Consider the following 115,343-nt stretch of genomic DNA (forward strand, 5'->3'; position numbering starts at 1 on the left):
CCCAAACTCTACTTTCTTTAAACAGCCTTTGTCCAAAACAAAGCTGTTGGTGGTTATAATAAATCTGAAATTAAAATACAGATGGACCTAGGTGTCAGTTCTCAATTTAGCACAGACTTGGTTGGAGGTTTATGTGTATAGAAAATTGTCTTGTATTCATTTTGACTGTGCCGGTTGATAAATAGATTCAGGAGTAAATTATTGGTATTCAAATTTTTATTTTCTGTATATGTTTGTTGTTCTTAGAGCATAATCAAGAAATACTTTAGAGATCTTTTATTTATTGATTTTATCTAATTCGGTGGTTTTAAGAATATTTTGATTAAAAATGCCCGAATATTCTTAAATTTTACAAAATATCTCTTTATTAAATAATTTAATTATTAATTATATTTTAACATTATTTATAATTATATGTTGATATTTTGTTTAATTTTAAGTAATAATTCTGTTAAAATAAAGTTTTTTACATAATCTAATATTTGAATATTATTGGGTAAAATAAATTGCAATATATTGATTTTTAGATAATTAAGCTTTTTGTTATTTATTTAAAATGTGAATATTGTAGAATAAGTCGATGAAGTGTTTTTGTAACTGTTTAAAAATCAACAACTTGTTGTTTATTATTTTTATTATTGCAGTATAAAGTGACTATGGAAACCTGATTTATCTGTAATAGTTTAATTGATGAACAAGTCAGGTTGAATGCTAAGGAAATTTACTACTATGAAAAATTTTTACACCTTACTACTCTTTGTGCTGTTTTTTACTATTACAGCACATGCACAGCTATCAGATTTTAATTTACATCTTACAAAGACTAATGAAACATGCTTAGGGAATGGTTCGTTAACGTTCACTGTAACGAATAAAACTCCAAATTCTTCTATACTCTATAAGGTATATCTTTTACCAGATGCTACTAATCCGTTTACGGTATTAAGTAGTAATACTTTGGGCAGCCTTTCTGCGGCTACTTATAAAGTTGTTGCTATACAAACATTGGGTAATTTAATGAATCAGAAGGAAAAGACGGTTACTATAAGCTATGCTATTGTACCATTTGTTATTGATGTAACTACTTCAAATCAAAATTGTGCCAGTGGTGGTAATTTAATTGTTATAGCTACATCCGGAACGGGAGCGTCATACGAAATCATATCCGGGCCAGTAACGAGACCTATGCAAACATCAAATGTTTTTATTGATCTACCCGCAGGTACTTATAATGTTCGTGCATTTAATAATTGTGGTGTAGGTAAAGTGAAAACCTATACATTAACAATGTATTCGAATGCTTTATCTATTTCTGATCCTATTTACGCTGATGTTAATTCACCTGTTTGTGATTCTATTAAGGTAATGCATAACATTACGCCTACTTCGGGTATTATCGCTTACCCAGTCTCAGTTGAGTGGAGATTGGCTCCTTTAAGCATTGGAGGAGTGCCTATAGTTTTTAATGAAACTTTTGCTACCGGTGATTCGAGTATTTTAAAGCCAGCTATGGTTATGCCACGTTATCTAACAGAGTCTTATTCTTATGATATCTCTGTTACTGATAATTGCAGTATTCTTTATGAAAGAAAGAATAATATGGTTGATCCAGGTATCGATATGTTATTAGAAACAGGCAAGGCTCCGTGTGGTAAGAAGTTTATTAGGCTTACTGCCGCCAAGTATACAACGTCATATACTGTTAACGTTGTAAGTGCTCCTGCCGGATTTATTCCTTCAGCTTTTAATCCAACTCCTAATGGGCCATTTACCGATGATATGATTCATTATGGAAGTGCAACTAATCCTGTTCCTTTTGGACAGTATATATTGGAAATAACAGATCTTTGTGGTCGTAAAGCTATAGATACATTATCGGTTGAATTTGTTAAGCCAGATCCAACTGTATATGCAGCCAATAATGGATGTTTTTCTCAGTATGGCAGTATAAATATTAGTGTTGCCGAATCTAAAATCGTATTGGCTACTATAATAGGAGCACCCGCTACTTATACTGTTCCATTACCAAACAACATTTTTCAAAATATAACTCTTGATGGAAAGATTGTTCTTAAGAATATGCCACTGGGCTTATATACAATAACCTTTGTTGATGATTGTGGATTTAGTTATCAGGTTAAAATAGAAGTACCACCTTATCAGGAACAACCTTTTATGCTTTTATCACTGCCCTCCTGTATTCCTGATTTTGGAACTGTGATGATGAAAAGTGGAAACGGTGTTCTTACATCGGTTACTATTATTAATGCGCCTTCATCTTTTGCACATCCTTTGCCTTATAATGCAAGCGCATTCATCGCGGGTAATGGAATTTTGTATATGGATAACCTGCCTCCGGGTAACTATACCTTTCAGGGTACAGATTTTTGCGGGTTGGTAGTAGAGAAAAAAGTAACTGTTGAAGGATATACTTTGCCTGTTGATAGCTTTATTTTTACACCTAATTGCGGTGCCTTTTCTGTAACCATGCAGGATAACAGCAATGGTGCTGAAGCAGTAGGTTACTGGCTGCAATATTATAATGAAGAGAATGATACATGGACTAACCCTTTTTATAATGAAGTATACGTTGAGGGAACGGTACCAACGGGAACTACCGGTATTGGATTAAATAATAATCAGACCCGTAATAATTTGAATTTTAATGGAAAATTCAGAATTATTAAAAAATTTGAATGCTATGGCAACGCTACTGCACAAATGACAATATGTTTGAGTGTGTTGGGTGAATTTACTTATACCGAAGATCTGGCTATTACAGCTGCTTATACTTTAGCATGTAAAGGAGAGCCTACCAGTGTAATACTTGAAATAAAAGGTTATCCTGTGGTATATAAGATCAAAGAAAAAAACGGACAACCTTTTGTTGTAGATAATGGACCGAATAACATTTTTACCAATCTTGAGCCTGCAGAATATTTATTCCAGATTGAAGATGCCTGTGGAAATATTGATGTTAAAGGGTTTAATGTACAAACATTACCGTCTATTGCCGATGCTGTAAAACCAAGTGACATGATCGTTTGTACTGAAGCGGGTACGATGAATACTTATCAGTACCATTTAACGGATCAGAATGCTGCAATATTAGGACCTCTTCACAGTGCGATGTATACTATTACTTATCATTTATTGCAGGCTGACGCCGATAGCGGTTCGAACGCACTCCCTGAGTACTATAGTAATGTTTCTAATGGACAGATTATATATGTAAGGCTTATACATAATGAAATTGCTTTGTGTCATGGTACTACGTCATTTAAATTGTTTATTGGAGAATATCCTGAACCTAAAATATATACCGAAGGCGTTATATGTAATGAAGGTACTGTTGCCATAACGGCAGAAGGTGGATTTAAAAGCTATTACTGGTCTAACGGAGAAACAACAAGAACGATTTATGTTAGTAAGCCGGGTATTTATACAGTAACTGTTGAAAAAGCATACGGAGACAGAACTTGTGCAGGCACCGGAGAAGTAGAGATTATTACATCTGTTACTCCTTCTATTGTTAAGATAGATATTGCTGACTGGACAAGAAATGAAAACATCATTACTGTACATGCTGAAGGTTCCGGTAACTATGAATATTCTTTAGATGGCAGAAATTATCAAGTAGAGAATGTGTTTACGGGCCTTGAATCTGGTGTGTATCAAGTGTATGTTCGCGATGGCAACGGCTGCGGTGAAGTTAAGGAAGAGGTAGTACTATTAAATTACCCAAACTTTTTTACGCCTAACGGGGACGGTTATAACGAAAAATGGCGTATTGAATATTCAATTAAAGAGCCTCACATGAAAGTGTATATATTTGACCGATACGGTAAGCTTATTACCGGTTTTGGCTCAAACAGTGAAGGGTGGGATGGTACACTTAATGGCGTTCCTTTACCATCTACAGATTATTGGTTTGTGGTTACCCGTGAAGACGGTAGAGAGTTAAAAGGGCATTTTTCTATGTTACGCTAATTAGGTATTGATTTCCAGGTCACGAATATAATCTTCGTACTCATAGAAAAAGCGTTCAAAAGCATCCATCTTTTCATTGAAGAAATCAAAGATATCATTCCAGGTTGCTTTGTTGTAAAGGCTTATACCGGTTTGCTCTACCCATACACGGCTAATTGCTTTTCCGGTTTCAAGGTGAAATTCTTTTTCAATAACAGCATCCGGAAGAAACTCACCCAAAAGAATGTCTTTAAGAGAGACTATCTTTTCAAAATAGATCTTTCGTTTTTCATTTTCTTTAGGTTCGATATCTAGAAAAACCTGTGCTTTTTTATTATCTATGTAGAATTTAAAAGTAACATCTTTAATTTTAGTGTCATACAAAAGCCATTTACGTGGATAGGCATCGGCGAATGCCGTCCAGAATTCTTTTTTTATAATTTGTGCTTCTGCTTTACTGAACATGGTGTTTACTTTTTGTGGTATTTTTATTTAAAGTATCTTTATGATAAATAAGATATATTAAAAAATGCTTTTTACCGAATTTATAGAATATCTGCCAAAGATACTAAAACAAGAGCTTCCGGCTATTACTGCTCATGTAAAAATGGCTCCGTTAGAAAGACTGCCTACACTGGATCCTGAATATTATAAGAACAATAATCCTAAGATGTCGGCAGTGATGATGTTGTTTTATCCTAAAAACGAAATGGCACATCTTATTCTTATAAAACGAAATAGTTATCCGGGAGTACATTCATCTCAGATATCATTCCCGGGAGGTAAAGCAGAACCTGAGGACGCTGATCTTGCCGCTACAGCAGTAAGAGAAACTTTTGAAGAGATAGGCGTACTGCCCAATGCTATTGAGGTAATAATGCCTTTTTCCGAAATTTATATTCCTCCCAGTAATTTTTTAGTAGCTCCTTTTCTTGGGGTAACGCATAATGAGCCTGTATTTATTCCGAATCCAGATGAAGTAGATGCGCTTATCCACCTGCCTCTTGATGTGTTTTTAGACGATTCGATTGTTATAAATACAGCGTTACAGACATCATATTCTCAAAGGGTTACTGTACCGGCTTTTAAGGTAGACGAACATATTGTATGGGGCGCAACTGCAATGATACTTAGTGAGCTTAAAGAAACGATAAAAAGGGCGCTTTAATAGCGGGGTTTTTGTAAATTTGCAGCTTATTTTGTTACTATTATGGGTTTATTTAAAAGAAATCCCTTCGGTCATATATTGTTTCTAAAAAAATGGCTTATCCGTATTTTTGGAGCATTAACACACAGGCGTTATAGAGGTTTTAATGAGCTTCAGGTTGATGGATCCGAGATTATCAGGGCATTACCTGATACAAATGTCTTGTTTATATCCAACCATCAAACTTATTTTGCTGATGTTGTTGCGATGTTTCATGTGTTTAACGCCAGCCTTAAAGGGCGCGAGGACAATATAAAGAACGTAGGGTATCTATGGCATCCAAAACTAAATATTTATTATGTAGCGGCTAAGGAAACGATGAAAGAGGGGCTGTTGCCACGTATTTTGTCGTATGCAGGTGCTATTACAGTAGAAAGAACCTGGAGGGCAAAAGGTAAAGAAGTACAGCGTGAGGTTAATCCTAACGATACTGAGAATATAAGGATAGCGCTTGAAGACGGATGGGTTATTACATTTCCGCAGGGAACTACCAAACCGTTTAAGCCAATTAGAAAAGGGACAGCTCATATTATCAAACAATATAAACCCGTTGTAGTGCCTATTGTTATTGATGGTTTTAGAAGATCATTTGACAAAAAAGGCCTTCGTTTGAAAAAGAAAGGAATACTCCAGTCTTTTATAATAAAAGAGCCGCTTGTAATTGATTATGAAAACGAAACGGTAGAACAGATCGTAGAAAAGATAGAATATGCTATAGAGCAGCATCCCTCTTTCCTTAAAGTTATTCCGGCAGAAGTAATAGAAGACCTGGAAGAGCTTAACAAGCAGAGACAATGGAATTATTAAATAAAAAAGAGAGGCAATTGCCTCTCTTTTTTATTTAACTGGTTCTACCTTATATCCTTTTTTTCGTAATAGCTTTATCACGCCTTCTTTACCTACCAGATGAAGAGCGCCTACGCCGAAAAATGTAGGGGTCTCTTTGGCAATTTTATCTATCCTTGAAATCCACATTTTATTACGGTTTGTAATTAAAATACCCCGATATTTTATAAACAATATATTTTGGGTCTCTTTAGTTATCTCTACTAGTTTGTTGAGATCTTTATGGTCATAGGCATCGAGCATACTTTTATATTCCGCTATGTCTTTTTCAAAGCCGCCATTAGTAGTCCGTACTATTTCCTGCATTTGAACTTCATAAGGAATATCCTCAAAAACTTGCATTTGCTCCTTTACGGTTTCAAGGCCATAGACCTCTTCTTTTTGCGATTTAGTAACTGTTATGAGTTCTCTTTCATACGATTGTACCGGGCAGTCTATAATCTTCGAGTAAAACATGGTAGTTAACATGAAGGGCTTGTATTCTTCAACTGTTGTGAGATTCAGGTCAAAGTTCTTCTTTACATAATCACGTACTGTTTTAAAATCCTCAGGACTAATTAGCTGACTCATTTTTTTACCATCTTTCATAAATGCCTGTGCCGACATTTCTTCCGAAAGGGTTGGACTGTCCATATCGTATTCCAGATAAAGCTGTTTTGTTTCATCGAGTGCCTTAAGTATGTTTTTATCCAGAGTGGCATCACATGATATATGTACAGTACCCATAAGATAAGATGGTTTCTTTAAACCATTACCTGAAATTTTCCAGAGTACTGCATTATCCAGTTTTTGTGCGCTTGCAAAAGCACAGCAAAGACTAATAGCTGCAATAAATGTTTTTCTCATAATTAAAGATCTATCTTTTTAAGCTCGTTGTAATTTTTTATAAGCCGTTTCAACAGCATGCCATAAATAAGCTTATAGAAAAGCCAAATGACAAATGCAATTACAATAATAAATATCACTACTGCTGCAAAGTAAATTAAATACAGCATTGCTATTTTGCCATGTTCTTCTGCATCATGGCGCAGTGCAAGTATTTGTGGTTCATTATTAAAATAAATAATAAACAGGATTATGAATAACGTAATTACGAAACCAATCTTTACGAAGATATAATTGGAAACAGTTTTTCGTGTTTTAAGTATGTTTGCCATCAGGTTCTTAACCTGATCTGTCGTGGTGATTTTTTTATAGTTGATATAGAACTGGCAGAAAAAATAAACCATGATTCCGTAATCTATAACGGTGATACCATAAATGGCATACTGACTTAAATAACTTTCTACCATTTGTGTATTTGAGTTATCGCTTAATAGCAGTGTAAGGGCTAAAAAGAAGGCAAATTCACAAATGCTAATAAGGAATATCCACTTTACTACCGAGGTAGAATTTTTATGCAGCATGGCATAAATTTCCTTCTCAGAAACTCTGGGGAATTTGTCTTGGTTTTTTTTCCAGTCTTTTTTTAATAGATCTAACTCTTCCATTTCCTTTTACGGATTTAATATATTCTTAAGTTTCCCTTTTATCCTGTTCATTTTCACTCGCGCATTTACTTCGCTAATACCCAGTGTTTCGGCTATTTCGCTGTAATCTTTGTCTTCAAGGTACATGAATACCAGGGCTTTCTCAATATCGTTAAGCTGCTGTACTGCCTGGTACAGCAATTTTATATGTTCTTCTTCTTCGTAGTTGTATTCGTCCTGATCAATTTTATGGAGTTTATTATCAAACTCAATTGTACTGATTGTCTTGGTCTTTTTTCGGTATAAGGTAATGGCTGTATTTAGTCCTACCCTGTATGCCCATGTAGTAAATTTAGAATCACCTCTAAATTGAGGAAATGCTTTCCAGAGCTGAATTGTTATTTCCTGAAACAGGTCTTTATGGGCATCTTCACTATTTGTGTAGAGCCTACATATTTTATGTATCAGGTTTTGGTTTTCCTGTAACTGTTTAACAAAAGACGTTTCAAGCTGTGAACTCATACTACATAAGTATATAAAAAACGCAAAATGTTACAACAGGACTTACAATTCTTTATCATGATAGTAATTTACCAGAAGTCCTACAAACTTACTGTAGGTTTCTAAACCATCTTCCTGACGGTTTAATTTAAGGAAATTATCATAAATATATTCAAAAATTGTTTCAACAAACGATTCGTGTTTTTTGTTGAATTCTTCACTTTCTTTAAAATTAGCAAGTATGCCGGGCAGTATAAGTGGTTTAAGGCTTAAGGCTTTATTTTTGTCTATTTTACCAATGTTACGCAGGCAGTATTTAAGCGCCAGTGTATATCCGGAATATTTAAAATAAAGATCATTGTTTTTTATGGATGCCATATAGCCAATAAAATTGGCTTCACTTTCGCTGGCATAACCAATTTGGTGCGACATCTCGTGGCAGGTGGTTGTAGGTAAATTATATAAGGGGAGTTTACTATTAACCTGAGCTTCGTTAGTAAATGGGTTTAAGTAACCGCCAAATCCCATATAAGAGAGGGGTAAACTAATTAATGACGATTTAGTGCTTTCATGTTTAAAACCAAAATAAGGATACTGTTTTTCTAATGCCGCGTAACCATTTAAGGAGAGGTCATAAATTTGCTGTACAGTATACGGGTTTACAACTTTAAGGTTGTCGTTCTTCTCAATTAACCTGTGGGTTTCGTTGGTCTTTTCGATTAGTTTTTTAGTAAAAACAACAAGTTCATCGGGAGTGTATTCTTTACTGATGCCCATTTTTTCATGCAGTGGAACCCTGTGGTAATTTACAGCCCATAAAATATGGAACAAAAAGTAAAATATAGCAAAGGCACTAAGTACCGACAGGATATTGTTCTTGTATTCTTTTTTCCAGGTTTTTCTTTTTTTCCAAAGCCATCGGAAAACAAAGAACAGGACTATGCCGTAAATTATATCGCCAATTGAAAACCCAAATAGTCCAAAAAAGATCCTGGAACCTTTAGACAGATAAGGGAAAAGTCCGTTACTGTAATAGCGTTCTACAAATTCCGGAAAAAGTGACAACAGCTTTATAATAATGATTTGCAGGAGCAAGAGCAGGGGCAGGATAAATTTTTTCTTCATTTGCCGAATTAAAATCGATAGTGATTGTAAATATAAGTAGTATTTTTGTATAGATAAACACAAATTAACCTATGAAAAAGTTAGATGCCCCAGAGAAGGTTATTTTTATTTGTGATGGTAAAAAATGCGGTGACTACAGCAAAGAGATTCGCAAAGACTTTAGGATAGAACTTAAAGACTGCGGATTGAAGAAAGTGGTAGAAGTTGTCCGTATGGGATGCAGTGACAATTGCAAGCACGCCCCTGTAATTGCCATTCAGCCTAAAAATATATGGATAGGCGAAGTGACAGAAAAAAACATACCTTCAATAATTAAAGACCATTTACAAAAATAATGTTTGACTTTAGGCTCAAGGTTTTTTACACGGTTGCAAAGCGGCTTAATTTTACTAAAGCAGCGAGCGAACTGTTTATAACCCAGCCGGCTGTTACAAAACACATACAGGAAACAGAAAAACATTTTAATGCCAAGCTGTTTGAACGCAATGGCACAAAGATAGCTTTGACTCCCGCAGGCGAACTATTACTACAGCATACCGAAAAACTCTTTAGCGTTTACCGCGATCTTGAATTCGAAATGGGCAGTCTTGCCCAGCACCATAGCGGTATACTCCGTATAGGTGCAAGTACTACCATAGCACAATATATACTGCCGGCTGTTCTGGCAGTTTTTCATAAAAGGTTTATCGATATACAACCACAGCTCACCATTAATAATACCGAACTGATCGAACTTGCTTTACAGCGCAATGAAATTGACCTGGGTATTATTGAAGGGCATTCTAAGAACTCATCGTTTAAATACACTCCGTTTATTAAAGACGAACTGGTGCTTGTTGTGCGAACCGGCCATCCATTGGCTAAAAACCAAAGTGTTACATTACAGGAGCTTTTAAAGATCCCTTTACTGCTTCGCGAACCGGGATCAGGAACATTAGAAGTAATTGTAGAAGCCTTAAAACCATTGGGTATAAAATTACCCCAGCTTACTGTAGAAATGCAGTTGGGGAGTACAGAGGGGATGAAACGCTATCTCCAAAATTCTGATGCAGCAGCTTTTCTTTCGGTGCATTCTATAATAAGCGGATTGCAGCAAAATCTATTCACCATTATAGATATTGAGGGACTTACCATAGAACGTAATATGTACTTTATACAAAAACATGGCGAAGAAGGAGCCTTACCGGGTTTGTTCATGGATTTTGCTTTTCGTTATAACTTTAAGTAATCGGTTATTATAAAAAACGATTTCGTTACTGTTTCAATGTATCGGAAATTTGTACTCATAATTAATTGAAGTTATATTATGAGTTTAGCCGAAACGCCTCAAAATACTATCCTAAGTAAAATACTGTTTATAGCCGCAGCACTATTTTGTTTGTCGCCTTGGGCATCGCCTCCTTTAGCCTTGGTTATTGGTATTGCTATGGCATGGATGGTGGGGCATCCTTATGCTAAGTATAATGGTAAGGCAACTCAATTTTTATTAAAAGCTTCGGTTGTTGGACTGGGCTTTGGAATGAATGCCCACAGTGCTTTAAAAGCTGGGAAAGAAGGCATTATTTTTACGATAATTTCTATTATCGGGACTTTTATATTTGGTTATCTGTTAAGTAAGATCCTTAAGATCGAAAAAAAGACATCCTACCTTATATCTTCCGGGACTGCGATTTGTGGAGGTAGTGCTATAGCAGCCGTTTCTCCCGTAATAAAGGCAGAAGAAAAACAAATATCTGTTGCATTAGGCGTTGTGTTTATCCTTAATTCGGTAGCATTGATATTGTTTCCTTTTATAGGGCATAAATTGCTGCTTAGCCAGGAACAGTTTGGGTTATGGAGTGCTATTGCCATACACGATACCAGCTCTGTAGTAGGAGCTGCGGGAAGCTATGGCGAAAAAGCGTTGGAGATCGCAACTACTGTGAAATTATCCCGTGCTTTGTGGATAATCCCGATTGCATTCTTATCGGCATTTTTGTTTAAAAACAAAGAAGCGAAGATCAAGATCCCTTATTTTATTGGACTGTTTATACTGGCGATGCTTGCCAATTCTTATATTCCTGTGGTTAAAACAATAAGCCCGTATGTGGTTACTATTGCAAAATCAGGTCTTACACTAACACTATTTTTAATAGGCTGCGGACTTTCTAAAAAGGTTCTAAGATCTGTAGGGTTCAGGCCATTTGTACAAGGGGTATTGCTATGGCTTCTAATTTCTTCGGCAGCCTTGGGAGCTGTGCTGTTTTTTGCTTAAATCGAATCCTTTTATTCTATACCACATCTGCTAAATTGTTTACCTTTGTGGGCATAGCTTAAAATCATTAATTAAGAATACAAAATAAAATAGTTATAATGAGCCAGGAAATAAGAAACCTGGAGCCAAAAGCGCTCTGGAATAAATTTGCCGACCTAAACGCGGTACCGCGTCCTTCTAAAAAAGAAGAAAGAGTAATTGCTTTTATGAAAGATTTTGGAAAGCAGTTAGGACTTGAAACTATCGAGGACGAAGTAGGTAACGTAATCATTAAAAAGCCTGCTACTAAGGGCATGGAAAACCGCAAGATGATTGTAATGCAATCGCACCTTGATATGGTACACCAAAAAAATACTGCTACCGTTTTTGATTTTGACACCCAGGGTATCGACATGTATGTAGACGGCGACTGGGTACGTGCAAAAGGTACAACACTTGGTGCTGATAACGGATTAGGGGTTGCTACTATCATGGCAATACTTGAAAGTAAAGACATTCCGCATCCTGCTATCGAAGCTTTATTTACTATAGATGAAGAAACCGGAATGACGGGTGCTATGGGACTTAAAGGCGGATTGCTTGACGGTGAGATATTATTGAACCTTGATACAGAAGAGGACGACGAAATTGATATCGGTTGTGCAGGTGGTATCGATGTTACTGCTGTAAGAGAGTACCATGAAGAAGAAGTTCCTGAGAACTCTGTAGGATATACAATTACGGTGAACGGACTTAACGGAGGTCACTCCGGTATAGATATCCACAAGGGTTTAGGTAATGCGAATAAGATCATGAACCGTTTATTATTTGACGGTTTTGAGAATTTTGGTTTACAGATCGCCGAAATTAACGGAGGAAGCCTTCGTAATGCAATACCACGTGAGAGCTTTGCGAAAGTAATTATCTCTGAAATCTTTGATGAAGCTTTTGTTTTTGATATGCAGGAAGTAATCAACGATATAAAAGCAGAATACAAAACAACCGAGCCAAACCTTACAATTACTATTGAGAAAGGCGACCTGCCTGCTAAAGTAATGGAGCTTGGTGTTCAGGAAGGTTTAACACGTGCAGTGTATGCTGCTCATAATGGTGTATACCGTATGAGCCCTGATATGGAAGACCTTGTAGAAACGTCTAACAACATTGCGAGAGTTATCGTTAAAGACGGTAAAATATATGTTGGATGTTTAACACGTTCGTCTGTAGAAAGCTCTAAAATGGACCTTGCTAATGCATTGCGTTCTACTTTTGAGCTTATCGGATGTGAGGTGTCTCAAACGGGATCTTACCCGGGATGGACTCCAAACGTGAACTCTCCAATTCTTGAAGTGCTTAAAGAAATATACGAAAAGCAAAACGGCACTAAACCTGCTGTGGTTGCCTGCCATGCCGGACTTGAATGCGGTATATTAGGAACAAACTATCCTGATATGGATATGATCTCTTTTGGACCTACTATTAAAGGAGCTCACTCTCCGGACGAAAGAGCAAGTATTAAATCGGCTCAAAAATACTGGAAGTTCGTTCTTGAAATATTAGAGAATATACCTTCGAAATAGTCATAAAGCAAGACAGGCTGATGCCTCAGAATAAATTTAGAAACCCACTTAAAAATAAGTGGGTTTTTTTATGGAAAATAGCAATATTATGATATAATTTTAATACGATTTTACGTTACTACAAAAACTACACACACCATGAAACACATCTTCTTGCTGCTGGCACTTTCGGCAGCATTTTTCTCCTGTTCACACAAACCTGAAAAGGTTGAGAAAGCCTTTTATTACTGGAAAAACAATGAGTATTCAATGGATAGTGAACGACGGGAACTAGATAGTCTTGGTGTGAAAAAACTATATGTAAAATTTTTTGAGGTAGAGGACGATGAGGTAATGGGAATAATACCCGTTGCGAAGACTGATCTGCACTTTTATAATAATTCAGACAGCCTGAAAATTGTACCTACTGTTTATATTCGTAATGAAGTATTTAAAGGGGTTACTCATGGCGCACTGGATTCGCTTGCCGATAATGTAAACTTTCTCATCAATAAATATATGACTGATTATAAGTTTGAGCGTATTGGTAAGGCAGATGAATATCAAATGGATTGTGACTGGACATTGAGTACTAAGGATAATTATTTTTATTTTCTGAAAAAACTTAAAAAGGTATCAGAGAAAACGATTAGTTGTACGCTTAGGCTGTATCCCTATAAATATCCTGACAAAATGGGCGTGCCTCCTGTGGATAAAGCTATGCTGATGTGTTACAACCTGATCGATCCATTGGCTAAGAATAATAAAAACTCTATACTTGATGTAGATGAGTTAAAGGCCTATTTAAAGACAGACACTAAATATCCGCTTAAATTAGATATTGCCCTGCCAATATATTCCTGGATGCAGGTGTACCAGAATGATCATTTTTCTAAAGTGCTTTATACTAATACTACTACGATAAAAGAGATACTCAAACCTGGTAAGCCCTTATGGTATGATGTAAAAAAAGATACTGTGATCAATGAGTTTTATTTAAGGGCAGGAGACAAAGTTAAAATAGAGGAAGTCAGCACTGCCGATCTTCACAAAGCTATTGATGAACTAAAAAAACACATACAATTTGCTCCCGATATTACTGTGAGCCTTTTCCATTTAGATGAAGAACAAATAAGCCGCTTTAGCCATGAAGAAATTAAATCTTTTTATTCTCGTTTTACTGAGTAGCAGTATTACTGCCCATGCCTGCGGATTTTATCCTTATTCTGATGAGATTCGTTATTGTTTCTTTAAACCGGAATACTACGGTTATAAATCTTTTTCAGAGTTTTTTTATACGGCAAACTATTTCGAACCTAAAGAGATTTATGAGGAAGGTGAGAATTCGCCTAATGAGGAGTTTTGGTTTCGCTACTGTAAAGGAAAAGTTCCTATAGCTGCAATCAGTCAGGCTGTGTACGAGATCAATCAGGCTGATTTTAATAAGAATTCGCCAAACGCAATGGTAAAATACTTATTTGACAGCCATGATACAGCGGCTATAGACTATCTTAAATTTGCTAAAAGCTGCGAAAACCTTAATGTTTTTTACAGCGATCCGTGGGAGCGAAATGAATATGCAAAAATGCCTCAAATAGCTACACACATTAGGAAATCTCAGGATTTAGCGACGAGTGTTAAAAATAAAGAAATAGGTTTAAGGTATGCTTTTCTGGCAATTCGAATGGCTTTTTATAATCAGGATTTGGCATTGGTAAAAAAGCTGTACGATCAGTTTTTTGCTCATACCCAAAATAAAGAAATGGTGTATTACTGGAGTCTTCATTTTAGGGCATTGACAGAAATAGATAAACCACTGGCATTTTTTTATGCAGCTCAGGTATTTGCTAACTCTCCCGAAAAACGCTTTGCGATATATAACAATATTAGCGGTACTGTTCCAGTTACTGATGTATTAAAATATGCAGTGACTCAGGAAGAAAGAGCTAACGTATATCTTATGGCGGGCATTCATAGGCCGGATAGGGCATTGGAAGAGATAAAAGGAATGTATAAAAATACTCCGCATTCTCAAGGGGTTGCCTTTTTGTTGCTGCGCGAAGTTAATAAGATAGAAGACTGGGTACATACACCTTATTATTCTCTCTTCGCACCGTCTGTACAAAATGGTTACGATGAATATAAAGAGGGATCTATAGCTAAGGTTTTGAATAGAGTTGCAGATGACAGGATGTATGCCGCTAAGGTTTTACAATTTGTAAAATCGGTAAAAGATAGCGGTGTGTATAATCCTGAATTTTGGGAATTGGCGCAGGCTCAACTCGAATTCATGACACAGCAGTATAGTGATGCATTAAAAACCATTGCAAATGTAGAAAAAGGTCTTGATCGTAATAATGATGTTTATAACGAATTACAGATGATAAAAGCTTTGGCGCTTACAGCATCACAGCCTTATGGCAGAGCGGTTATATTAGATGAAATAAAATCCATTGTTCTTAAAAATAAAAGTGATCAAAAATTTCTTTTTGCTTTTGGACGTGAACTTGAATATAAAGGCAATACCAATGATGCCGCTTTGATTTATTCGCAATTAAGCGATGAGGAAGAAAGGGAATATTCTGAAGGGGAGTATGTAAATGCTGCTTTTTGGAAGACTTCTAGAAATAATGGTGATAACTATCATGATTTTTATACAGATTATTTTGGCTACATCAATGGCTATTATACACCGGAACAAATTGCTGGAGTTGTCGAAGCTATAGAGAACAGTAGGGATACAGATAGTTTTTCGGTATGGAAATACAGTGTGCTTAAAGACCGTCTTAATGAGCTTTATGATTTGCTCGGTACAAAGTATATAAGGCAGAATAAGTTAGCAGAGGCGCTTCCCTGTTTTAAAAAAGTTGCCAAAACCTACATGAACGGTAATTTAGCATTATGGGAACGTACCGAAGATTATTGGAATGTATTCGATAAAAATCCATTCTACCAAATCAAGTATACACCTAATTTTATACCGGTTAAGGACAATATAAAACTTAATAAATATACGGTTACAAAACAGCTCATTAAATATATAGAGAAGGCAGAAAATCCTAAAGAAAAAGACAGGGATTATTATTACTTTCTTGTTGCCAATTGTTACTACAACATGACCAAAAATGGTAATTCATGGATGATGAGACGATATAATTGGACTAGTGGTTACACCACAACAATAGTAGAAGACGAAAAAGAGTATAATGAAGGACTGCTTGCGCAGAAATACTATAAGCAGGCATTAAAACATGCAAAAACAGAAAAGTTCAAGGCATTATGTTTTAGGATGCTTGCCCATTGTGCAGGAGAGGAAATTGGCAATCCGTATTCTAAAATACTCATGACTGAATATCCTCAGGAATATAAAGAACTTAATAACTGTACACGTTTTGCAGATTATTTTAACGCCCGCAGATAAAACAAACCCCTCGATTGCGAGGGGTTTGTTTTATAGAGAATTAGTGATCTTTGTTACATACTGTTTTTAAAAATTACAGCCAAATCACTTTCTGTACACTTTCATGAGGCGCACTTATAATTTGGCCATAAAGTTCAGGGCGTCTTGCGTTCCTGTAACGATGCCCGCCTGCGCTTGTTAGTTTTTCAGGATCTAACTCGGCTATTGTAAAAGAGTCTTCAAGCTCACGGCATTCGGCAATTATATCTCCATAAGGGTCAATGATCATGGAACAGCCATTTTTTAACTGATCATCATCCATACCTATAGGATTGGAAAAGACAGCATAAACGGCATTATCATAAGCGCGTGCAGGCAACCACTTCATAAGCCATTCCCTGCCTTTTGGCCCGTCAAATTCTTCGCGGAGCTGCACTGCATTGGCTTCTTTATCTTTCCATAATTCCGGATCAACAAATCCGGCACCAGGGCGTGTTGATGGCGTGCACATGGTAACGTGTGGCATGAATATAATTTGAGCACCTAATAAGGCCGTGGCGCGAACATTTTCGATAATATTATTGTCGTAACAAATGAGTATACCGCACTTCCAACCCCGAATATCAAAAACAGTATAGCTTGTTCCCGGAACAATATTCGGGTTAATAAACGGATGGAGTTTTCTGTGTTTGGCTATCAGTCCGGTTTGGTCGACACAAACGTGTGCCTTATAGATATTGTCTTTTTCATCTTTTTCGAACAAACCCGCTAAAATGGTAATTTGGTGTTTTTCAGCAATAGCTATTAGTGCCTTAATACTTGGACCATCCGGAATATATTCTGCTAGCTCAAGCATTTGTTCTTTGCTGAGGTTTCTGGCAAAGGTATATCCTGTAATAGAGCATTCATGAAAGTTGATAACATCGGCACCTGCCAAAGCTGCTTCTCGTGATAGTTTTTCTATTATACTTAGATTATAAACTTTATCGTGGCTTTTGTTTTCGAATTGGGCTGTGGCAATTTTTAAATTTTTCATCGCTTTGATCTTGTAAGTTGATAGTGCGAAGATGAAAAAAATGTAAACATGTCTATTGTAGAAAACCGACAAAATTATTTATTGCAGCGCAAGGAAGTTAACAGCTAGTAGGTTATTGTTTATTAGGTATTGAAGCGGCGTTAGGCCTGTAAATTTTTTGAAGGAGTTGTTTAAATGCGATTGGTCATAATAACCAGAAATGTAACTAACATCTGAGAGGCTTAGTGTTGGGGAAATATGTTTCATGTTCTTAAGTAAATGCTGAAACTTGATAATGTCGGCAAACTTTTTTGGACTTAGGCCAATGTGTTCCCGGAATTTTCGTTCCAGCTGTCTTTCTGTAGAAGGGATGTCTTTTAGCGTTTCCGTTATAGTGTTCATGCCCTTTTGAGCATAAATTTGTTGCAGGGACATGGATATTATTTTGTCACTGTAGGAATGTTTTAGCAGCCTCTTTAAAAGAAAATCTTCAATAGCTGTAATGGCGATATTATTTCCTGAATAATTTTGTACTTGGTCTATTAATATACGACCCGATTGTCCGGCAAGATCAGTAAAAGAGATGGTTTCATTGGTAACTTCAAAAGCAGGAACAGCAAATAATTTGAATAGGGCGGATGGCTGCAATACCACAATGAGCATATCCATTTCGCTTGCAGCCGAGAGGGTATTGAATTGTGTTATCTGTCCATATACAAAGCATTCAGGCTGAATAGTAAGATTACCATCTTTGCCGCTTTTTTGCCGCAGGGGAGCCTTTCGATGAAAAACAATGCCGGGACTCCCATCAGAGAACATCCTGAAATCAGGGTTTGTGCCAACGTTATTTGAAAGGATCAAATAATGCCGCACAATGTGCTGCAAAGATGGGGATGGGGCTATCTGCATTTTAAGATAACTGTTATTCTATGTCGATATTGTATTTCTGTAATAATCCCGGAGTACCCTGTAGTGAGAATTTTGCTTTTTTAAGACGGTTCTTCTCAGGATCTAAAGCATAATTTATGGCCGATCTAAAATCTGCTTTTTCCAGAATAGTGTTCTCAAAAATAGCATTGCGCAGGTCACAGTCCGTAAATAAAGCGTTTGTTAAGTCGGCCTGAACAAAATCAACCTCCTGAAGATTGCATTTTTTAAAACGGATGTTCTTTAGCTTAAGATTATAAAAGGACGACAGGTTAAGTTGGCATTCTGTAAACTGCATGGTCATTAAAAAAGGATCGCTTATGCTGAAGTTGAACCCTGTCATCTTACAATTTTTAAAATCGATTTCTTTAAAAGCAGTGCCTTTGGCATTCACCATACTAAAGTTACAATCGGTAAAAGTACATTCGGAAAAAACAATACCTGTAATATTTGCCGATGAAAAATTGCAGCTATTAAAAGTACAATTGTCATATTCTGCTAAAGGTAATGGGGCTGAGGTATAATCCTGTCGTTCAAAAACAGTATCCTGTATAAAGTTCATAGGGTAGTAGATATTTCGGCTAAATTAATAAAACACCTTTTAAGAGAACAGCTTTACCAGGTTAATTGATGATAGTATTTATTGATACTATATGATAGAGTTTATTGATAGCAATTGCTAACTTATTGTGTATAGATTTTTTAGCTTTTTATGAAAAGAAAAACCCCGCTTAAAGGCGGGGTTTACTATTGGGGTAAGATGAAAATTGAGATTATTGTTTTTTCATTGCAAATTTTTCGGTGGCAGGTTTGCCTTTTTGTGTACCGAATATCTCTGCTACAACTGAATCATTTCCAATTTTGTTATATACTATCTTGTTTGGATAGTCGTGTGCCGGGTTTTCAAAAATAATGGTAGTATCACTTATGGATGTCATATCAAACCTTACCGGTTTTTCGTTGTTTTGCCCGGGAACAGATACTATATAAGTTAATTTGTCATTTTCCTGTACCAGATCTACTTTTTCTGAAAATACGGTGTCTTTTCCGCCTACAACAAAATAGGTTTCACCTTTATAAACAGAATCGTTGGCTTTTGTCCAGGTTTCGGTAAGGCTTCCTTCTTTAGAAGTATGTCCCCAATTACCAATAAGCCAGTTGGTTTTATCCATATGTACATAAGTCTTAACTGGTGCTGAGGTTTTTGTCTCTGTTACTTTTGTTTCCTGTTTGCAGGAGAACAGGCTGTATAGCATTACTGCTGATAAAATTAAAGTAGTTTTTTTCATAATTGTTTGGTTTGCTTTATACTGCAAAGATGAGGTTTGGCTAAAAGCAAAAATTGTAAAAAGGCGACATTAGTCGGTAAAGCTAAAATGTTTTACCATTTCCAGATTTTCAGAGAAGTACTGCTTTGGGTTTAAGCCTGTAAAATCTTTAAAGTCTTTTATAAAATGTGCCTGATCGTAAAAGCCGCCTTCGTAAGCTACGGTTGTAAAACTTTTAAACTCTTTATTTTCTATAAGCTGTAATATATTCTGGAACCTAATAACACGTGCAAGCAGTTTTGGAGAAATGCCCACGGCTGCTGTAAACCTGCGTTCCAGTTGTCTTTTACCTATTTCAAGTTCGTCTGCAAGTCTATCTATAGATATGGCGCCGATACTTTTTTCCATGGCATCTACACAATACTCAACAGGGGCATTGTCTATTTTTAATGCCTGTCGCTTACTTAGCAGAAATTTTTCGAGTACAATTATACGCTCATGATGGTCACTACAGGAGAGCATATCTGTTTCGAGTTGTTCACCATCTTTTCCCCAAACTTCACTCATAGTGAGTAGGTTTCCGGTAAAAGAATCGACATCAAAATCGATGAAAGGCTGCAATCCGGCGGGATGAAGCCGTGCACTAAATACGGATATTTTGCCGAGCGCCTGCAATTCAAAATAAGTTTTAAGCTGTCCGTGTACAAAGCAGGGAGGCTGTATATGGAAGTCTACATCGTTATCAAATTTTTTAAACTTGTCCGAACAGTTAAAAATAAGCTCAATGCATCCGTCGGGAAAAATTCTTTCCCTTTCATGCGGGTCTTCATTATCTGTATTGTCAAGGCTCCAGTACTTGCGTACCTGTTTGGAAAGAGCAGGAGAAGGTGTGTAAACTTCGTATTTCATATGCTTTTAAAAAGGTAAATATATGGCTTTTAGAAAATAAAACAGCAGGTATAAGGTACCTGCTGCTGAAACTAATATGATCTGGGATGAGGCCTTAAAAAGCTGCCATACACATTTCATTGTTGATGCTAACAGCTGCCTTAGTGCCGCCTTCTACAGCTGTAACTACTGCACGGGCAGGAGTAATGCAGTCTCCGCTGGCATAAATACCGGGAACACTTGTTTTCTTGAACTCATCGACTACAATAAATCCCTGTTCAGTTAAAGTGCAGCCTAATTCCGTGGGTAAGCTGCTGTGTTGTTCTATCGGTATTTTTGCATACATAGCTTTAAAGGGGTGGACATCACCATTTTTTAGAGTAACGCTCTGCAAATAACCCTTTTCGTGCTGCAGGCTGCTTATCTCGGTTTCAATAATTTTAATATTGTGCTTTTTAAACTTTTCATGCTGTTCCTGGGTAAGCGTTGATTTTCCGTTAGTAAAAAGTGTAAGGTCTTTTGTCCACTGCATTAACATCTGACCCATATGATAGGCTATATCTCCATTGGCCATAAGTGCTGTTTTTTGTCCTTTAACTTCATAGCCATGGCAGTAAGGGCAGTGAATTACAGATATCCCCCAGCATGATGAGAAACCTTCGATATTTGGCATAATGTCTCTTACACCACTGGCAAATAATAGCTTTTGTGCTGAATAGTTCTTACCGCTTTCGGTAGTGATTTCAAAACCTTCTGCGGTTTTTACTGCCTTAATAACTTTATCATTCTTAAAAGTTATTGACGGATATTTTAATACCTGCTCTTTTGCTTTCTCTGCTATTGCTGCGGGTGTTTCGCCATCCTGTGTAAGGAAGTTGTGCGAGTGTGGTGTCTGGATATTGCAGGGCTTACCAGTGTCCAGGATCAGGATAGTGCGTGAAGCTCTTCCTAAGGCCATGCCTGCTGAAAGTCCGGAATAGCTGCCTCCAATAATAATAACTTCGTATGTGTTGTCTTTCATAGTTTTAAATATGGATTGTGTTAGTAATGTAACTGGAAGGCAAACTGCTGTTGCAGCGAGGCTTCCAGTTTTTATAAACTGTCTTCTGGTTGCTTTTTTGAGGCTCATAATTTGGCAAATGTAAATAAATTTCGTATTATTGCAACATGATTGCATTAATTTATTGCAATTTAATTGCGTTAACGAAATGAAGAGAAGAAACACCCCCGCAAAAAATACGATCCTGACGCTGCTAAAGTCGGCGAATGCTGCAATGAGCCAGGAAATGATTGAGACCAGTATTAAAGGAGAAATGGACAGGGTTACTATTTACCGTGTGCTTAATAGCTTTTGCGAAGATGGTATTACCCATAAAATACTTGCCGATGATGGTAAATATTATTTTGCGCTATGCCTTAGCTGCAAAGAAGAAGAGCACGATCATGACCATTTTCATTTTAGATGCATTACCTGCCAAAAGGTAGAATGCCTTGAAGAACATGTTGCTCTAAAACTGCCTCAGGGTTATGTTCAAAAAAGCATTACGAGCTGGGTTACGGGGTATTGCAGTGCATGTTCATAAAAGGAACAGTTTTTGTATTACACATACTATATTGAGAATCAAAAAAAATACGTAATTTTGCACCTCCAAATAAGGAATTAAAAATATGTTAGACAGGTTACAAATAATAAAGCAGCGTTTTGATGAGATATCAGACTTAATAATCCAACCGGATATTATCTCTGATCAAAAACGTTATGTACAGTTAAACAAAGAATATAAAGATCTTAAAGCCCTTGCCGAAAAGCGTGACGAATACTTAAAGCTTACAGGTAATATGGAAGAAGCCAACGAAATTATTGCCGATGGCAGTGATGCCGAAATGGTGGAAATGGCTAAAATGGAATTGGATGAAGCCAAGAAAAGGCTTCCTGAACTTGAAGATGAGATTAAATTCTTACTGATACCGAAAGATCCTGAAGATGCTAAGAATGTAATGGTAGAGATCCGTGCCGGTACAGGTGGTGATGAAGCCAGTATATTTGCAGGAGATCTTTTCAGGATGTATACAAAATACTGTGAAGACAAAGGCTGGAGAACCAGTGTTGTAGATATGAATGAAGGAACATCGGGTGGTTTTAAAGAGGTGATCTTTGAAGTTACTGGTGATGATGTTTACGGAACACTTAAGTTTGAAGCTGGTGTACACCGTGTTCAACGTGTACCGCAAACGGAAACTCAGGGTCGAGTACATACTTCTGCTGCTACAGTAATGGTGCTTCCGGAAGCTGAAGAATTTGATGTACAGATTGACATGAATGATGTTCGTATTGACTTCTTCTGTTCTTCAGGACCAGGTGGACAGTCGGTAAATACAACAAAATCTGCTGTTCGTATGACACACGTTCCTACAGGACTTGTAGCACAGTGTCAGGATGAAAAATCGCAGCACAAAAATAAAGATAAAGCTTTACAAGTACTACGTTCACGTTTGTATGAAATGGAACTTGCCAAGAAGCAGGAAATTGATGCAGCAAAACGTACCTCTCAGGTAAGTAGTGGTGACCGTTCGGCTAAGATCCGTACGTACAACTACTCACAAGGGCGTGTTACCGATCACAGAATAGGATTAAGTATGTTTGACCTTGATGGTTTCATGAACGGAAACATCCACAAAATGATCGATGAACTTCAGTTAGTAAATAATACAGAGAAGCTTAAAGAAAGCGAATATTAATATCAATCCCGCTCCGGCGGGATTTTTTATGATATTTTAAATCTAAAGTGAAATGTTATTCTGAGCGATTTGCAACGCGGTCAAACGATCTCGGGTAGAGATTTCTTTATCTGTTCGAAATGACAGAACAAAATCTGTATTTTTGCAATCGTAATTATTAAATCAAACTGCCCAGGCAGCAACCATAAATTTGTAGCATGACAACAGAGCAGCTTTATAGCCAGATTCAGCAAAAAAAATCATTCCTGTGCATTGGCCTGGATGTAGACCTTACCAAAATACCACAACATTTATTAGCTACTGAAGATCCGATCTTTGAGTTTAATAAAGCGATTATTGATGCTACTCATGATCTTGCTGTTTCCTATAAACCTAATACTGCTTTCTATGAGGCATACGGACTTAAAGGCTGGATGTCATTAGAAAAAACAATAAAATACCTTAACGAAAAGCATCCTGAAATATTTACTATTGCTGATGCGAAACGTGGTGATATTGGTAATACATCGACCATGTATGCTAAAGCATTTTTGGAAGACCTTAATTTCGATTCGGTTACTGTTGCACCTTATATGGGTAAAGACAGTGTTGAACCGTTTCTTGCTTTTAAAGATAAATTTACCATTCTGCTGGCCTTAACATCTAACGAAGGTGCTTTTGATTTTCAAACGAAAACAAACGGTGAGCAAGAACTATACAAGACGGTTTTAGAGACTTCTAAAAACTGGAAAAACAGTGAAAATTTAATGTATGTGGTAGGAGCTACCAAAGCGGAGTATTTTACTGAGATCCGTAAGATTGTACCAAATAGTTTCTTACTTGTGCCCGGAGTTGGTGCTCAGGGTGGAAGCCTGAAGGAAGTATGTAAATATGGTATGAATGATACAGTAGGTTTGCTTATCAACTCATCAAGAGGTATTATATATGCATCTGCCGGAGAAGATTTTGCTGAAAAAGCAAGAGAAGAAGCACTTAAAATGCAGCATGAAATGGAAGCTTTGCTTAAATAAAAACGGTTTGTCATTCTGAACATAACAAATTGAAGTTGGAGAATCTCATTACGATTTCCCCGCTGCAGTCGAAATGACAAAGTACTACTCAAAAAAATGAAAACATATACGGATCAAATAGGTAATACTATAACGCTGGCTGCAACGCCAATGCGCATTGTATCTCTAGTACCTTCGCAAACTGAATTATTGTTTGACCTGGGATTGGAAGACAGGCTTGTGGGAATTACCAAATTCTGTATGCATCCGTACCATTTAAAATCGACCAAAAAGATAATAGGCGGTACTAAAAAAGTGCATGTAGAAAAAATAAGGCTCTTACAGCCGGATATTATTATTGCCAACAAAGAGGAGAATACTGAGGAGATCGTTGAAGCAATGAAAGAAATTGCACCTGTATGGGTTAGTAATATTGTTACTATTGAAGACAATATCGAGATGATCGAAGAGTTGGGTAAAATATTTGCAGTACGCACATCGGCAAGGCAATGGATTGATAAAATAAACTTTGGCCTTGAAGATTTTAAAAAATTTATAAGTGACAAAGAAGTAAAAAGGGCAGCCTATTTTATTTGGAAAAATCCATATATGGTTGCCGGTAACGATACATTTGTAAACGAATTGTTGAAGCTGAATAAGCTGTCTAATATTTATCAAGCGAATGAAGGCCGTTATCCTGAAGTAATTGTCCAGAAGATGAAGATACAGGGCGACCCGCAGGTGTTGCTATTGTCATCTGAACCTTTTCCTTTTAAGGATGAAGACGCTTTCGAACTGGGACGCCACACCCACCATGCACAAACTATTTTTGTGGATGGCGAGATGTTCTCATGGTATGGAAGCAGGCTGGTAAAAGCATTTCCTTACTTTAAACAATTGCGCGATAGGCTGGTTAACGATTAATTTTTTAAAAGTCTGTTGCGAAAGAAATAAAATTCTATATTTTTGAATTCTGGATTATATAACTACACCATGAAAAATATACTTACACTCTTATTTGCTTTTATAGTATTTGGTCTTACTGCTCAAACTAAAAAAATGGTTCCGGGTAATCCTGCCATTGAAACCAAATGGATCAAGAATGAGAAATACCAGATGTCATGGATGGCTCTAAGAGGTGAAGCAGAAAAGTATATAGTGGCGAGGATAAACTATCAGGTCGTTGCCGGCCCGAACAAGTTATCAATATTGAGTAGTGTTGACGTTAATAAGGCAACAACAAAATGGATAGATTCTACCATTGTGGCTATACCGTCTCTTAAGCCAATACATCATTATTCTGATAACTTAGAGCGAGGCGTTTCTTTATATTTTGGTAAAAAAGTTACCGGGAAATATGAAGACAAAGCAACGAAGCAGAAATCTGTAATTGATGATGCGGTTACAGGAGAGTATTTTGATAGTAATTTTTTACCTTATTTAATACGATTGCTGCCACTTAAAGAAGGATATACTCAGGAAATAGTTACGTATGACTATAGCTCTGCAAAAAAAGGATTGCTTACGGTTTCCATTACAAAAGTAAAATCGGGTACTTACCAAACTAAAAAAGGAGATGTGCCTGTATGGATTGTAAGTTCTGTAGAAACGATTAAAGGCCAGCAAAATAATGTTGACTATTACATTGGAAAGAAAGACAGAGCGTTTTGGAAACAGGATATTTTTGATGGCTATCAAGCAACGCGTATTGAGCGTTTGGAGTATTAATTATTTAGACATTTCCTTAAAAAGACTCACGTATTCCTGTGGCGTTTCAAGATCTTCATAACCATTTTTTTTAATCACTCTTCCATTTTTGTCTAACATTACAAAATAAGGGAAGAAGCCGTCGCGGTTATATCTTTCGGCAAGTATCATTTTTATATCGTTCACATTGACGGGTTCAGGAATACCTTTTTTCTGAAGAAAATCGGCGCGCAATAATACCCAGTTTTTATCGGCAGCAGCCTTGAACTCTTCACTTGGCCAGATTTCTTTCTCCATGTACATGCAGGGCATACACCAGTCTGATCCTGTAAAAACCAATAGTATTGTTTTGTTTGAGGCCGCAGCCTTTCTTTTTGCAACATCCAGGTCGGTATTCCAGTCCTGGGCAAATACAACCCCATGCATTATAAGGCATAATATAAATACGCTCTTTTTCACTTCTCCTGATTTTTGGCAAAAATAGAAAACTAATATCTTTAAAGGACAGGATATTAAATAAATTTACCAAATAATAAAACCACTGTTTTATACAGTGGTTTTATGTTGGTTATCAAATGCCTATCATTATTTTTTAACGATAATGCCTTTCCAATCTTTATAATGATAAGTAAAAATTAATACTGCTATTACTAACGGTATACCTGTTTCTACTAATTCATGAGGTCTGTTGTCTACAAAAGCATGCAGTAAAAAAATAGTAATAATTACCGGTAATAAAACAATTACGCCAAGAAGCCTTGTTCTTGGAAATACAAGCAATACTCCTGCAAGCACTTCAAGGAAGCCTACAATTTTAGTAAAACCCGACCCACATAATGCAGACATAAGGTTCATGTATTCCTGTGGCAGCGTACTGTCCGGCCCATAAACTTTACAAGGTGATAAAAAATGCTTGTCTACACCTTTGTAAATAAAAAATATACCTAATGCAGCACTTAGTATCGCTACGAGAATTGGTAAGAATGTTTTCATAATAATGGTTTTATTGGTTGAAATAATAGAGGTCAAAAATATTTAAATAAATGTTAAAAATAAAATTTATTTAGACTTGTTACAAATAGAAAAATAATTATAGCTTTGCCGCATATTTAAATTATATGGGACAAAAATTACAATTAGCTTTTATATTGCTTATTTCAGGTGCTTTTGGTGCCTATTCTCAAACTACTGACAGCTTACTGATCAAGAAGATCAAGGAAGAGGTCAAGAAAGAACTAAAGCAGGAAATGAAGGCAGAGTTTGCCAAAGAGAACAAAACTTTATTTGACTGGAGTAAGGTAACACTTAGTGGTTACGGCGCTGTGAATTACTATAATTATACGAAGTATGATACAGATCCGAACATTAAAGATAAGTTTGACGCCGAGCGTTTAAACTTATACCTGGGTTATATTTTTAACGACTGGATAACTTTTAAATCGGAGATTGAATTTGAACACGGCGGAACCGGTTCTACCATTGACCTGGATACTCAGGAAGAGTTTGGAGAATATGAACAGGAGATCGAAGCCGGAGGAGAGGTTAAGATAGAACAGATACACATCAATTTTGCTATTCGTCCGTACCTGAATGTAAGGGTAGGTAAAATGAAAATACATTTTGGACTTGCTCAGGATCTTGACCGCCCAATTAATTACTTTACCAGCCACAGACAGGAGATGGAAAATGAAATAATTCCTCTTGGATGGTATGAGCATGGTATACAGTTTCACGGTACTTTCCTGAAACGTTTAAAATATGAACTTTCTATAACCAGTGGTCTTGATGCTACAGGTTTTAGTTCAAGAGGATGGATAAAAGACGGCTACCAAACCCGTTTTGATATGGAAAATGCCAATTCGCTAGCACTTTCGGCTAGACTGGATTATAAATTCGGTAAGAATAAATACACTTATGTTGGTGCTTCTGCTTATGTAAATGATGCAGCTGCAAACCGTCCAAAAAACGATATGAGCGAGAGTGCTTATGTTACTATTTTTGAAGGACACATAACGTATGATGAGGATTACCTTCGATTTAATTCTGTTATTATGTGGGGTAACCTTGAAAACTCTAACATTGTGAGCAGAAAGAATGCAACACTTTCAAACAATCTTGGCGTAAAAAGAACACCTGTAGGTAAAAATATGCTGGGCTTTTCTTTTGAGGGTGGATATGAAGTACTGCACTTTATAAAACCGGGATCGAAACAAAAAGTATATCCGTTTGTGCGATATGACTATTATGATACAATGCATCAGGTAGAAGGTAACGTAGTAAGAAAACCAAGATGGGAGAGAAGTGCCATCATGGGAGGTTTCAACTGGTTTGTGCATCCACAGATTGTTTTGAAAGCACATTACCAAAACAGGACATTAGGATCAGATCATTATGACCTTGTAACATCGCTTAATACAGGTAGAAAACAACAGGAAAATACCTTCTCTATGGGAATTGGTTTTTCATTTTAAACAAGAACAATCTAACACAATTATAACATGAAAAAAAGAGTATTCAGCTTGGGCCTTATGGCAATGGCAGCTACTGCAATCGTAGGCTGTAGTAATAACGATGATTCAGAAACGGTAGATACTAATGAAAAAGTATTTACAGAAGTTTTAACCGGTGTTACATCTGATGTGATCACTGCTACTTATAACGAACTAAACGAAAAAGCAAAATCATTACAAACTGCTGTAAATGCATTGGCAGCTACACCAAACGAAGCGAACCTATTGGCTGTTAAAGCAGCATGGAGTGCTACAAGAGCGCCATGGGAAGAGTCTGAAGGATTTCTTTATGGCCCTGTAGATACAGGAGGTATTGATCCTGCAATGGATACATGGCCTGTAGACGTTAGTGCTATGAATGCTATTCTTAACAGCAACCAGGCAATTACAGCATCTTTAATCGCGGCAAACAACGAAGCAAGAGGTTTTCACCTTATTGAATTTTTAGTTTGGGGTGTAGACGGAAACAAAACGGCAGCACAGCTTACGGCAAGGGAAATTGAATACCTTAAAGCAGCAACTGCCGATTTACATAACAACACACAAATTCTTTATGACGGCTGGAAAACATCAGGAGGTAATTTTGGTGCTAACTTCATTAACGTAGGTGCAGGTAAAAACTACCCGTCACACAAAGCTGCATTAGAAGAAATTATTGAAGGTTTGATCACTATCGCTGATGAGGTAGGTAATGGTAAAATTGAAGATCCATTAAACTCTGAAGGAGGTACTCCAAACGCAGAACTTGAAGAATCTCGTTTCAGCAACAACTCAAAACTGGATTTTGCTAATAACATGAGAAGTATCCAGAATATTTACCTTGGTGATTTTAATGGTAACAAAAGTAAAGGCTTAACAGATATTATAGCGCCTAAAAATGCTGCTCTTGATACTGAAATCAAAGCAAAAATTGCTGCTGCAATTACTGCTATTGAAGCTATACCCGGCACATTTAGCAATGCTATTCATAACAACAGGCCTGCAGTAACAGCTGCACAGCAAAAAGTAGGTGAACTGCAGCTTTATCTTGAAAGCACAGTAAAACCATATGTTGCAGGACTATAAGAACGTATTATTTTTAAATTCAGAAGAGTATCTTTGCGGGTACTCTTCTTTCTCATTATATGGAAATGCTTAAAAAGCTCTTTGTAACATTAATAGTATTGCAGTTTGTTTCGTGCCAGAGTGACGATAGCTCAGATTATAAAGCGATCGATCTTTCAGAACGTTTGTATGCCGGAGGCGGTACTACACTTTTTTCGGTAACGAGCAATGCTTACAGGACTCCTGCACCTAATCTTGCGGCTGCCGATATGGCGATGCACCTTATGGGGGATGTCGATTTTGAATCGGTATTTGTTACTGCACCCTCAAGTATCAATCAGGGACTAGGACCAATATTTAATAACTCTTCCTGTATTTCCTGCCACCCACGCGACGGCAGGGCTCCGTTTCCAACACTTTTATCGGCCCGTAGCGGATTGCTGCTAAGAACGAGTATGTTTGGCACGGATGAACATGGCGGACCTGTTGCGGTTCCCGGATTTGGAGTACAGCTTCAAAATCAGGCAATTTTTGGCTATAAGCCAGAGGTTACCTATAGTGTGATTTTTACCGAAATTAAAGAAACCCTAGCCGATGGTACTGTAATAACTCTACGAAAACCAGCATTTTCAATAGCCAACAGCTATATGCCAATGCCGGGCGGAGCAATGCTGTCGCCACGTATAGGACCTCCTGTTTTTGGATTAGGATTACTGGAAGCCATTCCAGAAACCGATATACTTGCCATGCAGGATATAGCCGATGCTGATGGTAACGGAATATCAGGAAAAGCAAATTATGTTTGGGATCCGTTATTAAGGCAGACTATATTAGGACGTTTTGGATGGAAAGCGAATACAGGTACTATCCGCTCCCAATGTGCTGCTGCCTATGTTGAAGATATGGGGATAACCAATGTTATTTTCGATAAAGAAACCGGACACGGACAAAGTAACGGTAGTGATGGTCTTGGCGATGATCCTGAGCTTGCCGCTGCGATTTTAGACCAAGTGGTATTGTATTGCAAAACGCTTGCTGTACCGGCTCCCAGAGGCATAGAAAATAAACAGGTTAAAGACGGTGCCGCAATTTTTGAAAAGATTGCCTGTGCACAGTGCCATAAGCCTCAGCAAAAAACTGGATATAGTGAAATATCGGCGATATCATTCCAAACATTCTATCCATATACCGATATGCTGCTTCATGATATGGGCGATGGTTTAGCAGATAACCGACCGGATTTTCTGGCTGGAGGAAGTGAGTGGAAAACACGTCCGCTTTGGGGTATCGGGCTAACACAGCTTGTAAACGGGCATACCGATTTTTTACATGATGGCCGTGCCAAGAACCTTACCGAAGCTATACTTTGGCATGGTGGAGAAGCCCAGCAAAGCAAAGAAAAATTCAAACAGCTTTCTAAAAAAGACAGGGAAGCACTCTTAGCTTTCTTAAATTCTTTGTAATAGTAGTTTTACAAAAAAATAAAATGCCGATAGACAACTATCGGCATTTTTTCTAACTAACCCTAACCAAATGTGTGAAAACCATTTATTTGCATATGCAAATTACTTAAATTATTTACGCAAGTATGTTAAGGCAATGTTAAGTCTATATTATTGATAATTACAAATTTAACTATTTTTTATCCTGAGCAGCAAAGACTTTTTTAAGCAGATCTGTCGTTCTCGAAGATAGGTCAGTCCTTATATTTTTTTCTTCTACAGAAATCATTTTGAATACCCCGTCCATCGCTTTATTAGTTACATAATCTGTTAGATTTGGGTTTACTTTTGTTACCAATGGCAGGCTGTTGTATCTGGTAATAATTCCTTCCCAAATAGCATCTGCACCTACATTACTTAATGAAGTTTGTACCACCGGACTAAACTTAGCATATAAAGGTTTTGTAGTAGATGTTTGTAAATAAGCAGTAGCAGAGTTATCTGCTCCCATTAATATACTTTTTGCATCTTTAATGGTCATGCTTGTAATAGCATTAACAAAAATTGGAGTAGCTTCCTTTACGGCATCTTCGGCAGCGCGGTTTAATACTTTAATACCTTCATCTGCCATTTTAGACAATCCGAACTGGCGTAATTTTTTATCTACCTTCTGTAATTCTTCCGGTAATAAAATTTTCACAGCTTCATTTTTGTAGAAACCATCTTCGGCAGTAAGTTTAGTTACCTGCTTGGTTACACCTTCTTTTAGGGCAGCTTTAAGTCCGGCTCCAATATCAGTACTTGTTAACGAACCTTTTCTGGTTTTAGTTTCAACTTTAGTTTTAGCTTTATCTATCAGGCCTTTTAATTGTGCATTAGCTCCTGCAGGTACAAGTGTCATTATCATCAGGGAGAAAAAAAGTCTTTTCATAGTGTTCTATTGGTTTTTTTGTCAAATATAAACAAAAACTGTTCCACTAAAATAGATTCTAACTATGCTACTATAACTATAATTTAAGATATTGTGTTAATTTATATGTAGTTATGTTCGTAAATTTGGATAAAACAGCTAACTAATAACTTAAAATTTTATAGAGTATGGCACATAATAAACTAACAACAGCATCGGGCAAGCCATTTGCAGAAAATGAGAATTCACAAACAGTGGGGCCAAGAGGGCCTGTGTTGTTACAGGATTTTATCCTGCATGAAAAGATGGCACACTTTAACCGCGAGCGTATTCCTGAGCGTGTAGTCCATGCAAAAGGATCGGCAGCATATGGTACATTTATTGTTACCCATGACATTACAAAATATACGAAAGCTAAAATATTTTCTCAGATAGGTAAAAAAACCGATATGATACTGCGTTTCTCTACAGTAGGAGGAGAGAGAGGATCGGCAGATACAGAAAGAGACCCGCGTGGTTTTGCCATGAAGTTTTATACCGAAGATGGTAACTGGGATTTAGTAGGTAACAATACACCGGTTTTCTTTATAAAAGATGCTAAGAAATTTGGCGACTTTATACATACACAGAAACGTGATCCGCAAACAAATATGAAATCACCTACCATGATGTGGGATTTCTGGTCACTTAATCCAGAAAGCTTACATCAGGTATTTATCCTTATGAGTGACAGGGGTACGCCTTATGGTTTCCGTCACATGCATGGTTTTGGCAGCCATACCTTCTCGTTTATCAATGCACAGAACGAACGTTTTTATGTGAAGTTCCATATTAAAACGGCGCAGGGCATCAAAAACTTTACCGATGCAGAAGCTGCCGAAATGAAAAGCAGGGATATGGATTTTGCACAGCGTGACCTCTTCGAAAATATACAACGCGGTAATTTCCCGAAATGGCATTTTAAAGTTCAGATAATGACGGAAGCCGAATCAAGAACATATCATATCAATCCGTTTGACCTTACTAAAGTTTGGCCGCATGGCGATTATCCGCTTATTGATGTGGGAACTATAGAACTTAACCGTAATCCGGATAATTATTTTGCTGAGGTAGAACAGTCTGCATTTGCTCCCGCTCACGTGGTAGATGGTATAGGCTATTCTCCCGATAAAATGCTGCAGGGCAGATTACTTTCTTACCCGGATGCACACCGCTACCGCCTTGGTGCTAACTTCGAACAGATACCGGTAAACCGTTGTCCGTTTGCAGTGAACAACTATCAAAGGGATGGTGCAATGAGGGTAGATGGTAACGGAGGAAGCGCACCTAATTACTTCCCGAACAGTTTTGATAATATCGTTGTGGATGAAAGCTACAAAGAACCGGCATGGGATCTTGACAGCAATAGAGCCGACTGGTATGACCGTAATGCTGAAGGCGAAAACGATCATTACACACAACCTGGGAATCTTTTCCGTTTAATGGACGATTACAATAAAAACAATACCATTAATAATATCATTGGTGCTATGAGCGGTATTGACGGACCTAAACGTGAAGAGATTATCAACAGGCAGTTGTGCCATTGGTTTAGAGCGGATGTTAACCTTGGTATGGCGATAGCAAGAGGACTGGGTGTAAATATAGATCCATCGATGATGAAATAATAGATTTGATTTATAATAAATAACCCTCTCAGAATTCGTTTTGAGAGGGTTTGTTTTTGTTATTTATGTTTAAATTATTTTATTTTATTTTATTTGCTTCATCTTCAAATAACTGCCAATATTAAATATCACGATAGAAACAAATATCAGCGAATATGCCAGTATTTGGGTAAGCGTGATGTCTTCTTTGTAATATACTATGGCAAGTGTAAATGCAATAAGTGGGTTGAGGTAGATAAGTATCCCCACTGTAGAGGAATTAATACCTTTTAGCGCAAATAAATTCAGAAGCATAGGGATAATAGTATACACTACTGCAATTATCAATATATAACTGTAAAACGTTGTTGACGTAGGTACTGTGCCGCTATAAAATGGGTAAAACGGCAGCAATATTAGAGCTGTAATAGAGATTTGAAGCGTAAGCAGTAGAAATCGGTCGATGGCGCCTATTCGTTTTTGAAGCACTAAATACAAGGCATAGGTTGCTGCAACAATAAGGCTGTATATAATATCGTTAGCGTTATTATATGACAACAATACACAGCTGGTAATGCTTAAAAATACAGCAGCCCATTGTACTTTAGTTAACTTTTCTTTTAATATAAAATAAGCAAAAACGGTAGTTAGGATAGGGCATACGAGGTAAGCAAACGAAGCTGCTTTTACGCTTATGTGGTTCATTACATAAATAAAGAAAAACCAGTTGGCACAAAGCAGTAAAGAACTGCCTACGATCAGGAAGATGAGGTTCTTTCTTTCCGGCTTGGGCATTTTTAGGAAATCCTGTTTGTTCTCCAGTAGAATTTTCCTCCTGAAAAGGAAATTAAAAACGATCATAAGCACAGCACAGGTAAAAACCCTGTAGAATAAAATGTCTAAAGAAGGGTATTCGTGAAGGGGTTTTAATCCAAAGCTAAAAAATCCCCAAATTATAAATGCTGTAACAGCGGCCAGGTAGTGTTTTGGGAGTTTCATTAGCGTAATAATTTGGATACAAAAATAATCAATAATAGGATGTTAGGCTTTGAGAATGCCCAAGTTTTTTTGAATGCCAAATTTGTGCATGATTCATAAAAAAAGCACCTTAAAATCTAACTTTTCTCTGCGTTTTGGCATTCCCTGAAAGGCTTATTGAGAATATGCTTAATAACATAAAATTATAATTTTATTACCATTCGTCTCACGGTTTTACTGGCTATAAATCACTAAATTAGCAAATCTCGGCATACTACTATGAATATAATTGAATTGGAATTATTGAGCGATGATCTGTCTGAAACCCAGAAATTCTATAAACGGGTTTTGGGACTGGAACCATTTTCATCCACTAAAGAATCGCTTTACTTTAAAATAGGGTATACAAAACTTATTTTCAGGAAGTCGGAAAATCTTAAACCGGTATATCATTTTGCTATAGACCTGCCCGGGAACCGTTTTTTTGACACCCATAATTTTGTTAAGCAGCAGGTACCCATACTTCCTGTAGAACCGGATAATGACATTTCTAATTTTACCAATTGGGATGCCAAATCATTTTACTTTAAAGACAACAACGATAATATACTGGAGTTTATAACCCGTTACCCTAACAGGGCTTATTATGAGCCTCCTTTTAGCAGTAAATGTTATATTTCGATTAGTGAAATTGGGTTTGTAACCAAGAATGTTCCTGAACTTGCCGATGCTCTTGTTGCTAAATTCGGACTCCCTATTTACCACCGCCAGCCCAGAAGTGAGAACTTTACTGTTGTAGGCGATGATGAAGGACTGATCATAGCAGTCTCAAAAGGGCGCGATTGGTATCCTACTCAGGTTAAGGCTCAGTCGTTTAGAACCCGTGTTCTGTTTCTTAATCAGGGGGCTGTATGTCATATCATACAATAAACTTTACTTTTCCGATATAAATATTTTCTCCGCTTGTTTGCTTTGATTTTTTTAATTATTATGTAAATTGCGGACTTAAAATTGAATATAATTCATAATGGAACAAGCACAACCCTATATTCCTATTAATAAAGTAAGAATTGTTACTGCTGCATCCCTGTTTGACGGGCATGATGCTGCAATTAACATAATGCGAAGAATCATCCAGGCCACAGGAGTGGAGGTAATTCACCTTGGGCACGACCGTAGTGTGGAAGAGGTGGTAAATACCGCTATCCAGGAAGATGCCAATGCTATTGCTATGACTTCTTATCAGGGAGGTCACAACGAATATTTTAAATACATGTACGACCTGCTTAAAGAAAAAGGTGCAGGGCATATTAAGATATTTGGCGGCGGTGGCGGTGTAATTCTGCCGGAGGAAATCAGGGAACTGCACGAATATGGCATCACAAGGATCTATGCTCCGGATGACGGGCGTGAACTTGGCCTTCAGGGTATGATCAATGACCTTGTTCAAAAATCTGACTTTCCGGTAGGTGATAAGCTGAACGGAGAGATTAACCATCTTGAAGAGAAGAATCCTACCGCTATTGCAAGGGTAATATCTTCAGCAGAAAACTTCCCTGAGGTAGCTAAAGAAACACTTGATGCTATCCATAAACAAAACGAAACCTCTAAGATCCCGGTATTGGGTATAACGGGTACGGGTGGTGCAGGTAAATCATCTCTGGTAGATGAGTTAGTGCGCCGTTTCCTTATCGACTTCCCCGAGAAAACGATCGGACTTATCTCTGTAGACCCGTCAAAGCGTAAAACGGGCGGAGCACTATTAGGTGACCGTATCAGGATGAATGCTATTAATAACCCAAGGGTTTATATGCGTTCATTAGCTACAAGACAATCAAACTTAGCTTTATCAAAATATGTTGCCGAAGCCATCCAGGTTTTAAAAGCAGCAAAATATGATATCATTATTCTTGAAACATCGGGTATCGGTCAGTCTGATACTGAGATCATCGAGCATTCTGATGTATCGTTATATGTAATGACACCGGAGTTTGGTGCTGCAACACAGCTGGAAAAAATCGACATGCTTGATTTTGCCGATCTTGTAGCTATTAATAAATTTGACAAACGCGGTTCGCTTGATGCGCTTCGTGATGTAAAAAAACAATACCAGCGTAACCACAACCTGTGGGATGCTAACCCGGATGATCTTCCTGTATTTGGTACTATTGCTTCTCAGTTTAACGACCCGGGAATGAATACGCTTTACAAAAAGATCATGGATAAGGTGGTAGAAAGAACTTCTGCCGACCTGCATTCTACTTTTGAGATTACGCGTGAAATGAGCGAGAAGATCTTTGTGATCCCGCCGCACAGAACACGTTACCTGTCTGAAATTGCAGAGAACAACCGTAAGTATGATGCTGTAGCGTTAAGCCAGCAGGAGGTAGCTCAGAAATTGTATGGTATCTTTAAAACGATAGAATCGGTTGCAGGAATAAAACTGAGCCCATCTAAATTCGGTATTGAAGAAGAACTGATCAAACAAGGCGAAACAGGTGAAAATAAAGATTTCTTACGCCTTCTTGTTGCTGAGTTTGACCGCGTAAAAATGAACCTTGACCCATACAACTGGGAAATTATCCTTACATGGGACGATAAGGTTAACAAATATAAAAACCCTGTTTATTCTTTTAAAGTAAGGGATAAAGAGATTAAAATAGACACACACACCGAATCGCTTTCGCATTCGCAGATACCAAAAGTTGCCCTGCCTAAATATCAGGCCTGGGGTGATATTTTACGTTGGTGCCTGCAGGAAAACGTACCTGGTGAGTTTCCGTTCACATCCGGATTATATCCGTTTAAACGTGAAGGAGAAGACCCGTCGAGGATGTTTGCCGGTGAAGGAGGTCCTGAGCGTACTAATAAACGTTTTCACTATGTGAGTGACGGATTGCCTGCGAAACGTTTATCTACAGCGTTTGACAGTGTTACACTTTATGGTAATGACCCACATTTACGTCCGGATATTTACGGAAAAATTGGTAATGCAGGAGTATCTATCTGCTGTCTTGATGATGCTAAGAAACTGTATTCAGGCTTCAACCTGGCTCACCCGTTAACGTCTGTAAGTATGACGATCAACGGACCTGCGCCAATGCTGCTTGGGTTCTTTATGAACGCAGCTATCGATCAGCAGTGTGAGATTTACATTAAAGAAAACGGCCTTGAAAAAGAGGTTGACAATAAAATAAATGCCATTTACAAAGCTAAAGGCATTGAGCGTCCGCGTTATAACGGAGACCTTCCGAAAAACAATGATGGTCTTGGACTTATGCTTCTGGGTGTTACCGGAGATATGGTACTACCTGAGGATGTATATCAGGACATTAAAGTGCGTACACTAACTCAGGTACGTGGTACTGTTCAGGCAGATATCCTTAAAGAAGATCAGGCACAAAATACATGTATCTTCTCTACAGAATTCGCCCTTCGATTAATGGGAGACGTTCAGGAATATTTTATTACCAACAACATACGTAACTTCTATTCGGTATCGATATCGGGTTACCACATTGCTGAGGCAGGAGCAAACCCTATTACCCAGCTGGCGTTTACACTGGCTAACGGCTTTACTTATGTAGAGTACTACCTAAGCCGTGGTATGAGCATTAACGATTTTGGTCCTAACCTGTCGTTCTTCTTCTCTAACGGAATTGACCCTGAGTATGCAGTAATTGGCCGTGTAGCAAGAAAGATCTGGTCTAAGGCACTTAAGAATAAATATGGTGCTAATGAGCGAGCTCAAATGCTTAAGTATCATATTCAGACATCCGGTCGTTCACTACACGCACAGGAAATTGACTTTAACGATATTCGTACAACGCTTCAGGCGCTATATGCAATCTATGATAACTGTAACTCATTGCATACCAATGCATATGATGAGGCGATTACAACGCCAACCGAAGAAAGTGTACGTCGTGCAATGGCTATCCAGCTGATCATCAACAAAGAATTAGGACTTGCTAAGAATGAAAATCCTATCCAGGGATCGTTCATTATTGAGGAGCTGACTGACCTTGTTGAGGATGCTGTACTTGCTGAATTCGACCGTATTACAGAGCGTGGTGGTGTACTTGGTGCTATGGAAACCATGTATCAGCGTTCTAAAATTCAGGAAGAAAGTCTTTATTATGAGACACTTAAGCATAATGGGGAGTTTCCTATTATTGGAGTTAATACCTTCTTAAGTTCTAAAGGGTCACCTACAGTAGTACCTGCTGAGGTTATTCGTGCAACCGAAGAAGAAAAGCAATTCCAGATCAAAACACTTGAGACATTACATACGGCTCATAAAGAAAAAGTGCTTGAAACGCTGGGTGTTATTCAGGAAACTGCTATTCAGAACAAGAATATTTTCGAAAAATTAATGGAAGCTACTAAAGTTTGCTCTCTTGGACAGATCACTTCAGCCTTGTTTGAAGTAGGAGGTCAGTACAGAAGAAACATGTAATTTCGATTTTAATTATTGAAGATCTAAATAAAAAAAGCCCCGCAATTTGCGGGGCTTTTTGTGTTTTTATAATTTACTATCCTTATTTTCCCGCCATACCGGTATCTTAACAAAACTATCGGTATGCCATAGTATTTTTAATGGTTCATCGGCATCAAGAATACTTTCATTGCTTACATCATCCCCTGTGCCGTAATTGATCTGCCAGAAAGGATCTTTGTTTATACCTACAGTCACTACGATACGGCTTCCTTTTTCGATTTTTTTACCTGTAAACATAGTGTTGGCAAAGGGAATGGTTTCGGGAATTTCAGGAGTAAGCAATTGGCGTTTCTCCCGGTCTTTGGTATAACTTGCCCTTCCAAGGAAATGAGAAAGTTCAAAATAAGAACCATTGGCTTTAAGCTCATAAAGCTCTATCACAATATCCATGTCTTTTTTGTTGATAGTTGCCATCAGTTCGCCTGTAAAATTGCCGTTAATGATCAGGCTTTCTTCCAGCGGATCGGATACAAATTGCAAGCAGTTTGTGTTGTAAAGTGTTTTAGAAGCAATGAGCCATGAGTTACTTCTCCTGAATTCACCGTTTTTACGGTCTTTAAAATTTACTTCGAAGGGTATGGTCCTGTTATTGTCCGGCGGAGTTATTGATAGTCGGTTTTTCTTCTTGGTCTTTTGTGCACTCAGGTAAAAGGTAAGGGTGTCGTTACTTACGGCAGCTAATGATGGTGCGTGCCTCCATTCGTTACCGCCCATTACCTGATAGTTCACGTGGTCTTTAATAAAATCGGGTTTTGTGCTCTCTTTTAAAATATAGTCAAACCATTTAAAAGCAATTACGTTATAGTTTACCCTGGCAGCTTCATCAATAGTGTAACCTTGAAATTCCTTTTCGGGCATTCCCTGTGAGCCGTTATGGTTATATGGCCCAATGATGAGATAATGATTTGCAGCCGGATTGTATTTATGATGCTCTTTATAATAGTTTAAAGCACCAAGCTGATCGGAATCATAATACCCGGTTATGGTAAGTACAGGGATATTAATACTGGCAAAATCATTTTTATAAGGGGTCATTTTCTGCCAGTATTCATTGTAGTAGGGGTTGTCGAGCCATTTTTGAAATGTTTCATTCTTTTGTCCGTACAGGCTGTCCAGTTCACGGTATGATAATCCCTGCTTGTACCAGTCGATATTAACTTCTCTCCATTTTTTACTGTCGTTAAAAGATTTATTGTCCAACAGTTTAGTGTTGGTAACAAAGTAGAGCCAGTTAAGAGCATAGCTCATAAAAACATTATTATGCATAGGAAAGTTACAGATGCCTGAGGTATAATAGTTTTTAATGCCGGATGCCCACTTTTGGCTGCTGCCCATTGGCTAAAGCCAACATAACTGCCACCATACATGCCAATTTTTCTATTACACCAGGACTGGTTACTGATCCATTCGAGCATTGCGTAAGCATCATTAGTATCATGTTCAAAAGGATGTATATCGCTTTGACTTTTGTCTTTCCCCCGGGTGTTAACCACAATACCCGCGTAGCCTTTTAATGCTGCCAGTCGTGCTCTTTTAAAATCTGCCGGACCTGCGTATATAGAGTACATTAATACCGTGGGCTGTGGTAGTGTTAGTGTGCTGTCCCTTACCAAAATTCCCGAAAGGATATCGCCATCTGGCATTGGTATAGAAATGTATTTTTTACTGAATTTTATAGTATCACCCCATTTTATGGTTTCATCCGTTTGCGAATAACAAAACAGTACTGTTATCATAAACAGTGAGGTAAGTAATGATTTGAACATTATAGTAAGTGTTGATTGATGATTGATTTAACGAAAAAAAGAATACATTATTGAGTATTGCTAAACATATACATTAAAAATAACAAATATCTTCTGATAATAGAAATTGCTGAGAGATAGATATGTATCGACTACGTAATCTTATGCGTTATAATCTTTGGTAGTATCTCTCAGTATTCGTTCCTTAGCTATATGGTAAAACCTTACTTATGAAAGAAATAAACGTACTGCCACAGGGATACAGAGCTTTTACAGCGATTTGGAATGATATTGTATTGGGCAGGGTCGAATATCCTAAATGGTATTCTTATAAAGCTCTAATAAGCATAGGTAAAGAGAGTACTTATACTTTAGAACCCAGAGGTTTTTGGCAAACTACTCAGGAGCTAAAAAAAGAGGGTGTTCTTATTTTGCAGATGCAGATGAAATGGAGCGGAAAGATATTAATAAGCAAGCCTAAAGATGCAGATCGCTCTTATGCTTTTCAGCCGAAAGGATTCTTTAAGAATGGTTATGTACTCACCGATTATAAAGGGAATGAATTCTTTCATATCCATTCTGATTTCAGTTGGAAAAAATTCAATTCAGGCTTTATCATTACCTGTAAAGACGACTTTGGCAATGATGAATTCGAACAGCTGCTTATGCTGCTGTCTGTACATTATTTTAAGAGTATGCAGGATATGGCAGCCTCTGGGGTCTATTAGTTAAAAAACGCGCCCCAGTACATAGTAAAGAATTACAAAAACGATAATTGTGCCAATGCAGCCTAAACCTGCTTTTTTTGCACCCCAACCTGCAAGTAGTGTTTTGAAAAATCCGTTCATGATATTTAGTTTTTAATTTATTTAAAGATAACAACGAGTTCTTAGTCCGTAATATCATTTAACTTTTATTAAAGACTTAATAATATCACAAACTTTATTATAGTAACTTGCCGGGTAATGAGATCGATCTGTATTATATTCATTTTCTTATTCCTGCCCGTTTGTGCTGTTAATGCTCAGGTAATGGGCTGTACAGACCCTATGGCTAAGAATTACAATCCATTGGCAACTGTAAACGATGGCAGCTGTAAATATGCTTCAGTCAGTGTTTCGCCAACATATTCAGCGAAGCTTCCATCTCAGATCAAGGAGACTTCCGGTCTTGTAAAATGGAATGATCACTTATATACTCTTAACGATGATGGCGATACTAATTTGTATGCCATAGAAAGCAGTACAGGCGCTATTCTGGAGGTATTACCATTGCCGGGTACAGTTAATCAGGACTGGGAAGAACTGGCACAGGATGAAGGTTACTTCTATATAGGTGATTTTGGTAATAATGTAGACGGTAACAGAACAAACCTTAATATACTCAGAGTAGGCAAAATGTCTTTACTTTCGGGCAGTCCTGAAATTGACAGGATTAATTTTACTTATCCCGATCAAACCAATTTTAAATCAAAGGGCAGTAATAATTCTGATTTTGACTGTGAAGCTTTTATTATAACAAGAGACAGTATTTACCTGTTTACCAAACAATGGGTGAGCAAAAAAACAAGTGTATATGTATTGCCTAAAATTCCTGGTACTTACACAGCCAGCCGCAAAACAGGATATGATGTTAGCGGACTTATTACCGGAGCCACTTGGGTAGAAGATAAACGACTGCTGCTTCTTAGCGGCTATAACGGAATATTGCAGCCTTTTATTTATTTGCTGTATGACTTTAAAGATCTTGATTTTTTTTCGGGGAACAAGAGAAAAATAAGCCTGTCAATATCATTTCATCAAACTGAAGGTATCGCAACTATAAATGGTACTGATGTGTTTGTAACGAATGAGCAGTTTGCGCAGCAGCCTTTTGTAAGTGTAACACAAAAGCTGCATAAATTTGATTTGTCACCCTATCTTTCCAATTATCTTGAAAATTATAATCTGGTTTCTATTCAGAATAATTTCAAGAACTTAATACTGACATTTCCCAGTTTAACAAGAGATATTGTTTACATTGACATTGCAGCGGATTTAATTAGTACAAAATACAGTTGCACAGATAATAAAGGAAAGCAGGTATTGGAAGGGGTACTGGATAGTAAAACCAATAAAATTAATATAAGCAGTCTTATACCAGGTGTTTATACTTTGCTGGTAGAGGGCTATCCTGATTATGCTTATAAGTTTGTAAAACGATAAATATTATTTTTTTAAGCTTTTTATAATCCTACAAAAAAAATACAGATAAACGAATAGATTGAAGTATATTAATAAGACTGATTTATAATTAATTATAAATTAACGTTTTATTCACTTTCTAATTATTTTTTTTATATTTTTGGTATCCCCCAATTATAGTCCCATGAAAAAATATTTACTTTTTTTTCTGCTGTTTTTCTGTACATTATGTTTTCCTCAGGAAGAGGCCGATGCTCTTCTGCAACAAGGAGTTAAAGAAATCTCCGGCAGTAATTATGAAGGTGCAATAGCACATTTAAACCAAAGTGTTGCAATTGCCAAGGAAGCAGAAAACAAAGAAGTTTTAAGCAAAGCCTATGTTAGCTTAGGAGAAGCTTATGCTAAATCAGAAAACTTTACGGCAGCTTTAAAAAACTACCTTTTAGCCCTTCCTATTTTAAAAACCGGTACTGATCGTTTGGCTGCAGCCAATGCATCAAAGGAAATTGGTGTTTTATATGGCAAACAAAAAAAGCACGATCTTTCTCTACAGTATTTTACTGAGGCATTTAAACAGGCTAAACAGTTAAATAATGAAATGCTTAGCGCCGAATGTCTTGGCGGCATAGGATCTGCCTATGAAGCACAGAGCAAAATAGACAAAGCTTTAGAGTCCTACAGTCAGGCACTGGCAATTTACAGAGCCCGCGGACACATGCAGAATGCAGGTCAGATGCTTAGTAATATGGGTAATGCCTATAAGCTGAAAGGTGATTATCTGCAGTCTATCTTAAATTATAAAGAAGCACTTGGCTATTTTAATAGTGCTAACGACCGGCACAAAGTTGCCAAAGTATTGAGCAGCCTTGGTAAGGTACTTGCATTAATGGAAGACCATAATGAGTCTTTAAGGCTTTATGAACAGGCCTATCTGGATGCTATAGAAATAAAGTATGATGAAGTGATTATCGAATCAAGCCTTGGTATGGCTGCGGCCTATGAAAATCTTAGGCAGTATCCGGAGTCGGTTCGTTACCATAAGATCTATGAACAGAAAAAAGATAGTTTTGTAAATGCAGCTCACGAAAAGGAATTAGCCCAATTAAAACTTAAAGGGTCAAAAAATAATGATGAGAATGTTGTTGTCATCGAAGCTGTAGATAGTGCGGGTATGTCGTCTTTTAGCTGGAAATACACCAATTTTTTGATTATAGGCTGTGTTGCCTTCGCTCTGGTATTACTTACGGGAGCTTATATATGGAGAAGAAATCTATTAAAAGGTAACAAAGAAGACAGGATGTTCAGGGAGGCAGAAGGTGAAGAACGCTTAAGGCTTGTACAGGATATTCATCTTGATCTGGACTCTAAGCTTTCTGAGATCAACCACCTTAGTGAAGCCATTGTAGAAAAAACCACTGGAATGCCTACCATTAGAAGTAAAGGAGAGGCAATGCAGGAAACTACAAAGAAGATAGAAGAGAACATACGCGACCTTGTATGGCTGTTAACACCAAGAACAACTATTCTTACGAACTATGTAGGAAGTATTAAAGAATATGTGTTAGGCTATTTTAAAGATACTCATGTTGAAGTTTTACTCTCTACACCCGATGGTATTTCTATTAATATAATCAATAAAGAAAGTCAGAGGGAGTTGCTTTCTGTCATAAAAGAGAACCTTGAGTCTATTGCAAACGATCCGCAGGCAACAAAAGTATTTTTTGGAATTACCTATTCCGGGACACGTTTAATGGTTTCTATTAAAGACAACGGTATAGGTACAGAAACAACTGAAGCCGATAGAAAACGTATGGAGAACAGTCTTAATTCTATTGGTGGTATAATGAGAATTGACAGCGAAGCAGGGTGGGGAACTACCGTGAAAATCATTATCCCTATAGCTAAGCCTAAATAATATTCGAAAGCACTATTTCTTTAGTTTTAGATACCCAATATGCAGTTCGTCTTCAGTGCCCGTTTCGGCTTTGGTGATGTTAATACTGTATAGTGCTTTTAAATGAGGAGCAAGAATATCTTCTACCTTATGCATATCGTCAATATCTAAAGCATACTTTTCGTCAATATGTGATTCCCCGCCTTTAAAGTTATAGTGCTTGTAAAATGCCGTGCGTTTAGCAATTTTAATAGCCATGCCCATAGACTTAGCAACTACGAGACTTTTGTAATGGTATTCTTCAAACTCACCGGGGCGGTAGCCACCCAGATTTAGCAGGAATAATTTTTCGATAGCAGGCTGGGCTTCGGCTTTTGGTACAATAGTAACAGCATATCCATTTACAAGGGTTACCTCACGCCAGGAGTCAATATGCAATCCGCCGCTATCGGGCCAAAAAGCATACATGTCTTTAGTAAGATCTGTAATATCTCTGCCTATCCCGAAAAAAATGTCGTGCTGCTCTGTAAGTCTGCTTTTGGGTGTGCAGCCCAGTAAAACCATATATAATTTGAGTGTGTTTTCCATGCATAGTAAAGGTATTTAATTTTTTTTTCCGTAACTTGCATAGATATCAAATTTTTGGTTCGGTTTTTGGATTGTACCTATAAACAATAAAAAATCAACACTAATTAAAAATTTAATGATTATGAAAAAGATATTTTTACTTTTAAGCATAGTGAGCGTTTTTGGCTTAACAGCATGCTCTAACGATGATGACCGTGTGGATCAAGATACTTTCCCGGAAACTTTTGAAACTAAGCCTATAACTTTTCTTGAGAATACACCTGGAGTATCTCAGGTTGTAATACCACTTGTACCTAAAATTCTTGCAAGTGATGTTGTATTGGTATATAGATTATCGGGTGTAAATAATCTTGGTAACGATATATGGGAGCCGATTCCAACATCGTATGATCTTCCTCAAGGTAGATTGAATTATAATTTTGATTTCTCTGTAGATGATGTTGTTGTTTATTTGAATACTAATTTTAGTTTTTCATTAAGACCAGATTTCACTGCAAGCCAGATTTTTAAAATTGCATTAGTACCTGGGTTTGTTGCTAAAGACCTTAAGTCAAACGACTATAATGTAGTAATGAGTGCTCTTGAAAATGCAAAAGTAAAAGGAAATATTAAGATAGAAACGATTAAATAATATTTCAGTTATCTTATCTATATAAATAGAAACAGGCTCCAATTTATTGGAGCCTGTTTTGTTTTTGAAATAAATATCTTAAGTAGAATTAATTAGGAAAATTATTTTGATGAATTCGTAATTTTGGAATACTTTTTAATTGATTTTATAGTTTTTTTCTTTCAGAATGATCGTTTTGTTGTATTTTTGCAAAAATAAATCATCAATGAGAAAAATAAAATTACAACGTTGCCTAAACAGTTTATTACTGTTTATAACATTTTATTCCTTTGGTCAGGTCACAACTACGATTAGTGATCTTAAAGTTAGTGACATGGCTTCTACAGGAATTACTTTTAATTCGAATCCTACAGTTACAGCAAAATTCGACGTTAATTTATTAACATATAATGGAGTACCTGGAAATATTCTAGGAAATATTCATGTCTATATTAAAAAAAGTGCGTCTTCTGAACCAAGTGAAGTAGACTGGAGTCCAATAACTTTTTCAGTATATTATCCTCCTAATACATCGTCTGGTACTTATACCAATAGGACACCTTTTACAGTTGAATTGATTAAGTCGGCATTTTTTGCTTCAGGAGGCGTTTTATACGCGGAGTATAAAAACAATAATGGGCAGAAATATAAAAGTGCTGAAATCCTAATTAATGGAGGCGCACAATCCCCTCCTGGTCCAGGAATATTAGGTACATTAGATATTTCAGGAATTACATATACGGGGACAGGAAACTTGATGAGTGGAGATATTTTGTATATTTTAGATGATCTTTCAACTCTTGATATTAAGCTTAAATATAGCAGAACTCTACTAGCAGGTCAAAGCTGTAGTGGTGTATGGATTTTAGAATCAGTAAATAATTCTGCTGGGCTAGATAGGAAACATATAGGAAGTGTAGCTGGAGATAGTTGTATGAGTGATGGTAGTACAACAACGGGAAATTTTAGTGTAAGTCTTGATAAATCATTTTTTAACTCAGGCGGAGTAATTAGACTCGAATTTGTTCACACATCGGCAGATAAACATTGGCGGAGTCAAGCCATTGGTGTGAAGATAATAAAATTAACTGATAATCTTATTTATAATCCAAATTCAAGACTAACAGAAATAGAGGTTATTATTGGTCAAATTGGCAATATATCGGGAATTGATGCAACAGCTCAGTCTGGACAAGAAGTTTTACCTGTAACATATGCTTGGTATAGCAGAAGCACGTCAGCAGGAGAGTGGCAATTAATAAGTGGTGCAACATCTGTTAATTTAGCTATACCTGTAAGTAATAGTGTAGAAATTATTAGGAGAGCATATTTTAAGGAAGTCTACTCACAAAGTAATGTTATGAAATTTATAGCAGTTTCACCTCCTTTAACTCCTCCGGATATAGGTAATACAATTTGTTGTGATCAGACTGTTCCAAATGGGGCGCCTGTTTCGCTAATTTTGGGAAGTACTACGCATAGTGCCAGGGTTTTAAGTTATAGATGGCAAAGTTCTCGGGATAGTGTAATGTGGACAGATATAACTGGTTCGAATCAAAAAAATTATACTCCGGAGCCATTGGGTCCTAGATCGTCTGGGGTATATTATAGAAGGGTGGTAGAAACTTCTTTAGGTGCTAGTTATAGTAATTACATTAGAATATCCAGCGATTCACCTGGTAGAGACTAAATATTGGTGGTGTTAAATTTTTTTAATCAATATTGTAACGTAACAATTAATAAAACAGGCTCCAATTTATTGGAGCCTGTTTTGCTTTAAATATGTTTGAAGCTATTTAAAAGTTCAGTGTGCGCAGTGCTGCAATTTTCGCAGCTCTTATTTTTCGTCTAAAATATACCATATCAGGGTTGCCAAAGTATTTGGTAATAGTAAGCCTTGCCATAAGATAGCTTAGCGTAGATTCTGCACCCTGGTTTAGGTTTACATTGTGTTCTTCCAGTCCGTCAAAACAGCCTCCGGTACATGGATTGTAAATAATCTGCTGTAAGTGGTTGTTGCCTAAAAACCAGGTAAAGGCAGTTTCCATTTTATTAAGATAGTCTTCTTCTTTAAAAATATCATGGAATTTACGCAGTGCCAGTATAGTATAAGCTACATCAATAGGCTGTTCGCCATAACGTTCTTTTTTATAGCCTCTGGTCATCCAGCTTTTGTTAGATATTACATTGATCATTTTATCGTCAAATATCTGCGATAAAAGAAAATCAAAAGCATTCTTTGCAACCTCTTTATATACTTCGTTTCCGGTAATGGCATAACATAATAGTAATGCTTCGGGCAGTACGCTGTTGGCATACGTCAGGTAGCTCTCAAACCATTTCCATTCGTCATCAGCCTCATGGCGGTACATTTGTACCAGCCTGTCGGCAAATAGTTTTATATAAATAAGCGTATCAGGATCTGTAACTCTGCGGTTATAATAGTATAGACCTTTAATTACAAAAGCCATAGCTCTTGTAGAGTAAATATTTTTGGTAAGTGATAATGACTTTTGGAATAATGTTCCTGCTTTTTGTGTTATCTCCTTAGGTAGTATAGAACCTAAAGAAACAATATAACCCAATGCCCACATGGCACGACCGGAGCTGTCTTCCAGGTTTTCGGTTTTATTCTGGTCGGTAAATTTAGTATTGAAATCCACATAATTCAGGAACAGGCCGCTATCGAGCTGGCAGTATTCAATGAAGTTGAGGTAAATGTTTATGTATTTTAATACAGACGGATCGTTGTATCGTTTATAGTGCTGGCCCATAGCAATAAGTGCGCGGGCATTATCGTCGAGTGTATACCCTGAATTGAGATCGGGTCTGTTAAGCTTACAGAATTGAAGCATACCAAAATCAGTCGTCATGTTTTTAACGTGGTTTAGGTTTACTTCCGGATTCCTGTATTGCAGCCTGATATCGTCTGCTGCGGTTTCAGCTAATAGCTTAGCATGATTTACCGCCGAGTTTTCCCAGGTTGTGTGTATTATTTTATGAAGCCCGTTCATGACCATGCTGTTTCTCAATGCTACATCATATAATAAGGTATTGATAGCTGCTGCTAATTGCTCCGAATTCCCAAAATCGAATGTCATACCGGTATCGCCTGCTAAAACTTCTTTTGCGTGAGGAATAGGAGTAGAGATAATAGGACATCCACAGCTAAGTGCGTAAGAGAAAGTGCCGCTTACTGCCTGATTTGGGTCTTTAGACGTGAACAGGTAAATATCGGTTAGCTGAAGGTATTCCAGTAATTCCGGTAAGTCTACATATTTATTAATGAACTGGACATTGTTTTCAAGACCAAGCTCTTTTATCTTAGCTGTTAAAAAATCGCGATATTTTTCTCCTTCTCTTAAAACTACCGTTGGGTGGGTTTTACCTATAATAAGGAATAATGTTGTAGGCGATTTATCTATTACAGCAGGAAGTGCGTCCAGTGTAGTTTCGATGCTTTTACCCGAACTTAGTAATCCAAAAGTTGAAAAAATAGTACGGCCCTCAAAACCATATTTGCGTTTCAGCTCATCTTTATCTGTATGTGCTACCAGGTGGGTGCCATGTGGTATGATGGCAATTTTATTGCGGTCTACGGTATAATCGCGGACCAAAATATCTGCAGCATTGTTAGTCATTACAATAAGAGAATCGGCTCTGTTAAGGATGTGCTGAACATTTGCCTTTAAAATATCGTCCGGACCGGGAAGTACGGTATGGAATACTACAGCAAGCGGTTTATATATTGCATCTATAAAAGAGTTAAAATGCTCTACACTTTCATTGAACAATCCAAACTCGTGCTGAATGAGTACGATTTTAATATTTTCATCTTCGTTAATAGTTTGCGTCAGCTCGGTATACGATTCAGTACTTGATGTATCCAGTTTGTATTTTACATCAGTATCTGTATAGGTGTGTTTTTCGTCTTTGTTTTCAAGCGCACATATTTTAATAGAAAAAGAATCTACATAATGTTTATCAAGCGCTTTAATAAGATCCTGAGAATAGGTAGCTATACCGCAATGCCTGGGCGGATAAGTAGTAATCACTAATATTTCCGGCATTATTCCATGATTTGACTCATGAGGAGTTGTAGCTAACTGTTCTATTAGGCTGCTATAAGAGCGGGTTTTTTTATCGGCAGATTTTCTTGTTCTCATGGCGCTATGTTATTTAGTAGTTTTTGTTTTCTCTATCTCTTGAATGAAGTTAAGACAGGTTGGATGCATTTAAAAAACCGGCTGCTAAATTACAGAACCGGTTTTTTTATCATTGATTCAAACGGTCTGGGACTGTTTGTATAGGGATAATATAATCTTATCAGTAAAGACTACGAATTTACTCTGTTATTAACCCATTCGTTAGCTCTGTCTTTTACAGCATTGAAAGCTTCTTTAGTATCAGATGCTGTGTTCTTAGCTTCTTTTTGTGCTTTGTTCTGTAATTCTTTTAGTTTATCTCTAAAGTCTTTTTTTACTTCTTCAATGTCAATATCATGACATTTATTAGATCTTCTTCTTGAAATTAGTAATGCTGCTCCTGCCAGGACTGCTGCTCCCGCAGCAATTCCAATTATTAAATTTTTGTTTTTCATTTTTATAGGTATTAATGTTTGTTTATGATTCTTGTCTAAATTATATAATACTCATTCAAAGGACAATATGCTTGTGAAATTTTTAACTCAATTAACAAATCTTTAGGTATTTTGTATTTTTGTTAACTGATGTAGGATTTTTTTTGTCAAATCTGTAATTCTATACTGAAAATGTACCTTGAAATTAGTGAGTGATTTAATTTTTAAGCTAAATAGGGGTGTTGATGTGTTTTTAGTGATTATTTTTCAGTATACCCCTAAAAAAAACAGGGGTGAATATTTTTTGAAACATTTTTTTGTACATTTGCATCAGATTTAATCCATCATTAATATTAAAAATTAAGTTTCATGTCAACATTTCGTTTTCACGCCCTACAACAAACGGCAAACAGAAAGCCGGTTAAAGTAGAAGAACTAGACAGAAAGTCAGCCATTTTTGGAAGTAATGTATTTAATGACAAAGCAATGCGTCAGTTTTTAACATCAGAGGCTTACTCTGCTGTAAAAAATGCTGAGCAGCATGGGACTAAAATCGACCGCAGACTGGCAGACTATATCGCACTGGGTATGAAAGAGTGGGCTCTTACTAAAGGAGTAACACATTATACACACTGGTTTCAGCCATTAACAGGAACAACTGCAGAGAAGCATGATGCTTTCTTTGAAACATCGTATGATGGAAGTGATCCTGTTGAGAAATTTGGAGGAAGTCAATTAGTACAGCAGGAGCCGGATGCTTCAAGTTTTCCAAACGGAGGTATCAGGAACACATTCGAAGCAAGAGGATATACTGCATGGGATCCTACATCACCTGCATTTATTTACGGAACTACACTATGCATCCCTACGGTATTTGTATCGTATACAGGTGAGGCATTAGATTATAAAACACCACTATTAAGAGCATTACATGCTATAGACGAAGCAGCTACAGATGTTTGCCGTTATTTTGATAAAAACGTTAAGAAAGTTACTGCTACTTTAGGATGGGAACAGGAATATTTCCTTGTAGATTCTGCTTTGGCAAACTCAAGACCTGATATCATGTTAACAGGACGTACTTTATTAGGACATACATCTGCTAAAGGACAACAGTTAGAAGACCATTATTTTGGTTCTATCCCAACACGTGTTCTTAACTACATGAGGGATCTTGAAAACGAATGCATGCTTTTAGGTATACCGGTTAAGACACGTCACAACGAGGTAGCTCCAAATCAATTTGAGCTTGCTCCAATATTTGAAGAGACAAACCTTGCTGTAGACCATAACTCCCTGTTAATGGATGTTATGCAAAAAGTAGCTGAGCGTCATGACTTCAAAGTACTTTTCCACGAAAAACCGTTTAAAGGTGTAAATGGATCTGGTAAGCACAACAACTGGTCATTAGCTACAGATACAGGAATAAACCTTTTAGGTCCTGGTAAAACCCCAATGAGCAACTTACAGTTCCTTACGTTCTTTATAAACACTATTAAAGCGGTTTATACTAACGAAGAGCTAATGAGGGCATCTATTGCTACAGCAACAAACGATCACAGGCTTGGGGCTAACGAAGCACCACCAGCAATTATATCTGTATTCATTGGGCAGCAGCTTACAAAAGTATTGGCTGAGCTTGAAGGAGTATCTTCAGGAAAACTTTCTCCTGAAGAAAAAACAGACCTTAAGCTTAATGTAGTTGGTAAAATTCCGGATGTATTATTGGATAATACAGATAGAAACAGAACTTCGCCATTTGCTTTTACAGGAAATAAATTTGAGTTCAGAGCAGTAGGATCAAGTGCAAACTGTGCTAACGCAATGACTATTGTAAATACTATCGTTGCTAAACAGCTTAAAGATTTCAAAAAAGAGGTAGATACTCTTATTGAAACGAAAGACATGAAAAAAGATGACGCTATCTTTAATGTATTAAGAGAGTACATCAAAGAAACAAAAGCGATTCTTTTTGAAGGCGACGGTTACAGCGATGCATGGGAGCAAGAAGCAGCTAAACGCGGATTAAGTAACTTTAAAACTACTCCATCTGCGCTTAAAGCAAAAGTATCGGCTCAAACATTAGCTTTATTCCAGGAAATGAATGTAATGAACCATGTTGAGGCAGAGGCTCGTTATGAAATTGAACTGGAAGAGTACACTAAAAAAATCCAGATAGAAGGAAGGGTACTTGGAGATATTGCAAGAAACCACGTGATCCCAACAGCTATCCGTTACCAAAATATTCTTATCGAGAATGTAAAAGGTCTTAAAGAGATCTTCGATACAGAGTTTGAGGTAATAGGTAAGGAGCAGATTATACTTATCAAAGAAATTTCCGGTCACATTGCGGCGATCAATTCTCAGGTAGAAGAAATGACCGAAGCACGTAAGGCAGCAAATGCACTTACATCTGCAGAAGAAATGGCTCATGCTTACTGCGATAACGTTAAACCATTTTTTGATACAATAAGAGTTCATTGCGATAAACTGGAACTTCTTGTAGATAACGAAATCTGGACGCTTACTAAATACAGAGAATTATTATTTACTAAATAATATATTTGTTCATAGAAATTATTTGTACTAAGCCCTCACGCTACAGCGTGGGGGCTTTTTTATTTATAGCTGCTCGGTGTTATTTTAACTAAAAATGTAATAAATTAACATTTCAATCGTTAATACTAAAAACCTTACATATGAAGCAATACCTACTTATTTCCTTCATTTTTATTTTTAGCAGTATCAACGCGCAACAGCAGTATACAGTGTATTTTGATTTTGATATCGATGAGACTAATTCGCCATCAACAAATAAATTATCACAATGGATCGCTGAGAACCACAATGTCGAAATACTTAAAATTGAAGGCTATGCGGACAGCATCGGTAATGCTTTATACAATGTGGATCTTTCTGAGCGCCGTGCGGAATATGTATTGGAAGAGCTAAAAGAAAATAACTATATTATTGCTAAAGGAGTTGAAATAAAGGCTTTTGGTGAAGACAAAGCATTTTCTAAAAACAGGGCACAGGATCGTAAAGCAATTATATACTATGTAAAGCCATCACCCCCGATTATTCCTGAAACCGATTTTAGTAAGGCGGTTAACACAGCAAAAAAAGGGGATAAGCTAAAATTACCGAATATGAATTTCTACAATAATTCTGACATTATGTTGCCGGAGTCTGCTCCGATATTAAACGACCTGTTAGCTATACTACAGAAAAATAAAAAACTTAAAATAGACATACAGGGACACATTTGCTGTCAGATAAAAGAGGAGAACGAGATATCGCTGCGCCGTGCAAGAGCAGTCTATAATTTCCTCATAAAAAAAGGTATTGATGCTGTAAGGCTTTCTTATAAAAGCTTTGGCAGCACAAAACCGCTTCATCCACTTCCGGAGAAAAATGAAACCGAAAAAGTAGCTAACCGCAGGGTAGAGATAGAAATACTGGAAAATTAAGGTCGTTTGAATAAGCATTTACCCATGAAAAAAAAGTTACTGGTGTTTTTCTTGTTTGCAATTCTCCAAAGTTATGGTCAGGAACAGTTTACGGTTTATTTTGATACGGGAATGGATTCGCTCACCAAGCTGTCGGCAGTAGAATTTAAAAGCTGGATCGATTGGCACAAAAGAAATAAGGTCGTTAAAATACACGGATATGCCGATAATGTTGGTAAAACAGGGGTAAACAGCGATTTGTCTGTACGCAGGGCAAATACAGTAGCTCAGATTTTAAAAATGAATGCCATAGCTATTGAAGAAGCAGAAGTAAAAGGATGGGGAGAAACCGAGATCAGTATGGATAAGGACCTGAATCGTAAGGTGGTCATCTATTTTGAAAAAGCGGCAGAGAAGCCCGATAAACGCAAAGAACTTTCCAGACAGGTGTTGTCGGCAAAAAAAGGAAGCAGGATAGTTTTAAAGAACCTTAAATTCTCTATGAATTCGGGTAAGGTGGTTGCGGGATCGTCCAGTGTACTTAAAAACTTGGTGGAGGCGATCCAAAACAATCCAAAATTAAAAATAGACATTCAGGGTCATATTTGCTGCAATACAGATGATACAAAGAAATTAGGGATATTAAGGGCGAAAACAGTTTACAATTATCTCGTAAGTTTAGGGATAGACAAAAGCAGGCTTTCGTATCAAAACTTTGGAAGCACACGACCTATATACCCAATACCGGAGCAAAACGGATTTGAAGCCGAAGCTAACCGCAGGGTCGAAATAGAAATAATAGAAAATTAAGATGAATAGACTACTACTCGTTTTCTTATTAGTCTGTGGTTTTACCGCTACAGCACAGGAGGAGGTTGACACCGAAACAATACCCCTTAATTATAATCTTGCAGAGATTACCATTAATGGAAAAGTAGGCGATAAGATCAGGCTCGAAAACCTTAACTTTATTGGCGGTAGCGATAAACTCCTGCAGGAATCAGAACCTGTACTTGAGGAGTTACTGAAGGTTCTGACAGATAATCCTAAGCTGAAGATCCAGATCCAGGGACACGTATGCTGTTATATAAAAGATCCGTCGGATATCTCGCGTAAACGCGCAAAGGCAATATATAAGTACCTAATTGAAAACGGTATTAAGAAACGCAGACTCTCTTTTAAAAGTTTTGATGGTAAAAAACCGTTGTTTAACATACCGGAAGAAACCGAAGAGGAAAAAGCAGCTAATCGAAGGGTAGAAATCGAGATAATCGAGAAATAATTATGAATAGAATATTTTTGACTTTTATATTGCTGTGCAGTTTTTATGCAATAGCTCAAGAGGATTCGGATGCCGATACAGCACTCTTTAACTATGACTTGGAAGGACTAACCATTGATGGGAAAGTAGGCGATAAGATCACGCTTCAAAATCTTAATTTTGAGAGGGGAGGTCATGAATTGCGGCTTAAATCAGAACCTGTACTTAAGGAGCTCTTAAAGATCATGGAAGATCATCCTGATCTCAAGATCCAAATACAAGGACATATATGTTGTCTTAATGATGATTCGAATGAGGTGTCGAGTGCAAGGGCAGAACTGGTGCATAATTACCTTAGGGATAATTGCATTGATGAAGAACGCATTTCGTATAAAGACTTTGGAGGAACAAAACCTATTTATCCAATGCCCGAGAAAAATAAAAAACAGCGCGAAAAGAATCGCAGAGTAGAAATCGAGATAATTGAAAATTAATTTTTCTGTAATAAATAATTAGTTACTTTCGTTTTATAAAGAAATACATCCCCATGAAAAAGCTGTTTTCGGTACTTATATTTTCCTTATTATTTTCGATGACAATACAGGCGCAGGAACAATTTTCACTGTACTTCGAGACGAATAAATACGATCTTAAAAAATCAGAATCGGCCAGGCTTTCCGAATGGCTTACTAAGAATGCGACCTCAAAAATACTTGCTATAAACGGCTACACCGATGAAGACGGAAGCGTTGGGCTTAACGATACACTGGCACAACATAGGGTGTCTCATGTATTCAGTCTGATAAAAAACAAAGTAAAAATAAGATCTGATTTTAAGACCCGAAGCTTTGGGAAGCTTCACAAGCAGTCGCCTGTAAAGGCAGAGAACCGTAAGGTGGTTATTTACTATCTGGAGGAAAAAGACCTGGCTAAAGAAAATGAGATACTGGGTATTAAAGAAGAACCGAAACCTGTTGTTAAACCAGCCGGACCTATTGTTTACCCAAGTAAAGTAATGGTCCGTAAACCTGATGGAAAAGAAGAAGAGATTGTATTGAATGTGGAATTCATGAAAAAAGTGGGTGAGGCAAAAGCGGGAGAGAAATTAAGGATAGATAACCTGAACTTTTACGAGAACAGCTATGTCTTCATGCCTGATTCAAGACCTAAGCTATACGAACTTTTAGAAACCATGAAACTGCACCCGAGACTGAAGATAAAGCTTCATGGACACGTATGTTGTATGAAAGCCGATCGTAAAAACCTGTCTACCGAAAGGGCAAAAGCCATTATGATGTTCCTTAACGGACAGGGCATCGAGAAAACCCGCCTGTCGTTTGAAGGTTTTGGCGTGAGCCAGCCTATGTACCCTATTCCCGAAAAAACTCCCGAAGAACGCGAAGCTAACCGCAGGGTAGAGGTATTGGTGGTAGAGAACTAATAGGTTTCGCTGAATTTTGTTTTCTGCTTTTTCATATTATTCTCCCAACCATACGGGAAAATCCCATGATCATTTGTCATGATCTTTTTCATCTCCGCTTTAACACGGTTCTGGATGGCTAAGGGCAGTGCATAGAATTTAGCATCTACCTGAGTATTACGCTCATTATCTAATACGCCATTTTGATGTCTTATAGCAATTTTCTCGCCTTTATAGAAGACCAGTATCTTTATACGCCCGTCATCATAACCGTTATAGCCGTTAGTTCCATATACAAGGATAGGATCAGTAATTCCATCTTTGTCGATATCCTCAAAAGAGCAGTACTTTGTCCAAAACCAGATAGATTCTTCCATTTCATCTGTTCCATTGATCACTGAGGTAAAGTCGTTCACTTCCCATTGCTTTTCCAACGCAGCAGTTTCCTGTTTTACATTCACCGCCTTTATTTTATAGTGCAGCGTGTCCTTCTCTTTTGTACCGTCAAACTTTTCAGAAAGTGCTACATAAAACTTCCCGCTCTTATCGGTATAACTGTACACCCTGAAAACAGGATATTCGATACCGAGCTGTGCTTTAACTTCTGAAGTAAAAATCTTAGTAGCTTCCGATTTAGGAAGTTTAATGCCTTGGCTGAACATATAGCTAACGCTAAGAAGAAGGGATATGGAAAGTAGTTTTTTCAAGGGTATGATTTTAAGTGCATCTGGGCTTTCTTCATTATTAGAAGGAAACTTGTTAGTAAAACTAACAAAATCTAATTTAACAGCCAATTTACTCTGGTAAAATTGCTATACCGTTACATTGTATAATTGCTACATTAAAACTATCTTTGCGATTCAAATTACAAACCCATATTTATGAGTTCTGATACCAGTAAACGTTACAGCCAAAGAGGTGTTTCTGCATCTAAGGAAGACGTACACAACGCCATAAAAAACATTGATAAAGGCTTATTTCCTAAAGCATTCTGTAAGATCGTCCCTGACCATCTTACGCAGGATGAGGATTACTGCCTTATAATGCATGCCGATGGTGCAGGCACAAAATCGTCTTTAGCGTATATGTACTGGAAAGAAACCGGAGATATTTCGGTTTGGAAAGGCATAGCTCAGGATGCGCTTATCATGAATATTGACGACCTGCTTTGTGTAGGTGCTGCAGATAATATCATGTTGTCATCAACTATCGGGCGTAACAAAAATGTTATTCCGGGCGAAGTGCTTTCGGCGATCATCAACGGTACCGAAGAACTTATTGAAGAACTAAAAACATTCGGTGTAACCATCCATTCAACAGGTGGTGAAACTGCTGATGTGGGTGATTTGGTACGTACTATTATTGTAGACTCTACGGTAACGGCGCGTATGAAACGCAGTGATGTCGTAGATAATGCCAACATTAAACCGGGCGATGTGATCGTAGGTCTTGCTTCTTTCGGACAGGCGTCTTACGAGAAAGGTTACAACGGCGGTATGGGAAGTAACGGATTAACATCTGCACGCCATGATGTTTTCGATAACTATCTTGCTCAAAAATATCCTGAAAGCTTTGATGCTTCTGTACCATCAGAACTGGTATACTCAGGAAAAACAAAACTAACGGATGCTGTAGAAGGCAGCCCTATTGATGCAGGTAAGCTGGTACTTTCGCCAACGCGTACGTATGCACCTATCATCAAAAAAATATTAGAGAAATACTCTCCAAAAGATATTCACGGAATGGTACATTGCAGTGGTGGTGCTCAAACCAAGATCCTGCACTTTGTAGATAACGTTCACGTGATAAAAGACAATTTGTTCCCTGTTCCTCCACTATTCAAGTTGATCCAGGAGAACTCGGGTACCGACTGGAAAGAGATGTACCAGGTGTTTAACTGCGGACACAGAATGGAAGTATATGTTCCTGAAAACATTGCACAGGATATCATTGCGATCTCTAAATCATTCAATGTAGATGCTCAGGTGGTAGGAAGGGTAGAAGCTTCTGAAACTAAAAAGCTGACAATAGAAAGCGAATACGGTACTTTTACCTATTAATATAGAAATCCGCCAATTGGCGGATTTTTTTATGCTCTTGTGTTTAGATGCGCTTTGACAAGCTCAGCTTGACAGTGATTGTCATTTCGATCGCAGCGCAGTGGAGAAATCTCAGGAACTTGCTATATCCTCTTAAACAATTTGTAACTTTAACTCATGACACAAACGAAGAAAACCTTTCTGGACGCACAGTGGCGAAAGCTTGTAATGATCAATTATGCTATCGATCCTGAAGTACTAAAACCTTATCTCCCATTCGAAACAGAACTGGATCAGTGGAACGGCACCTGTTACGTCAGCCTCATAGGTTTTATGTTTGTAGATACCCGTATGTTAAAGATCAGAATTCCTTTCCATGTGAACTTTGAAGAGATTAATCTGCGTTTTTATGTTAAGTACAAAGACAACGAAGAATATAAAAGAGGTGTTGTGTTTATTAAGGAAATTGTTCCGCGCCCGGCGCTTACGTTTGTGGCCAATGTACTTTATAACGAAAACTACGAAACTTTAAAAACAAAGCATTCGTGGGTTGAGGCAGATGATACCCTTACGGTAGAATATGGCTGGAAGAAAAAAGGGGAGTGGCATACCATTAAAACAATATCCGATAAAACAGCTGTAGATATTAAACCTGATAGTGAAGAAGAATTTATTACCGAACATTTTTGGGGTTATGCTAAAATTTCAGATACCATAACTTCAGAATATGAAGTAGCACACCCAAGATGGCAGATCTACCCTATAAGAGATTATGAAGTAAAAGTAGATTTTGAAAAGACCTACGGACCAAATTTTTCCTTTTTACAGGATCAAAAACCGATATCGGTTTATTTGGCAGAAGGGTCGGAGATAGTAGTTAAAAAGGGTCGGAAGATCAAAATGAAAAAATAATATTTAATATAGCAAAGGCTGCCAATTGGCAGCCTTTTGCATTAATAGTAGGGAAACAATATAAATCTAATTACTAACTACTAGCTTATGAGTTTCGGTAGCACGGTCAGAAACGATCTGCATTACATACGTTCCGGAAGCAAAGCCTGCCATCCCTATTTCCATGCTCATAGTATCTGCTTTTATTTCTTTAACCAGCTTACCTGTACCAATTTCATAGATGGTTATCGCAGCACCTGTTTCATATCCCGGAGCCAGGTCTAACCTGAATAATCCGTTTAATGAAGGATTAGGGTACACCATACTTTTTTGTGAAGCAGCAAATGTATCTACACCAGCTGTAGCGCAATCCTGTTGTGCTTCATATGCTCCTATATCACGTCTTCCATTAAATACAGCCAAACCGTTCTGGTCTGTAGAATTATCAGCCGGATCACCCATATCGGCAGCCGGGCTAGGGCAGTTTAAAGTATGTACGGGAGTTCCGTCTTCCATGTCTGTTAGTGTCGAAAGCCCTATCACAATAGGTACTGCAATACTTCCTGTTATATCATCTTCTGTTTCCGTAAATACATTTCCGTCTACAGCTGCAACAAGATTAAAACCGTTTGAGGTAATTGTACCATCATTGCCAAAAAGATTCGCTCCTGAGATCATAGCGGTATTTGTAGTTACGATAGTATTTTTTAAACTGATGGTGTTTGCACCTTCATTAGCTATACCGCCGCCACTTATAATTGCATTGTTAAGCGCAATAGTATTAGCGTTTATAGTAAGTGCCCCATTATTGAAAATACCGCCGCCATTGGTAAGCGATGTATTTCCTGAAATGGTATTTTTAAGTAGTGTAGCAGTTCCGCCTTTTAAGTGAAGTCCTCCGCCGCGACCTAATAAACCTTCGGTGCTATTTAATGATAGTGTAGAAGCAGTTACATTTAATATACCGCCATTGTTGAATATTCCGCCACCGCCATCATTAGCAGTTAAGCCAATAGCACTATTCGCAGTAATATAAGTGCCGGAAACATTCATTGTACCAGTACCGTTCCAAAGTCCACCGCCCTGTACTGCAATGTTAGAATCAACCAGACTATTGGTAAGTGTTACATTGCCCATTCCTGTCATGTGGATAGCACCACCGTTACCAGGGGCTGTACCTGCATTATTCGCTGTGAATATAGTATTGTCTATAGTTACAAAACCCGCAGCACCACCATTGTCTTCTATAGCACCACCGGCGCGTTTAGAAATGTTGGCTGTGAATTCGGTATCTTCAATAGTTACTTTACCACCTACATCATTAAGAATTCCGCCACCGCTTCCGGCAGCACCTTCTGCAATATTTCCTGATATTTCTGTGTCTCCGCTAATGTTCAGCGTGCCGCTAAGATTATAGATTCCTCCGCCTCCTTGGTCGGCACCTGCACCACTTGCTGTATTATTTGAAATTACAGTTCCGCTTATAGTCATAGTTCCTGAACCATTCCATAAACCACCGCCTTCGGCACCTGCATTATTGTTGCTTACCATACCGCCATTTACAGTCACAGTACCGGCACCGGTTACGTGAAGTCCTCCGCCATTACCGGGAGAAGTATTGGTAACATTCAGGTTAAGACTTACATCGGTAAGCGATACAAGTCCTGCAGCGCCTCCATTGTCTTCTATACCACCACCTGCACGGTTAGATATATTACCTGTTATTTCGGCACCTACAATTGTAAGTTTGCCGCCTACATCATTTAAAATACCGCCACCGCTTCCTGCTGCACCATTAGCGGTATTGTTACTAATTACCGTTTCGGCATTAATGTTCAGCATACCGCTAAGGTTATAAATACCCCCACCGCCTTGGTCGGCACCCGGACCGCTTGCCATATTTTCAGATATAAGTGTACCTTCAATAGTCATGGTTCCTGATCCGTTCCATAAACCGCCACCTTCAGCAACAGCTGTATTGTTTTTCACGGTACCATCTGTAATTATAGTAGTACCAGCACCGGTAATATGAAGTCCGCCGCCATTTCCGGGAGCAGATCCTGTCATGTTATTGTCCAGCGTAACACCGTTTAAGGTAATTGTTGTTCCTGCACCAGAGTTTCCTTCAATACCGCCACCAGCTCTGTTAGCCAGGTTTCCGGTAATAGTACCACCGTTTACAGTAATATTGCCGCCCATACCTGCCATGATGCCGCCACCGCTTCCTGAAGCGCCAATGGCATCATTATCGATAACGCTCGATGTATTAATAGTAAGTGAACCGTTGGAAATAAAAATACCGCCGCCGCCCTGGCCTGTAATAGCTCCGTTTGCAGTGTTGTTTGAAATGATACTGTTATTGATGAGCAGGGTAGTACCGGATGCAGAAATGGCTCCGCCATTATCAATTGCAAAGCCATTTGTAAGTGTCAGGTTGTTTATTGTAACATTTCCGGCAGTAAGAAGCAGTATTCTCGATGTGCCGCCTCCGCTTATCATAGTATTCGTGCTGCCATTACCCATAATGGTAATGTTTTTACTAATAGCTACTTCGCCGGTTAGTGTAATCATGTTTCCGTTAAGGGAAGCATTAAACAGGATTGTTCCGCCTGCGGCAATATCCAGTACCGCCTGCCTGAAGGAACCTGCGCCGCTGTTGTTTGTGTTTGTTACCGTAATAGTTTGGGCATTGGCGCTAAAGCCAATAAGCAAACACAATACAGTAATCATCTTTAAGTAAGTAATTGTTTTTTTCATAAGTAAATAATTGATGTTAATTGTAACAGGTACTTACGGTAGTATTGTTTTAATAGTTTTATAATTAGTTAGTTAAATAAAACTTAAATAAAAAATGACTTTTGGCTAATGACTGATGTCAAAGGAATAACAGAAAAAAAGCGTACTTTTGTTTCAACAAAAATTATATTATTTTTTATGAAAATAAACTTAAAAACAGGAATCGGAGAACTCGTTTTCGGGATGAAAGAAAAAGATGTCAGAGCTATTTATGGCGAACCTGACAGAAATTTTAAAGACGAAGATGATAATACGATTTATCTGTATAACGATAAAAAAATGCGTCTTACTTTTTACCAGGAAGAAGATTTTAAATTAGGATATATACTTTCTACAAGTCCTTCTTTAGAGATGTTTTCAACCAAAATTATTGGCGCAAAATGGTCTGTGGCAGAACCTATTCTAAAACAAAATGGTCTGAAAGATTTCGATATAGAATCATTTGATTCTATTGATAACCACTTTAATGAAGCCAACTGGATTATATTCCAGGTAGAGTTTAATGAGGTTATTAAAGTAGAACTTGGTGCCACAATTAACAATAAAGACGAATTCGACTGGAAGTTTAAAGCATAATCTTTCTCTTAAAGAATTAAGGTTAGTCATGCTGAGACTGTCGTAGCATAAACGCATAAAAAAAGGGATTCCAAAACTGGAATCCCTTTTTTATATTATAAGTGTGGATTATTATTTACCAGCCGGCATAGTTTCCATCATTTCCAGTTCGAAAATAAGGTCAGCATTTCCAGGTATCGAAGCACGTGGATAACCTTTTTCGCCATAACCTAAGTGGGAAGGTATAAATACAACAATTTTATCACCAAACGATAATAGATCAATAGCTTCAATAAAACCAGGTATCATTCCAGTTTTTGTTCCAGCAGTGAAAGGAATTGGTTTGTAAGCCTTAGCAGCATCTTTTTGTGGGATATAGTTTCCGAATGCTTTAGCAACAGCTGCGTCACTTGAGTCAAATAAAAGAGCAGAACCATTATCTAAGAAACCAGAGTATTCAAGGAATACCTGAGCTCCATTAGCAGGTTTTTTACCTGTACCTTTTTTAACAACAAAGTATTTTAATCCAGAAGCTGTTTTTGTAGCCTTAGATTTTAAATCACCAAAGTAAGCAACTTTATCTGCTTTTGTTTTTGCAAGAGCTTCGGCTTGTTTTGCAGCTTTTTCATAGTATTCTTTAAATACTTTTTGAGCATTAAAGTTTTTAGCGTCTTTACCTATGCGAACGATTTTGATCGTTTTGATCTGGTCGTTTTGCTCAATAGCATTTACAACGTCTAAACCTTCAACAGTGTGCCCAAAAACTGTATGTAAACCATCAAGGTGAGGAGTTGGTCCATGTGTTATAAAGAACTGGCTTCCGTTAGTTCCTTTACCTGCATTAGCCATAGAAAGGATACCTGCTTTGTCATGTTTAAGATCTGTGATCTCATCGGCAAATTTGTATCCGGGTCCGCCAGAACCATCACCTTTAGGGTCTCCACCCTGAATCATGAAATCTTTAATTACACGGTGCCATATTAAACCGTTATAAAAAGGCTTGCCTTTATACTCAGGGCTCACCATTTCGTTTTTGCCTTCGGCAAGAGATACAAAGTTAGCCACTGTTAGCGGTGTTTTTTTGTACTCCAGTTCCAGTACGATTTTACCTTTGTTGGTTTCGATTTCGGCATACAATCCATCACCTAGTTTTACTTTTTCTGGTGGGGTTGTTGTTGTGTTGTTGTTACACGAAAAAAATAAAGCCACGAGGCTTAAGAAAAGACTTGTCATTGGTTTCATTTATGGTTAAATTAATTCTCTTTTACTTGGCTTTCAGGTTTAATGTCGTTTAGGGTAACGGTGCATATAAGCGGCTGATTTGTGCCAATTTTTTTATTGTCTCCATGATAGCCAAAAGCCATATGCGATGGGAAAAGGAACGTTACCTTTTCGCCTTCATTCATTAGTTTTATGCCATCACGAAGTCCCATCATAATATTTTGTTTATCTACATAATATACCTGCGGTTTAAGCTCTGCTTCGCTGTATATTACATTACCCTTAATATCTTTTACTTCATAGTTAAAGTAAGCAACATCACCACGTTTAGGTCGTATGCTATCGGTACTGTTCTCTATTTCATAGTGATACCAGTATCCTTTATCTGAAGCGATGTATTTTATCTCAGGATTGCTTTTTATAATAGAATCAATCAGCGATTCTTCGCTGGCTACAAGTTTTTTATTCCTCTTAATAGATTCTTTCATAAACGTACCCGAAGTATGGGAAATAGGTTTTCTTGCCTGCTGTTGTGAGCAGCCTGCTAAAAGAACTCCTGTAAGGAATAACTGTAGTAAAAAGATCTTCTTCATTGTATCAGTCAATTTTCGTGTGTGCTAAAGTAGCAATAAATTTTTGGATAGTAGCCTCTAATGATTCGGTAGATTTTCCACCTGCAGCATTTATATGACCTCCACCGCTAAAGTGCTCTCTGGCATACTGGTTAACATCAAAATCGCCCTTAGATCTAAACGATATTTTAATAATTCCTTCATCTTTATTTTCTGTAAACATAGCAGTAAACTCGATGTCTTTCATGCACAGTCCATAATTTACAATACCCTCTGTATCTCCTTTTGTGTGTCCAAAACTGTTAAGCTCTTCCTGGCTAAGGGTAGTGTACGAGGTTTTGTATGCCGGTAATACTTTCATGTTCTGCAAAGCCCTCGCCAAAATTAGAACACGGTTGTGCGAATGGTTGTCAAACAAAAGGCTGTGTATTGCAGTATTGTCAATTCCTTTATCGATAAACTCGGCAACAACCCTGTGGGTAGTACCTGTTGTTGAAGGATAACGGAAAGATCCGGAATCTGTAACAATACCTGTATAAAGGCATGATGCAATTGTTTTATCGATGATGTCTCCATCACCGAGGCCCTTAATAAAATGATAGATCATTTCACAGGTAGAACCATAGCTGGTATCTGAAAAAGCATACACAGCATAATCACCCGGTTTTTGGTGGTGATCGATCATTATAAACGGAGCCTGTAATTTTTTAAGAGCAGCTTCCATCTGATCGCCGGTACGGCTAAGCATGTTAAAATCGAGCGTAAAAATAAGTTCCGCCTCGCTTAATATTTTATTAGAGGTTTCTGTGTCTTTTTCAAAAACCTTTACAGTATTAGAAGAAGGCAGCCACGCTAAAAAGTCGGGAAACTCATTAGGTGTTATAACGGTAGGCTCATGACCTTTAAGTTTTAGGTAATGGTACAATCCCAGTGTAGATCCCATGGCATCGCCATCCGGATTGCGGTGAGGTATTATGGCAATTTTTTTTGGTGAAGCCAGTAATTGCTTTACTCCTTCAATATCTTGAGGTTTCATCATTTTGCGAATTTACATCTTTTTCTGTTATCACCAATGGCATAAAAAGAGCCTGTGTGTAAAACAAACTTCATTGATTAGTAGTGTTTTATCTTGTTTTATTTCTGTTCATAATCATAGTTTACCATCCAGTTGATGCCAAACTTATCTGTAAACATACCAAAAAATGCCCCCCAAAAGGTTTTGTCGAGTGGCATGGTTATTTTTCCGCCGGCAGAAAGGCCTTCAAAAAGCTTACGGGCTTCGTCTTCACTTTCTGTATTTATCGATATAGCGATGTTGTTACCCATGGTTGTTGTTTGCCCAAAAGCATAGGATGAATCACTACCCATCAATATTGTTTCCTTACTTATTGGCAGTGACACATGCATGATAAGTTCTTTTGCAGCTTCGGGTACATCTCCCTGCATGTCTTTAAAGCGGCCTATGTATGGAAATTCACCCCCAAAAACCGATTTGTAAAAATTGAAAGCTGCTTCACAGGTTCCATTAAATGTTAAATAAGGATTTACTTGTGCCATTGTTTTGTTACGTATTTGGTTGTCTTTTAGTTTGTTTTAAAGCTTTCAAAAAGACGCGTTATGTCAAAATACAAGCCTTCCAGATTGTAGGAGTTCTCTACCACTGAGAGATAGTCATATTTGTTTTCTATGAGTTCCTGTTCTCCGCCAAAACGAAAACCAAGGATATCCAATATCTCATATTCATTTGTTGTAGTAATTACATAAAAAGATTTTTCGGGAGTAGTACCATCGCCTGTGCTTAGTATAGCATCAATAATAATGCTCGCCTGGAGTTCTTCGGCTTTAGCTTCTTTAATTTTGCCAAGCTCTTTAAAAGCAAACATGCGGTATTCTTTTATCCGGATACTAAAAGGGTAGTCTTTAAGTACTTTAGCCGATATCTTAAGAAGTTTTTCGAGTGTTTTCTTATCCGTATTCTGGTTTTGAAGTATTTCGGTAAGATTGTCAAACGCGTCTGAAGTTGCGTAAGGAGAGTATTGCTTTTGAAAAGAATAACCATAGTACAAATGCCTTTTTTCTTCTAAAGTCATTGTACTGTCGGCTTTGTTGTATTTTTTTAAAAGGGCATCAAAATAGTAAGGGGATTTTTTGTCCTCAACATTTTTTTCAATCAGTTTATAATCTGGTTTTGAGAATTCTTCTGTTTGAGAATAGCTTCCAATGGTAAGGAATAAAAACAGAAGCGATAAGGAATATTTCATTTATCAGGAATTAGATAGGATTAAAGGTAAATAAAAATCCCTGATTTTTTTTGAGCAGATTAAAAATTAATCTCCGCACCCACCTCCACAGCCGCTGCATCCGCTGCAGCATCCACTATCACCGCTTGAGGAGCATCCGCTATCGCTGCTTTCGTTGGAGCATGATCCTGCGCTGCAGCTTCCGCCACAGTCTGAACTGCCATTTCGATTATTCTTAGTGTCTTTTTTAAAGTGCGCTATCGCTGCTATAACCATGAAGACTGTAAAAATCCCAATAAATGCATTGCTAATTGAGGCCTGTATGATCAGTCCGCTCAGGCTTATTACGACTAACGGGATTGTAAGTTTTGGCAGTTTTACCTTAGGTTTCTTTATTATCCAGTAGCGGCTGAGGTTTACCCTTTGGAAATAAATGTCGGTAAATCGGGTTTGGTTGTTGTGCCAGATGTCAGGCGGGGGAGCGGTGCCGAATTTTTCTTTGTACAATTCCTGCATTCCTGTGTAAAAGGAGTTAAATTTTTGCTGTTCGTTTTCTCCGCCTTTTGTAGGATTGTGATGAATCTCTGTGTTTAGAGTGTTTTTACAAAGATCGGTCCAGTAGGATTTTGTGTAGGTAAGATGCAGGTGCCACGCCTGGTCTACGGGATCGCTGGGTGTAACAGCGGTGGGAGAGGTACAGCACATGAAGAGGAATTTTTTGTACTCCTCAATAACCCGTAGTGTATAATTTTTGTCCCAGCCATTCTCGCGGGCAAGCCTGGTAGAGAAGGTTAGTTTTGCATCTTTTTCGTCAAGCTCAAAGCTTTCAAGCCTGTTCCAGAGTTGTGTTTCATTTTGTGTCATTTTTGTTTTAAAGGTACTATAGACACAAATAAAACAGGTAGTTTTTTATTTCATTTATCTACCTGTTTGTTACAATTTTTGGAGTGTTATTTGAACCTGTTTAGAGCTTCAGGAGTTGCAGGGGTAAAGAAATTGATGAGGTTGCCGTCAGGGTCACGGAACAATATGGAACGGTTGCCCCAAGGCATCGTTACGGGTTGCTGAAGGATATCGTCAGTTGTGTTCCTAACGAGTTCGTAGCTGTTGTCTACATTGTCTACCAGGAATTCTATAATAACACTTTTATTCGCAGTGGGTTCTGCAATTTCACCTCCAAAGAAAGCGAGTGTTTTTGTACTGCCGATAGCCAGTATACAGGAGGCTGTTCCTATTTCTGCAAAATCTTCAGTATGCCATTTTGCAGTTAATCCGGTTACACTTTCATAAAAACCAACCAGGCGTTTAATGTCTGCTGTAATAATTCTTAATGATCGTAAGTTCATAATGCTGTTTAAATAATGATTAACAGATCAAAATTTGAATGGTATTATGACAGTCCTATGTCAGCAGTGATCTTATTTTTTACGTTTTAGATTGTTTTAATTTCTTTTTTATTTTCACGTAAATAATACCAAAAACTAAAGTTGTTATAAATAGCAGAGTCGAAATTATGATTAAGTATTTGTTTTGCTTGGAGATTGTCTCAGTATTTAAAACCTGTGCTCTTAGTTTACCATATTCTTTACTGGAAACTCCGATGGTGTCATCCATATCGGGATCGTCTTTGATACCGGCTTTGGATAACTTTTCCAGTTCATTTATCTCTTTATCTTCTACACGAGTAAGTAAAGCAGTCCTGGAGCATATATGAGCATAATTCATGCTTTTTCCGTAGTTCTTTTTTCCGTTGGTTTCGTAAATAAGATACTTTTTGCCTAGGACAAATTCAAAATCGCATAATCCAGGACTTTTACGGCTAAAAAAAGTCCTTATTTCTTCCGATCTGTTTAGTGGGTCTTTTTTAAAAAAATGAAGAATCTTAACATCATATAAGTATATTTTCTGTCCATAATCAGAAAGGTGAGTAGAATCTATGCTAATTATTTTAGCGATAAACACTTCTTTTGCATAATGCCAGGATTCTTTTACAGTAGGTGTTCCATCGCAACTGCATGCATAACCATTGAAACTAAACGTGATAAGAAGCAATAAAAATAGTTTTTTCATAAAAAGGCTGTATGATTTTGCACCAAAAATAGTTTTTTTTAAAAGCAATATGCTAAAAACCAAACAATTTCAAAATCTCATAATCGGGTTTTTAAATTTCAATTATAAGCATTACTTTTGCGCATGCAACACAACGTACTTATTTTAGATTTTGGATCGCAATATACTCAGCTTATTGCGAGAAGAGTTCGCGAGTTAAATATCTTCTGCGAAATTTTCCCTTATAACAACCCTCCGGTTGATTTATCATCTTATAAAGCGGTAATACTTTCGGGTAGTCCTTTCTCAGTTAGGGCCGATGATGCTCCGCACCCTGATCTTTCTCAAATTCGCGGCAAGCTGCCTTTACTGGCTGTTTGTTATGGTGCACAATACCTTGCGCATTTTAGTGGAGGTGAGGTAGCGCCGTCTAACATACGTGAGTATGGCCGTGCTAACCTTTCTTATATTAAAGAAGGTGAGCCTTTCCTTGAAGGAGTATCGGTTAACAGCCAGGTATGGATGAGCCACAGTGATACTATCAAGAAACTGCCTACAGGCGGTGTAGTATTAGCCAGTACAAAAGATGTTGAAAATGCAGCTTACAAAATTGAAGGCGAAACTACTTATGCAATCCAGTATCACCCAGAGGTATACCATTCTACAGATGGTAAACAAATGCTTGAAAACTTCCTGGTAAAAATTGCAGAGGTACCACAAACGTTTACACCAAACTCTTTTGTAGAGGATATCGTAGCAGAGCTTAAAGCAAAAATTCAGGACGATAAAGTAGTATTAGGCCTTTCAGGTGGAGTTGACTCTACCGTGGCAGCAGTACTTTTAAATAAAGCAATTGGTAAAAACCTGTATTGTATTTTTGTAAATAACGGTTTACTTCGTAAGAACGAATTTGAAAGCGTTCTTGACCAGTATAAAGATATGGGGCTTAACGTGAAAGGTGTAGATGCATCAGACCGTTTCCTTTCTCAACTTGCAGGTATTGAAGATCCTGAAACAAAAAGAAAAACTATTGGTCGTGTATTCATCGAAGTATTTGATGATGAAGCTAACCAATTGGAAGATGTAAAATGGCTTGCTCAGGGTACTATTTACCCAGACGTTATCGAGTCGGTTTCTGTAAAAGGACCATCGGCTACAATCAAATCACACCACAATGTGGGTGGTCTTCCTGATTTTATGAAGCTTCAGGTAGTAGAGCCATTAAGAATGTTATTTAAGGACGAAGTTCGTAGGGTAGGTGCTACTTTAGGTATCGATGCTGAACTTCTTGGTAGGCACCCTTTCCCGGGACCTGGTCTGTCAATAAGAATATTAGGAGATATTACTCCGGAGAAAGTGCGTATACTTCAAGAAGTAGATGCGGTTTTTATAAACGGATTAAGAGAGCACGGACTATATGATAAAGTATGGCAGGCAGGAGCGATACTGCTTCCTGTAAACAGTGTAGGTGTTATGGGCGATGAGCGTACTTATGAAAAAGTAGTTGCGCTTAGAGCAGTAGAATCTACAGATGGTATGACTGCAGACTGGGTTCACCTTCCGTATGAGTTCCTAATGAAAATTTCTAACGAGATCATTAATAAAGTTAAAGGAGTTAACCGCGTGGTGTATGACATCAGCTCTAAACCACCTGCCACTATTGAGTGGGAATAAACTTTAAGATTATAGTAAAAGCCCCGCATTGCGGGGCTTTTTATATTTTGCCTAATGGTGTTTATTTAACTTTGGGTATTAGAAAAAATAAATTACTTTTAATACTTTAATAGTTAAGCTTATCATGATGAAACGAATACTACTTTTATTTTTTGCTTTTTTAATGTTCCAGAATGTCACTGCTCAGGATGATAAGGAAACGCAAACTACAGAGGATGGCCAGTTGATTGATCTGGATAGTTACTTTATTGATCATACAACCACTATGGGGGAAAGAATGCTAATGATCTCTAAAAAATACATGGTAGATCCGGATGAGATATATAAGTATAATGAGGTGCAGACAGATAAATATGGCGTAACAGCAGGGCAGGTATTAAAAATTCCGCTACATAAATCGCATAAAAAAGACCTTGATAAATTTAAAGAAGAACTGATAAAGAAAAATGGAGGTAACCCTATACAGGTGCCCTCAGTGCCGCCTTTAAAGAAAAAAACAGAAGAAGAAGAGGAAGACGAATAGTCTTTCTTTTTTGTTTAGGATTACTGTAAAAGGCTTTTGGTATGGCTTTTGTCTTTTTAACTGAAATTTATGCGATAAAGCTATCGTATAGTTGTAGTAAAAGCTAAATTTGCATTTGCAAAATTGTTCTAAAAAATCACACCATGAAGTACATTGTAATTTTATTTTTTTCACTCGCATTGTTATCAACATCTGCTTATGCTCAGGAGTTAAAAAAGCATAAAGTAGAGAAAGGAGAGACGGTAGCTGCTATTGCGAAAAAGTATAAAGTTACACCTTACGATATTTACAGGCTAAACCCCGATTCTAAAAACGGAATAAAAGAAGATACTGTTCTTCTTATACCTGCACCCTCTAAGGTGGCTGCTACGACAGTTGCTGTAAAAGAACAGCCTACAAAGATCGCTAACACAATACATGAAGTAGAAGCTAAAGAAACATTATACAGTCTTGCAAAACGGTATAATGTAACTGTAGAAGATATTAAAAAAGCCAATGGAACTGCGCTTGATAACGGCCTGCAAATAGGTCAGCAGGTTATCATTCCTGTAAAAGGAAGTGGTGTAGCTGCCCAGGTGAAAGTATTGAAGCAGGAAGAAAAAACGAACAGAGAACCTGTTTATACTTTTCATATTGTTCAGGCAGGAGAAACCAAGTATTCTATTGCTAAAGAGTTTGGAATATCACTTCAGCTGCTTGAAGAACTTAATCCAGAAGTAAAAGAAACCCTTCCGGTAGGTTATAAACTTAAATTAGGCAAAGATGCTGCAATACAAAAAGCAGCTCAACAAGTTACAGAGCCTCTTAAACAGTCGGAGTTCATAAATTATGAAGTACAGCCTAAAGAAACTTTTTACAGTCTTACCAAAAGAACTGGACTTACCGAAGAAAAAATAATTGCACTTAACCCGGATGCTAAAGATGGACTTAAGGATGGAATGATATTAAAACTTCCAAAAGGAGTTAATACAGCTATAGATACTACTCCGGATGTTGTTGCGACGGGTAAACCAAAAGGTGGTCTTGGTGCTTTAAAAAAATCAGGAACAAAAGAGATCGCTTTATTATTGCCTTTTAATATTGCAAGAATGGAGTCGGATACGGTACGTTCAAAACTATTACGTACGGATAAATTTCTGAATATGACACTCGATTTTTATGCGGGTGCACTTATGGCAATAGATTCGGCTAAGGTGTTAGGTCTTCCGCTAAAAGTAAAAATATTAGATTCTAAAGAGAGCAAAAGCACATCCGATGTAAATGGATTGGCTGCCGGTCTTGGCGGGGTAGATGTGATTATAGGTCCATTCTTTACTAGTAATGCTCAAACACTTGCGTCATTATTGGCCGCTAAAGGTATTCCTGTTGTGTCGCCAATGTCTAACACTACTACAAAACCTTATTCTAATTTGTTCCAGACGATACCTACTTCAGAAAAAGTTAGGCTTTCCATGTTAGAGTACTTAAAAACAAAGAACGGAAATGTTATTGCTGTTGTAGATGCTAAAAAAGGCAGCTCAAAAGAGTTTATAAGAAGCAATTATCCAGGTGTGAAATTTGCACCGTTGAGTCCGGAAGGAGCGATAATAGTAGATCAGCTTAAAGGTTTACTGGTAAAAGATAAAATGAATTATGTTATTTTGGAAACCGAAAAAATCGGGATGACTGTGAGTACAACTAAAGCATTGGTTGATGCTCTTGCAGATTATCAGATACAGCTTGTGGTGTTAGACAGAAATGAAACACTTGATAATAGGGAAATACCTATAACCCGACTTGCCAGTCTTAAAATGTTGTATCCATCGGTAACAAATGATAGTGAAACACCTGAGGCTGCAGTATTTGGGAAAGTGTTTAAAGAGAAAAATGGTGTTATGCCTAATCAATATGCTACAAGAGGCTTTGATGTTACATTTGATGTTATTATGCGTCTATTTCAGGAAGATGGTTTCATGGAGGTAATGAACACGAAAGCGTCTGAACAGATAGAGAATAAATTTGCTTATAAAACCGAAAACGGTGGTAACTATAATACGGGAGTTTACATCATGTATTACGACCAGGATTTAAGTATAAAACAAGCACAATAAAATTATGACATCAAAAATCACGTACCTGGGAGAGTTAAGAACATCTTCCATTCACATTCAGTCGGGCACAGAGATATTGTCAGATGCGCCAACAGATAATCACGGGAAGGGTGAAGCTTTCTCGCCTACAGATACAGTTGCGAATGCATTAGGTGCCTGTATGATCTCTATTATGGGGATAAAAGCAATGCAGATGGACTTAAAAATGGAAGGTTCTACAGTAGAGGTAACCAAGGTAATGCAGGCTGAGCCCAGAATGATTGCTAAAATTGGGATTGTTATAAATATGAATATGGAGTCTGACGAAAAGATCAGAACCATTTTTGAACGTGCTGCAATGACGTGTCCTGTGTTTCTTAGTCTGCATCCGGATATAGAGAAGGATGTAGTTTTTAATTGGTAAAACACATTGAAATATAGAATTGAAAACACCTATTTATAGGTGTTTTTTTTTTGCTCTTTTTTTAGTATAACTGTAGTTTGAATAATGAAATGTATTCAGATGAAATTATATCATTTGCCCCTTATAACAAAAGGGATATTTTTTATTTCCAAGTCATTCGCTTTTTCAGTTCTGTAATATGGGCAAGATGATGATTGCAATGCCAGGCATAAATACCAATGTTTTCTATTAGTTTAATTTTAGTGTCGTGCTCCGGATGAATAAATGTACGACTGAGCTCTGCCGGAGTTAATGAGTTTAATAGTGTAACCCATCGGAAATGCAGTCCTTCGAGTATATTTAAACTATGTTTAATCGGCAGTGTTTTTCCATCCTCTAATTCGGCCCATTTATCCTCCTGATAAGGCTTTATTATCGGATTGTCTTCTGTTAAAGTAAGTTTAAACCGTATATAGCTGTTTAAATGGCTATCTGCACAATGATGTATTACCTGTATAATTGTCCAGCCACCAGGCCTGTATTTTGTATTAAGTTGTTCATTCGTTAAATGCACAGTTTCTTTCTTTAGTATTTCCGGGAATTCAGAGAGGGTAGAGATGTAGTCTGCAAGAATTTCATTTGTATATTCTTTTGGTTGTATGTGTTTTCCAATCGGATAACGTAATTTTTCAATTTCAGGAGTAAGCATAATATTGTTTTTATATTGTGATGAAAGATATCTGTTACGAAATATGGGTGCCTTGATAAAAGTATGATTTTTTTAATAGGCATATTACTTATCAGGGCTTATATAGTTAGTTATTATGGGTATCTTTACCCTTTTAATTGTGGTATTTTAATCATGGATCAACAAAAAGAATTTCTTATTAAACTAGCGCATACTAAAATGCCTTTTGGTAAGTATGAAGGTAAATATCTAATAGAATTACCGGAGTATTATGTGGTGTGGTACAATAATAAAGGTTTTCCGGCAGGGCAGTTAGGGAAACAATTACAGTTGGTATATGAATTAAAACTTAACGGACTTGAAAATCTTATAAGAAATATCCAGAGGCAGTATCCTAAACCCAGATAGTGATCAATTTGTCAATTGTCCTGAGAATTTTAAATTGTAATCTTACAAATTGTTGGGACAATGGAATTTTATACAAAAAACAATGCCACTTTGGCATAGGGTTAAATCATAGCATTATTATTGAAGGCAAAGTAATCATTGATGTATATTTAAAATACAGCATTGATACATTATAAAATTGAAGCATTAAACAATCAATTAATTTTTGTACTTTTGCCACGTTTTTTACAGCAACACAACAACATATTTTACAAAATGAATCAAACAAAGTATATTTTTGTTACAGGCGGTGTGACTTCTTCTCTCGGAAAAGGTATTATAGCTGCTTCACTGGCAAAACTATTGCAGGCAAGAGGTTATAGAACGACAATTCAGAAATTTGATCCGTATATCAATGTGGATCCGGGTACGCTAAATCCATACGAACATGGAGAGTGCTATGTAACAGATGATGGTGCTGAAACCGATCTTGACCTTGGTCACTATGAGCGATTTTTGAATGTACCTACTTCTCAGTCCAATAACGTTACTACAGGAAGGGTTTATCTTTCGGTTATTGAAAAAGAGAGAAGAGGAGAATTTTTAGGTAAAACCGTTCAGGTTGTACCTCATATCACAAACGAGATTAAAGAACGTATGCAGCACCTGGGTAACACAGGTGACTATGATATTGTAATTACCGAAATAGGTGGTACCGTAGGTGATATTGAATCACTTCCATACATCGAGTCGGTAAGACAATTAGTTTGGGAACTTGGAGAGAATAACGGTATTGTTATTCACTTAACGCTTGTTCCTTATCTTGCTGCTGCAGGTGAGTTAAAAACAAAACCTACACAACACTCTGTTAAAACATTAATGGAAAGCGGTATTAAAGCCGATATCCTTGTGTGCAGAACAGAGCATGAATTATCATCTGACTTAAGACAGAAACTTGCATTATTCTGTAATGTTAAGAGAGAAGCTGTTATACAGTCTATAGATGCTTCTACGATATACGATGTTCCTAACCTTATGCTGGAGGAAGGACTTGATAAAGTTGCGCTTAAAAAGCTTGACTTACCAGAGAAAAACACTCCGGATCTTAAACAATGGAATCAGTTCCTTTTCAAACTTAAAAATCCTAAACACACAGTAAATATTGGCCTTGTAGGTAAATATGTTGAGCTTCAGGATTCTTATAAGTCAATTTTAGAGGCATTTATACACGCAGGTTCTGAAAACGAAACTAAGGTTAACGTGATCAGTATCCACTCTGAATATATTGACAGGGATAATGCAGAAGAAAAATTAAGCGGACTTGATGGTATACTTGTTGCTCCAGGATTTGGAGGAAGAGGTATTGAAGGTAAAATTGAAACCGTACGCTTTGCAAGAGAGAACAATATTCCTTTCTTAGGAATCTGTCTTGGTATGCAGATGGCGGTTATAGAATATTCCAGAAATGTATTAGGATGGAAAGATGCTAACTCTACAGAAATGAATGAGCACACATCACATCCGGTTATTAACATCATGGAAGAGCAGAAAACAATTACAGACAAAGGTGGTACAATGCGTCTTGGTGCATGGAAATGTTTAATAGATGAAGGTACACTGGCTAGTAAGATCTATAGTGGTAAAACAGAAATTTTAGAGCGCCACCGTCACCGTTATGAATTTAACAGTGCTTATATGAAAGATTTACAAGGTGCAGGTCTTAAAACATCTGGTGTTAACCCGGATACGGGTCTTGTAGAGATCATCGAGCTGGATAACCACCCATTCTTTATTGGGGTACAATACCATCCTGAATACAAGAGTACGGTAGCTAATCCGCACCCGCTTTTTGTGAGTTTTGTAAAAGCGGCAGTTGCTAAAAAAAGCGAATAAATACAATGCCTCAGGCATTAATAAATAGCTTCGGGATAATCTGGGGCACACAAAGTGAAATAATCTTATAATGGAAGAAAAAAAGTTAGACTTAAAAACGATTATCGGGTTCGGTTTAATAGCAGTGCTATTGTTATGGATGATCTATAACCAAACTTCTGAACGTGAAGCGGCCGAAATTAATGAGAAAGCCAAAAAAGAACAAATAGACAAGGCAAAGGTTCAACAAAATGTTGAGCAAAAAACCGCAGCTATTGTACAGGATTCTACAGCTAACGATTCTATAAAGATTGCTAAGCTTAGTGGAGCTTTAGGTTCTTTTGCATATAGTGCAACATTACCATCGGCTAAAGAAAATACTACTGAACTTAAAAGTTCATTACTTACTTTAAAAGTATCTAATAAAGGTGGTTTTATCACTTTTGCCGAACTTAACGATTTCACCCAGTTCAGCAAGACTTCTAAAGATAAGGTAGAGCTTATTAAAAATAATAACGCCAACCTTAATTTACAAATTAAAACGCAGGACAACCGTATTCTTAATACGAAAGACATGTATTTTGAGCCTTCTGTAACTAAAGAGGGTGAGAACAGTGTTTTAACAATGCGTCTTAAAGCAGGTGCTAATGAGTTTTTAGAATACCGTTATGTGCTTAAACCAAATGATTACATGATGGATTTCTCTATCCGTTCTCAAGGTTTAGCTAAGGTAGTTGATACATCTAAACCATTAGATTTAGAATGGCAGCTGAAAACATACAGAAATGAAAAAAGCGTTTCTTATGAGAACAGGTATACTAAAGTTATTTATGAGTATGAAGATGGTAAAGATGGATCTTTAAGTGAAGGTTCAAACGATTCTGAAAAAGTAAATAATGTTAGTTATATTGCTTTCAAACAACACTTCTTTACGACTATTCTTTTAACAGATACACCTTTTAAAACGGCAGATCTTACATCAGAAAATCTTGTAAAAGACGAAAAGCTGGATACTATATTCACTAAAAAATTCACGGCTAAAATGCCATTAGAGTTTAAAGGCGGAGAGTTAAGCTATAACATGAAAATGTACTATGGCCCGGCTGATTATAATATCCTTACTAAAAAAGAATATAAAGGTGAAAACCTTGATAAAATCATACCTTTAGGATGGGGAATATTCGGATGGATTAACCGTTGGATATTTATTCCGGTTTACAACGTTTTAAGTGGTTTCTTACCTCACGGTCTGGCTATTATTTTCTTCACTATATTGGTAAGATTAGTAATGTCTCCGGTAACATATAAATCGTACCTGTCTCAGGCTAAGATGAAAGTACTTCGTCCTGAAATTCAGGAATTGAACGAGAAGTTCAAGAAAGACCCAATGAAAAAACAGCAGGAAACAATGAAGCTGTACAATAAGGCAGGCGTTAACCCAATGGCGGGATGTATTCCGGCATTAATGCAGATACCCGTCTTCTATGCCCTCTTCCAGTTCTTCCCGTCTTATTTTGATTTAAGGCAGAAGAGTTTCCTATGGGCAGATGACCTTTCATCTTATGATGCAGTTATTCACTTACCGTTCTACATACCGTTTTATGGTAACCACGTGAGTTTATTCCCAATATTAGCATCGGTTGCGATCTTCTTCTACATGAAAATGACAACAGGAGATCAGGCAATGTCTGCACCACCACAGGAAGGTATGCCGGATATGAGTAAGATCATGAAGATCATGATTTATCTTTCTCCAATAATGATGCTTATATTCTTTAATAACTATGCATCAGGATTGAGTTTGTATTACTTCATCTCTAACCTTATTACAATAGGTATCATGCTGGTAATTAAAAACTACATTGTAAAAGAAGATAAGATCCTTGCTAAGATTGAAGAAAATAAAACTAAACCTAAAAAGCAAAGTGCTTTCCAACGCAAAATGCAGGAAATGATGGAGCAGGCTCAGGAGCAGCAAAAATCCAAGCAGATAAAAAAATAATGTAAAAGCATCCGCCCCGGCGGATGTTTTTTTTTAACTATGGCTTACTTTTGGATATACTAAAATACCTTATTCGGGGTTTATTATAAATTAGGATAATTACTTATGAAAAATACTTTTTTTGCTTTTATAGCTTTGTTTTTAATTAGTACCGGAGCCGCTGCGCAGAATACCAATAAAATGGATGCTGCCGGAAAACGTGACGGTGCATGGAAAGGTACTTATGACGTGTCTAAAAGACCGCGTTATGAAGGTGCTTTTGATCATGGTGTAGAAACCGGCTCATTTAAATTTTTTAATGATGATGCGAAATCGACCTTAGCAGCTACAAGAGTATTTGCGAAAGACGGTTCATGTTATACCACTTTTTTTGATCTTAAAGGGAAAAAAGAAGGAGAAGGTAAAGAGGTAAATAAGCTTAAAGAAGGTGAATGGAAGTTTTACCATCCGGATGGTGTTGCTGTAATGGCGGTAGAAAACTACAGTAAAGGAAAAGTAAACGGAATAAGGAAGACCTATTTCTCTGATGGCAAAATTGCCGAAGAAGTAGCTTATGTAGACGGAATGAAAAACGGGGCATCTAAACAATATAATGCTAAAGGCATAGTGTTAGAGGAATCGGTTTATAAAAATGACAAATTACATGGACCTGCTGTTTACAGAGATGCGCATGGCGATATAGCTTCTAAAGGTTTGTTTGAGAACAATAAGAAAACGGGCAAATGGCAGTTTTTCGAAAAAGGAAAGCTGGTAAAAGAAGAAGATAAAACTAATTTTGAAGTACGCTTGGCTCGCAAAGAGCGCAAAAAGAATTAAATTTTGTCGTATTTTTGCATAAAATTTACAAGGAGGTAAAAAATGAAACGTGTAGTAGTAGGGCTTTCCGGAGGAGTAGATTCAAGCGTAGCTGCTTACCTGCTTCAGGAGCAGGGTTATGAAGTTATAGGCCTTTTTATGAAGAACTGGCATGATGATACAGTAACGATATCTAACGAATGTCCATGGCTGGAAGACAGCAATGATGCATTACTGGTGGCCGAAAAATTAGGTATACCGTTCCAAACGGTAGATCTTAGTGAAGAGTATAAAGAGCGTATTGTAGACTATATGTTTAACGAATACGAAAAGGGCAGGACCCCAAATCCAGATGTGCTTTGCAATCGTGAGATAAAGTTTGACGTTTTTATGAAAATTGCCCTTAGCCTTGGTGCTGATTATGTGGCAACAGGACACTATTGCCGTAAAGGTACTATAGAAAAAGACGGTAAAGAAACCTATCAGTTGCTTGCAGGGGTAGACGGTAATAAAGATCAGTCTTACTTTTTATGCCAGTTATCGCAGGAACAGTTGGCAAAATCGTTATTCCCAATTGGGGAGCTCACAAAACCACAGGTGCGTGAGATAGCTGCAAAAATGGAGCTTATTACTGCCGAGAAGAAAGACTCACAAGGGCTTTGTTTTATTGGTAAAGTGCGTCTTCCTGAATTTCTTCAGCAGCAATTGCAACCTAAAGAAGGCTTAATATATGAAGTGAATGCTGATGTTGCCACTTATAGCGAAGCAGCACCGGAATTCAGTTCTATAAAAGAGCAACTGGCTTATGAAGCTAAAAATATAGATTATAAGCCCGAAATGGGTAAAGTAGTAGGCAAGCATCAGGGAGCTCATTATTTTACAATAGGGCAGCGTAAAGGTCTTAATGTAGGTGGAACCAAAGAAGGGCTTTTTATTATCGCTACCGATGTAGAGACCAACTCTATTTATACAGGTCAGGGACAAAATCATCCTGGGTTATTCCGTAAAGCACTGTTTATTCAGGAAAATGAAATTCATTGGGTACGTGAAGATATGACTTTAAAAGATGGCGAAACAATGGATGTTATGGTGCGTATACGTTACCGTCAGCCATTACAAAAAGCAACCCTGCACAAGTTTGATAACGGAATGTACATTTCGTTTGAAGCTCCGCAATCAGCAATTACCGAAGGACAGTTTGCTGCCTGGTATATTGGCGATGAGCTAATTGGCTCGGGAGTGATTTCTTAAAGTCTTCCCGATTATATTATACAATGCCCTATGCTGAAAAGTGTAGGGCATTTTTTATATTTGTTGAAATTTAAAATCGATGAATAGATATATAATTCTTTTATTAGTAGTAGTTGGTTTTTCGTGTAAACGTAATGAGGAACTTATTGTACCAAAAGTTGAAAATGCCACTGTTCCTTCTAAGGTGAATTTGTTTGAGACAGAAAGCAAACAAGGTAAGGTACTGATACTTTCGGATAGACTGCCTTTATATGATCGCGATAGTAAAGAATCAGGATTAAGTACCAGATTGTATGGACTGATTGTGGATATGGACAGTATTTCTAAAAATCGGATTGATATTGCGAAATCAGACGATCAGTGTAAAGCATTCCATTTTGTGAAGGTAAATAACCCTAAAGTAAAAGGATGGCTGAATAGCAAAGATATTTATGAATATGGCAATAATGAGAGGGACACGCTATTTAAAGAAGGTGATACTGATTTCAAAATGTATATTGGCAAAAACTTTGGAATAGGGGTAGAAGATGAATATGGACTGTCAGGCTGTGATAATACTTCTCCGGTTGTTTTATTCAATTCGAAATCTAATGTAGAAGCCTATGTGCCGCTAAAGGATAAGACAGGGAAATATCAGGGAAAATTTCTAGTATTGGATGCGCATGATGGCTGGTATGATAAAATTATAAAGAGTGATTTTACAGGTGGCAAACTTAAATTGATAATCCATCGTTCCTATCAGGAAGGCAGTGCCGATTTTACAGTTATTATAAGTTTACTTGATAAAGGCTATAGCGCAGAAGTTATCGAATTCATTGAGTATAATCCAGAAATGTAATTATACAAATGTCTTCTGCTGAAAAGTGTGTGGGTTTTTATACTTTTATCTTCTTTATTAGACATAACATACTATGAAGTATACAGAGGGACAATATTATAAGGAAATAAAAAATCATTTAATTGGTACTTCAATTGTTGAAGTATACTATGAAGTGCTAAATAGTTATGATGAATTAGATCCATATGAAGATTGGAAATTATCGGAAGACATTCATTCAGTAGACATGAATATAATTTTCAAGCTCGATAATGGAAAATTGATACAAATATTTTGGGATAATAACTTTGACTGCTATGGTGTAGGGCTGGAAGTATTGCCTGTATTTGAAGAAAGAGAAAGTGTCAAGTTAATTAATGTTTCAGAGAATGAAAACGTTTTAAAGTTTAAAGAAAATAAAATTGTTGATGTTTTAATTCATTGGGATGAAATCGAAGTTGGGTCTAATTGGTTTTTTTTTTCGAAACAAAAAAAATGTAATGGAGTTCCACTAGTTTGGCAAGTTAAATTTGAAAATAATACTGATATCTGGATTGCGACACTTGAAATCTTTGATGTCGAAGCGCCTTATTATTGGGCAAATCACCTGACGGTTTTCTTTAATGAAGAAGATGTCAGAAAATATAAACTGAACTCAGATAAGGGGATTTCTATAAATAGTGTGATTTAATTATGCACTACAATCTCCATACCCATAAAGCATCTGGCAACAACAATGTGTTTGAAGTCGTAAACCGATACCCTTATGAAGCGATCGATGTACCCTTTTTTTCTGCGGGTATTCATCCGTGGCATATTGATGAAAACAGGCTGGATGAACACTTGACCATAATAGAAGAACGACTGCAAATGCCCAATTGCCTTGCTCTGGGTGAATGCGGTTTGGATAAACGTATTGAGATGCCTCTGGAAATTCAACAGCAGGTTTTCGAAAAACAACTGTTATTAGCAAAAAAATATAAAAAACCTGTAATTTTGCACTGTGTTGCGGCCTATCAGGAAGTTATCGAGATCAATAAAAGGCTGGTTCCCGGAGTTTCAATGATTATTCACGGATTCTCTAAAAATGAGCAGGTAGCAAAACAACTGCTGGATAACGGTTTTTATCTTTCGTTTGGTAAATACCTATTACGAAATTCCGAATTGTCTGCTGTGTTTGCTAATGTGCCTGAAGGGAGGTTCTTTTTAGAAACCGATTCTATTGAAGAAAGTATTGCAGAGGTGTATGCAAAAGCTGCAGAAGCACGAAACATGAATATTGAAGATTTAAAAAATATAATAAGCACTAATTTTAAAACCGTTTTTAATAATGGCTGAATGGACTGAGCGCGCCGAACTTTTATTCAAAAAAGAAGGGCTGGAGAAATTGAAGAATTCGCATGTAATGGTAGTAGGCCTTGGCGGTGTTGGATCGTTTGCAGCCGAGTTCCTTGCCAGGGCAGGAGTAGGGACAATGACGATTGTAGATGGCGATGTAGTAGACATTACCAATATTAACAGGCAATTGCCGGCACTGCATTCTACCGTAGGACAGCCTAAGGTAACAATTGTAGGTGACAGGCTTATGGATATCAACCCGGAGCTGAATCTTATACGACTGCAGGAATTCCTATCTCCTGAACGTGCTTATGAGCTTGTGACCAATGAATATGATTATGTGCTGGATTGTATAGACAGCATTACGCCGAAGCTAAACCTTATTATTTCGGCTAAACGTAAGAAGGTTAAGATTATCAGTAATATGGGCGCAGGAGGCAAATATGAAGCTGCTAAGGTCAAAGTAGCCGACATTAGTAAGACAGAATACTGTCCGTTAGCTAAAACGGTTCGAAAACGTCTTAAAAAGGAAGGCGTAACTAAAGGTGTAAAAGTTGTTTTCTCTAGCGAAGCACCGGACGAAACCAGTTTGAAGATGACTGATGGTAAAAACTTCAAGAAGTCTTTCTTTGGTACTAACAGCTGGATGCCTGCTTTATTCGGACTCCATTCTGCCGAAACAGTAGTAAAACATATCATCAAGAAATAAAAAATCCCCAATTGGGGATTTTTTTATGTTTTATCTTATATTATTTACCTTGGTGTAGTAGGCTGCGTTATTGGCTTGCTTACAGGCGTTGTTGTCGGTTTTGTGCCAGTAGGCTTGGCTGCTGCGGGTTTAGTTGTTCCTGCAGCAGGCTTATTTGCTGCGCTGGTAGGTTTGGTTGATGGAACACTAGACCTGACTGTTCCTGTAGCCGGTTTACTTCCTGCCGTACCTGTTATTGGTTTTACTGTAGCTGCCGGTTTGATACCTGTTGCAGCAGGGGTTGGTAATACAGGATTAATTACCCCTTCAGTAACCGGAACGATAGTAGGTGCCCCAATTGGAATATAAATGTCAGTTACCCATTCTGATGGTCTTTTAGTTTTGGTAATACCTTTACTGTACAGTTCTACATACTGGCCCGTGGTATTTTCCTGCAATGCTTTATCAATAATATGTTTTTCAGCTTTTGCCCATGCTTTTCTCAAATGTGAGTAGTCTCCTTTTAAGGTTGTTTTTAATGCAGTAAAAGGCAATAGGCTTCCTCCTTCAAATTCGCTTCCCGGTGTTGTGAAAATTTCTTCTTTTATAGGGATGCATATCAAGTATGAGGCTGTGCCTTGTACTTTGTCAAACGATTTATAAAGTATAAATGGAGAACCGTTAGTTACAATCTTATTGGTTTTAATGAAGTTTTGAAGTTTAGGAAAATATTCAGCCGCTTTTTTATTGATATCTTCAATTTTTGAGTTCACTAAATGACCCAGATAAAAAGCTCCGGTTTTAGTAACCAGTTCATTTTTTACATCAATATTAAATATGCTTAATTCTTTTACAAGGAAATTATCAATGTTAGTAAGGCCTTTTTCCAGAGAAGCCTCCATTTTTTCATTTGATCCGCCTTTAAGTAAAGCATTAGCTTTTTCTAAAAAGCTTAAATTTCCTTTTAATCGTAATGTTACTTTAGTACTCTTAAGAGTGTCTTTAAAAGTCCATGAAATTTCAGAATTGAGGTCGTTAATGACAGCCTTTTGCAGGATAGAATCATTTTCGGCTAGTTTAACCGTTTCCACTTTTCCTGTATTATCATCTTTTTTCCAGCTCATCTGTGCTCCATTACCTGAAGATTTTTCAGAATAAGTGTATACTGTTGTAGTATCACTATTGGTAAGGATACCTACATTTTCCCAGTTTTTGTAATCGTTTATGTAATTGTAAAGCACTGCTTTAGGTACATTTATTACCCGTTCTTTTTTGATGTCGTACTTGCCTTCCTGAGTGGCAATAAAAACTGTAACGGCAATAATAGCCAAGAGCAGTAGGAGAAATACATATTTTACAATTTTCATACCATCGAAAACTTTAGTTTGTCGTAAAATTATAAATATTTCCCATAAGAAACTAAATAACTTTTAAAGTGTAAAAATATACGTTTAAATGTATAAAAAAAAGCCCTTAAAAGGGCTTGTGTGTTTTATTCGCATTCCTGAAAATTTTCAGGATAGGGTGATAGGCTTACTTTATCTACCAATAAGAAGATATCGTCTTCTTTGGTGTAAACATCAATCTCTTCGCTTTGTTTTCTTGCTTCGAGTGTTTTACGGTGTGTAGTAATATTATATTGCTGAAGTTTATCTGTAATGTTATAATTAAAAGATATAAGTTGAGGATAATTGCTTCTAAACTGTATCTTCCAATGATATTGTTCACCGTGTTTTTTTTCGCTCTTTATTCTATAAAATATTTTTGAATAACAGCTGGTTTTCTGCCATTCCTCCCAACCATCTTTAGCCTGTGCTAAAGCAATTTGCGAAAATATAAGTACAAATAGTAACATTGCTTTTCTCATGGTTCAGGTGATTTAGATTATTCTATTTTTAATATTGTAACGTAAAAGTCTGGAGTTATGTTATAAACCGTAGTAGCATTAGTTACTTTGTTAGGTTTAAGCTTTTCTGTCAGGGTGTAATATTCCTTAACTATTTCCTTGTTAGCTAAATGTTTATAGTAGGCATTACCTGATACTTCTACACAGCCATTTTCCATTGGTTGTTCTGTAACAGCAAAAGTGACTTTTGTTTTTTCCGGATTAGTAGATTTTAAGCTAACGGTTTTTCCATACAGCTTTTGTCCCCAGAAATTCTTCATTTTATAAGAAACTTTATAAGAAATGCCATTGTCAAGATCGATCCATTTATCATACTTTTCAAAAATTTTGCTATCTATCTCAGGATTTACATCCCCTGTGTTATCTTTAGCTAATGCCATCGATTGTACAGCAGGCTTGTCTACTGCGACTAAGCTGGCAGATTGTTTAGCTTCCGGGCTATTAATCGAAGATACAGCGGAAGTATTCGAAAGAGTAACAGCTTTGCTGTTTGATGAAATAACTTGAGTTCTTCCTAAATCGAAATAATTAACGATCTGTAATCCTTTTCTATAAGGAATGTTTAAGGTGTCTGTATCAACAATACCTTGTGGTCCATATTTTTTGATAACAAATTTATTCTCACCTTCTTTTAGAGGTATACGTGTGTAGCAAATGGTAGCGGGTAATGACTGCCAGTTACGGGTGTCAGCTTTTTCGGTAGCAGCGCCGGCAATATCTCCGCCTAGTTTCATTAAATCACCACCAGTATCTCCAAAAAGCTCTTTCCCTAAAGCACCAAGACCGGCACTACTAGCTTTTTTAACAGCGAAACGGGCAGCAAGATCTATCACTTCGCGAAGCATTCTGTCTTTAAGACATTGTTTAGCAATTGAGTTAAAATCCTGGCCTAACTCAAAAGGTTGTTCTTTATCGTCTACTACTATTGTAGCTTTGTTGTAAAATGTATCTCTTTTTCTGTATTTAGGGATGGCAATAGCATTTATGCTGCCAATGTTTGATCCTATCGGAATAGGAATGATAATTTCTTCAACAATATCTCCGTCCATATAGCTGCCATAAAAGAAAGGTCCGGCATTAGAAACTGATATCATTATTTGATCTTTAGCGGGGCCAAGACCGTTTTCCCAAAATATTATGGCTTCTCCTGTAGGTAGTGTTATAGCAGGAGTTTCGGGACTAGGTGCTTTGGCACCTTTTTTTGGTTTTTGTGTAGAATTGGTGTCAGAAGGAGGAGGGATCATATCGAATTTTTTAAGATATGCCTGATACTCTTCTCTAAACCCCATAAGTTTTGATGTGCGTACTAAATCCTTTTTGAGTTGTTCCGGCATTGATACGCCAAAAAACGTTCCTTTATCACGGTCATAGATTTCTTCGGCATTTCTATAGGCAATAAATGCATTATTAATATCTCCGGTACTCTCATAAATTAGTCCCTGTAGTATTTGTGAAAATGCATCACGACTGTATTTATTTTTGTTTTCAGGATATTTTTCATTTAGCTCTAAAAGCTTTATGTTTATCCTTTTAGCTTCTACAAGCGCTTCATTAGGCATGCCTAAATGAAAATAATTTAACGCCATGTAATAATGAATGGTCACCTTTTCAAAATCTTCACCTTTATAAGGCTCGGCCATTGGATTGGTAAATTTACCGGCAATGGCCTGCCCTACATTAGTTTTTATCTTGTCGTCAATCATAACATAAGCTTGCTCAAAAAGGGCATTGCTGTTTTGATAATTGCCTCTAAGGTGTTCAATTTTTCCTTTTTCCATAAGGTACAACAATTTGTTTCTGTCTTTAAGCAGAAATTTGTTCTTGTCTATACCTTCAATAGCCTTATTAAAATCGCCGCTAAAAAGGTCACCTTCAATTGTAGTTTTGGTATTGTAAGTACTACAGGACTGTAAGCTTACCAGCAATAGGACTACTGCTGATTTTGATAGAGCGTAAATGGTATTTTTAGGTACCCTCATGGTTGTAGGTTTTATTATTTAATGTTTTTCTTGATCTTTTTATCACCTATCCACACTTTATCATTAGTTTGGATATTAGTAAGTTCAAGGTCAATTTGGTAGTAAACGGTTTTTTCTTTTTTGTTAGAGTCTACTATCGAGTTGATAGTTCCCTGTAACATAAAATCGGCGCCATTTTCAAGACCAAATTTTTTCATGGTAGACTGAGATGCATTGTTTTGCTGATCTGCTCTTTCTCCCCTTATCTCTTCGCGCATGTTACCGGCCTGAACCAGTTTCATTCTTCCTGAGTTTATAATTGCTTTCTCGATGTCTTTAGAGAATGTCTCGGCAGCAATATGCTCATGCGATTTGTTGGTAATCATACCTACAATAATAACCGGTTTTTTACCTGTATGCTCAGAAGCATAAGTACTGTACCATGAATGGTCCATAAGTTCGGCGGTTATCTCTTCGGCAGTTAGCCTTGAGTCGGTTTCATTCCAGCGGCCGCTAAGATCGGTTACGCTTGTTTCGCTTACGCGTGTTACTTTAGTGCCGCCGCAGTTAGCTAATGTAAGTCCTAAAGCTGCTGCTAAAATAAATTTGTAGGTACTCGTTCTCATATTGTAATTTATTGATTAATAAATCAAATGTATTAAAAATAAACGGTGTTAATATCGTCTCAAATAAAGAATTTTTAATATAATTTGATCTGTAAAAAAGAGTATAAAAACTACTGGGAATAGTTGTTTTTATATAGACATAAAGAGTCTGATTTTTTAATTAAAATCTGAACAGTCGATATCCCTCCAGGCCTGAGCTGCTTGTTCGTATTCAACTCCATTAGCACAATTTTTTGCAGCTTTTAGTACGTTAATAGCAGCCGTTTTAAGAGCCTCACAATTTGCCGGTGTTGGGTTAACTGAAAGCGCATCACTCTTACTGAGCATTATATCTACAAGTGCTTCAATTTTATCAGCGCAGTCATCGCCGCTAACAGTCGTTGATGTTTCTTCTTCTTCGCATGCTACTATTGCAAATGTTCCAATAAAAAGCATAAATACTAATGTGATTTTTTTTAAAGTTTTCATGTTTGGTGATTTAATAGATTTATATACACAAAGTTGTAGTATTATATAAAGCAAAAAAATACCTAATAATAGGTATTTTGCATAGTAGATCTATTAAGATTTCAGCCTTCTAAAAATCGTATTTTTTTTCCATGGAATAGCGCAAAAGTTCACTCTTTCCCTGTAAGCTCAGCTTTTTTAGAATGTTCTTTCTATGTGTGTCTACAGTAGTTTTACCAATAAACAGGAGATCGGCAATTTCCTGAGACGTTTTGCCTTCGCCTATAAGTTTTACAATTTCCATTTCTCTTTTGCTTAATGGAATGTCATTGTCATTTTTTTTATGATCGCTTTTTGTGAGAGAAGAGTCAAAATAGGTTTCATTCTTCATAACGGCTCTTATTGCTGCAAGAACAATTTTTAATGAAGAGTTCTTCATAATATAACCGGAGGCACCTGCTTCCTGCATTTGCAACATGGCTTCATCCTGTTCAAACATGCTAAAGGCAATAACGCGGCAGGAAGGAAATTCTTTTTTGATATGTCTTGTCGCAGTAATGCCATCCATTTTTGGCATACGGATATCTGTTAAAACCACATCGGGTTTTTTAGATCGTACAATTTCCAACAGCCGTTCACCGTCATTAGCTTCGCCAACAACTATAATGTCGTCTTCATACTCAAGAAATACTTTTATGCCATCAATGAGTGACTGATGGTCTTCGGCTATTGCTAAATGTATCATACCGGTATGTCTATTATTATGGTTGTTCCCTTTCTAGGTGTAGTATCTATTGTAAAAGTACCACCCAGTTGGGCAATTTTTTTCTGAATCGTTTGCAGTCCCATGCCGTCTGCGGTGTTTATTGCAGTACTGTCAAAACCTATCCCGTTGTCTTCTATAATTATATTAATATTGTCTTCATGGTTGGTAAGATGAATAGTAGCTTCTGTAGCTTCAGAGTGTTTAATTATGTTCGTAGATAGTTCTTGGACTGCTCTGAAAATGGCTATTTCAAGTGTACTTTCCAAACGGTCATTAAATCCAAACGGAATTACCTGTATTTGTAATTTACCGGGGATTGATATTTTTTCTGCCAGTTTTTTAATGGCCGGAATAAGGCCTTCGCTTGCAAAAACCCCTGCATTTTTAGCATGGGCGAGCCTGCGCACTTTTTGATAAGCTTCTTCTATAAGTTGATCTGTTCTTTCATACAGTTTATTTTCTTCATCTTTCAACTCGTTTTTTCTGAGTTTAAGGTTCTCAAAATTTAGTTTTAAGGTAGCCAGCATACTTCCTAAATTATCATGAAGGTCGTTCGCTATGCGCTGTCTTTCTTTTTCCTGGCCTTCCAGCATAAGGTCTATACTGTGAAGCTCATAGTCCTTTAATGCTTTATCAAGCTTTTGTTGTTCTATTAATTTTTCCTGAAGGGATATTTTTTCCCTGCGCTTTGCATTTTTATAAACGAGGTAGGCTATAATAACGCTGGCAATAAGTAAGCTTGTAAAGGTATAAAGGAGTATCCTGTTTGTTTTTATATTGCTCTTAAGTTCTGTGTTTTCCAGTTCTTTCTCTGCGGTTTGATATTTTGTCTGAATGTCGGACATGGCAATATTTTGTTCAGTTACATTTACACTGTCAGCGAATTTTTTGTTTAATAAGAGATATTTATATGCGTTTGGGTAATCCTTCAATTCATCATAGTTTTTATATAAAAATTCATAGATGTATTGTTTTGTTTTAAGGGAAAAATTATCAATAGGAATACTGTCGGCTTGTTTAAGATATTTAATAGCGTTCTTGTGATCCTTTAAGTGATAATATGCCCCTGCCTGGTTAATGTAATTTGAGCACATCTCTGGGCTGTTATGGATTTTATTTAAATAATCTAAATTATTTTTTAAGTAAAATAAAGCAGAATCAGGCTTCTTAAAATTGTCATTGTACAAAGCCGCAATATTATGGTTAATGACATATTTTAATCTTTCATTATTTGTGTTTTTTATTACTTTCATTGCTTTTTTATAATAAGCAAAACTTGTAATATAATCTTTGTTATCCGCTTTAAAAGAAGCCATCTCGACGTAGCCCTTAGCCTTTTTTACAGGATCATTTTTTTTCTCTGCATATTTTATATATTCGTTTAAATATACATTAGTTATTTTATTATTTTCCTGAGCTCCTATTAGATAGGCAATATCAAGATTTATACTCATTTCCCGGTCAATACTATCTATTTCTTTGTAGAGTTTTTTTGCATCAAGATAATATTGATAGGCTTTATCTTCTTCATTTGTGAATTCGTAGCTTTTTGCTAAAAGATAATTATATAGTGCTTTATCTGCTTTTTGCAGAGAGTTAGGGTTTATTTTTTTTAATTTCAAGAAGACTTCTTCCTGATTTATTGTGTTTATTTCTTTTTCAATAGCTACAAGGTTTTTTGAATATTGAGAATAAGCGTTGCTTATAAATAATATATTTATAAGCAACGCTATTATTTTAAGCTTGGATAACATTAATTATTTTGCTTTTAGAATAATACTCATACCTCTTTTTTTAGGACTTTTGGTAGGAGCGATAGATTTCATGTTAGGTTCGTTATAAGCTCCTCTTTCACATACTTTTCGATATGTTTCTGCTACTGATTTGAAAAGTATGGACACGTCGTCTTTATCATATAAATTTGAATGGTATATGATAATAAGAGCGTTATATTCATTAAAGTCAAAACCGGTTGACGATGGATATGCTACGATATCATCTCTTTTAATTTGTAATGAAATAGTGGGATCTCCTGTCGTATAAAAAACAGCATTTCCCGGATCATTGTGTTCCAATTGCATATGAACAAATAATGCATTTATTTTATTACCGGCCACAGTTGTTGTCATGTCAATAAAAGGTCCAAAGCGATAGTTGCCTGCAGGGAGTAATATGTTTAAATTTATCTTACCATCCGTCTCAAAAGTTCCTTTAACTGTGTAAGTACAATCCTCTGCTTGGCATTCTAAGCAACATGGTTCCGATTTGTTTTCCATAATATGTAAGGTTTAATTGGTTACTTCATCAAATTTCAGGTAATTAAGGTAAAAAAAAATCCCCATAAGTGGGGATTTTTGATGTGATATTTTTAAGATATTATTAGGAATTTATCCCTTAAGGTAAATTTTAATAATAAAAAGTGCTCCTATAAAAGCAAGAAAACCTATAAGTACTTTATAGCTGCCGTTATAATATTTTTTATGTAATTTAAAATCTTTGCGGTATACATATATCATTGCAGCCACAAAAACGATAATAAAGAATAGCGCGAAATAAAGTTGTCCTGTTGTGAACATGTTGAAATCTTTTTGCAAAGGTACAATACTCTGTTCTTATTTTTAATTATTTTTAGGTCACAAATCTGATGAAAAATGAAAAAACAGTTAGCGTCTGTAAAAGAATTCCACACTTCGTTTGGGCAGGGGGTAAGCGAAGTGCCAAAAGCAACTTTAGGTGAAGCCGTAAACCTGTTGCGTTATAACCTTATGAAAGAGGAAAATGAAGAGTACTATGAAGCAGTACAAAACAATGATATTGTAGAAATTGCCGATGCCCTTGGCGATATGCTTTATATTTTATGCGGTACTATTATAGAACATGGTTTGCAGTACAAGATAGAAGAAGTTTTTGATGAGATCCAGCGTAGTAATATGAGCAAGTTAGGCGCCGACGGAAAACCAGTATACCGTGAAGATGGTAAGGTACTGAAAGGGCCTAATTACTTTAAGCCTAATTTTGAAGAGATACTTAAGTAATTAATAGCATAAAAAAAGCCGGAAGTTAATTTCCGGCTTTTCTATTATTGTTTAGTTCATAAATGAACTCAGTGTCAACTATACTTTTACAGTCCATCCGAAGGTATCTTCTAACTCTTTACGCTGTATACCAGTTAACTTACTTTTAAGTTCTAAAGCAAAAGAATTTTCAATTTTTGGAAGTTCATGGTATTTGTCCTGGAAGCTAAATCCGACGATAGGATTAACTACTGCAGCAGTTCCTGCTCCAAAAATTTCTTTAAGTGTACCGTTTTCTGCAGCTTCAACAAGTTCAGCTACCAATACAGAACGCTCTTCTACTTTAATGTTTTCACGTGCAGCCAGTTCAATAAGGCTTTTACGGGTTACACCATCAAGAATTCTTTCGCTGGTTGGTGCCGTATAAAGTGTATCGTTTATTCTGAAGAATACATTCATAGTACCCGCTTCTTCAAGCTTGGTATGTGTAGCATCATCAGTCCATATAATTTGTTGGAATCCTGCTTCGTTAGCCAGTTTTGTTGGGTAAAACTGTGCAGAATAGTTACCTGCAGCTTTTGCAGCACCTATACCGCCATTTGCAGCGCGGCTGAAATGTTCTGCGATGATAACTTTAACCTCACCTGAGTAATAAGATTTAGCAGGAGAAAGAATGATCATAAAACGATATTGTGTAGATGGAGCGGCTATTACACCAGATCCTATAGCGATCATGAACGGACGGATGTAAAGTGAATTACCATTCCCTTTTTTTACCCATTCCTTTTCAATTTGTATTAATTGTTTAAGTCCGTCAATAAAAACCTCTTCAGGAATTTCCGGCATTGCAAGTCTTACTGCCGATTTATTAAAACGATCATAATTTTGATCAGGTCTAAAAAGCCATACATCGTCATGTTCATCTTTATAGGCTTTCATGCCTTCAAAGATTGCTTGTCCGTAATGGAATATTTTTGCAGAAGGGTCAATTAAAAAAGGTGCGTAGGGCTGTATAACCGGCTGCTCCCATTGTCCGTTTCTAAAATCACAAACCAGCATGTGGTCAGTGAATGTGTTTCCAAAAGTCAGGTTTTCAAAATCAACAGATTCAATTTTTGATGTTTCTGCTCTGTTAATGATTACGTTGCTCATTAATTAGGGTTTCGTGATGATTAATATTTCAGTTGTGTTACTGCAAATTTACTAAAAAGATACACTCGACTCCTTTTTTAAAGTCAATTTAACCCCATTGAAATTTAACCTGTTGAAATAAAGTTAAATAAATAAGAATGAAATAGCGATAATGCATTTGCGTGTTTAAAGTTTCTGTCTAAATTTGTAACATAAAATTCAACTTTCGTTATAAAATGAAAAAATCAGTAATTATGGCTGCTGCAATTGTTTTGCTTGCTGCCTGTCAAAAAAATAAAGAGGCCGAAGCTCCGGTAGATGCAACTGCAATAGAAGCACAAACAGATACTGTTGCTAAAGATATAGATACCGTTACTACAGCAGAAGTTGTTAAAGAAGAGGATGCTGTAAAAGTTGCAGCAACTGATAAAAAAGAAGCAGAGGTAAAGCCGGTTCAGGAAGTAAAGGCTGAAACAAAAGGTGACTATGCTGCCTTTGGTGATAAGATCGTTGCTGATAAAGCACTTAGCAAAGAAGAAATGCTAAAAAAATATAAAGGACTTAAAGCAGGTGATACTATTGCTGTAAAGTTTAAATCTAAAATTAAAGACGTTTGCCAAAAGAAAGGATGCTGGATGGCTATGCAATTGCCAAATGAAAAGCAAACTTTCGTGAAATTTAAAGATTATGCGTTCTTCGTACCTTTAAATGCAGCAGACCAGGAAGCTATCGTAAGCGGTAAAGCTTTTATAAGTGAGACTTCTGTAGCGCAGCTTAGGCATTATGCTAAAGACGGTGGTAAATCTGAAGCAGAAATTGCAAAAATTACAGAACCAAAAATTGAATATAAATTTTTAGCAGACGGTGTTCTAATAAGCAAATAATGAAGAGATTTCTACTACTGCCTCTATGTTTAGTCCTTACCTTTGCCGGATGTGAAAAGAAAGCAGAAGTTGTAAAGGCTGAACCTGCAAAAGAAGCTCCAGCCAAGAAGAAAGAGTTTAAAATGTATGAGATGTCTCAAATGGCTGCTCTTATGGAACAGATGTATGTAGATAATATGAGGCTTAAAGAACGCATTATAAAAGGCGACACTATAGGTAACTTTCCACAGCATTTTTTAAACATTCATGCTTCGGCAATGACTGACGAAAGCGAGAATGATGCTTTTTTTAAAATGCAGGCTGGTAAGTTTTTGAAAGCCCAGGAGCTTATTTACAAAGACTCCCTCAATGCTAAGAAACACTTTAATGATGCTGTTTCTACTTGCGTAAAGTGCCATGAACAAAAATGCGAAGGCCCAATACCAAGAATTAAAAAATTATATATTAAATAATTGAAAAGAGAAATCATAACAACCCAGGACGGATCGGTAACGATTTACCTGCCGGAAATGCAGGAGAATTACCATTCTAAATTTGGGGCGATTCAGGAAGCAAATCACGTATTTATACAAAATGGGCTGGCTTTAACTCAAAGCCGGCCCATTTCTATTTTAGAAATTGGTTTTGGCACAGGTCTTAATGCTTTTATAACTTATGTTGAATCGTTAAAAAATAGTCAACAAATAGATTATACGGGTGTTGAGGCATATCCTGTTACACCGGAAGAGGTAGTACAGCTTAATTACCCGGAGCAGTTAGGTGCGTCAAATAAGCAGGATATCTTTAATACAATGCACAGTCAGGATTGGGAAAAGCGAAATGCTCTTAGTACTAACTTCACTTTAGAAAAGCGTAAACAGTTTTTTCAGGACATTGAAGATGTAAATACTTACGATCTTATTTATTTTGATGCTTTTGGCTATCAATTTCAACCTGATTTATGGAGTGTGGAAATATTTAACAAAATGTTTTCTGCGTTAAAAAAAGATGGAATACTGGTAACCTATGCATGCAGAACAGTTATTAAGAAAGCCATGATCGAAGCGGGTTTTAGGACAGAAAAAATCCCAGGGCCACCTGGTAAAAGAGAAATGCTTCGTGGTTATAAATATTAATATTTTGTTAAATAATTGTAGTTTTGAAAACTTTAACTGTTAACGGCTGAGAATAATTTTGTTTCAATCGATTTATTTTTGCTACATTTACATACTCGTTCTTACACCTACTAATATTAAACAATTGCAGTAACCATGACTAGACCTATGTTTAGCTATACAAAAAAAATTTTGGAAAGCGTAAGCTTTGACCCTATACTGTTTTGTAAGGAAGTAGAGAAAGCTATTAAAATTCTCCTGCCTTACGAAATTGAACAACTGGTTGACTGGCTTAATAATTTCACGATCGAAAAACCTGAATTAAAAGCCTGCTTAATTTATGTTGAGCAATAAAAAATAAAGGAGCCTCTTGAGGCTCCTTTATTTTTTATAACATATCACAGTTATTATTTTCTTTGCAAAGGGCTTGAAATCTCTACATTCTGGAAAGCTATTGCGCCTTTAATAACACCTGCAATCGTGCTGCGTAATGCTTCTATTATGTGAAGTTTTAATTCTTTTTTAGAATAGATAAGGCTTACTTCGCGTGATGGTTTTGGTTCTTTAAAATGACGCAGTTTTGCTTTGGACTTACCTTCCATATCTAATGTATGTAAATAAGGGAGCAAGGTCATTCCTAAGCCTTCATCGGCTAATTTTACCATTGTTTCAAAACTGCCGCTTTCAATCTGAAAATGATTTTCAGAAGGCAGAGATGTGGCTTTGCATATATTAAGTACATTATTACGGAAACAATGTCCGTCCTGTAATAATAAAATGTTACTCAGGTTCATTTCGAGATCTTCTACCTCAAATTCTTTCTTTTGGTAAGCAGGATTATTCTCCGGTACATAAGCTACAAAAGGCTCATAGTACATTACAATCTCTTTTATAGTTTCCTCATTTAAAGGAGTAGCAGCTATTGCAGCATCCAGCTGCCCGTTTTTAAGCATACGGATAATTTCCTCAGTAGTGCGTTCCTCTATGATAAGGTTCACTTTTGGATACTTATGGATAAAATTTGCCATAAACATAGGGAGCAGGGTAGGCATAATCGTTGGGATGATCCCTATTTTAAAATCGCCTCCAATGTAACCTTTTTGCTGGTCTACAATATCTTTAATACGCCCGGATTCGTTTACAATATTCTTTGCCTGCTGTACAATTTTCTGTCCAACGTCTGTAAGCTGGATAGGCTTTTTACTACGGTCAAATATTTGTATTTCAAGTTCTTCTTCAAGCTTTTGTATCTGCATACTTAATGTAGGCTGTGTAACGAAACACTTTTCGGCTGCAAGGGTGAAATTTCTGTGTTCTGCTACGGCAAGTACATAATGCAATTGGGTAATAGTCATAGTATAGATTTTTATGATAAAATTATAAAAACTATTGATATTAGCTATCCTTTTTATGGGTAATTTTACTTAAATTTAGATTATAAAACTTACAATCAATACGAGAGATATGAGAACGAAAAAACAAGAAAACGCCACGAACGTGCTGGGTTTACCAGTAAAAGAATCAGAAGTAATTGCAGCAGAACTTAATATCCTATTATCTAATTTTCAGGTTTATTACCAAAACCTGCGCGGTATTCACTGGAACATACGCGGAAAACGCTTTTTTGACCTTCATGTTAAATTTGAGGAACTTTATAATGACGCCCAGCTTAAAATAGACATGATTGCAGAGCGTGTACTTACTTTAGGAGGTACACCACTACATACTTTAGAGGATTATATAGCAAACAACCGACTTGAAGTTGGTAAAAACATTTCGAAAGATACAGAGGCTGTTCAATTGATCATGACTTCTATTGCAGATCTGCTTAAGATCGAAAGAATAATACTGGATGAATCTGACAAAATAAGTGATGAAGGTACAAACTCAATGATGAGTGATTTTATTAAAGAACAGGAGAAAACCATGTGGATGATGAAAGCGTGGAGTGAGGAAGAGATTTAATGTAAATTTTAGTATAAAATTAAATATTGGCTCGAATTTTGTTAATGGAAAAAGCGTACATTCGCATTTCTATGAAAATAATTGTAAACATAGTGTTATTTCTGTTCCTGTCGTTTCTGGCATCACCTACTATTGTGAGCCTGATTGAAGACGAGGCAGATATGTCTATGGTTTACAGCCTTACAGAAGAAGAAATCCAAAAAGAAATAAAAGAGGTAAAAGCCGCACCACATAGTGAATTGCGGCTAACCTTCTTTGAACCTACAAAAAAGGTTTCTGTCATAAAATCTGCAAATCTTCAAAAACACGACAATGTTTCTGAAGAGATATTTTCTCCTCCTCCCGAGTTCGTATAATCCAATTTGACGTCCGTTATTGGACAGCTGTGTGAATACATGAGTATTTGCAAGCGTAATTGTATTATATTATTTTATCGGTTATGACAAAAAAGACAAATCTTTTTGCTAACCTCAAGGCCGATTTTCCATCGGGACTTGTGGTATTTTTAGTGGCTCTACCATTATGTTTAGGTATTGCACTAGCATCCGGGGCACCACCGTTGTCTGGGATTATTTCAGGTATTATTGGCGGTATTGTAGTGGGATGGTTAAGTAAATCCCATATAAGCGTATCCGGTCCGGCTGCGGGTCTTACTGCCATTGTTTTAACAGCAATTACAGCATTAGGCTCATTCGAAACCTTTTTGCTGGCAGTTTTTCTTGCTGGTCTTTTCCAATTAATATTGGGATTTCTTAAAGCAGGAAGTATTTCTAATTATTTCCCATCTAATGTAATAGAAGGTATGCTTGCGGGTATTGGTGTTATCATTATCCTTAAACAGCTGCCGCATGCGGTAGGTTTTGATGCCGACTTTGAAGGTGATGAATCCTTTTTACAGGCAGGTGGAGGCAACACATTTTCGTCTATTGTAGGCGCCCTGGATTATTTCCATCTTGGTGCGATTATTATAACGGCAATATCTGTTACCATCCTTATACTATGGGATAAAGTACCGTTCCTTAAAAAGCTTAAACTGGTTCCGGGAGCACTTGTAGCAGTTATAGTGAGTATTGTTTTAAATGAAGTATTCATCGCAACAGGCAGTAATCTTCAAATTGCTGCAGCTCACCTTGTAAATCTTCCCGTGCCACAATCTTTAGAAGAGTTTAAAGCTATTATTATTACTCCAAATTTTGCAAGTATATCTAATCCCCAGGTTTGGATCACTGCTATGACGATTACTATTGTAGCTTCTATCGAGACGCTTTTATGTATAGAAGCATCAGACAGGATGGATACGCAGAAACGTTATACAAGTACTAATATGGAGCTTAAAGCACAAGGTGTTGGTAATATGGTAAGTGCACTTTTAGGTGGTTTACCAATGACATCTGTAGTCGTACGTTCTTCGGCAAATGCTAATGCAGGAGCAAAAACTAAAATGTCGGCAATTATACATGGTGTCCTATTACTATTGTGTGTACTTAGTATTCCGTTCATTCTAAACAAAATTCCATTAGCAACCCTTGCGGCAGTATTAATACTTGTAGGTTATAAGTTGGCTAAACCGGCTACTGTACTTCACTTTTGGCACAAAGGGAAATACCAGTTTATACCTTTCATAGCAACATTGCTTGCAGTAGTATTCACAGACTTACTAAAAGGTGTGGCTTTAGGTATGATAATAAGTATCATCTTTGTTTTGAGAGGTAATCTTAAAAGAGCTTACAATTTTAGAAAAGATGAATATGCAGAAGGCGATGTGATCCATATCGATCTTGCTCAGGAAGTTTCATTCCTTAATAAAGCAGCAATTAAATATACGCTGAATGAGATTCCTGCAAAATCAAAAGTGGTTATCGATGCATCAGATACTGTATACATCGCCCATGATGTATTAGACCTGATACAGGAATTCACAGAGTTTAAAGCTAAAGAGATGCATATAAAAGTGAAACTTGTTGGCTTTAAAGAAGCTTATGAGTTAGAAAATACTGATCCATCTAAACAGCATGTGTTTGTAGAACACAAGATTAAAAAAGAGAAAAAAGAAACAGTTTAAAAAAGAAACAACTTCTGTGCCCTGGTGCAGAATCTATATAAAATATAATATTATGAGTACAAGCGTAGATTTTTACAAGAAGATACTAGACAATAACAAAATTTGGTCTGAAACTAAATTAAGCCAGGACCCGGAATATTTTCAAAAACTTGCTAAAGGGCAGCAACCGCCATTATTATGGATAGGATGTTCAGATAGTAGAGTTCCTGCTAATGAAGTTATCGGAGCTCAGCCGGGTGAAGTTTTTGTACACAGAAACATTGCTAACATGGTTGTTCATACTGATATGAATATGCTTAGCGTACTTGATTATGCTGTTAATGTTTTAAAAGTAAAACATATTATAGTATGTGGTCATTACGGTTGTGGTGGTGTTAAAGCTGCTATGGGTAACGATTCTATCGGGCTTATTGATAACTGGATCCGTCATATAAAAGATGTATATAGACACCACCATGCTTACCTTGATTCTATTTTAGATGAGAATGATAGGTTTAACGCTTTTGTGGAGCTTAATGTTAAAGAACAGGTTTCGGATCTTGCAAAAACCTCTATTGTACAAAATGCATGGAAAAACGGACAGGAACTATGCCTGCACGGATGGGTTTACGGACTTGATACAGGTATAGTAAAAGACCTTGAAGTTAATTTTTGCGATAACGGTGATTTGGGTAAAGTACACCGTCTTCAATTTTAGTGTTGTATTGAAACTAAAAAACCGCCATAAAGGTGGTTTTTTTATTTGATAGAAGTTTTATCAGGAAAAGATGGCAGTGAAAAGTTCTAATAGTACTTCGATAATACTTAAAGAGGTCCAATTGTTTTCTTTATCCGGTTTATTCATTGTCCAGATTCTCATTAAACATAGACGGTAGTAACTGCGGTATGAATTTAATAAGTAATGGTAATAACAAACTGCCTCCCGGTAAAAGGAAAATGGTTAACGATGGTATTGTCTTGCATATTTCAAGCAGCTGTTTCTTGATCTTTTTCTTTTCTTTATCCTCCAGGTTACGGTGGGTAGAGTGGGTAAGAAGGAGCATCAGTTCGGCATTATTAGATAATTCTTTTACCAAACGCTTTTTGTTACGGCGAATAAGCAGCATTACGTTTTGCGACGCATGGTCATAAAAATGCTTTACTGGATTTGAATACCTGAAAAAAGGAATTTCTTTGCGGTTCATTTTTATGAAAAGATGAAAAGAAGCGATACTTTCTGCAGCAATCTCATCATTAATTTCAAGTTGTTTGGCAAGGCGGTATAGAAAATCAATTTCAGATTCCTGTGCTTTGCCATCACTCCAAATTGCCATTCCCGCCATATCAAGCAGATAATTTTTTTCAGGTTTAGAAGTGAAATACTTTAGCTCCAGTTTTTCCAGATCATCGGTATTGATCGATGAGAATTTGGTGTAACGAACAGATGATTCAAACAGCTTTATGAGCAGATTGTCATAAGTAGATCTTTCGGTCTTTGTTTTTAACGCAAGCGAAACAATACTCATAACGGTTTCCTCCAGTTTCTTTAAATATTTTTCCGGAATTTCGTTGTTAAGGAGATATTGGCGAAAGGCCAGGATATCCATAAACAGCAGCGCATTGGTAAGTATGTGCGAAAAATTACGGCTTAAAATATTATTATTGGTCCTGATACGTTCATCCAGAATTTCTTCTAACCGATGGCTTTGTGTGCCTGCGGGTAATACTTTCTTGAAGAAATCGAAACCTTCAGGGGTCATTTCTTTATAAAAAAGAATTCCTTTTTCGATAAAGCTTTTAGGATCATCTTGTTTATTTACCAGTCGGTATACATCATATAAGGTATTGAGTAAGGCAACTTTAGTAATTTCCTCAGTTGTCCACCCTTTTGTTTCCTTCGTGTCCAGATTGCTAAAAGATACTACATGTCCATATATAAAGCCTGTATCCCGTACTGATCTGTAAAAATCATGGGAGTTAGGATGGACAGGCAGCCTGTTTTTTAGCTGCGCAAAAAATTTATCAATCCAGCCGCTGGCAGAAGGGTTTATCATTCTGCAAAACTATACAATTTTTTACTCACTTAACAGCCTGTTAATAAGAGTTAAATAAAACCTATATTTTATAGTGTGTTAAAATTGTCTTATATAAAAAATATAAATTTGTTTAACCCCCAAATTAAAATTATATGACACTAAAAGCTGGATACCCATTTTGGCTTATCAAAGACGGATTACCTTTTACATTTCCTAAACTGGATCGTAATATTAATACAGAGGTAGTAATTATCGGTGCAGGAATATCAGGAGCATTAGTACGTTATCATCTGGTCAATGCCGGAATCGACTGCGTTACAATTGATGCCAGAACCATTGGATTAGGAAGTACTTGTGCCAGTACAGCATTATTGCAATATGAGATCGATGTGCCACTCTATGAACTTTCTAATATGATAGGTAAAGAGAAAGCAGAGCGTGCTTATACACTTTGCAGCGAAGCCATAGATAAGTTAGGTGATATTGCTAAGAAGCATGATGCTGAATATTTTGAATCGAAAAAAAGCCTTTATTATGCTGCATATAAAAAAGATGTGCCTAAGCTAAAAAAGGAATTTGAAGCCAGAAAGGCAGCGGGATTCAAAGTACGCTATCTGGAAGAAAGGGAAATAATGAAAGAGTTTGGTTTTAGCAGTCCTGGAGCCATATTATCTGATCAGGGAGCAGAGACCAACGCTTATATGCTTACACATAAACTGCTTCAGCACAAGTATAAAAAGGAAAAAGCAAATGAAATATTTGACAGGAGCCCGGTTACAAACATTAAGCATAATCCGAAAGGTGTGGTGCTTACTACCGAAACCGGTTATACGTTAAAGGCCAAAAAACTAATATATGCTACAGGCTATGAAGTAGTAAATTTTATTGATAAAAAGATCGTAAATCTTATGTCTACTTACGCCGTAGTGAGCGAACAGTATAATGTGCGTAAATTTTGGAAAGATGATGTGTTGATCTGGAATACAGCTAATCCGTATCTGTATATGCGTACAACCGCAGACAACAGGGTGTTGATAGGCGGTAGGGATGAAGATTTTAATGATCCTGTTATAAGAGACAAGTTAATTGATAAAAAGACAAAAGAACTTACTAAAGACATCAATAAAACATTCCCTCTTCTTGATTTTAAACCCGAATTTAGCTGGACCGGTACTTTTGGTTCTACTAAAGATGGGCTTCCTTATATAGGGCCTTATGAGAAACTGCCCAACAGTTATTTTGCGCTTGGGTTTGGCGGTAACGGTATTACGTTCAGTCTTATTGCAGCGGAGATCATTACCGATCTGATCCTGGGTAAAGAGAACAAGGACCTGCATTTATTTTCATTTGACAGATAAAGCGTTTTAATATTTCCATAACACTAATTGTGAAAGCGCTAACAACTCCATGCTATTTTATGTGTTAATTTCGGTGTTCAACAATTAATTACAAAACTAACCGATTATGAAAAGGACATCAATTTTTAGTAAAACGCTGCTTGGAGCTGCGGTACTAACTTTATCTTTAGGAATGCAGTCATGTAAAACGGAACCGAAACAGGAAGATCCGAAAGAGGTTGCGGAAGACGAGAACGAAGCAAAATTTGACAATGTAGACGAAGCAAAAGAAGACGATTCTGAGTATTTTGTTGATGCTGCCGAAGTAGACATGGAAGAAATAGGGCTTGGTAAACTGGCACAGCAAAAAAGTACCAATCCGGATGTGAAAGCTTTAGGTAAAATGATGGTAGAACAGCATGAAAAATCGGCTGCCGCTTTAAAAGAAGCAGCTGCTAAGAAAAACATCAGCCTGCCTACATCACTTACAGAAGATGGTCAAAAAGCATACAAAGACCTAAATGATAAAAATGGTCACGATTTTGACAAAAAATATGTAGATTTGATGGTTTCAGGTCATGAAGACCTAATTAAAAAAATGGAGAAGGCATCTGAAAAAGCTGCCGATGCAGATATAAGAATGTGGGCTGCTAATATGCTGCCAACGCTTAGAACGCATCTTGAACATGCTAAATTAACAAAAGAAAAAGTAGACGCTGTGAAGTAATTCATTAGCCTGCATTTAAAATTGCTATGAGAAATTTATTGTATATCGTTGCTGTATTGTTTTTACTGATGTGGGCTATAGGTAGTTTTGCTTACCATGTAGGCAGTGCCCTTATTAATCTTCTGCTTATTGCAGCTATCGTGATGATAGGTTATAATATGATAAGAAGAAAGCCGCCAACAAATTAAATGATATAGTAACTATAATAAAACCCCTTGATGTATCATGCGTCAAGGGGTTTTAGTTTTTGTAATAATTTAGATAAATAAAAAAGAACCCCGCTATGTATAAATAGATAGCGGGGTTAAACAAACTAAAAACAATAGTAGTATTAATATGGGTAAGCGCCTTCGCTTATTATTTTTGCTGCAATAGTTTCTCTTAGTCCTACTACATTTGGCATATTTGTGTATTTGGTAAAGCGTTTTAAGCCCATCATCATCATACGCTGCTCATCGCCTTCGGCAAACGAAGCAATTCCTTCTTTACCTTTAATTGTAACGATATCTACTGCTTTGTATAAATAAAGCTGTGCCATAGCGATCTGTTCTTTTACATTGTCTGCGCCTTTACTTTTGGCAAGTTTCTCTGTGCGTAATACCACAGACTCTGCCATGTATATTTCGATAAGAATATCTGAAGCAGCCATTAGTAACTGTTGGTGAGAATCCAGTTCCGGGCCGTATTTTTGTACAGCAGATCCGGCCACCATTAAGAATGCTTTTTTAAGCTTGGCGATCATTTCTTTCTCTTCAGCAAAAAGCTCAGAATAATCCGGGGTATCAAACGATGGTATTCCCATTAAGTCCTCAGCAACTTTCATTGCAGGACCCAAAAGGTCTACATGGCCTTTCATCGCTTTCTTAACCAGCATACCTACAGAAAGCATACGGTTAATCTCGTTTGTGCCTTCATAGATTCTTGCAATTCTTGCATCTCTCCAGGCACTTTCCATAGGAGTATCTTCAGAGAAGCCCATACCACCAAAGATCTGAATACCTTCATCCGCACAATTCTGTACGTCTTCAGATACAGCTACTTTAAGGATAGAACATTCAATTGCAAATTCCTCAACACCTTTAAGTTCTGCATCCTGATGCGATTCGCCATTGGCAACACGCGCATTGATACGGTCTTCGATGTTTTTAGCAGCTCTGTATGAAGCACTTTCTCCTGCATAGCAGTTGGTCGCCATTTCAGCAAGTTTGGCGCGGATAGCACCAAAACTTGAGATAGGGGTGTTGAACTGTATTCTTTCGTTAGCATATTTTGCAGCCCCCGATGTTACTCGTCTCTGAGCATCAAGGCAGGCAGCCGCTAATTTAATACGACCTACATTAAGAGCATTCATGGCGATTTTAAAACCATTTCCTCTTTCAGAAAGCATATTTTCTACCGGTACTTTAGTTTCAGTAAAGAAAACCTGACGGGTAGAAGAAGCACGAATACCTAATTTATGTTCTTCTTCATTCATTGAGATGCCGTTAGCCGGATCGTTCTCAACAATGAATCCTGTTATGTTTTTATCGTCACCAATTCTTGCGAATACAATGAATACACTACAGAAACCTGCGTTTGATATCCACATTTTTTGTCCGGTGATCTTGTAATGTGAACCATCTTCAGATAATACCGCTTTTGTTTTACCTGAATTAGCATCAGATCCTGCTCCTGGTTCAGTAAGGCAGTAAGCACCAAACCATTCACCCGTTGCTAATTTTGGTACATATTTTTTCTTTTGTTCTTCTGTGCCATAAAGTGTAATTGGCATAGTACCAATACCTGTATGCGCTCCAAATGCTGTAGAGAATGAACCTGTAGCGCCAGAAATATAGTCGCATACCAGCATAGTCGATACAAAGCCCATACCTAACCCACCATATTCTTCAGGAACAGCTACGCCAAGAAAACCAAGTTCTCCGGCTTTGCGCATGCTCTCTTCAGTAAAAGCATAATCTTTTTTCTCAAAACGGTCTTTGTTTGGCCAGATCTCACGATCTACAAACTCTTTAACCGTGTCGCGCATCATTATCTGCTCTTCCGAAAAATCTTCAGGAGTAAATATATCTTCGCTTCTGGTTTCTTTCACTAAAAACTGACCTCCACGTGCTAAATCTGCTATTTCTGCCATTTTTATTCTGTTTTAATATTGTTGTAAGTTATATTTTGTTCCGATTGGTATCAACCGGATTTCTGTTTACTATCTCATTAAAGTATTTCATAAACACCGGCAGCACCTTGCCCGGTTCCTACACACATAGTAACTATACCATATTTGTTGTTACGGCGTTTCATCTCATCAAATAACTGTACCGAAAGTTTAGCTCCTGTGCAGCCCAGTGGGTGTCCTAAAGCAATAGCTCCACCATTTACATTTACAAGATCCTGGTTGATGCCTAATTCGCGCATTACAGCCAACGATTGCGAAGCAAAAGCTTCGTTAAGTTCAAATAGCTCAATGTCTTTCAATTGCAAACCTGCCATTTTAAGCGCTTTCGGAATTGCTTTTACAGGACCGATACCCATTATTCTCGGCTCAACACCTGCAGCAGCATAACTTACCATACGGGCAATAGGTTCAAGGTTTAGTTCTTTCACCATATCTTCAGACATTACCATAACAAAGGCAGCACCATCACTCATTTGTGATGAGGTACCTGCGGTAACACTTCCGTCGGCAGCAAAAACAGGCCTTAATTTACCTAATGCTTCTAAAGAAGTATCAGCTCTAGGACCTTCGTCTTTTGTTACTGTATAGCTTTTAGTGGCTTTTTTACCATTTTCGTCTACATATATCTGCTCAACTGTAATAGGCACGATCTGTTTGTCAAATTTGCCCTCTGCCTGAGCTTTAAGCGCTTTTTGGTGTGACATATAGCCAAACTGATCCTGGTCTTCACGGGATACCTTAAACTGCTTTGCAACAGCTTCGGCAGTTAATCCCATGCCCCAGTAGTAGTCTTCATGGCCATTTTTTGCAGCCTGATAATCCGGTACCGGTTTGTAACCGCCCATAGGAATATAGCTCATGCTCTCTGCACCACCGGCAATAATACATTCGGCCATGCCTGATTGTATTTTTGCAGTAGCCATTGCAATCGTTTCTAATCCTGATGCGCAGTAACGGTTAACAGTTACTCCGGGAACATCGTCGATCTTAAGTCCCATAAGAGAGATAAGTCGGGCAAAGTTCAATCCCTGCTCCGCTTCCGGCATGGCATTACCTACCATTACGTCATCAATTCTGGTTTTATCAAAGTCCGGCAGTTCATTCATAATAAACTGAATAGTCTCTGCTGCCAGTTCGTCGGGTCTTTTAAAACGGAACACACCTTTAGGCGCTTTGCCTACTGCTGTCCTGTATGCTTTTACTATATATGCTGTTTTCATTTTTAGATTCTAGATATTAGTATTGAGAATTGAGTTTAGTTTCTAAGTGGTTTTCCTTTAGTTAACATAAACTGAATTCGCTCTAGTGTTTTTCTTTCTCCACAAAGCGATAAGAATGCTTCTCTTTCAAGGTCAAGAAGGTATTGTTCTGTAACCAATGTAGCTTCAGATAAATCGCCACCTGCCATTACATAAGCCAGTTTGTTGGCAATTTTCTTGTCATGTTCAGAGATATAATGTCCGGCTTCCATACTGTCCGTTCCTACTAAGAACATACCCAGTGCCTGTTTGCCCAGTACTTTCACATCTTTACGTTTTATAGGTTGTGTATAACCTGCATCGGCAAGGAGTTTAGCATGTTTTTTAGCTTCAGCTAACTGTCTGTCTTTGTTTACAACCACAACATCTTTTCCTTTTTGAAGGATACCAAGATCATAGGCTTCATAAGCCGATGTTGATACTTTAGCCGTACCTATTGTCAGGAAGTATTCCTGCAATACGTTAAGCTCAACGTCATTTTTACGGAAGGTATCCGATGCTCTCAGTGCCATTTCCTTCGAACCGCCGCCGCCGGGGATAACCCCAACACCAAATTCTACCAATCCAATATACGTTTCTGCAGCAGCTACCACTTTATCAGCATGCATGCTCATTTCGCAGCCACCACCAAGTGTCATTCCATGCGGAGCTACGACTACCGGAATAGAGGAGTAGCGTACACGCATCATAGTATCCTGGAACATTTTGATAGCCATATTAAGCTCGTCATATTCCTGCTCTACAGCCATCATAAAAATCATACCTATGTTTGCACCTACAGAGAAGTTTGCTGCCTGGTTACCAATCACTAGGCCGTCATATTCTTTTTCGGCAAGATCAATAGCTTTGTTTATGCCCTGAAGCACGCCGCCGCCAATGGTATTCATTTTAGACTGGAACTCCAGATTGATGATACCGTCACCCAGATCCTGAATGATAGCCTCACTGTTGCTCCATATTTTTTTGCTTTCGCGGATGTTATTCAGAATAATGAATGAATCCTGTCCAGGTACTTTCTTCTGAGATTTAGAAGCCAGGTCATAGTAATAGGTAGCGCCTTCTTTTAAAGTATAGAAACTCTTATTGCCCGATGCAAGCATATCGTTAATCCATGCTGCTGCTTCAAGGCCTTCGGCTTTAATAAGCTCAAGCCCTTTTTCTACACCTACGGCATCCCATATTTCAAACGGGCCATTTTCCCAGCCAAAGCCGGCTTTCATAGCGTCGTCTATTTTATAAAGATCATCGGTGATTTCAGGTATACGGTTAGACACATAGGCAAACATGCCTGCAAAGTTCTTGCGGTAAAATTCACCTGCTTTATCAGTACCTTTTATCAGTACTTTAAAACGGTCTATAGGTTTGTCGATTGTTTTTGTAAGTTCAAGTGTAGCAAAAGATGCTTTCCTGGCAGCGCGATATTCTAAAGTGTCAAGGTCAAGAGACAGAATATCTTTATCTACTTTTTTGTAGAAACCCTGACCGGTTTTGCTGCCCAGCCATTTGTTTTGCATCATCGTGTCGATGAAGCCTGGAAGTTTAAAAAGTTCATGAACTTCGTCGTTAGGACAGTTTTCGTAAATACCATTCGCTACGTGAACTAATGTATCTAATCCTACGACATCTACAGTACGGAAGGTAGCCGACTTAGGACGCCCAATTACCGGACCTGTAAGTTTATCTACTTCTTCTATGGTAAGTCCCATTTCTTTTACCAAATGGAAAAGGCTCATAATGCCATAAATACCAATACGGTTACCAATGAAGGCTGGCGTGTCTTTGGCAACTACAGTTGTTTTACCAAGGAATTTTTCGCCATAATTATTAAGGAAATCCAGTACTTCAGTTGAAGTTTTCGGACCCGGAATGATTTCAAAAAGTTTTAAGTAACGCGGTGGGTTGAAGAAGTGCGTACCGCAAAAATGTTTCTGGAAGTCTTCACTACGGCCTTCGCTCATGAACTTTATTGGAATACCTGATGTGTTAGAGGTAATCAGTGTACCCGGCTTACGGTATTTTTCTACCTGTTCAAATACCTTTTGCTTAATGTCCAATCGTTCAACAACCACTTCAATGATCCAATCGGCAGTAGCGATCTTGGCCATATCATCTTCTGTATTACCTGTCGTGATCCTTTCGGCGAACTTTTGGTGGTAAATAGGAGAGGGTTTCGATTTAAGAGAGTTGGCCAAATGGTCATTAACAATTCTGTTTCTTACAGCTTTGCTCTCTAATGTAAGTCCTTTTTTTTGTTCAGCTTCAGTAAGTTCTCTTGGCGGTATGTCAAGTAAAAGTACTTCAACACCTATATTGGCTAAATGAGCTGCTATGGCAGAGCCCATTATACCGGAGCCTATTACAGCTGCCTTTTTAATAGTGCGTTTCATTTGTTTATATTGTTTTTTAGTTTGCCGGAGTACCGCCTTAGCGGCATCAGGATTATTTGTTTATTGTATCTATAGATTCGTTACTATCATTGTTAAATATCAGTTTTTCAGATATCAGTTCGTTGATCACCTCGGCAACTTCCATAAAACTATCCAGTTTTTCCTGAGGCACGTGCTGACGAATAACATCATTAAACTTAAGAACTCTATCGCGGGAAAGTTCCCTTTTTTCTTTACCCAGCTTAGTAAGGTGTATTAATACACCACGACCATCTACCGGATTTTTCTTTCTAATGATAAGTCCTTTTTCTTCCATCGATTTTAGCGTTCTGGTAAGGCTCGTAGGTTCCATACCCATTTGCGGTCCCAATGCTGTAGATGGTATACCATTATCCTTGTCTATGGAGAGGAGCGCAAATCCTACCGACATGCTGGCACCATATTTTGAGGCTTCTTCATTATACATTCTCGACACTGCCTGCCATGTTGCCCTCAGTATATAGTCTATTGTTTTCTCTTTCATAGGTTATTGTTTTTCAAATATACAAATAAAATAGTATGCATGCATATTAAATTTGTGAATTTTTGTTGTTAATTTAAAACGCCCTGCGTTTACTGGAGTTGTGTAATTTGCTGATTATAGTAAATATAAGAATTTATTTTAAAGCCTGTCTAATAAAAAACTCCCGTGTGGCGGGAGTTTAATTGGTTATTTTTCTTTTCTGTCTTCAAATGCATGAAACACTTGGGGGGCGTTTGCATTATAGAGACTGTATAGTATAACAGGTCTGTTAAAATCCATATCCGTGTAAATCGTTCTGATTTTAGTTTTTATCTGCTCATACTCGTTTTTTAGTTTTTCTATATCCTTTAGCGGAATGGTCGTTTTATACGATATCAGCGGATACATACCTTCTTTAGTTAGATGATTCTGGATCTTTACTATTTCCGGTTTAGTATCTATATCTTCAATGATATGAGGAAATTGGTACTTCTTATTAATTTTATTGAACAAGCCAATATGAAAGGATTTCATCTCTTTCTCTTCATTAAATTTTAGCATGGACTCCGATTCCTGCATTGAAATTACTGCCATATCTGCATAAAGAAAAGCATCAATTTGAAAGCCGTCTTTTTCACTTTTTTTGGCCATTTCATAGTACTCTTTTGCATTTTTACCATAATGCCCAAACATTGTAGCTTCAATATCAGTAATTCTCCAACCCGTATCAGTAAGGCTGTAAGTTACAATAAGCAAATAGTCATTTTGATATAAGCTCGCTTTTAATAGCGATACGTAGGTTTCGTTTTGTTCATTAACATAAGAAAAATTATATCCATTTTTTTCAGATTCTATTTTTACCTGAACAAGCGGCTTAGATGATATAGTATAGTATTCATCAAAAATAGCATACTTGTTATCAAGGTAACCTTTTCGGTAAAGCCATACAAAATTGCTGGTTTTAGATTGTATGTGCTTCACAAATTTTTCTGATGCCAAAGCTTTATAAGCCTTCAAATCGCTGTTAGACATAGCGTCCATCAAACTGTCATTTTTAGATTTAATGGTTTCGCGCAGCTTGGAATCAATCTTGTCATTAACAAGAGTGTCGTTTGAACCCGACATACAGCTTTGTAAAGTTAAAATTGCAAAAAGTAATACTATTCTTATTTTCATTATAAAATTTGATAAAGTCCAGTAGCGAAAATATGCTTATTTTTTTAATTCCCAAACATAAAAACTGAGGTTAACAATAATCCACTTTTTGTTTGTAATAGTGTGTTTTTGAGTGGAAAATTGATTTTGGGTAAAATGCTGAAATTTATAAAGTTGCAGGGATGGAAGATTCAATTGCTCACTTTTAGCTCATTTTTAATGTCGAAGAATGTGCTGGCCAAATTTTTACTGTCAAAATGCCTGCAGTGATTTTTTATTTTTAGTGGATAATTTTGTAAAAAAGAATTTAGAGGCGAAGTTTAGCTTTAAGCATTTTTGCAGCTTTTGTATAACCGCCTTCGGAGCCGTCTACAAAATGGATATGGTCGTCTTCAAGATTTCTAACATAACATGACATGATCGAAGCGTTACTTATATGGAGTCCGTAAATTATTTCGCCGTTGCCTTCCATTGTATCCAATAATTCCTGGAGCATCTTTCTTTGTGCGGCTGTTCCGGTAATAACAGTATTAATCCTGCCGTCTATAACCAGAGTATCCGACATTTCGACCAGGCTTTTTAGGTAATTTTTCCCATTTTGAGTGCTAAAATAGATATAACCATATAGAGAGCCAAACCAGTTTTTAATGAGTTCAAACCATTTTATCTTGCCTAATCGCACACACATTTCGGTACTTAGGCGACTAAAGGTAGTTTTGAGTTTTAACTGTGCTACAGATATAGGCTGCCTTTTTTCCGGAGGGCCATACAGCTCATCCATTTTTTCAAGGATCTTTTTAAAAATAGCTGATTGCTGTGCGGTCTTGCAAGCTATGATAAGCAGCGTAACAATTTCTTCTTTATTTTCCGGAGGGGCAATTTTATCCCATCGGCATTGCATACCGCTCAGGTCTGGGTCTTCACTGTCAGTGTCCGATAGTAAATAATCATTGCCTTTAATTACCTTTTCGGCATAATCGAGTCCGCTGCCCAATACAACAGGGATAGAAAATGAGGTGGAACGACTGAATTTAGCAATTCGAATTTCATGACCTTCACCATAAATTTTTGATACGGGAATAGTACCGGTTCGAAGGTCTAAATTAAAATTATTAAACGTGTTGGTTTTATACGCTTTAAGAGCGCGCATTAATTTATCGATGAGCGAAGCCGGAACAATAAATGTCGCGCCATCACCACCAAAAAAGAATGGAACGGTAATGTTCATTTTAAAAGCAATATTAAGTACTGTAACGATACTTCCTGTAGCGATGAGGTTTACATCCTGATGCCTTCCATTAAGCACTGCTTGTGTAGAATCTTTAATATCGGTAATAATAACATGCCAGTCATAGGGGATTGGATGGAATAAATTTTCCTCAGACAGTAACGTACTCAATGATATACTGCCTATTGGCAGATCGGTATAAAATTGATCATTACTGTTTGCTGTCATTGTTACTTTGCATTTAAGTGCTTTAAAAATAACAAATTAAGATGTAGTAACCTATTACGATTTGATAGTTATGTATTCAATAGGCACATTATCAGTGAGCCATACATTGTTTTCAGAAACAAAGAAAGCAAAGCCATCGTTATGCATTTTTTCGGCAGCTACTTCCAATACTACAGGTTTTCCATGACGTTTTCCTACATTGATCGCTGTTGTGGTATCGGCGCTGAGGTGAACCTGATGGCGATTGCCTTTATTTAATCCCGTAGATAAGATCGAATCTATATGCTTAGCAGCAGTTCCATGATAGAGGACTTCAGGAGGAACTTGTGGCTCATAACCCAGTTCTATAGTTATGGAGTGTCCTTGGCTGGCTCTAATTTTATCGAAAGTATCATTAAAGGCAAATCGTTTTTTAGTATTGGTAGCCACCACATCTTTTAGTGTGTTAAAGTCTATGGGTGTACCTGCCTCGCCTAATTTTTCAATAAGGTCAGTAACAGGAGTCCAGCCATTCTCGTCTAATTTTATACCAATGGTTTCGGGTTGATGGCGCAATACAAGGCTTAAAAATTTACTTACCCGGGTAGTTTCTTTTTCGTTGAGCATTATTCCTATTCTATTTTATCGAATATAAATTTATAAAAAACTCCCCGTTGTAGCGGGGAGTTTCATTTTATTTGTCAGAGTCTTTATAGATCTTAACATATAAAGCCTGATATTTTTCTTTGATAGCTTTACGTTTCAGTTTTAGGGTAGGGGTCATTTCCCCACCGTCTACACTCCAAACATCGGGCGTAATTTCAAATTGTTTAATTTGCTCCCAATGTCCAAACTTTTTGTTAAGCCCGTCAATTTCTTCCTGTATCCTGTCATGTACTTCTTTGTTATCGGCAATTTCCTGGTTCGATCCCAGTGTTAAGCCTTTACGGGAAGCCCATTGTTTTACAAAATCAAAGTCAGGCTGGATAAAGGCAGCCGGCATTTTTTCGCCATCGCCAATTACCATGATCTGCTCTATAAAACGCGATTGTTTCATAGCATTTTCAAGAAGCTGAGGTGCTACATATTTACCTCCTGATGTTTTAAAGATCTCTTTTTTCCTGTCGGTAATTTTAAGGAAACCGTCACTGTCTATAATACCAATATCGCCGGTATGGAAATACCCGTCTTTAAGCACCTCGTCTGTTTTTTCTTTATCATTAAGGTAACCCATCATTATGTTAGGCCCTTTACAAAGTATCTCGCCGTCTTCACCAATTTTTACTTCAACGCCGTTTAATGGTTTTCCTACAGTACCTATTTTAAAACCTCCGTTACGCTGATCGTTAACAGCAATTACGGGAGAGGTTTCAGTCAGTCCGTAACCTTCCATAACCGGAATTTCAGCAGCTGCAAATACTCTTGCAAGCCTTGGCTGTATAGCCGCACTGCCCGATACCATTAAACCTAAATTGCCACCCAGTCCTGCTTTCCATTTAGAGAAGATAAGCTTACGGGCAATCCATAATTTAAATTCATACCAGCCTCCGTTAGCACCATAAGGCTCGTATTCAAGTCCCACATCTACAGCCCAGAAAAACAATTTTTTCTTGATCCCTGTAAGTTCAGATCCCTTAGCAATAATCTTATCATATACTTTTTCCAGTAATCTTGGTACTGCAGTAATTACAAAAGGCTGTGTTTCTTTAATGTTGTCGCTTACTTTTTCGATAGATTCCGCAAAATAAGTAGATACACCATAGTATTGGTACAGGTACAATATCATACGTTCATAGATATGGCATATCGGCAGGAAACTTAATGCTTTTTTGTTTCCGGCTTCAAAAGGTACCCTTTCGGCACTCATCAGGACATCCGAAACAATATTTTTATGAGAAAGCATTACACCTTTTGGTCTTCCGGTTGTACCGGATGTATAGATAACCGTTGCCAGTTCGTCTTCGGTAATGCTGTCTTTTATGCTGTCTACTTCGGCCTGGTTGCTTGTGTCTGCACCCAGTTCTATTATCTCGCTCCAGTTTTTACAGCCTGAAACCTGGTTAAACGAATAAATTTCTTTCAGGTTAGGAAGATTACCCTTTACAGACATAATCTTTTTGTACAGCTCTTCGTCAGAGATAATACAATAAGTAGATTCTGAATGTGTTAGTATAAATTCATAATCTTCTTCGCTAATAGTAGGATATACTGGTACGTTTTGTGCACCTATCTGTAAAATACCAATATCACATATATGCCACTCGGTTCGGTTGTTCGATGATATAACAGCGATCCTGTCATTCTTCTTAACACCAAGGCGAAGGAGTCCACGCGAAAAAGCATTTGCCTTATCAATATATTCCTGCGTTGAGGTCTTTATCCATTTATCTCCATACTTAGTAACCAACGCATCAGGCAGGTTATGATTTTGTAATTGGTGGTATGGAAAATCGAATAGGCGTTTTATAGTAGTCATAGGTGGTATATCGTTTATATCTGCAAATTATGAAAAAAATATATATGAACACTTAAAGTTGTAAATAATTGAAAATTAAAATCCTAAATTTAGTAATTTAGCGCCTTTGTTACTTTTTTAAAAAATACCCACTCTTAATGAATACTATTTTCCGCGTTCAGGAATATAAAGCACTGGCTTACAGATTGCTTTTGGCTTATGTGTTTTATTTTATAGTAAGAGTCCTTTTTCTTACTTATAACTACAGCCTGCTTGATGTTACTTCTGTGTCTGAGTTTTTTAGCCTGTACTATCACGGTCTGGCATTCGATACAACGGCTATCTTATATGTAAATCTTCTTTTTATCTTTTTCTCGGTTATTCCGGTAGTTATAAATACCCGTAAAGGATACCAAAAATTCCTTATGTGGCTGTATTTTATAACCAACCTTATAGCATATGCCACAAATTTTATCGATTTTATATATTATAAATATATCTACAGCCGTACAACCATAGCGGTTATAGATGTAGTTAAGAATGAGAACAATAAAGGAAGCATGTTCTTCCGTTTTA

111 protein-coding genes (1 of these 111 running past the window's edge) are annotated in these 115,343 nt (G+C 37.1%); 60 read left to right on the top strand and 51 right to left on the bottom strand.

Annotation, left to right across the window (positions count from 1 at the left end; all coding sequences use genetic code 11):
• Nucleotides 1-729 precede the first annotated feature (729 nt).
• Nucleotides 730-3,990, top strand: coding sequence for a T9SS type B sorting domain-containing protein (locus EPI11_RS15935; RefSeq protein WP_164879187.1), 3,261 nt, complete (start codon nt 730-732; stop codon nt 3,988-3,990).
• On the opposite strand, the gene EPI11_RS15940 is transcribed toward EPI11_RS15935, so the two are convergent.
• Nucleotides 3,991-4,434 carry a DUF4268 domain-containing protein gene (locus tag EPI11_RS15940; RefSeq protein ID WP_128390983.1) on the bottom strand — a complete coding sequence of 148 codons (444 nt, stop codon included), beginning with the start codon at nt 4,432-4,434 and terminating at the stop codon, nt 3,991-3,993.
• 64 nt (nt 4,435-4,498) lie between these two features.
• Here EPI11_RS15940 and EPI11_RS15945 point away from each other — a divergent pair, with 64 nt between their 5' ends.
• The gene (locus tag EPI11_RS15945) at nt 4,499-5,137 is read left to right on the top strand and encodes an NUDIX hydrolase (RefSeq protein WP_128390984.1); all 639 of its coding nucleotides are present in this window, start codon (nt 4,499-4,501) and stop codon (nt 5,135-5,137) included.
• 42 nt (nt 5,138-5,179) lie between these two features.
• Nucleotides 5,180-5,983: a lysophospholipid acyltransferase family protein gene (locus EPI11_RS15950; RefSeq protein WP_128390985.1), complete on the top strand. Its 804-nt coding sequence runs from the start codon at nt 5,180-5,182 to the stop codon at nt 5,981-5,983.
• A 30-nt stretch (nt 5,984-6,013) separates the two neighbouring features.
• Here EPI11_RS15950 and EPI11_RS15955 read toward each other — a convergent pair whose 3' ends face one another.
• From EPI11_RS15955 to EPI11_RS15970, 4 genes are read right to left on the bottom strand one after another with little or no spacing between them, the layout of a single operon-like run.
• A complete protein-coding gene (locus EPI11_RS15955; protein WP_128390986.1) occupies nt 6,014-6,868 on the bottom strand; it encodes a TraB/GumN family protein in 855 nt (284 codons plus the stop codon).
• A 2-nt stretch (nt 6,869-6,870) separates the two neighbouring features.
• A complete protein-coding gene (locus EPI11_RS15960; RefSeq protein WP_128390987.1) occupies nt 6,871-7,512 on the bottom strand; it encodes a hypothetical protein in 642 nt (213 codons plus the stop codon).
• A 6-nt stretch (nt 7,513-7,518) separates the two neighbouring features.
• Nucleotides 7,519-8,013: an RNA polymerase sigma factor gene (locus EPI11_RS15965; protein ID WP_128390988.1), complete on the bottom strand. Its 495-nt coding sequence runs from the start codon at nt 8,011-8,013 to the stop codon at nt 7,519-7,521.
• A gap of 42 nt (nt 8,014-8,055) precedes the next feature.
• A complete protein-coding gene (locus tag EPI11_RS15970; protein WP_128390989.1) occupies nt 8,056-9,117 on the bottom strand; it encodes a DUF3810 domain-containing protein in 1,062 nt (353 codons plus the stop codon).
• A gap of 71 nt (nt 9,118-9,188) precedes the next feature.
• Between EPI11_RS15970 and EPI11_RS15975 the strand changes: the two genes are divergently transcribed.
• The 6 genes from EPI11_RS15975 (at nt 9,189) to EPI11_RS16000 (ending at nt 16,330) form a co-directional block, all read left to right on the top strand.
• Entirely contained in the window at nt 9,189-9,452 is a 264-nt protein-coding gene (locus EPI11_RS15975) for a (2Fe-2S) ferredoxin domain-containing protein (protein WP_128390990.1), read from the top strand.
• Nucleotides 9,452-10,345: a LysR family transcriptional regulator gene (locus EPI11_RS15980; RefSeq protein WP_128390991.1), complete on the top strand. Its 894-nt coding sequence runs from the start codon at nt 9,452-9,454 to the stop codon at nt 10,343-10,345. The genes EPI11_RS15975 and EPI11_RS15980 overlap by 1 nt, the downstream gene beginning before the upstream one ends.
• A 78-nt stretch (nt 10,346-10,423) precedes the next feature.
• Nucleotides 10,424-11,371: a YeiH family protein gene (locus EPI11_RS15985; protein ID WP_128390992.1), complete on the top strand. Its 948-nt coding sequence runs from the start codon at nt 10,424-10,426 to the stop codon at nt 11,369-11,371.
• A 98-nt stretch (nt 11,372-11,469) separates the two neighbouring features.
• On the top strand, nt 11,470-12,930 hold the full coding sequence (locus tag EPI11_RS15990) for an aminoacyl-histidine dipeptidase (protein ID WP_128390993.1): 1,461 nt from the start codon (nt 11,470-11,472) through the stop codon (nt 12,928-12,930).
• Between the two features lie 138 nt (nt 12,931-13,068).
• Nucleotides 13,069-14,097, top strand: coding sequence for a hypothetical protein (locus EPI11_RS15995; protein WP_128390994.1), 1,029 nt, complete (start codon nt 13,069-13,071; stop codon nt 14,095-14,097).
• Nucleotides 14,057-16,330: a hypothetical protein gene (locus tag EPI11_RS16000; RefSeq protein ID WP_128390995.1), complete on the top strand. Its 2,274-nt coding sequence runs from the start codon at nt 14,057-14,059 to the stop codon at nt 16,328-16,330. The genes EPI11_RS15995 and EPI11_RS16000 overlap by 41 nt, the downstream gene beginning before the upstream one ends.
• A 73-nt stretch (nt 16,331-16,403) precedes the next feature.
• Here the strand turns inward: EPI11_RS16000 and EPI11_RS16005 are convergent, their stop codons facing one another.
• The 6 genes from EPI11_RS16005 to EPI11_RS16030 all read right to left on the bottom strand — a co-directional run bounded on the left by EPI11_RS16005 (nt 16,404) and on the right by EPI11_RS16030 (nt 21,536).
• Complete coding sequence (locus tag EPI11_RS16005; protein WP_128390996.1) at nt 16,404-17,345, bottom strand: nitrilase family protein; 942 nt, start codon at nt 17,343-17,345, stop codon at nt 16,404-16,406.
• Between the two features lie 78 nt (nt 17,346-17,423).
• A complete protein-coding gene (locus EPI11_RS16010) occupies nt 17,424-18,233 on the bottom strand; it encodes an AraC family transcriptional regulator (RefSeq protein ID WP_128390997.1) in 810 nt (269 codons plus the stop codon).
• 13 nt (nt 18,234-18,246) lie between these two features.
• Nucleotides 18,247-18,813, bottom strand: a complete 567-nt coding sequence (locus EPI11_RS16015) for a pentapeptide repeat-containing protein (protein ID WP_128390998.1) — start codon at nt 18,811-18,813, stop codon at nt 18,247-18,249.
• Between the two features lie 211 nt (nt 18,814-19,024).
• Nucleotides 19,025-19,540 (bottom strand): DUF6265 family protein, encoded by a 516-nt coding sequence (locus EPI11_RS16020; RefSeq protein ID WP_128390999.1) that lies wholly within the window; start codon nt 19,538-19,540, stop codon nt 19,025-19,027.
• Between the two features lie 69 nt (nt 19,541-19,609).
• Nucleotides 19,610-20,428, bottom strand: coding sequence for a helix-turn-helix transcriptional regulator (locus tag EPI11_RS16025; RefSeq protein ID WP_128391000.1), 819 nt, complete (start codon nt 20,426-20,428; stop codon nt 19,610-19,612).
• A gap of 94 nt (nt 20,429-20,522) precedes the next feature.
• Nucleotides 20,523-21,536: an NAD(P)/FAD-dependent oxidoreductase gene (locus EPI11_RS16030; protein ID WP_317125647.1), complete on the bottom strand. Its 1,014-nt coding sequence runs from the start codon at nt 21,534-21,536 to the stop codon at nt 20,523-20,525.
• A gap of 79 nt (nt 21,537-21,615) precedes the next feature.
• Between EPI11_RS16030 and EPI11_RS16035 the strand changes: the two genes are divergently transcribed.
• The 5 genes from EPI11_RS16035 to EPI11_RS16055 all read left to right on the top strand — a co-directional run bounded on the left by EPI11_RS16035 (nt 21,616) and on the right by EPI11_RS16055 (nt 25,863).
• Nucleotides 21,616-21,990, top strand: a complete 375-nt coding sequence (locus EPI11_RS16035; RefSeq protein WP_128391001.1) for a Fur family transcriptional regulator — start codon at nt 21,616-21,618, stop codon at nt 21,988-21,990.
• An 85-nt stretch (nt 21,991-22,075) separates the two neighbouring features.
• The gene (prfA, locus tag EPI11_RS16040; protein ID WP_128391002.1) at nt 22,076-23,146 is read left to right on the top strand and encodes a peptide chain release factor 1; all 1,071 of its coding nucleotides are present in this window, start codon (nt 22,076-22,078) and stop codon (nt 23,144-23,146) included.
• 197 nt (nt 23,147-23,343) lie between these two features.
• The gene (gene pyrF, locus EPI11_RS16045) at nt 23,344-24,156 is read left to right on the top strand and encodes an orotidine-5'-phosphate decarboxylase (RefSeq protein ID WP_128391003.1); all 813 of its coding nucleotides are present in this window, start codon (nt 23,344-23,346) and stop codon (nt 24,154-24,156) included.
• 96 nt (nt 24,157-24,252) lie between these two features.
• On the top strand, nt 24,253-25,059 hold the full coding sequence (locus tag EPI11_RS16050) for an ABC transporter substrate-binding protein (RefSeq protein ID WP_128391004.1): 807 nt from the start codon (nt 24,253-24,255) through the stop codon (nt 25,057-25,059).
• Between the two features lie 69 nt (nt 25,060-25,128).
• Complete coding sequence (locus EPI11_RS16055) at nt 25,129-25,863, top strand: DUF3108 domain-containing protein (RefSeq protein ID WP_128391005.1); 735 nt, start codon at nt 25,129-25,131, stop codon at nt 25,861-25,863.
• Here the strand turns inward: EPI11_RS16055 and EPI11_RS16060 are convergent, their stop codons facing one another.
• Together EPI11_RS16060 and EPI11_RS16065 are read right to left on the bottom strand one after the other, a co-directional pair.
• On the bottom strand, nt 25,864-26,301 hold the full coding sequence (locus EPI11_RS16060; protein WP_241657648.1) for a thioredoxin family protein: 438 nt from the start codon (nt 26,299-26,301) through the stop codon (nt 25,864-25,866).
• A gap of 126 nt (nt 26,302-26,427) precedes the next feature.
• On the bottom strand, nt 26,428-26,835 hold the full coding sequence (locus EPI11_RS16065; RefSeq protein ID WP_128391006.1) for a DoxX family protein: 408 nt from the start codon (nt 26,833-26,835) through the stop codon (nt 26,428-26,430).
• A gap of 125 nt (nt 26,836-26,960) precedes the next feature.
• Here EPI11_RS16065 and EPI11_RS16070 point away from each other — a divergent pair, with 125 nt between their 5' ends.
• The 3 genes from EPI11_RS16070 to EPI11_RS16080 are packed head-to-tail and all read left to right on the top strand — an operon-like array spanning nt 26,961 to nt 30,859.
• A complete protein-coding gene (locus tag EPI11_RS16070) occupies nt 26,961-28,313 on the top strand; it encodes an autotransporter outer membrane beta-barrel domain-containing protein (RefSeq protein WP_128391007.1) in 1,353 nt (450 codons plus the stop codon).
• Between the two features lie 27 nt (nt 28,314-28,340).
• The gene (locus EPI11_RS16075; RefSeq protein ID WP_128391008.1) at nt 28,341-29,417 is read left to right on the top strand and encodes an imelysin family protein; all 1,077 of its coding nucleotides are present in this window, start codon (nt 28,341-28,343) and stop codon (nt 29,415-29,417) included.
• Nucleotides 29,418-29,476: 59 nt separating this feature from the next.
• The gene (locus EPI11_RS16080) at nt 29,477-30,859 is read left to right on the top strand and encodes a di-heme oxidoreductase family protein (RefSeq protein WP_128391009.1); all 1,383 of its coding nucleotides are present in this window, start codon (nt 29,477-29,479) and stop codon (nt 30,857-30,859) included.
• 172 nt (nt 30,860-31,031) lie between these two features.
• On the opposite strand, the gene EPI11_RS16085 is transcribed toward EPI11_RS16080, so the two are convergent.
• Nucleotides 31,032-31,769, bottom strand: coding sequence for a DUF4197 domain-containing protein (locus EPI11_RS16085; protein ID WP_128391010.1), 738 nt, complete (start codon nt 31,767-31,769; stop codon nt 31,032-31,034).
• 167 nt (nt 31,770-31,936) lie between these two features.
• On the opposite strand from EPI11_RS16085, the gene EPI11_RS16090 reads away from it, so the two are divergent.
• Entirely contained in the window at nt 31,937-33,415 is a 1,479-nt protein-coding gene (locus EPI11_RS16090) for a catalase (protein ID WP_128391011.1), read from the top strand.
• An 84-nt stretch (nt 33,416-33,499) separates the two neighbouring features.
• Here EPI11_RS16090 and EPI11_RS16095 read toward each other — a convergent pair whose 3' ends face one another.
• Entirely contained in the window at nt 33,500-34,393 is an 894-nt protein-coding gene (locus tag EPI11_RS16095; RefSeq protein ID WP_128391012.1) for an EamA family transporter, read from the bottom strand.
• Between the two features lie 258 nt (nt 34,394-34,651).
• Here EPI11_RS16095 and EPI11_RS16100 point away from each other — a divergent pair, with 258 nt between their 5' ends.
• Both EPI11_RS16100 and EPI11_RS16105 read left to right on the top strand, forming a co-directional pair.
• Nucleotides 34,652-35,302, top strand: a complete 651-nt coding sequence (locus EPI11_RS16100) for a VOC family protein (protein WP_128391013.1) — start codon at nt 34,652-34,654, stop codon at nt 35,300-35,302.
• Between the two features lie 97 nt (nt 35,303-35,399).
• Nucleotides 35,400-38,831, top strand: coding sequence for a methylmalonyl-CoA mutase family protein (locus EPI11_RS16105; protein WP_128391014.1), 3,432 nt, complete (start codon nt 35,400-35,402; stop codon nt 38,829-38,831).
• Nucleotides 38,832-38,897: 66 nt separating this feature from the next.
• Here EPI11_RS16105 and EPI11_RS16110 read toward each other — a convergent pair whose 3' ends face one another.
• Nucleotides 38,898-40,121 carry a CocE/NonD family hydrolase gene (locus EPI11_RS16110; RefSeq protein WP_164879188.1) on the bottom strand — a complete coding sequence of 408 codons (1,224 nt, stop codon included), beginning with the start codon at nt 40,119-40,121 and terminating at the stop codon, nt 38,898-38,900.
• Nucleotides 40,118-40,639, bottom strand: a complete 522-nt coding sequence (locus tag EPI11_RS16115) for a CocE/NonD family hydrolase (RefSeq protein WP_128391016.1) — start codon at nt 40,637-40,639, stop codon at nt 40,118-40,120. The genes EPI11_RS16110 and EPI11_RS16115 overlap by 4 nt, the downstream gene beginning before the upstream one ends.
• Before the next feature lie 209 nt (nt 40,640-40,848).
• On the opposite strand from EPI11_RS16115, the gene EPI11_RS16120 reads away from it, so the two are divergent.
• The 3 genes from EPI11_RS16120 to EPI11_RS16130 all read left to right on the top strand — a co-directional run bounded on the left by EPI11_RS16120 (nt 40,849) and on the right by EPI11_RS16130 (nt 44,716).
• Nucleotides 40,849-41,346, top strand: coding sequence for a hypothetical protein (locus EPI11_RS16120; RefSeq protein WP_128391017.1), 498 nt, complete (start codon nt 40,849-40,851; stop codon nt 41,344-41,346).
• Between the two features lie 237 nt (nt 41,347-41,583).
• Nucleotides 41,584-42,822 (top strand): T9SS C-terminal target domain-containing protein, encoded by a 1,239-nt coding sequence (locus EPI11_RS16125; RefSeq protein WP_128391018.1) that lies wholly within the window; start codon nt 41,584-41,586, stop codon nt 42,820-42,822.
• Between the two features lie 163 nt (nt 42,823-42,985).
• Nucleotides 42,986-44,716 (top strand): tetratricopeptide repeat-containing sensor histidine kinase, encoded by a 1,731-nt coding sequence (locus EPI11_RS16130; protein ID WP_128391019.1) that lies wholly within the window; start codon nt 42,986-42,988, stop codon nt 44,714-44,716.
• Between the two features lie 12 nt (nt 44,717-44,728).
• On the opposite strand, the gene EPI11_RS16135 is transcribed toward EPI11_RS16130, so the two are convergent.
• The gene (locus tag EPI11_RS16135) at nt 44,729-45,283 is read right to left on the bottom strand and encodes a DUF1543 domain-containing protein (protein ID WP_164879189.1); all 555 of its coding nucleotides are present in this window, start codon (nt 45,281-45,283) and stop codon (nt 44,729-44,731) included.
• A gap of 121 nt (nt 45,284-45,404) precedes the next feature.
• Between EPI11_RS16135 and EPI11_RS16140 the strand changes: the two genes are divergently transcribed.
• Both EPI11_RS16140 and EPI11_RS16145 read left to right on the top strand, forming a co-directional pair.
• The gene (locus EPI11_RS16140; protein WP_128391020.1) at nt 45,405-45,914 is read left to right on the top strand and encodes a hypothetical protein; all 510 of its coding nucleotides are present in this window, start codon (nt 45,405-45,407) and stop codon (nt 45,912-45,914) included.
• 205 nt (nt 45,915-46,119) lie between these two features.
• Complete coding sequence (locus EPI11_RS16145) at nt 46,120-47,583, top strand: hypothetical protein (protein WP_128391021.1); 1,464 nt, start codon at nt 46,120-46,122, stop codon at nt 47,581-47,583.
• 106 nt (nt 47,584-47,689) lie between these two features.
• Here the strand turns inward: EPI11_RS16145 and EPI11_RS16150 are convergent, their stop codons facing one another.
• Nucleotides 47,690-50,059, bottom strand: coding sequence for a glycosyltransferase (locus EPI11_RS16150; RefSeq protein WP_128391022.1), 2,370 nt, complete (start codon nt 50,057-50,059; stop codon nt 47,690-47,692).
• 170 nt (nt 50,060-50,229) lie between these two features.
• Nucleotides 50,230-50,493 (bottom strand): hypothetical protein, encoded by a 264-nt coding sequence (locus EPI11_RS16155; protein WP_128391023.1) that lies wholly within the window; start codon nt 50,491-50,493, stop codon nt 50,230-50,232.
• 348 nt (nt 50,494-50,841) lie between these two features.
• Here EPI11_RS16155 and EPI11_RS16160 point away from each other — a divergent pair, with 348 nt between their 5' ends.
• From EPI11_RS16160 to EPI11_RS16185, 6 genes are all read left to right on the top strand, one after another.
• On the top strand, nt 50,842-53,031 hold the full coding sequence (locus EPI11_RS16160; RefSeq protein ID WP_128391024.1) for a glutamine synthetase III family protein: 2,190 nt from the start codon (nt 50,842-50,844) through the stop codon (nt 53,029-53,031).
• 140 nt (nt 53,032-53,171) lie between these two features.
• Nucleotides 53,172-53,942 (top strand): OmpA family protein, encoded by a 771-nt coding sequence (locus EPI11_RS16165; RefSeq protein WP_128391025.1) that lies wholly within the window; start codon nt 53,172-53,174, stop codon nt 53,940-53,942.
• 24 nt (nt 53,943-53,966) lie between these two features.
• Nucleotides 53,967-54,731, top strand: coding sequence for an OmpA family protein (locus EPI11_RS16170; protein ID WP_128391026.1), 765 nt, complete (start codon nt 53,967-53,969; stop codon nt 54,729-54,731).
• Between the two features lies 1 nt (nt 54,732).
• Entirely contained in the window at nt 54,733-55,203 is a 471-nt protein-coding gene (locus EPI11_RS16175) for an OmpA family protein (protein ID WP_128391027.1), read from the top strand.
• A 2-nt stretch (nt 55,204-55,205) separates the two neighbouring features.
• Complete coding sequence (locus EPI11_RS16180; protein WP_128391028.1) at nt 55,206-55,676, top strand: OmpA family protein; 471 nt, start codon at nt 55,206-55,208, stop codon at nt 55,674-55,676.
• 53 nt (nt 55,677-55,729) lie between these two features.
• Nucleotides 55,730-56,623 (top strand): OmpA family protein, encoded by an 894-nt coding sequence (locus EPI11_RS16185; RefSeq protein WP_128391029.1) that lies wholly within the window; start codon nt 55,730-55,732, stop codon nt 56,621-56,623.
• Here the strand turns inward: EPI11_RS16185 and EPI11_RS16190 are convergent.
• Nucleotides 56,620-57,309 (bottom strand): M949_RS01915 family surface polysaccharide biosynthesis protein, encoded by a 690-nt coding sequence (locus tag EPI11_RS16190; RefSeq protein ID WP_128391030.1) that lies wholly within the window; start codon nt 57,307-57,309, stop codon nt 56,620-56,622. The genes EPI11_RS16185 and EPI11_RS16190 overlap by 4 nt on opposite strands.
• A gap of 174 nt (nt 57,310-57,483) precedes the next feature.
• Here EPI11_RS16190 and EPI11_RS16195 point away from each other — a divergent pair, with 174 nt between their 5' ends.
• Nucleotides 57,484-58,662: an AIR synthase related protein gene (locus EPI11_RS16195; protein WP_128391031.1), complete on the top strand. Its 1,179-nt coding sequence runs from the start codon at nt 57,484-57,486 to the stop codon at nt 58,660-58,662.
• Nucleotides 58,663-58,818: 156 nt separating this feature from the next.
• Nucleotides 58,819-59,553 (top strand): YqjF family protein, encoded by a 735-nt coding sequence (locus EPI11_RS16200; RefSeq protein ID WP_128391032.1) that lies wholly within the window; start codon nt 58,819-58,821, stop codon nt 59,551-59,553.
• Between the two features lie 66 nt (nt 59,554-59,619).
• Here the strand turns inward: EPI11_RS16200 and EPI11_RS16205 are convergent, their stop codons facing one another.
• Nucleotides 59,620-62,289, bottom strand: a complete 2,670-nt coding sequence (locus EPI11_RS16205; protein ID WP_128391033.1) for a T9SS type A sorting domain-containing protein — start codon at nt 62,287-62,289, stop codon at nt 59,620-59,622.
• A 177-nt stretch (nt 62,290-62,466) separates the two neighbouring features.
• Between EPI11_RS16205 and EPI11_RS16210 the strand changes: the two genes are divergently transcribed.
• On the top strand, nt 62,467-62,904 hold the full coding sequence (locus EPI11_RS16210) for a hypothetical protein (RefSeq protein WP_128391034.1): 438 nt from the start codon (nt 62,467-62,469) through the stop codon (nt 62,902-62,904).
• 111 nt (nt 62,905-63,015) lie between these two features.
• Here EPI11_RS16210 and EPI11_RS16215 read toward each other — a convergent pair whose 3' ends face one another.
• From EPI11_RS16215 to EPI11_RS16250, 8 genes are all read right to left on the bottom strand, one after another.
• A complete protein-coding gene (locus EPI11_RS16215; protein WP_128391099.1) occupies nt 63,016-64,116 on the bottom strand; it encodes a peptidylprolyl isomerase in 1,101 nt (366 codons plus the stop codon).
• Nucleotides 64,117-64,136: 20 nt separating this feature from the next.
• Nucleotides 64,137-64,697 carry a gliding motility-associated peptidyl-prolyl isomerase GldI gene (gene gldI, locus EPI11_RS16220; protein ID WP_128391035.1) on the bottom strand — a complete coding sequence of 187 codons (561 nt, stop codon included), beginning with the start codon at nt 64,695-64,697 and terminating at the stop codon, nt 64,137-64,139.
• 4 nt (nt 64,698-64,701) lie between these two features.
• Complete coding sequence (locus EPI11_RS16225; RefSeq protein ID WP_164879190.1) at nt 64,702-65,715, bottom strand: DHH family phosphoesterase; 1,014 nt, start codon at nt 65,713-65,715, stop codon at nt 64,702-64,704.
• A 95-nt stretch (nt 65,716-65,810) separates the two neighbouring features.
• Nucleotides 65,811-66,233, bottom strand: coding sequence for a VOC family protein (locus EPI11_RS16230; RefSeq protein ID WP_128391036.1), 423 nt, complete (start codon nt 66,231-66,233; stop codon nt 65,811-65,813).
• Nucleotides 66,234-66,259: 26 nt separating this feature from the next.
• Nucleotides 66,260-66,937: a DUF4919 domain-containing protein gene (locus EPI11_RS16235; RefSeq protein ID WP_128391037.1), complete on the bottom strand. Its 678-nt coding sequence runs from the start codon at nt 66,935-66,937 to the stop codon at nt 66,260-66,262.
• 66 nt (nt 66,938-67,003) lie between these two features.
• Nucleotides 67,004-67,780, bottom strand: coding sequence for a glycine-rich domain-containing protein (locus EPI11_RS19110; RefSeq protein WP_206619132.1), 777 nt, complete (start codon nt 67,778-67,780; stop codon nt 67,004-67,006).
• Nucleotides 67,781-67,866: 86 nt separating this feature from the next.
• The gene (locus tag EPI11_RS16245) at nt 67,867-68,262 is read right to left on the bottom strand and encodes a VOC family protein (protein ID WP_128391038.1); all 396 of its coding nucleotides are present in this window, start codon (nt 68,260-68,262) and stop codon (nt 67,867-67,869) included.
• 79 nt (nt 68,263-68,341) lie between these two features.
• Nucleotides 68,342-68,986: a hypothetical protein gene (locus tag EPI11_RS16250; RefSeq protein WP_128391039.1), complete on the bottom strand. Its 645-nt coding sequence runs from the start codon at nt 68,984-68,986 to the stop codon at nt 68,342-68,344.
• 123 nt (nt 68,987-69,109) lie between these two features.
• Here EPI11_RS16250 and guaA point away from each other — a divergent pair, with 123 nt between their 5' ends.
• From guaA to EPI11_RS16270, 4 genes are all read left to right on the top strand, one after another.
• Nucleotides 69,110-70,639: a glutamine-hydrolyzing GMP synthase gene (gene guaA, locus EPI11_RS16255; RefSeq protein ID WP_128391040.1), complete on the top strand. Its 1,530-nt coding sequence runs from the start codon at nt 69,110-69,112 to the stop codon at nt 70,637-70,639.
• A 124-nt stretch (nt 70,640-70,763) separates the two neighbouring features.
• Nucleotides 70,764-71,162 carry a LysM peptidoglycan-binding domain-containing protein gene (locus EPI11_RS16260; protein ID WP_206619133.1) on the top strand — a complete coding sequence of 133 codons (399 nt, stop codon included), beginning with the start codon at nt 70,764-70,766 and terminating at the stop codon, nt 71,160-71,162.
• A gap of 143 nt (nt 71,163-71,305) precedes the next feature.
• The gene (locus tag EPI11_RS16265; protein ID WP_128391042.1) at nt 71,306-73,252 is read left to right on the top strand and encodes a LysM peptidoglycan-binding domain-containing protein; all 1,947 of its coding nucleotides are present in this window, start codon (nt 71,306-71,308) and stop codon (nt 73,250-73,252) included.
• Nucleotides 73,253-73,256: 4 nt separating this feature from the next.
• The gene (locus EPI11_RS16270; RefSeq protein WP_128391043.1) at nt 73,257-73,655 is read left to right on the top strand and encodes an OsmC family protein; all 399 of its coding nucleotides are present in this window, start codon (nt 73,257-73,259) and stop codon (nt 73,653-73,655) included.
• Between the two features lie 142 nt (nt 73,656-73,797).
• Here EPI11_RS16270 and EPI11_RS16275 read toward each other — a convergent pair whose 3' ends face one another.
• Nucleotides 73,798-74,343 carry a YfiT family bacillithiol transferase gene (locus tag EPI11_RS16275; RefSeq protein WP_128391044.1) on the bottom strand — a complete coding sequence of 182 codons (546 nt, stop codon included), beginning with the start codon at nt 74,341-74,343 and terminating at the stop codon, nt 73,798-73,800.
• 153 nt (nt 74,344-74,496) lie between these two features.
• Between EPI11_RS16275 and EPI11_RS16280 the strand changes: the two genes are divergently transcribed.
• From EPI11_RS16280 to EPI11_RS16320, 9 genes are all read left to right on the top strand, one after another.
• Nucleotides 74,497-74,730, top strand: a complete 234-nt coding sequence (locus tag EPI11_RS16280) for a DUF3820 family protein (RefSeq protein WP_128391045.1) — start codon at nt 74,497-74,499, stop codon at nt 74,728-74,730.
• Between the two features lie 255 nt (nt 74,731-74,985).
• Nucleotides 74,986-76,602, top strand: coding sequence for a CTP synthase (locus EPI11_RS16285; protein ID WP_128391046.1), 1,617 nt, complete (start codon nt 74,986-74,988; stop codon nt 76,600-76,602).
• 70 nt (nt 76,603-76,672) lie between these two features.
• On the top strand, nt 76,673-78,583 hold the full coding sequence (gene yidC / locus EPI11_RS16290) for a membrane protein insertase YidC (RefSeq protein WP_128391047.1): 1,911 nt from the start codon (nt 76,673-76,675) through the stop codon (nt 78,581-78,583).
• A 105-nt stretch (nt 78,584-78,688) separates the two neighbouring features.
• Nucleotides 78,689-79,399 carry a toxin-antitoxin system YwqK family antitoxin gene (locus EPI11_RS16295; RefSeq protein WP_128391048.1) on the top strand — a complete coding sequence of 237 codons (711 nt, stop codon included), beginning with the start codon at nt 78,689-78,691 and terminating at the stop codon, nt 79,397-79,399.
• Between the two features lie 42 nt (nt 79,400-79,441).
• Complete coding sequence (mnmA, locus tag EPI11_RS16300; protein ID WP_128391049.1) at nt 79,442-80,629, top strand: tRNA 2-thiouridine(34) synthase MnmA; 1,188 nt, start codon at nt 79,442-79,444, stop codon at nt 80,627-80,629.
• Nucleotides 80,630-80,708: 79 nt separating this feature from the next.
• Nucleotides 80,709-81,467 carry a hypothetical protein gene (locus tag EPI11_RS16305; RefSeq protein WP_128391050.1) on the top strand — a complete coding sequence of 253 codons (759 nt, stop codon included), beginning with the start codon at nt 80,709-80,711 and terminating at the stop codon, nt 81,465-81,467.
• Nucleotides 81,468-81,540: 73 nt separating this feature from the next.
• Nucleotides 81,541-82,137: a hypothetical protein gene (locus tag EPI11_RS16310; protein WP_128391051.1), complete on the top strand. Its 597-nt coding sequence runs from the start codon at nt 81,541-81,543 to the stop codon at nt 82,135-82,137.
• A 2-nt stretch (nt 82,138-82,139) separates the two neighbouring features.
• Nucleotides 82,140-82,784 (top strand): TatD family hydrolase, encoded by a 645-nt coding sequence (locus EPI11_RS16315; RefSeq protein ID WP_128391052.1) that lies wholly within the window; start codon nt 82,140-82,142, stop codon nt 82,782-82,784.
• Entirely contained in the window at nt 82,777-83,493 is a 717-nt protein-coding gene (locus EPI11_RS16320) for a tRNA threonylcarbamoyladenosine dehydratase (RefSeq protein ID WP_128391053.1), read from the top strand. The genes EPI11_RS16315 and EPI11_RS16320 overlap by 8 nt, the downstream gene beginning before the upstream one ends.
• A gap of 44 nt (nt 83,494-83,537) precedes the next feature.
• On the opposite strand, the gene EPI11_RS16325 is transcribed toward EPI11_RS16320, so the two are convergent.
• The 9 genes from EPI11_RS16325 to EPI11_RS16365 all read right to left on the bottom strand — a co-directional run bounded on the left by EPI11_RS16325 (nt 83,538) and on the right by EPI11_RS16365 (nt 91,751).
• A complete protein-coding gene (locus EPI11_RS16325; protein ID WP_128391054.1) occupies nt 83,538-84,839 on the bottom strand; it encodes an effector binding domain-containing protein in 1,302 nt (433 codons plus the stop codon).
• A gap of 125 nt (nt 84,840-84,964) precedes the next feature.
• Nucleotides 84,965-85,339, bottom strand: a complete 375-nt coding sequence (locus tag EPI11_RS16330) for a hypothetical protein (RefSeq protein WP_128391055.1) — start codon at nt 85,337-85,339, stop codon at nt 84,965-84,967.
• Between the two features lie 17 nt (nt 85,340-85,356).
• Nucleotides 85,357-87,357, bottom strand: a complete 2,001-nt coding sequence (locus EPI11_RS16335; protein WP_128391056.1) for a COG3014 family protein — start codon at nt 87,355-87,357, stop codon at nt 85,357-85,359.
• Nucleotides 87,358-87,371: 14 nt separating this feature from the next.
• Complete coding sequence (locus EPI11_RS16340; protein WP_128391057.1) at nt 87,372-87,962, bottom strand: penicillin-binding protein activator LpoB; 591 nt, start codon at nt 87,960-87,962, stop codon at nt 87,372-87,374.
• A gap of 156 nt (nt 87,963-88,118) precedes the next feature.
• Complete coding sequence (locus tag EPI11_RS16345; protein WP_128391058.1) at nt 88,119-88,430, bottom strand: hypothetical protein; 312 nt, start codon at nt 88,428-88,430, stop codon at nt 88,119-88,121.
• Between the two features lie 109 nt (nt 88,431-88,539).
• The gene (locus EPI11_RS16350; RefSeq protein WP_128391059.1) at nt 88,540-89,154 is read right to left on the bottom strand and encodes a response regulator transcription factor; all 615 of its coding nucleotides are present in this window, start codon (nt 89,152-89,154) and stop codon (nt 88,540-88,542) included.
• Nucleotides 89,151-90,929, bottom strand: coding sequence for a sensor histidine kinase (locus EPI11_RS16355; RefSeq protein WP_128391060.1), 1,779 nt, complete (start codon nt 90,927-90,929; stop codon nt 89,151-89,153). The genes EPI11_RS16350 and EPI11_RS16355 overlap by 4 nt, the downstream gene beginning before the upstream one ends.
• 3 nt (nt 90,930-90,932) lie before the next feature.
• On the bottom strand, nt 90,933-91,451 hold the full coding sequence (locus EPI11_RS16360; RefSeq protein WP_128391061.1) for a hypothetical protein: 519 nt from the start codon (nt 91,449-91,451) through the stop codon (nt 90,933-90,935).
• A gap of 111 nt (nt 91,452-91,562) precedes the next feature.
• On the bottom strand, nt 91,563-91,751 hold the full coding sequence (locus tag EPI11_RS16365; protein WP_128391062.1) for a hypothetical protein: 189 nt from the start codon (nt 91,749-91,751) through the stop codon (nt 91,563-91,565).
• Nucleotides 91,752-91,826: 75 nt separating this feature from the next.
• On the opposite strand from EPI11_RS16365, the gene EPI11_RS16370 reads away from it, so the two are divergent.
• The gene (locus EPI11_RS16370; protein WP_128391063.1) at nt 91,827-92,210 is read left to right on the top strand and encodes a pyrophosphohydrolase domain-containing protein; all 384 of its coding nucleotides are present in this window, start codon (nt 91,827-91,829) and stop codon (nt 92,208-92,210) included.
• A 78-nt stretch (nt 92,211-92,288) separates the two neighbouring features.
• Here the strand turns inward: EPI11_RS16370 and EPI11_RS16375 are convergent, their stop codons facing one another.
• On the bottom strand, nt 92,289-93,341 hold the full coding sequence (locus EPI11_RS16375; RefSeq protein WP_128391064.1) for a branched-chain amino acid aminotransferase: 1,053 nt from the start codon (nt 93,339-93,341) through the stop codon (nt 92,289-92,291).
• A gap of 215 nt (nt 93,342-93,556) precedes the next feature.
• Between EPI11_RS16375 and EPI11_RS16380 the strand changes: the two genes are divergently transcribed.
• From EPI11_RS16380 to EPI11_RS16395, 4 genes are all read left to right on the top strand, one after another.
• On the top strand, nt 93,557-94,204 hold the full coding sequence (locus EPI11_RS16380) for a DUF4920 domain-containing protein (RefSeq protein ID WP_241657649.1): 648 nt from the start codon (nt 93,557-93,559) through the stop codon (nt 94,202-94,204).
• Entirely contained in the window at nt 94,204-94,656 is a 453-nt protein-coding gene (locus EPI11_RS16385) for a hypothetical protein (protein WP_128391065.1), read from the top strand. The genes EPI11_RS16380 and EPI11_RS16385 overlap by 1 nt, the downstream gene beginning before the upstream one ends.
• Complete coding sequence (gene mnmD, locus EPI11_RS16390; protein ID WP_128391066.1) at nt 94,657-95,319, top strand: tRNA (5-methylaminomethyl-2-thiouridine)(34)-methyltransferase MnmD; 663 nt, start codon at nt 94,657-94,659, stop codon at nt 95,317-95,319.
• A 135-nt stretch (nt 95,320-95,454) separates the two neighbouring features.
• Entirely contained in the window at nt 95,455-95,652 is a 198-nt protein-coding gene (locus EPI11_RS16395; protein ID WP_128391067.1) for a hypothetical protein, read from the top strand.
• 53 nt (nt 95,653-95,705) lie between these two features.
• On the opposite strand, the gene EPI11_RS16400 is transcribed toward EPI11_RS16395, so the two are convergent.
• On the bottom strand, nt 95,706-96,653 hold the full coding sequence (locus EPI11_RS16400; RefSeq protein WP_128391068.1) for a LysR substrate-binding domain-containing protein: 948 nt from the start codon (nt 96,651-96,653) through the stop codon (nt 95,706-95,708).
• A gap of 109 nt (nt 96,654-96,762) precedes the next feature.
• Between EPI11_RS16400 and EPI11_RS16405 the strand changes: the two genes are divergently transcribed.
• From EPI11_RS16405 to can, 4 genes are all read left to right on the top strand, one after another.
• A complete protein-coding gene (locus tag EPI11_RS16405; protein WP_128391069.1) occupies nt 96,763-97,263 on the top strand; it encodes a Dps family protein in 501 nt (166 codons plus the stop codon).
• 44 nt (nt 97,264-97,307) lie between these two features.
• Complete coding sequence (locus EPI11_RS16410) at nt 97,308-97,619, top strand: hypothetical protein (protein ID WP_206619134.1); 312 nt, start codon at nt 97,308-97,310, stop codon at nt 97,617-97,619.
• 83 nt (nt 97,620-97,702) lie between these two features.
• Complete coding sequence (locus tag EPI11_RS16415) at nt 97,703-99,325, top strand: SulP family inorganic anion transporter (RefSeq protein ID WP_128391071.1); 1,623 nt, start codon at nt 97,703-97,705, stop codon at nt 99,323-99,325.
• A 52-nt stretch (nt 99,326-99,377) separates the two neighbouring features.
• A complete protein-coding gene (gene can / locus EPI11_RS16420) occupies nt 99,378-100,022 on the top strand; it encodes a carbonate dehydratase (protein ID WP_128391072.1) in 645 nt (214 codons plus the stop codon).
• Nucleotides 100,023-100,161: 139 nt separating this feature from the next.
• Here the strand turns inward: can and EPI11_RS16425 are convergent, their stop codons facing one another.
• Nucleotides 100,162-101,358 (bottom strand): LETM1-related biofilm-associated protein, encoded by a 1,197-nt coding sequence (locus EPI11_RS16425; RefSeq protein ID WP_128391073.1) that lies wholly within the window; start codon nt 101,356-101,358, stop codon nt 100,162-100,164.
• Between the two features lie 134 nt (nt 101,359-101,492).
• Between EPI11_RS16425 and EPI11_RS16430 the strand changes: the two genes are divergently transcribed.
• The 3 genes from EPI11_RS16430 (at nt 101,493) to EPI11_RS16440 (ending at nt 103,592) form a co-directional block, all read left to right on the top strand.
• Nucleotides 101,493-102,698, top strand: a complete 1,206-nt coding sequence (locus tag EPI11_RS16430) for an NAD(P)/FAD-dependent oxidoreductase (protein ID WP_128391074.1) — start codon at nt 101,493-101,495, stop codon at nt 102,696-102,698.
• A gap of 106 nt (nt 102,699-102,804) precedes the next feature.
• Nucleotides 102,805-103,404, top strand: coding sequence for a DUF4142 domain-containing protein (locus EPI11_RS16435; protein WP_128391075.1), 600 nt, complete (start codon nt 102,805-102,807; stop codon nt 103,402-103,404).
• A 26-nt stretch (nt 103,405-103,430) separates the two neighbouring features.
• Entirely contained in the window at nt 103,431-103,592 is a 162-nt protein-coding gene (locus tag EPI11_RS16440; RefSeq protein WP_128391076.1) for a lmo0937 family membrane protein, read from the top strand.
• A gap of 143 nt (nt 103,593-103,735) precedes the next feature.
• On the opposite strand, the gene EPI11_RS16445 is transcribed toward EPI11_RS16440, so the two are convergent.
• From EPI11_RS16445 to EPI11_RS16480, 8 genes are all read right to left on the bottom strand, one after another.
• Entirely contained in the window at nt 103,736-105,535 is a 1,800-nt protein-coding gene (locus tag EPI11_RS16445; RefSeq protein WP_164879191.1) for an acyl-CoA dehydrogenase family protein, read from the bottom strand.
• Between the two features lie 77 nt (nt 105,536-105,612).
• Complete coding sequence (locus EPI11_RS16450; RefSeq protein ID WP_128391077.1) at nt 105,613-106,794, bottom strand: acetyl-CoA C-acyltransferase; 1,182 nt, start codon at nt 106,792-106,794, stop codon at nt 105,613-105,615.
• A gap of 35 nt (nt 106,795-106,829) precedes the next feature.
• The gene (locus EPI11_RS16455) at nt 106,830-109,220 is read right to left on the bottom strand and encodes a 3-hydroxyacyl-CoA dehydrogenase/enoyl-CoA hydratase family protein (protein ID WP_128391078.1); all 2,391 of its coding nucleotides are present in this window, start codon (nt 109,218-109,220) and stop codon (nt 106,830-106,832) included.
• 52 nt (nt 109,221-109,272) lie between these two features.
• Entirely contained in the window at nt 109,273-109,743 is a 471-nt protein-coding gene (locus tag EPI11_RS16460) for a MarR family winged helix-turn-helix transcriptional regulator (protein WP_128391079.1), read from the bottom strand.
• Nucleotides 109,744-109,929: 186 nt separating this feature from the next.
• A complete protein-coding gene (locus EPI11_RS16465; RefSeq protein WP_128391080.1) occupies nt 109,930-110,898 on the bottom strand; it encodes a hypothetical protein in 969 nt (322 codons plus the stop codon).
• Nucleotides 110,899-111,184: 286 nt separating this feature from the next.
• Nucleotides 111,185-112,333 carry a DUF3095 domain-containing protein gene (locus EPI11_RS16470; protein WP_128391081.1) on the bottom strand — a complete coding sequence of 383 codons (1,149 nt, stop codon included), beginning with the start codon at nt 112,331-112,333 and terminating at the stop codon, nt 111,185-111,187.
• Between the two features lie 54 nt (nt 112,334-112,387).
• Nucleotides 112,388-112,939, bottom strand: a complete 552-nt coding sequence (locus EPI11_RS16475) for an RNA 2'-phosphotransferase (RefSeq protein ID WP_128391082.1) — start codon at nt 112,937-112,939, stop codon at nt 112,388-112,390.
• A gap of 67 nt (nt 112,940-113,006) precedes the next feature.
• On the bottom strand, nt 113,007-114,788 hold the full coding sequence (locus EPI11_RS16480; protein WP_128391083.1) for an AMP-dependent synthetase/ligase: 1,782 nt from the start codon (nt 114,786-114,788) through the stop codon (nt 113,007-113,009).
• A gap of 137 nt (nt 114,789-114,925) precedes the next feature.
• Between EPI11_RS16480 and EPI11_RS16485 the strand changes: the two genes are divergently transcribed.
• Nucleotides 114,926-115,343, top strand: partial view of an LTA synthase family protein gene (locus EPI11_RS16485; protein WP_128391084.1) — the beginning only. Its footprint extends 1,508 nt past the window's final position; only the first 418 of its 1,926 coding nucleotides appear in the window; its start codon is at nt 114,926-114,928; the stop codon falls past the right edge of the window.

The sequence above is a fragment of the Flavobacterium cerinum genome, assembly GCF_004028155.1.
Classification (GTDB): domain Bacteria; phylum Bacteroidota; class Bacteroidia; order Flavobacteriales; family Flavobacteriaceae; genus Flavobacterium; species Flavobacterium cerinum.

Bases quoted from the DNA above. Each gene is read 5' to 3' on its own strand.
- EPI11_RS16150 (WP_128391022.1), bottom strand. From the start codon at position 50,059: ATGAGAACAAGAAAATCTGCCGATAAAAAAACCCGCTCTTATAGCAGC.
- mnmA (WP_128391049.1), top strand. From the start codon at position 79,442: ATGAAACGTGTAGTAGTAGGGCTTTCCGGAGGAGTAGATTCAAGCGTA.
- EPI11_RS16015 (WP_128390998.1), bottom strand. From the start codon at position 18,813: ATGAACTTTATACAGGATACTGTTTTTGAACGACAGGATTATACCTCA.
- EPI11_RS16380 (WP_241657649.1), top strand. From the start codon at position 93,557: ATGAAAAAATCAGTAATTATGGCTGCTGCAATTGTTTTGCTTGCTGCC.
- EPI11_RS16325 (WP_128391054.1), bottom strand. From the start codon at position 84,839: ATGAAAATTGTAAAATATGTATTTCTCCTACTGCTCTTGGCTATTATT.
- EPI11_RS16140 (WP_128391020.1), top strand. From the start codon at position 45,405: ATGAAAAAGATATTTTTACTTTTAAGCATAGTGAGCGTTTTTGGCTTA.
- EPI11_RS16175 (WP_128391027.1), top strand. From the start codon at position 54,733: ATGAATAGACTACTACTCGTTTTCTTATTAGTCTGTGGTTTTACCGCT.
- EPI11_RS16205 (WP_128391033.1), bottom strand. From the start codon at position 62,289: ATGAAAAAAACAATTACTTACTTAAAGATGATTACTGTATTGTGTTTG.
- EPI11_RS16310 (WP_128391051.1), top strand. From the start codon at position 81,541: ATGAAGTATACAGAGGGACAATATTATAAGGAAATAAAAAATCATTTA.
- EPI11_RS16160 (WP_128391024.1), top strand. From the start codon at position 50,842: ATGTCAACATTTCGTTTTCACGCCCTACAACAAACGGCAAACAGAAAG.
- EPI11_RS16225 (WP_164879190.1), bottom strand. From the start codon at position 65,715: ATGATGAAACCTCAAGATATTGAAGGAGTAAAGCAATTACTGGCTTCA.
- EPI11_RS16405 (WP_128391069.1), top strand. From the start codon at position 96,763: ATGAGAACGAAAAAACAAGAAAACGCCACGAACGTGCTGGGTTTACCA.
- EPI11_RS15980 (WP_128390991.1), top strand. From the start codon at position 9,452: ATGTTTGACTTTAGGCTCAAGGTTTTTTACACGGTTGCAAAGCGGCTT.
- EPI11_RS16285 (WP_128391046.1), top strand. From the start codon at position 74,986: ATGAATCAAACAAAGTATATTTTTGTTACAGGCGGTGTGACTTCTTCT.
- EPI11_RS16130 (WP_128391019.1), top strand. From the start codon at position 42,986: ATGAAAAAATATTTACTTTTTTTTCTGCTGTTTTTCTGTACATTATGT.
- EPI11_RS16330 (WP_128391055.1), bottom strand. From the start codon at position 85,339: ATGAGAAAAGCAATGTTACTATTTGTACTTATATTTTCGCAAATTGCT.
- EPI11_RS16235 (WP_128391037.1), bottom strand. From the start codon at position 66,937: ATGAAATATTCCTTATCGCTTCTGTTTTTATTCCTTACCATTGGAAGC.
- EPI11_RS16165 (WP_128391025.1), top strand. From the start codon at position 53,172: ATGAAGCAATACCTACTTATTTCCTTCATTTTTATTTTTAGCAGTATC.
- EPI11_RS16155 (WP_128391023.1), bottom strand. From the start codon at position 50,493: ATGAAAAACAAAAATTTAATAATTGGAATTGCTGCGGGAGCAGCAGTC.
- EPI11_RS16020 (WP_128390999.1), bottom strand. From the start codon at position 19,540: ATGAAAAAAACTACTTTAATTTTATCAGCAGTAATGCTATACAGCCTG.
- EPI11_RS16440 (WP_128391076.1), top strand. From the start codon at position 103,431: ATGAGAAATTTATTGTATATCGTTGCTGTATTGTTTTTACTGATGTGG.
- EPI11_RS16085 (WP_128391010.1), bottom strand. From the start codon at position 31,769: ATGAAAAGACTTTTTTTCTCCCTGATGATAATGACACTTGTACCTGCA.
- EPI11_RS16395 (WP_128391067.1), top strand. From the start codon at position 95,455: ATGACTAGACCTATGTTTAGCTATACAAAAAAAATTTTGGAAAGCGTA.
- EPI11_RS16315 (WP_128391052.1), top strand. From the start codon at position 82,140: ATGCACTACAATCTCCATACCCATAAAGCATCTGGCAACAACAATGTG.
- EPI11_RS16385 (WP_128391065.1), top strand. From the start codon at position 94,204: ATGAAGAGATTTCTACTACTGCCTCTATGTTTAGTCCTTACCTTTGCC.
- EPI11_RS16080 (WP_128391009.1), top strand. From the start codon at position 29,477: ATGGAAATGCTTAAAAAGCTCTTTGTAACATTAATAGTATTGCAGTTT.
- EPI11_RS15945 (WP_128390984.1), top strand. From the start codon at position 4,499: ATGCTTTTTACCGAATTTATAGAATATCTGCCAAAGATACTAAAACAA.
- EPI11_RS16095 (WP_128391012.1), bottom strand. From the start codon at position 34,393: ATGAAACTCCCAAAACACTACCTGGCCGCTGTTACAGCATTTATAATT.
- EPI11_RS16415 (WP_128391071.1), top strand. From the start codon at position 97,703: ATGACAAAAAAGACAAATCTTTTTGCTAACCTCAAGGCCGATTTTCCA.
- EPI11_RS16480 (WP_128391083.1), bottom strand. From the start codon at position 114,788: ATGACTACTATAAAACGCCTATTCGATTTTCCATACCACCAATTACAA.
- EPI11_RS16335 (WP_128391056.1), bottom strand. From the start codon at position 87,357: ATGAGGGTACCTAAAAATACCATTTACGCTCTATCAAAATCAGCAGTA.
- EPI11_RS15985 (WP_128390992.1), top strand. From the start codon at position 10,424: ATGAGTTTAGCCGAAACGCCTCAAAATACTATCCTAAGTAAAATACTG.
- EPI11_RS16070 (WP_128391007.1), top strand. From the start codon at position 26,961: ATGGGACAAAAATTACAATTAGCTTTTATATTGCTTATTTCAGGTGCT.
- guaA (WP_128391040.1), top strand. From the start codon at position 69,110: ATGCAACACAACGTACTTATTTTAGATTTTGGATCGCAATATACTCAG.
- EPI11_RS16445 (WP_164879191.1), bottom strand. From the start codon at position 105,535: ATGGCAGAAATAGCAGATTTAGCACGTGGAGGTCAGTTTTTAGTGAAA.
- EPI11_RS16105 (WP_128391014.1), top strand. From the start codon at position 35,400: ATGGAACAAGCACAACCCTATATTCCTATTAATAAAGTAAGAATTGTT.
- EPI11_RS16135 (WP_164879189.1), bottom strand. From the start codon at position 45,283: ATGGAAAACACACTCAAATTATATATGGTTTTACTGGGCTGCACACCC.
- EPI11_RS16350 (WP_128391059.1), bottom strand. From the start codon at position 89,154: ATGATACATTTAGCAATAGCCGAAGACCATCAGTCACTCATTGATGGC.
- EPI11_RS16100 (WP_128391013.1), top strand. From the start codon at position 34,652: ATGAATATAATTGAATTGGAATTATTGAGCGATGATCTGTCTGAAACC.
- EPI11_RS16250 (WP_128391039.1), bottom strand. From the start codon at position 68,986: ATGAAAAAACTATTTTTATTGCTTCTTATCACGTTTAGTTTCAATGGT.
- EPI11_RS16435 (WP_128391075.1), top strand. From the start codon at position 102,805: ATGAAAAGGACATCAATTTTTAGTAAAACGCTGCTTGGAGCTGCGGTA.
- EPI11_RS16055 (WP_128391005.1), top strand. From the start codon at position 25,129: ATGAAAAATATACTTACACTCTTATTTGCTTTTATAGTATTTGGTCTT.
- EPI11_RS16275 (WP_128391044.1), bottom strand. From the start codon at position 74,343: ATGCTTACTCCTGAAATTGAAAAATTACGTTATCCGATTGGAAAACAC.
- gldI (WP_128391035.1), bottom strand. From the start codon at position 64,697: ATGAAGAAGATCTTTTTACTACAGTTATTCCTTACAGGAGTTCTTTTA.
- EPI11_RS16260 (WP_206619133.1), top strand. From the start codon at position 70,764: ATGATGAAACGAATACTACTTTTATTTTTTGCTTTTTTAATGTTCCAG.
- EPI11_RS16210 (WP_128391034.1), top strand. From the start codon at position 62,467: ATGAAAATAAACTTAAAAACAGGAATCGGAGAACTCGTTTTCGGGATG.
- EPI11_RS16195 (WP_128391031.1), top strand. From the start codon at position 57,484: ATGAGTTCTGATACCAGTAAACGTTACAGCCAAAGAGGTGTTTCTGCA.
- EPI11_RS16065 (WP_128391006.1), bottom strand. From the start codon at position 26,835: ATGAAAACATTCTTACCAATTCTCGTAGCGATACTAAGTGCTGCATTA.
- EPI11_RS16010 (WP_128390997.1), bottom strand. From the start codon at position 18,233: ATGCAGATAGCCCCATCCCCATCTTTGCAGCACATTGTGCGGCATTAT.
- prfA (WP_128391002.1), top strand. From the start codon at position 22,076: ATGTTAGACAGGTTACAAATAATAAAGCAGCGTTTTGATGAGATATCA.
- EPI11_RS16450 (WP_128391077.1), bottom strand. From the start codon at position 106,794: ATGAAAACAGCATATATAGTAAAAGCATACAGGACAGCAGTAGGCAAA.
- EPI11_RS16470 (WP_128391081.1), bottom strand. From the start codon at position 112,333: ATGACAGCAAACAGTAATGATCAATTTTATACCGATCTGCCAATAGGC.
- EPI11_RS15940 (WP_128390983.1), bottom strand. From the start codon at position 4,434: ATGTTCAGTAAAGCAGAAGCACAAATTATAAAAAAAGAATTCTGGACG.
- EPI11_RS16110 (WP_164879188.1), bottom strand. From the start codon at position 40,121: ATGAGCTATGCTCTTAACTGGCTCTACTTTGTTACCAACACTAAACTG.
- EPI11_RS16425 (WP_128391073.1), bottom strand. From the start codon at position 101,358: ATGATAAACCCTTCTGCCAGCGGCTGGATTGATAAATTTTTTGCGCAG.
- EPI11_RS15935 (WP_164879187.1), top strand. From the start codon at position 730: ATGAAAAATTTTTACACCTTACTACTCTTTGTGCTGTTTTTTACTATT.
- EPI11_RS16365 (WP_128391062.1), bottom strand. From the start codon at position 91,751: ATGTTCACAACAGGACAACTTTATTTCGCGCTATTCTTTATTATCGTT.
- EPI11_RS16115 (WP_128391016.1), bottom strand. From the start codon at position 40,639: ATGTTCAAATCATTACTTACCTCACTGTTTATGATAACAGTACTGTTT.
- EPI11_RS16320 (WP_128391053.1), top strand. From the start codon at position 82,777: ATGGCTGAATGGACTGAGCGCGCCGAACTTTTATTCAAAAAAGAAGGG.
- EPI11_RS19110 (WP_206619132.1), bottom strand. From the start codon at position 67,780: ATGACACAAAATGAAACACAACTCTGGAACAGGCTTGAAAGCTTTGAG.
- pyrF (WP_128391003.1), top strand. From the start codon at position 23,344: ATGACAACAGAGCAGCTTTATAGCCAGATTCAGCAAAAAAAATCATTC.
- can (WP_128391072.1), top strand. From the start codon at position 99,378: ATGAGTACAAGCGTAGATTTTTACAAGAAGATACTAGACAATAACAAA.
- EPI11_RS16345 (WP_128391058.1), bottom strand. From the start codon at position 88,430: ATGAAAACTTTAAAAAAAATCACATTAGTATTTATGCTTTTTATTGGA.
- EPI11_RS16375 (WP_128391064.1), bottom strand. From the start codon at position 93,341: ATGAGCAACGTAATCATTAACAGAGCAGAAACATCAAAAATTGAATCT.
- EPI11_RS15975 (WP_128390990.1), top strand. From the start codon at position 9,189: ATGAAAAAGTTAGATGCCCCAGAGAAGGTTATTTTTATTTGTGATGGT.
- EPI11_RS15960 (WP_128390987.1), bottom strand. From the start codon at position 7,512: ATGGAAGAGTTAGATCTATTAAAAAAAGACTGGAAAAAAAACCAAGAC.
- EPI11_RS15995 (WP_128390994.1), top strand. From the start codon at position 13,069: ATGAAACACATCTTCTTGCTGCTGGCACTTTCGGCAGCATTTTTCTCC.
- EPI11_RS16035 (WP_128391001.1), top strand. From the start codon at position 21,616: ATGAAGAGAAGAAACACCCCCGCAAAAAATACGATCCTGACGCTGCTA.
- EPI11_RS16355 (WP_128391060.1), bottom strand. From the start codon at position 90,929: ATGTTATCCAAGCTTAAAATAATAGCGTTGCTTATAAATATATTATTT.
- EPI11_RS16430 (WP_128391074.1), top strand. From the start codon at position 101,493: ATGACACTAAAAGCTGGATACCCATTTTGGCTTATCAAAGACGGATTA.
- EPI11_RS16090 (WP_128391011.1), top strand. From the start codon at position 31,937: ATGGCACATAATAAACTAACAACAGCATCGGGCAAGCCATTTGCAGAA.
- EPI11_RS15970 (WP_128390989.1), bottom strand. From the start codon at position 9,117: ATGAAGAAAAAATTTATCCTGCCCCTGCTCTTGCTCCTGCAAATCATT.
- EPI11_RS16215 (WP_128391099.1), bottom strand. From the start codon at position 64,116: ATGACAAGTCTTTTCTTAAGCCTCGTGGCTTTATTTTTTTCGTGTAAC.
- EPI11_RS16145 (WP_128391021.1), top strand. From the start codon at position 46,120: ATGAGAAAAATAAAATTACAACGTTGCCTAAACAGTTTATTACTGTTT.
- EPI11_RS16125 (WP_128391018.1), top strand. From the start codon at position 41,584: ATGAGATCGATCTGTATTATATTCATTTTCTTATTCCTGCCCGTTTGT.
- EPI11_RS16185 (WP_128391029.1), top strand. From the start codon at position 55,730: ATGAAAAAGCTGTTTTCGGTACTTATATTTTCCTTATTATTTTCGATG.
- EPI11_RS16460 (WP_128391079.1), bottom strand. From the start codon at position 109,743: ATGAAAGAGAAAACAATAGACTATATACTGAGGGCAACATGGCAGGCA.
- EPI11_RS16305 (WP_128391050.1), top strand. From the start codon at position 80,709: ATGAATAGATATATAATTCTTTTATTAGTAGTAGTTGGTTTTTCGTGT.
- EPI11_RS16200 (WP_128391032.1), top strand. From the start codon at position 58,819: ATGACACAAACGAAGAAAACCTTTCTGGACGCACAGTGGCGAAAGCTT.
- EPI11_RS15950 (WP_128390985.1), top strand. From the start codon at position 5,180: ATGGGTTTATTTAAAAGAAATCCCTTCGGTCATATATTGTTTCTAAAA.
- EPI11_RS16270 (WP_128391043.1), top strand. From the start codon at position 73,257: ATGACATCAAAAATCACGTACCTGGGAGAGTTAAGAACATCTTCCATT.
- EPI11_RS16000 (WP_128390995.1), top strand. From the start codon at position 14,057: ATGAAGAAATTAAATCTTTTTATTCTCGTTTTACTGAGTAGCAGTATT.
- EPI11_RS16230 (WP_128391036.1), bottom strand. From the start codon at position 66,233: ATGGCACAAGTAAATCCTTATTTAACATTTAATGGAACCTGTGAAGCA.
- EPI11_RS16340 (WP_128391057.1), bottom strand. From the start codon at position 87,962: ATGAGAACGAGTACCTACAAATTTATTTTAGCAGCAGCTTTAGGACTT.
- EPI11_RS16295 (WP_128391048.1), top strand. From the start codon at position 78,689: ATGAAAAATACTTTTTTTGCTTTTATAGCTTTGTTTTTAATTAGTACC.
- EPI11_RS16360 (WP_128391061.1), bottom strand. From the start codon at position 91,451: ATGGAAAACAAATCGGAACCATGTTGCTTAGAATGCCAAGCAGAGGAT.
- EPI11_RS16475 (WP_128391082.1), bottom strand. From the start codon at position 112,939: ATGCTCAACGAAAAAGAAACTACCCGGGTAAGTAAATTTTTAAGCCTT.
- EPI11_RS16370 (WP_128391063.1), top strand. From the start codon at position 91,827: ATGAAAAAACAGTTAGCGTCTGTAAAAGAATTCCACACTTCGTTTGGG.
- EPI11_RS15955 (WP_128390986.1), bottom strand. From the start codon at position 6,868: ATGAGAAAAACATTTATTGCAGCTATTAGTCTTTGCTGTGCTTTTGCA.
- EPI11_RS16030 (WP_317125647.1), bottom strand. From the start codon at position 21,536: ATGAGCCTCAAAAAAGCAACCAGAAGACAGTTTATAAAAACTGGAAGC.
- EPI11_RS16075 (WP_128391008.1), top strand. From the start codon at position 28,341: ATGAAAAAAAGAGTATTCAGCTTGGGCCTTATGGCAATGGCAGCTACT.
- EPI11_RS16245 (WP_128391038.1), bottom strand. From the start codon at position 68,262: ATGAACTTACGATCATTAAGAATTATTACAGCAGACATTAAACGCCTG.
- EPI11_RS16265 (WP_128391042.1), top strand. From the start codon at position 71,306: ATGAAGTACATTGTAATTTTATTTTTTTCACTCGCATTGTTATCAACA.
- EPI11_RS16180 (WP_128391028.1), top strand. From the start codon at position 55,206: ATGAATAGAATATTTTTGACTTTTATATTGCTGTGCAGTTTTTATGCA.
- EPI11_RS16120 (WP_128391017.1), top strand. From the start codon at position 40,849: ATGAAAGAAATAAACGTACTGCCACAGGGATACAGAGCTTTTACAGCG.
- EPI11_RS16465 (WP_128391080.1), bottom strand. From the start codon at position 110,898: ATGAAAATAAGAATAGTATTACTTTTTGCAATTTTAACTTTACAAAGC.
- EPI11_RS16400 (WP_128391068.1), bottom strand. From the start codon at position 96,653: ATGACTATTACCCAATTGCATTATGTACTTGCCGTAGCAGAACACAGA.
- EPI11_RS15990 (WP_128390993.1), top strand. From the start codon at position 11,470: ATGAGCCAGGAAATAAGAAACCTGGAGCCAAAAGCGCTCTGGAATAAA.
- EPI11_RS15965 (WP_128390988.1), bottom strand. From the start codon at position 8,013: ATGAGTTCACAGCTTGAAACGTCTTTTGTTAAACAGTTACAGGAAAAC.
- EPI11_RS16050 (WP_128391004.1), top strand. From the start codon at position 24,253: ATGAAAACATATACGGATCAAATAGGTAATACTATAACGCTGGCTGCA.
- EPI11_RS16410 (WP_206619134.1), top strand. From the start codon at position 97,308: ATGGAAAAAGCGTACATTCGCATTTCTATGAAAATAATTGTAAACATA.
- yidC (WP_128391047.1), top strand. From the start codon at position 76,673: ATGGAAGAAAAAAAGTTAGACTTAAAAACGATTATCGGGTTCGGTTTA.
- EPI11_RS16280 (WP_128391045.1), top strand. From the start codon at position 74,497: ATGGATCAACAAAAAGAATTTCTTATTAAACTAGCGCATACTAAAATG.
- EPI11_RS16455 (WP_128391078.1), bottom strand. From the start codon at position 109,220: ATGAAACGCACTATTAAAAAGGCAGCTGTAATAGGCTCCGGTATAATG.
- EPI11_RS16025 (WP_128391000.1), bottom strand. From the start codon at position 20,428: ATGAAATACGAAGTTTACACACCTTCTCCTGCTCTTTCCAAACAGGTA.
- EPI11_RS16005 (WP_128390996.1), bottom strand. From the start codon at position 17,345: ATGAAAAATTTAAAAATTGCCACAGCCCAATTCGAAAACAAAAGCCAC.
- EPI11_RS16170 (WP_128391026.1), top strand. From the start codon at position 53,967: ATGAAAAAAAAGTTACTGGTGTTTTTCTTGTTTGCAATTCTCCAAAGT.